The organism is Pseudonocardia sp. OZ21 (assembly GCF_059359135.1).
This window is the reverse complement of record NZ_JCADBN010000001.1, coordinates 168,168-282,097: the sequence shown is the minus strand read 5'-3', so window position 1 is coordinate 282,097 and position 113,930 is coordinate 168,168. Positions and strand designations below refer to the sequence as shown.

General features: G+C 73.6%; 109 protein-coding genes (2 of these 109 cut by a window edge). 79 read left to right on the top strand and 30 right to left on the bottom strand.

The annotated features are described in order from the left end of the window. Positions 1–194 carry the 5' end (the start) of an aa3-type cytochrome oxidase subunit III gene (gene ctaE, locus AC5L35_RS01400; protein WP_495057650.1) on the bottom strand. 412 nt of this gene lie to the left of the window's left edge, so the window shows 194 of its 606 coding nt (coding positions 1–194); its start codon is at positions 192–194; the stop codon falls past the left edge of the window. A 127-nt stretch (positions 195–321) separates the two neighbouring features. Between ctaE and AC5L35_RS01395 the strand changes: the two genes are divergently transcribed. Then, entirely contained in the window at positions 322–750 is a 429-nt protein-coding gene (locus tag AC5L35_RS01395) for a response regulator (RefSeq protein ID WP_495057649.1), read from the top strand. Next, the gene (gene trpD / locus AC5L35_RS01390; RefSeq protein ID WP_495057648.1) at positions 743–1,792 is read left to right on the top strand and encodes an anthranilate phosphoribosyltransferase; all 1,050 of its coding nucleotides are present in this window, start codon (positions 743–745) and stop codon (positions 1,790–1,792) included. The genes AC5L35_RS01395 and trpD overlap by 8 nt, the downstream gene beginning before the upstream one ends. A 237-nt stretch (positions 1,793–2,029) precedes the next feature. Here trpD and AC5L35_RS01385 read toward each other — a convergent pair whose 3' ends face one another. Together AC5L35_RS01385 and AC5L35_RS01380 are read right to left on the bottom strand one after the other, a co-directional pair. Then, positions 2,030–2,308: an Lrp/AsnC family transcriptional regulator gene (locus tag AC5L35_RS01385; protein WP_495057647.1), complete on the bottom strand. Its 279-nt coding sequence runs from the start codon at positions 2,306–2,308 to the stop codon at positions 2,030–2,032. Between the two features lie 36 nt (positions 2,309–2,344). Next, on the bottom strand, positions 2,345–4,060 hold the full coding sequence (locus tag AC5L35_RS01380) for a DEDD exonuclease domain-containing protein (protein ID WP_495057646.1): 1,716 nt from the start codon (positions 4,058–4,060) through the stop codon (positions 2,345–2,347). Between the two features lie 104 nt (positions 4,061–4,164). Here AC5L35_RS01380 and AC5L35_RS01375 point away from each other — a divergent pair, with 104 nt between their 5' ends. The 4 genes from AC5L35_RS01375 (at position 4,165) to AC5L35_RS01360 (ending at position 8,714) form a co-directional block, all read left to right on the top strand. Continuing rightward, on the top strand, positions 4,165–5,547 hold the full coding sequence (locus AC5L35_RS01375; RefSeq protein WP_495057645.1) for an NYN domain-containing protein: 1,383 nt from the start codon (positions 4,165–4,167) through the stop codon (positions 5,545–5,547). Positions 5,548–5,661: 114 nt separating this feature from the next. Next, on the top strand, positions 5,662–5,940 hold the full coding sequence (locus tag AC5L35_RS01370) for a hypothetical protein (protein WP_495057644.1): 279 nt from the start codon (positions 5,662–5,664) through the stop codon (positions 5,938–5,940). A 345-nt stretch (positions 5,941–6,285) separates the two neighbouring features. Continuing rightward, positions 6,286–7,296 carry an NlpC/P60 family protein gene (locus AC5L35_RS01365; RefSeq protein WP_495057643.1) on the top strand — a complete coding sequence of 337 codons (1,011 nt, stop codon included), beginning with the start codon at positions 6,286–6,288 and terminating at the stop codon, positions 7,294–7,296. A gap of 269 nt (positions 7,297–7,565) precedes the next feature. Beyond that, on the top strand, positions 7,566–8,714 hold the full coding sequence (locus AC5L35_RS01360; protein ID WP_495057642.1) for a glycosyltransferase family 4 protein: 1,149 nt from the start codon (positions 7,566–7,568) through the stop codon (positions 8,712–8,714). A gap of 27 nt (positions 8,715–8,741) precedes the next feature. Here the strand turns inward: AC5L35_RS01360 and AC5L35_RS01355 are convergent, their stop codons facing one another. Continuing rightward, a complete protein-coding gene (locus tag AC5L35_RS01355) occupies positions 8,742–10,571 on the bottom strand; it encodes an AMP-dependent synthetase/ligase (protein WP_495058066.1) in 1,830 nt (609 codons plus the stop codon). Between the two features lie 111 nt (positions 10,572–10,682). Between AC5L35_RS01355 and AC5L35_RS01350 the strand changes: the two genes are divergently transcribed. The 6 genes from AC5L35_RS01350 (at position 10,683) to AC5L35_RS01325 (ending at position 15,047) form a co-directional block, all read left to right on the top strand. Further along, positions 10,683–11,075, top strand: coding sequence for a polyketide cyclase / dehydrase and lipid transport (locus AC5L35_RS01350; RefSeq protein WP_495057641.1), 393 nt, complete (start codon positions 10,683–10,685; stop codon positions 11,073–11,075). A gap of 10 nt (positions 11,076–11,085) precedes the next feature. After that, positions 11,086–11,874, top strand: a complete 789-nt coding sequence (locus AC5L35_RS01345) for a metallophosphoesterase family protein (protein ID WP_495057640.1) — start codon at positions 11,086–11,088, stop codon at positions 11,872–11,874. A gap of 107 nt (positions 11,875–11,981) precedes the next feature. Continuing rightward, positions 11,982–12,422: an SRPBCC family protein gene (locus AC5L35_RS01340; RefSeq protein WP_495057639.1), complete on the top strand. Its 441-nt coding sequence runs from the start codon at positions 11,982–11,984 to the stop codon at positions 12,420–12,422. A gap of 36 nt (positions 12,423–12,458) precedes the next feature. Continuing rightward, entirely contained in the window at positions 12,459–13,685 is a 1,227-nt protein-coding gene (locus AC5L35_RS01335) for an ArsA family ATPase (RefSeq protein ID WP_495057638.1), read from the top strand. After that, positions 13,682–14,050: a hypothetical protein gene (locus AC5L35_RS01330; RefSeq protein ID WP_495057637.1), complete on the top strand. Its 369-nt coding sequence runs from the start codon at positions 13,682–13,684 to the stop codon at positions 14,048–14,050. The genes AC5L35_RS01335 and AC5L35_RS01330 overlap by 4 nt, the downstream gene beginning before the upstream one ends. A gap of 34 nt (positions 14,051–14,084) precedes the next feature. Continuing rightward, positions 14,085–15,047, top strand: a complete 963-nt coding sequence (locus AC5L35_RS01325) for an ROK family glucokinase (protein WP_495057636.1) — start codon at positions 14,085–14,087, stop codon at positions 15,045–15,047. Positions 15,048–15,070: 23 nt separating this feature from the next. On the opposite strand, the gene AC5L35_RS01320 is transcribed toward AC5L35_RS01325, so the two are convergent. Further along, positions 15,071–15,514 carry a hypothetical protein gene (locus AC5L35_RS01320; RefSeq protein ID WP_495057635.1) on the bottom strand — a complete coding sequence of 148 codons (444 nt, stop codon included), beginning with the start codon at positions 15,512–15,514 and terminating at the stop codon, positions 15,071–15,073. A gap of 204 nt (positions 15,515–15,718) precedes the next feature. On the opposite strand from AC5L35_RS01320, the gene AC5L35_RS01315 reads away from it, so the two are divergent. The 3 genes from AC5L35_RS01315 (at position 15,719) to AC5L35_RS01305 (ending at position 17,826) form a co-directional block, all read left to right on the top strand. After that, a complete protein-coding gene (locus AC5L35_RS01315) occupies positions 15,719–16,474 on the top strand; it encodes a lysophospholipid acyltransferase family protein (protein ID WP_495057634.1) in 756 nt (251 codons plus the stop codon). 67 nt (positions 16,475–16,541) lie between these two features. Further along, a complete protein-coding gene (locus tag AC5L35_RS01310) occupies positions 16,542–17,156 on the top strand; it encodes a hypothetical protein (protein ID WP_495057633.1) in 615 nt (204 codons plus the stop codon). A gap of 181 nt (positions 17,157–17,337) precedes the next feature. Beyond that, entirely contained in the window at positions 17,338–17,826 is a 489-nt protein-coding gene (locus AC5L35_RS01305; protein WP_495057632.1) for a polyadenylate-specific 3'-exoribonuclease AS, read from the top strand. 35 nt (positions 17,827–17,861) lie between these two features. On the opposite strand, the gene AC5L35_RS01300 is transcribed toward AC5L35_RS01305, so the two are convergent. Next, on the bottom strand, positions 17,862–18,005 hold the full coding sequence (locus AC5L35_RS01300) for a GPGG-motif small membrane protein (RefSeq protein ID WP_169400652.1): 144 nt from the start codon (positions 18,003–18,005) through the stop codon (positions 17,862–17,864). A gap of 183 nt (positions 18,006–18,188) precedes the next feature. Here AC5L35_RS01300 and AC5L35_RS01295 point away from each other — a divergent pair, with 183 nt between their 5' ends. Beyond that, positions 18,189–19,577, top strand: coding sequence for a class II 3-deoxy-7-phosphoheptulonate synthase (locus AC5L35_RS01295; RefSeq protein ID WP_495057631.1), 1,389 nt, complete (start codon positions 18,189–18,191; stop codon positions 19,575–19,577). 325 nt (positions 19,578–19,902) lie between these two features. Here the strand turns inward: AC5L35_RS01295 and pknB are convergent, their stop codons facing one another. Further along, a complete protein-coding gene (gene pknB, locus AC5L35_RS01290) occupies positions 19,903–21,675 on the bottom strand; it encodes a Stk1 family PASTA domain-containing Ser/Thr kinase (RefSeq protein WP_495057630.1) in 1,773 nt (590 codons plus the stop codon). 67 nt (positions 21,676–21,742) lie between these two features. Between pknB and AC5L35_RS01285 the strand changes: the two genes are divergently transcribed. Next, the gene (locus AC5L35_RS01285) at positions 21,743–22,099 is read left to right on the top strand and encodes an Rv2175c family DNA-binding protein (RefSeq protein WP_495057629.1); all 357 of its coding nucleotides are present in this window, start codon (positions 21,743–21,745) and stop codon (positions 22,097–22,099) included. A 28-nt stretch (positions 22,100–22,127) separates the two neighbouring features. Here AC5L35_RS01285 and AC5L35_RS01280 read toward each other — a convergent pair whose 3' ends face one another. The 4 genes from AC5L35_RS01280 to AC5L35_RS01265 form a co-directional block, all read right to left on the bottom strand. After that, positions 22,128–23,069: a phytoene/squalene synthase family protein gene (locus AC5L35_RS01280; RefSeq protein ID WP_495057628.1), complete on the bottom strand. Its 942-nt coding sequence runs from the start codon at positions 23,067–23,069 to the stop codon at positions 22,128–22,130. Next, entirely contained in the window at positions 23,047–24,663 is a 1,617-nt protein-coding gene (mptB, locus tag AC5L35_RS01275; protein WP_495057627.1) for a polyprenol phosphomannose-dependent alpha 1,6 mannosyltransferase MptB, read from the bottom strand. The genes AC5L35_RS01280 and mptB overlap by 23 nt, the downstream gene beginning before the upstream one ends. 157 nt (positions 24,664–24,820) lie before the next feature. Continuing rightward, positions 24,821–26,374 carry a phytoene desaturase family protein gene (gene crtI, locus AC5L35_RS01270; protein WP_495057626.1) on the bottom strand — a complete coding sequence of 518 codons (1,554 nt, stop codon included), beginning with the start codon at positions 26,372–26,374 and terminating at the stop codon, positions 24,821–24,823. After that, complete coding sequence (locus AC5L35_RS01265; RefSeq protein ID WP_495057625.1) at positions 26,371–27,483, bottom strand: polyprenyl synthetase family protein; 1,113 nt, start codon at positions 27,481–27,483, stop codon at positions 26,371–26,373. The genes crtI and AC5L35_RS01265 overlap by 4 nt, the downstream gene beginning before the upstream one ends. Before the next feature lie 141 nt (positions 27,484–27,624). Between AC5L35_RS01265 and metF the strand changes: the two genes are divergently transcribed. After that, the gene (metF, locus tag AC5L35_RS01260) at positions 27,625–28,524 is read left to right on the top strand and encodes a methylenetetrahydrofolate reductase [NAD(P)H] (RefSeq protein WP_495057624.1); all 900 of its coding nucleotides are present in this window, start codon (positions 27,625–27,627) and stop codon (positions 28,522–28,524) included. On the opposite strand, the gene AC5L35_RS01255 is transcribed toward metF, so the two are convergent. Together AC5L35_RS01255 and AC5L35_RS01250 are read right to left on the bottom strand one after the other, a co-directional pair. Next, positions 28,508–29,203: an LppM family (lipo)protein gene (locus tag AC5L35_RS01255; protein WP_495057623.1), complete on the bottom strand. Its 696-nt coding sequence runs from the start codon at positions 29,201–29,203 to the stop codon at positions 28,508–28,510. The genes metF and AC5L35_RS01255 overlap by 17 nt on opposite strands. 44 nt (positions 29,204–29,247) lie before the next feature. Continuing rightward, positions 29,248–29,823, bottom strand: coding sequence for a GNAT family N-acetyltransferase (locus AC5L35_RS01250; RefSeq protein ID WP_495057622.1), 576 nt, complete (start codon positions 29,821–29,823; stop codon positions 29,248–29,250). Between the two features lie 185 nt (positions 29,824–30,008). On the opposite strand from AC5L35_RS01250, the gene AC5L35_RS01245 reads away from it, so the two are divergent. Together AC5L35_RS01245 and AC5L35_RS01240 are read left to right on the top strand one after the other, a co-directional pair. After that, complete coding sequence (locus tag AC5L35_RS01245) at positions 30,009–30,326, top strand: hypothetical protein (protein ID WP_495057621.1); 318 nt, start codon at positions 30,009–30,011, stop codon at positions 30,324–30,326. Then, on the top strand, positions 30,323–30,796 hold the full coding sequence (locus AC5L35_RS01240) for an SAV_6107 family HEPN domain-containing protein (RefSeq protein WP_495057620.1): 474 nt from the start codon (positions 30,323–30,325) through the stop codon (positions 30,794–30,796). The genes AC5L35_RS01245 and AC5L35_RS01240 overlap by 4 nt, the downstream gene beginning before the upstream one ends. A 30-nt stretch (positions 30,797–30,826) precedes the next feature. Here AC5L35_RS01240 and AC5L35_RS01235 read toward each other — a convergent pair whose 3' ends face one another. Continuing rightward, a complete protein-coding gene (locus AC5L35_RS01235) occupies positions 30,827–31,732 on the bottom strand; it encodes a ParA family protein (protein ID WP_495057619.1) in 906 nt (301 codons plus the stop codon). Positions 31,733–31,822: 90 nt separating this feature from the next. Between AC5L35_RS01235 and AC5L35_RS01230 the strand changes: the two genes are divergently transcribed. After that, the gene (locus AC5L35_RS01230; protein WP_495057618.1) at positions 31,823–32,554 is read left to right on the top strand and encodes an SAM-dependent methyltransferase; all 732 of its coding nucleotides are present in this window, start codon (positions 31,823–31,825) and stop codon (positions 32,552–32,554) included. A 353-nt stretch (positions 32,555–32,907) separates the two neighbouring features. Next, entirely contained in the window at positions 32,908–33,291 is a 384-nt protein-coding gene (locus AC5L35_RS01225) for an SCO2097 family morphological protein (RefSeq protein WP_495057617.1), read from the top strand. A gap of 101 nt (positions 33,292–33,392) precedes the next feature. Here the strand turns inward: AC5L35_RS01225 and AC5L35_RS01220 are convergent, their stop codons facing one another. The 3 genes from AC5L35_RS01220 to AC5L35_RS01210 all read right to left on the bottom strand — a co-directional run bounded on the left by AC5L35_RS01220 (position 33,393) and on the right by AC5L35_RS01210 (position 38,041). After that, positions 33,393–35,678: a transglutaminase TgpA family protein gene (locus AC5L35_RS01220; RefSeq protein WP_495057616.1), complete on the bottom strand. Its 2,286-nt coding sequence runs from the start codon at positions 35,676–35,678 to the stop codon at positions 33,393–33,395. Positions 35,679–35,751: 73 nt separating this feature from the next. After that, on the bottom strand, positions 35,752–37,020 hold the full coding sequence (locus AC5L35_RS01215; protein ID WP_495057615.1) for a DUF58 domain-containing protein: 1,269 nt from the start codon (positions 37,018–37,020) through the stop codon (positions 35,752–35,754). Positions 37,021–37,066: 46 nt separating this feature from the next. Continuing rightward, positions 37,067–38,041 carry an AAA family ATPase gene (locus tag AC5L35_RS01210; protein WP_495058065.1) on the bottom strand — a complete coding sequence of 325 codons (975 nt, stop codon included), beginning with the start codon at positions 38,039–38,041 and terminating at the stop codon, positions 37,067–37,069. Positions 38,042–38,471: 430 nt separating this feature from the next. Here AC5L35_RS01210 and mraZ point away from each other — a divergent pair, with 430 nt between their 5' ends. The 21 genes from mraZ (at position 38,472) to AC5L35_RS01105 (ending at position 64,357) form a co-directional block, all read left to right on the top strand. Continuing rightward, on the top strand, positions 38,472–38,903 hold the full coding sequence (gene mraZ / locus AC5L35_RS01205; RefSeq protein WP_495057614.1) for a division/cell wall cluster transcriptional repressor MraZ: 432 nt from the start codon (positions 38,472–38,474) through the stop codon (positions 38,901–38,903). 164 nt (positions 38,904–39,067) lie between these two features. Then, entirely contained in the window at positions 39,068–40,063 is a 996-nt protein-coding gene (gene rsmH / locus AC5L35_RS01200; protein WP_495057613.1) for a 16S rRNA (cytosine(1402)-N(4))-methyltransferase RsmH, read from the top strand. Positions 40,064–40,233: 170 nt separating this feature from the next. Beyond that, entirely contained in the window at positions 40,234–41,061 is an 828-nt protein-coding gene (gene ftsL, locus AC5L35_RS01195) for a cell division protein FtsL (RefSeq protein WP_495057612.1), read from the top strand. Beyond that, positions 41,061–42,917, top strand: coding sequence for a peptidoglycan D,D-transpeptidase FtsI family protein (locus tag AC5L35_RS01190; RefSeq protein WP_495057611.1), 1,857 nt, complete (start codon positions 41,061–41,063; stop codon positions 42,915–42,917). Before ftsL ends, AC5L35_RS01190 begins: the two co-directional genes overlap by 1 nt. A 511-nt stretch (positions 42,918–43,428) precedes the next feature. After that, positions 43,429–44,979 carry a UDP-N-acetylmuramoyl-L-alanyl-D-glutamate--2,6-diaminopimelate ligase gene (locus tag AC5L35_RS01185; protein ID WP_495057610.1) on the top strand — a complete coding sequence of 517 codons (1,551 nt, stop codon included), beginning with the start codon at positions 43,429–43,431 and terminating at the stop codon, positions 44,977–44,979. A 46-nt stretch (positions 44,980–45,025) separates the two neighbouring features. Further along, a complete protein-coding gene (locus AC5L35_RS01180) occupies positions 45,026–46,486 on the top strand; it encodes a UDP-N-acetylmuramoyl-tripeptide--D-alanyl-D-alanine ligase (protein WP_495057609.1) in 1,461 nt (486 codons plus the stop codon). After that, entirely contained in the window at positions 46,483–47,553 is a 1,071-nt protein-coding gene (gene mraY / locus AC5L35_RS01175) for a phospho-N-acetylmuramoyl-pentapeptide-transferase (protein ID WP_169400066.1), read from the top strand. The genes AC5L35_RS01180 and mraY overlap by 4 nt, the downstream gene beginning before the upstream one ends. Continuing rightward, positions 47,553–48,935, top strand: coding sequence for a UDP-N-acetylmuramoyl-L-alanine--D-glutamate ligase (gene murD, locus AC5L35_RS01170; protein ID WP_495057608.1), 1,383 nt, complete (start codon positions 47,553–47,555; stop codon positions 48,933–48,935). The genes mraY and murD overlap by 1 nt, the downstream gene beginning before the upstream one ends. Then, positions 48,932–50,254, top strand: a complete 1,323-nt coding sequence (gene ftsW / locus AC5L35_RS01165; RefSeq protein WP_495057607.1) for a putative lipid II flippase FtsW — start codon at positions 48,932–48,934, stop codon at positions 50,252–50,254. Before murD ends, ftsW begins: the two co-directional genes overlap by 4 nt. Continuing rightward, positions 50,251–51,426, top strand: coding sequence for an undecaprenyldiphospho-muramoylpentapeptide beta-N-acetylglucosaminyltransferase (gene murG / locus AC5L35_RS01160; protein WP_495057606.1), 1,176 nt, complete (start codon positions 50,251–50,253; stop codon positions 51,424–51,426). Before ftsW ends, murG begins: the two co-directional genes overlap by 4 nt. Beyond that, the gene (gene murC / locus AC5L35_RS01155) at positions 51,423–52,835 is read left to right on the top strand and encodes a UDP-N-acetylmuramate--L-alanine ligase (RefSeq protein WP_495057605.1); all 1,413 of its coding nucleotides are present in this window, start codon (positions 51,423–51,425) and stop codon (positions 52,833–52,835) included. Before murG ends, murC begins: the two co-directional genes overlap by 4 nt. Before the next feature lie 79 nt (positions 52,836–52,914). Next, positions 52,915–53,763, top strand: a complete 849-nt coding sequence (locus AC5L35_RS01150) for a cell division protein FtsQ/DivIB (protein ID WP_495057604.1) — start codon at positions 52,915–52,917, stop codon at positions 53,761–53,763. Between the two features lie 207 nt (positions 53,764–53,970). Next, a complete protein-coding gene (gene ftsZ, locus AC5L35_RS01145; protein ID WP_495057603.1) occupies positions 53,971–55,392 on the top strand; it encodes a cell division protein FtsZ in 1,422 nt (473 codons plus the stop codon). Then, the gene (gene pgeF / locus AC5L35_RS01140; RefSeq protein ID WP_495057602.1) at positions 55,389–56,111 is read left to right on the top strand and encodes a peptidoglycan editing factor PgeF; all 723 of its coding nucleotides are present in this window, start codon (positions 55,389–55,391) and stop codon (positions 56,109–56,111) included. Before ftsZ ends, pgeF begins: the two co-directional genes overlap by 4 nt. A gap of 99 nt (positions 56,112–56,210) precedes the next feature. Beyond that, complete coding sequence (locus tag AC5L35_RS01135; protein ID WP_495057601.1) at positions 56,211–56,942, top strand: YggS family pyridoxal phosphate-dependent enzyme; 732 nt, start codon at positions 56,211–56,213, stop codon at positions 56,940–56,942. Between the two features lie 57 nt (positions 56,943–56,999). Next, a complete protein-coding gene (locus AC5L35_RS01130; RefSeq protein WP_495057600.1) occupies positions 57,000–57,707 on the top strand; it encodes a cell division protein SepF in 708 nt (235 codons plus the stop codon). Positions 57,708–57,711: 4 nt separating this feature from the next. Next, positions 57,712–58,005, top strand: a complete 294-nt coding sequence (locus AC5L35_RS01125; protein WP_312859490.1) for a YggT family protein — start codon at positions 57,712–57,714, stop codon at positions 58,003–58,005. A 47-nt stretch (positions 58,006–58,052) separates the two neighbouring features. Continuing rightward, a complete protein-coding gene (gene wag31 / locus AC5L35_RS01120; RefSeq protein WP_495057599.1) occupies positions 58,053–58,919 on the top strand; it encodes a DivIVA-like cell division protein Wag31 in 867 nt (288 codons plus the stop codon). 60 nt (positions 58,920–58,979) lie between these two features. Then, complete coding sequence (locus tag AC5L35_RS01115; protein ID WP_495057598.1) at positions 58,980–60,611, top strand: hypothetical protein; 1,632 nt, start codon at positions 58,980–58,982, stop codon at positions 60,609–60,611. Positions 60,612–60,893: 282 nt separating this feature from the next. Next, positions 60,894–64,085: an isoleucine--tRNA ligase gene (gene ileS, locus AC5L35_RS01110; protein ID WP_495057597.1), complete on the top strand. Its 3,192-nt coding sequence runs from the start codon at positions 60,894–60,896 to the stop codon at positions 64,083–64,085. Next, positions 64,082–64,357: a DUF167 domain-containing protein gene (locus AC5L35_RS01105; RefSeq protein ID WP_495057596.1), complete on the top strand. Its 276-nt coding sequence runs from the start codon at positions 64,082–64,084 to the stop codon at positions 64,355–64,357. The genes ileS and AC5L35_RS01105 overlap by 4 nt, the downstream gene beginning before the upstream one ends. 133 nt (positions 64,358–64,490) lie before the next feature. Here AC5L35_RS01105 and AC5L35_RS01100 read toward each other — a convergent pair whose 3' ends face one another. Further along, entirely contained in the window at positions 64,491–64,871 is a 381-nt protein-coding gene (locus AC5L35_RS01100) for a DUF4267 domain-containing protein (protein ID WP_495057595.1), read from the bottom strand. Between the two features lie 94 nt (positions 64,872–64,965). Here AC5L35_RS01100 and AC5L35_RS01095 point away from each other — a divergent pair, with 94 nt between their 5' ends. Then, the gene (locus tag AC5L35_RS01095; RefSeq protein ID WP_495057594.1) at positions 64,966–65,541 is read left to right on the top strand and encodes a TetR/AcrR family transcriptional regulator; all 576 of its coding nucleotides are present in this window, start codon (positions 64,966–64,968) and stop codon (positions 65,539–65,541) included. Positions 65,542–65,609: 68 nt separating this feature from the next. Beyond that, the gene (locus AC5L35_RS01090) at positions 65,610–66,362 is read left to right on the top strand and encodes a class I SAM-dependent methyltransferase (RefSeq protein ID WP_495057593.1); all 753 of its coding nucleotides are present in this window, start codon (positions 65,610–65,612) and stop codon (positions 66,360–66,362) included. A gap of 20 nt (positions 66,363–66,382) precedes the next feature. On the opposite strand, the gene AC5L35_RS01085 is transcribed toward AC5L35_RS01090, so the two are convergent. The 3 genes from AC5L35_RS01085 to AC5L35_RS01075 are packed head-to-tail and all read right to left on the bottom strand — an operon-like array spanning position 66,383 to position 69,155. Further along, entirely contained in the window at positions 66,383–67,174 is a 792-nt protein-coding gene (locus AC5L35_RS01085) for a DUF4097 family beta strand repeat-containing protein (RefSeq protein ID WP_495057592.1), read from the bottom strand. Positions 67,175–67,176: 2 nt separating this feature from the next. Next, on the bottom strand, positions 67,177–67,860 hold the full coding sequence (locus AC5L35_RS01080; protein WP_495057591.1) for a response regulator transcription factor: 684 nt from the start codon (positions 67,858–67,860) through the stop codon (positions 67,177–67,179). Continuing rightward, positions 67,857–69,155: a sensor histidine kinase gene (locus AC5L35_RS01075; RefSeq protein ID WP_495057590.1), complete on the bottom strand. Its 1,299-nt coding sequence runs from the start codon at positions 69,153–69,155 to the stop codon at positions 67,857–67,859. The genes AC5L35_RS01080 and AC5L35_RS01075 overlap by 4 nt, the downstream gene beginning before the upstream one ends. A gap of 148 nt (positions 69,156–69,303) precedes the next feature. Between AC5L35_RS01075 and AC5L35_RS01070 the strand changes: the two genes are divergently transcribed. The 7 genes from AC5L35_RS01070 (at position 69,304) to AC5L35_RS01040 (ending at position 76,069) form a co-directional block, all read left to right on the top strand. Next, a complete protein-coding gene (locus AC5L35_RS01070) occupies positions 69,304–70,797 on the top strand; it encodes a potassium/proton antiporter (protein ID WP_495057589.1) in 1,494 nt (497 codons plus the stop codon). Between the two features lie 7 nt (positions 70,798–70,804). Then, on the top strand, positions 70,805–71,395 hold the full coding sequence (gene lspA / locus AC5L35_RS01065) for a signal peptidase II (protein ID WP_495057588.1): 591 nt from the start codon (positions 70,805–70,807) through the stop codon (positions 71,393–71,395). A gap of 37 nt (positions 71,396–71,432) precedes the next feature. After that, positions 71,433–72,317, top strand: a complete 885-nt coding sequence (locus AC5L35_RS01060; RefSeq protein WP_495058064.1) for an RluA family pseudouridine synthase — start codon at positions 71,433–71,435, stop codon at positions 72,315–72,317. Between the two features lie 13 nt (positions 72,318–72,330). After that, positions 72,331–73,008: a hypothetical protein gene (locus AC5L35_RS01055; RefSeq protein WP_495057587.1), complete on the top strand. Its 678-nt coding sequence runs from the start codon at positions 72,331–72,333 to the stop codon at positions 73,006–73,008. Between the two features lie 96 nt (positions 73,009–73,104). Continuing rightward, complete coding sequence (locus tag AC5L35_RS01050; protein ID WP_495057586.1) at positions 73,105–73,821, top strand: DUF998 domain-containing protein; 717 nt, start codon at positions 73,105–73,107, stop codon at positions 73,819–73,821. Continuing rightward, positions 73,818–74,822, top strand: a complete 1,005-nt coding sequence (locus tag AC5L35_RS01045) for a DMT family protein (RefSeq protein ID WP_495057585.1) — start codon at positions 73,818–73,820, stop codon at positions 74,820–74,822. Before AC5L35_RS01050 ends, AC5L35_RS01045 begins: the two co-directional genes overlap by 4 nt. Before the next feature lie 53 nt (positions 74,823–74,875). Next, positions 74,876–76,069: a glycosyltransferase gene (locus tag AC5L35_RS01040; protein ID WP_495057584.1), complete on the top strand. Its 1,194-nt coding sequence runs from the start codon at positions 74,876–74,878 to the stop codon at positions 76,067–76,069. A gap of 101 nt (positions 76,070–76,170) precedes the next feature. Here the strand turns inward: AC5L35_RS01040 and AC5L35_RS01035 are convergent, their stop codons facing one another. Further along, entirely contained in the window at positions 76,171–77,277 is a 1,107-nt protein-coding gene (locus tag AC5L35_RS01035; protein WP_495057583.1) for a glycosyltransferase family 4 protein, read from the bottom strand. Next, positions 77,274–78,212: an alpha/beta fold hydrolase gene (locus tag AC5L35_RS01030; RefSeq protein WP_495057582.1), complete on the bottom strand. Its 939-nt coding sequence runs from the start codon at positions 78,210–78,212 to the stop codon at positions 77,274–77,276. The genes AC5L35_RS01035 and AC5L35_RS01030 overlap by 4 nt, the downstream gene beginning before the upstream one ends. A gap of 455 nt (positions 78,213–78,667) precedes the next feature. On the opposite strand from AC5L35_RS01030, the gene dnaE reads away from it, so the two are divergent. Both dnaE and AC5L35_RS01020 read left to right on the top strand, forming a co-directional pair. Continuing rightward, positions 78,668–82,210 carry a DNA polymerase III subunit alpha gene (dnaE, locus tag AC5L35_RS01025; protein ID WP_495058063.1) on the top strand — a complete coding sequence of 1,181 codons (3,543 nt, stop codon included), beginning with the start codon at positions 78,668–78,670 and terminating at the stop codon, positions 82,208–82,210. A 106-nt stretch (positions 82,211–82,316) separates the two neighbouring features. Continuing rightward, positions 82,317–82,649 carry a GYD domain-containing protein gene (locus tag AC5L35_RS01020; protein WP_495057581.1) on the top strand — a complete coding sequence of 111 codons (333 nt, stop codon included), beginning with the start codon at positions 82,317–82,319 and terminating at the stop codon, positions 82,647–82,649. Between the two features lie 72 nt (positions 82,650–82,721). On the opposite strand, the gene AC5L35_RS01015 is transcribed toward AC5L35_RS01020, so the two are convergent. Further along, positions 82,722–83,585, bottom strand: a complete 864-nt coding sequence (locus tag AC5L35_RS01015) for a PaaX family transcriptional regulator (RefSeq protein ID WP_495057580.1) — start codon at positions 83,583–83,585, stop codon at positions 82,722–82,724. A gap of 242 nt (positions 83,586–83,827) precedes the next feature. On the opposite strand from AC5L35_RS01015, the gene AC5L35_RS01010 reads away from it, so the two are divergent. The 6 genes from AC5L35_RS01010 to bsaP all read left to right on the top strand — a co-directional run bounded on the left by AC5L35_RS01010 (position 83,828) and on the right by bsaP (position 89,349). Further along, positions 83,828–85,096: an adenosylmethionine--8-amino-7-oxononanoate transaminase gene (locus AC5L35_RS01010; protein WP_495057579.1), complete on the top strand. Its 1,269-nt coding sequence runs from the start codon at positions 83,828–83,830 to the stop codon at positions 85,094–85,096. Between the two features lie 138 nt (positions 85,097–85,234). After that, entirely contained in the window at positions 85,235–86,242 is a 1,008-nt protein-coding gene (locus tag AC5L35_RS01005; RefSeq protein WP_495057578.1) for a GNAT family N-acetyltransferase, read from the top strand. 38 nt (positions 86,243–86,280) lie between these two features. Beyond that, complete coding sequence (locus AC5L35_RS01000; RefSeq protein WP_495057577.1) at positions 86,281–87,432, top strand: 8-amino-7-oxononanoate synthase; 1,152 nt, start codon at positions 86,281–86,283, stop codon at positions 87,430–87,432. Next, positions 87,429–88,142, top strand: coding sequence for a dethiobiotin synthase (bioD, locus tag AC5L35_RS00995; RefSeq protein ID WP_495057576.1), 714 nt, complete (start codon positions 87,429–87,431; stop codon positions 88,140–88,142). Before AC5L35_RS01000 ends, bioD begins: the two co-directional genes overlap by 4 nt. Continuing rightward, positions 88,121–89,146 (top strand): biotin synthase BioB, encoded by a 1,026-nt coding sequence (gene bioB, locus AC5L35_RS00990; RefSeq protein WP_495057575.1) that lies wholly within the window; start codon positions 88,121–88,123, stop codon positions 89,144–89,146. Before bioD ends, bioB begins: the two co-directional genes overlap by 22 nt. Next, a complete protein-coding gene (gene bsaP, locus AC5L35_RS00985; RefSeq protein ID WP_495057574.1) occupies positions 89,143–89,349 on the top strand; it encodes a biotin synthase auxiliary protein BsaP in 207 nt (68 codons plus the stop codon). The genes bioB and bsaP overlap by 4 nt, the downstream gene beginning before the upstream one ends. A 19-nt stretch (positions 89,350–89,368) precedes the next feature. Here bsaP and AC5L35_RS00980 read toward each other — a convergent pair whose 3' ends face one another. Further along, positions 89,369–90,025, bottom strand: a complete 657-nt coding sequence (locus AC5L35_RS00980) for an SMI1/KNR4 family protein (RefSeq protein WP_495057573.1) — start codon at positions 90,023–90,025, stop codon at positions 89,369–89,371. 47 nt (positions 90,026–90,072) lie between these two features. Here AC5L35_RS00980 and AC5L35_RS00975 point away from each other — a divergent pair, with 47 nt between their 5' ends. Next, positions 90,073–90,564 carry a type II toxin-antitoxin system PemK/MazF family toxin gene (locus tag AC5L35_RS00975; protein WP_495057572.1) on the top strand — a complete coding sequence of 164 codons (492 nt, stop codon included), beginning with the start codon at positions 90,073–90,075 and terminating at the stop codon, positions 90,562–90,564. Between the two features lie 103 nt (positions 90,565–90,667). Here the strand turns inward: AC5L35_RS00975 and AC5L35_RS00970 are convergent, their stop codons facing one another. Continuing rightward, positions 90,668–91,345, bottom strand: coding sequence for an LON peptidase substrate-binding domain-containing protein (locus tag AC5L35_RS00970; protein ID WP_495057571.1), 678 nt, complete (start codon positions 91,343–91,345; stop codon positions 90,668–90,670). 4 nt (positions 91,346–91,349) lie between these two features. Beyond that, the gene (locus AC5L35_RS00965) at positions 91,350–92,048 is read right to left on the bottom strand and encodes an NUDIX hydrolase (protein ID WP_495057570.1); all 699 of its coding nucleotides are present in this window, start codon (positions 92,046–92,048) and stop codon (positions 91,350–91,352) included. Between the two features lie 166 nt (positions 92,049–92,214). On the opposite strand from AC5L35_RS00965, the gene nadA reads away from it, so the two are divergent. The 3 genes from nadA to nadC are packed head-to-tail and all read left to right on the top strand — an operon-like array spanning position 92,215 to position 95,755. Next, a complete protein-coding gene (nadA, locus tag AC5L35_RS00960) occupies positions 92,215–93,222 on the top strand; it encodes a quinolinate synthase NadA (protein ID WP_495057569.1) in 1,008 nt (335 codons plus the stop codon). Then, on the top strand, positions 93,219–94,871 hold the full coding sequence (locus AC5L35_RS00955) for an L-aspartate oxidase (RefSeq protein WP_495057568.1): 1,653 nt from the start codon (positions 93,219–93,221) through the stop codon (positions 94,869–94,871). Before nadA ends, AC5L35_RS00955 begins: the two co-directional genes overlap by 4 nt. Next, complete coding sequence (gene nadC, locus AC5L35_RS00950; RefSeq protein ID WP_495057567.1) at positions 94,868–95,755, top strand: carboxylating nicotinate-nucleotide diphosphorylase; 888 nt, start codon at positions 94,868–94,870, stop codon at positions 95,753–95,755. The genes AC5L35_RS00955 and nadC overlap by 4 nt, the downstream gene beginning before the upstream one ends. A gap of 150 nt (positions 95,756–95,905) precedes the next feature. Here the strand turns inward: nadC and AC5L35_RS00945 are convergent, their stop codons facing one another. Further along, positions 95,906–97,081, bottom strand: coding sequence for a macrolide family glycosyltransferase (locus tag AC5L35_RS00945; RefSeq protein WP_495057566.1), 1,176 nt, complete (start codon positions 97,079–97,081; stop codon positions 95,906–95,908). Between the two features lie 98 nt (positions 97,082–97,179). On the opposite strand from AC5L35_RS00945, the gene hisD reads away from it, so the two are divergent. From hisD to hisB, 3 genes are read left to right on the top strand one after another with little or no spacing between them, the layout of a single operon-like run. Beyond that, complete coding sequence (gene hisD, locus AC5L35_RS00940) at positions 97,180–98,499, top strand: histidinol dehydrogenase (protein WP_495057565.1); 1,320 nt, start codon at positions 97,180–97,182, stop codon at positions 98,497–98,499. Continuing rightward, the gene (locus AC5L35_RS00935) at positions 98,496–99,626 is read left to right on the top strand and encodes a histidinol-phosphate transaminase (protein ID WP_495057564.1); all 1,131 of its coding nucleotides are present in this window, start codon (positions 98,496–98,498) and stop codon (positions 99,624–99,626) included. The genes hisD and AC5L35_RS00935 overlap by 4 nt, the downstream gene beginning before the upstream one ends. After that, positions 99,623–100,225, top strand: coding sequence for an imidazoleglycerol-phosphate dehydratase HisB (hisB, locus tag AC5L35_RS00930; protein ID WP_495057563.1), 603 nt, complete (start codon positions 99,623–99,625; stop codon positions 100,223–100,225). Before AC5L35_RS00935 ends, hisB begins: the two co-directional genes overlap by 4 nt. 33 nt (positions 100,226–100,258) lie before the next feature. On the opposite strand, the gene AC5L35_RS00925 is transcribed toward hisB, so the two are convergent. Beyond that, positions 100,259–101,608 (bottom strand): MFS transporter, encoded by a 1,350-nt coding sequence (locus AC5L35_RS00925; protein WP_495057562.1) that lies wholly within the window; start codon positions 101,606–101,608, stop codon positions 100,259–100,261. A 61-nt stretch (positions 101,609–101,669) separates the two neighbouring features. On the opposite strand from AC5L35_RS00925, the gene hisH reads away from it, so the two are divergent. The 7 genes from hisH (at position 101,670) to AC5L35_RS00890 (ending at position 108,197) form a co-directional block, all read left to right on the top strand. Beyond that, positions 101,670–102,305, top strand: a complete 636-nt coding sequence (hisH, locus tag AC5L35_RS00920) for an imidazole glycerol phosphate synthase subunit HisH (RefSeq protein WP_495057561.1) — start codon at positions 101,670–101,672, stop codon at positions 102,303–102,305. 245 nt (positions 102,306–102,550) lie between these two features. Next, positions 102,551–104,125: a GMC family oxidoreductase gene (locus AC5L35_RS00915; protein ID WP_495057560.1), complete on the top strand. Its 1,575-nt coding sequence runs from the start codon at positions 102,551–102,553 to the stop codon at positions 104,123–104,125. Between the two features lie 63 nt (positions 104,126–104,188). Continuing rightward, the gene (priA, locus tag AC5L35_RS00910) at positions 104,189–104,959 is read left to right on the top strand and encodes a bifunctional 1-(5-phosphoribosyl)-5-((5-phosphoribosylamino)methylideneamino)imidazole-4-carboxamide isomerase/phosphoribosylanthranilate isomerase PriA (protein WP_495057559.1); all 771 of its coding nucleotides are present in this window, start codon (positions 104,189–104,191) and stop codon (positions 104,957–104,959) included. A 1-nt stretch (position 104,960) separates the two neighbouring features. Beyond that, positions 104,961–105,734: an imidazole glycerol phosphate synthase subunit HisF gene (gene hisF, locus AC5L35_RS00905; protein WP_495057558.1), complete on the top strand. Its 774-nt coding sequence runs from the start codon at positions 104,961–104,963 to the stop codon at positions 105,732–105,734. Continuing rightward, positions 105,731–106,102, top strand: coding sequence for a phosphoribosyl-AMP cyclohydrolase (hisI, locus tag AC5L35_RS00900; protein ID WP_495057557.1), 372 nt, complete (start codon positions 105,731–105,733; stop codon positions 106,100–106,102). Before hisF ends, hisI begins: the two co-directional genes overlap by 4 nt. A gap of 275 nt (positions 106,103–106,377) precedes the next feature. Beyond that, complete coding sequence (locus AC5L35_RS00895; RefSeq protein ID WP_495057556.1) at positions 106,378–107,037, top strand: response regulator; 660 nt, start codon at positions 106,378–106,380, stop codon at positions 107,035–107,037. Positions 107,038–107,177: 140 nt separating this feature from the next. Continuing rightward, a complete protein-coding gene (locus AC5L35_RS00890; protein WP_495057555.1) occupies positions 107,178–108,197 on the top strand; it encodes an amidohydrolase family protein in 1,020 nt (339 codons plus the stop codon). A gap of 25 nt (positions 108,198–108,222) precedes the next feature. Here the strand turns inward: AC5L35_RS00890 and AC5L35_RS00885 are convergent, their stop codons facing one another. Further along, a complete protein-coding gene (locus AC5L35_RS00885; protein ID WP_495057554.1) occupies positions 108,223–108,876 on the bottom strand; it encodes a TetR/AcrR family transcriptional regulator in 654 nt (217 codons plus the stop codon). 72 nt (positions 108,877–108,948) lie between these two features. Between AC5L35_RS00885 and AC5L35_RS00880 the strand changes: the two genes are divergently transcribed. From AC5L35_RS00880 to trpA, 5 genes are all read left to right on the top strand, one after another. Then, positions 108,949–110,571, top strand: a complete 1,623-nt coding sequence (locus AC5L35_RS00880; RefSeq protein WP_495057553.1) for an anthranilate synthase component I — start codon at positions 108,949–108,951, stop codon at positions 110,569–110,571. Then, a complete protein-coding gene (locus AC5L35_RS00875) occupies positions 110,568–111,155 on the top strand; it encodes a Trp biosynthesis-associated membrane protein (RefSeq protein ID WP_495057552.1) in 588 nt (195 codons plus the stop codon). The genes AC5L35_RS00880 and AC5L35_RS00875 overlap by 4 nt, the downstream gene beginning before the upstream one ends. Before the next feature lie 43 nt (positions 111,156–111,198). Further along, on the top strand, positions 111,199–112,023 hold the full coding sequence (gene trpC, locus AC5L35_RS00870) for an indole-3-glycerol phosphate synthase TrpC (RefSeq protein ID WP_495057551.1): 825 nt from the start codon (positions 111,199–111,201) through the stop codon (positions 112,021–112,023). Positions 112,024–112,112: 89 nt separating this feature from the next. Continuing rightward, complete coding sequence (gene trpB, locus AC5L35_RS00865) at positions 112,113–113,453, top strand: tryptophan synthase subunit beta (protein WP_495058062.1); 1,341 nt, start codon at positions 112,113–112,115, stop codon at positions 113,451–113,453. Positions 113,454–113,526: 73 nt separating this feature from the next. After that, positions 113,527–113,930, top strand: the 5' portion of a protein-coding gene (gene trpA, locus AC5L35_RS00860; RefSeq protein ID WP_495057550.1) for a tryptophan synthase subunit alpha. The gene runs 409 nt beyond the window's last position; the window shows 404 of its 813 coding nt (coding positions 1–404); its start codon is at positions 113,527–113,529; its stop codon lies beyond the right edge, outside the window.

Below are 113,930 nucleotides of genomic sequence, written 5' to 3'. Positions count from 1 at the left end.
ACGTCGAGGTGGGTCGGGGCGGGTGGCCACGTCGCACCCGGAGGATTCTGCGCGCGCGCCGTGAAGTAGATCGCGAACAGCCCGGCGAAGAACATCAGCTCGCTGGACAACCAGACGATGGTGCCAACGCTGACCAGGTTCGGGCGGTTCAGCGAGTGGATACGCGCGCTGATGCTGGGAGCCGCTGTCGTCACCCGGGCATTATGACCCCCGGCCAACTTCTACAGCCTGTCGGGATACCCGGGGTGTCGGTCACGGTTCGGTCGCCCAACGGGCAGCACCCCCCGAATGTTCCGGAGCGCGGCACTACAGTTCCTCCCTGTGAGCAGCCCCGTCGCGCACCCGACCCTGACCGTGCTGGTGTTCAGCCACCGCCCCGAGGTACGCGAGGCCGTCGTCATGGCCATCGGCCGGCGACCCGCCCCCGACCTCGGCCGCGTCCGGTTCGTCGAGGCCGGTGGCATCGCCGAGGTGCTGGCCGCCGTCGACGCCGGCGGCGTCGACCTCGCCATCCTCGACGGCGAGGCCCAGCCCACCGGGGGCATGGGTCTCTCGCGCCAGCTGAAGAACGAGATCGACGACTGCCCGCCGATCATCGTCACCCTCCGCAGGCGCGACGACCGGTGGCTCGCCACCTGGTCGCAGGCCGACGCCGTGCTCGTGCACCCGCTCGACCCCCTCACCGCCGCCGAGACGGTGGCCGACGTCCTGCGCCGGTCCGCCGCGCTCGACACCGCGCTCCGTGGCTGACGACACCCCGCTCACCTGGCCGGGGATCCTCGGCAGGCTCATCCGCGGGGAGCACCTCGGTGCCACCGACACCGCGTGGGTGATGGACCGGATCCTCTCGGCCGAGGCCACTCCCGCGCAGCTCGCCGGGTTCCTCGTGGCCCTGCGGGCCAAGGGCGAGACCGCGGAGGAGATCTCCGGTCTGGCCGACGCGATGCTGCGCCACGCCCGCCGGGTGGTCGTGCCGGGTCGTGCCGTCGACGTGGTGGGCACCGGTGGCGACCAGGCCCAGACGGTGAACATCTCCTCGATGGCCGCCGTCGTCGTCGCCGCCGCGGGAGTGCCGGTCGTCAAGCACGGCAACCGCGCGGCGTCGTCGGCCAGCGGGGCCGCCGACGTGCTCGAGGCGCTCGGCGTGGCCGTCGACCTGCCGCCCGACGGCGTCGCGGCCTGCGTGGCCGAGGTCGGTATCGGGTTCTGCTTCGCCCCGGTGTTCCACCCGTCGATGCGGCACGCGATCGGTCCCCGCCGCGAGCTCGGCGTGCCCACCGCCATGAACATCCTGGGCCCGCTGACGAACCCCGCTCAGCCTCTCGCGGCCCTGGTGGGCTGTGCCGACGCGCGCCTGGCCCCCGTGCTCGCCGAGGTGCTCGCCGGGCGTGGGTCGTCGGCGCTCGTGGTGCGCGGCGACGACGGACTCGACGAGCTGACCACCACGACCACCACCACGGTGTGGGCCGTGACCGGCGGTGAGGTACGCAACGAGACGGTCGACGCGCGCGAGTTCGGCATCGTCGCCGCCACCCGGGAGGACCTGCGGGGCGGCTCCGCGCAGGTCAACGCCGGCGTGTTCCGGGCGCTGGTGGCGGGCGAGCCCGGCCCGGTCCGGTCCGCGGTGCTGCTGAACGCGGCGGCCGCGGTGGTGGCCTTCGACGGTGTGCCCGATCGCCTGTCCGACGCCTTCCCCGCTGCCCTGGACCGCGTGGCGGCCGCGATCGACTCGGGAGCGGCACAGCGGTTGTTGGAGCGGTGGGCGACGTTCTCGGTGGCCCAGCGCGCCTGACGCAGGCCGGCTCCGGACGCTCCCGTTCTCTCGGTCGGCGTCCTGGCGCAGCCCGGACAGGGCGATGTTGTGCGTGCGCGAGTCGCCCGTTTCCTGCTGCGGGTGGCCGCGGTAGCAGCGTTGTGGTCCCGTGTTGCTGTTCCGGTGCGGCCCGATGCCGCGTTATGTGTCCATGACGCGGCGGGGGCGGCCCAGGCTGGTCTCAGGTGCCACGGCGCAGGGTGGAGGAGGTACGAGCTAGTCCAGGCCCACCGAGAAGGTGGCCTCGGTGTCGGCGCGGGAGTACGAGCGGAAGGCGATGTGGGTGTCGGTGCGCCGCACCCCGTCGATCTTGCTGAGGCGCCCGGCGATCACGTCGGCCAGCTGGTCGTGCTGGCTGACCTTGACCACCGCGATGAGGTCGACGTCACCGGCGCACGAGTAGACCTCGCTCACCCCGTCGAGGTCGGCGATGGCCTGCGCGGTCTCCGGGATCCGGTCGGCGGCGGTGTGCACCATGACGATCGCGGTGATCACGACGGCTCCTCGGGTAGGTCGACTTCCCGTGCGACCCTAGTCCACGTCGGCCTCGATCGGCCGCGCCCGCTCCACCCAGCCACCCCAGCGTGCGGCGCCACGGGCCGGCTCGGCCCAGGCGGGCTCGGCGTGGACCAGGCGGGTGCCACCGGTGGTGAGCCAGCGGTGCAGCAGCCGAACCTCCTCGGCGGGCGCTCCGCGCAGCGGTCCGGGCTCGGTGAGGACCGTCTGGGCACCGAGACGCAGGGCGTCGATCACGGGCATGGGCGCGACGCCCCGGGGAGCCACCCCGGCGGCCGCGAGCCGGCCGAAGCGCAGTACGGCGACCTCCCAGCCGCCCCGGCCGTCCGGCCGGGCCCCGACCACCTCGGGCAGCGCGGCGAGCGTGGCCAGGCGCTGGGCACGTTGGAGCCCGAGGATCAGCGCGGCGAGCCGGTCGCGGGCCCGGGCGGCCGACTCGAACCGCTCCCGCCCCGCGAGCTCGTCGACCGCGGCGGCCATGATGCTCAGCGCGCCGTCGTCGCGGCCGTCGACCAGGTCGTGCAGCGCCCGTACCGCCGGGGCGTACTCCTCGGGCGTCTGCAGCCCGGCGCACGGCGCCGCGCACCGGCCGAGCTCGTGCAGGGCGCAGGGCGACGCCGAGGCCCCGCGGGCCGGGATGCGCTGCGTGCACGGGCGCAGGGGCACCGCGTCGAGGACGGTGTCGACGGCCGCGGCGGCCGCCTGCCGGGACCCGAACGGGCCCAACGCCCCGTCCCGGGGGGTGGCGACCACGGACAGGCGCGGGAACGCCTCGGCGGTGGGGGTGACCCACCAGCCGCGATGGGGGCGGCGGGACCGGCGGTTGTAGCGCGGCTGATGGGCCGAGATCAGCCGCAGCTCCCGTACCGCGGCCTCCAGTGCGTGGGCGCACACGACGGTGTCGACGCGCTCGGCGAGCGCCACCATGTCGCGCACGCGGCGGCGCCGCTCCCCGGCGGTGAAGTAGCTGCGCACCCGGCGCTGCAGGTCGCCGCTGGTGCCGACGTAGAGAACCTCGTCGCGGGGGCCGCGGAAGAGGTACACCCCCGGTGCCGCGGGCACCCCGGCCGCCAGCACCCGCTTCTTGCGCTGCTGCTGCGTCGGCCGGTGCGGCGCCGACTCCCGGGCCAGCCCCAGCAGCTCCTCGAGGCTCTGCACACCGAGGTTGCCCACCCGTTCGAGCAGGTGGTGGAGCACCTCGACGGTGGCCCGGGCGTCGGCGAGCGCCCGGTGGGTGGGCTTCGTGGTGGTGCCGAACAGCTGGGCCAGCGCGCCGAGCCGCACGCTCGGCGCCTCGTCGCGGGAGAGGACGGCGCGGGCCAGGCGGGCGGTGCACAGCACCGGAGGGCGCGGCCATGCCCGGCCGTGGCGCTCGCACGCCGCTCGCAGGAAGCCGGCGTCGAAGGGTGCGTTGTGGGCGACGAGGACCGCACCGCTCAGGAACTCCAGCAGCGTGGGCAGCACGGCGGCGATCCGGGGAGCCCCCGAGATCATCGCGGTGGTGATACCGGTGAGCGCCATGACCGCTGGTGGTACTCCGGTGCCCGGGTCGACCAGCGTGGCGAGCTCGCCGATGCGTTCACCCCCGCGGATCTTGACCGCGCCGATCTCGGTGATCGCGTCGTTGCCTGCCGAGCCGCCGGTGGTCTCCAGGTCGAGCACGACGAACGTCACCTCGCGCAACGGGGTGCCGAGCTCGTCGAAGGACAGCTGGGGGGAGAGACCGGGCACGGCGGCGGACGCTAGCGGGAGTGACCGACAGAACCGGGGAACACAGCGCGTATTCGCGATACCACCGGTGGGTGGTTCCGCTCGAACGCGGATAACCTGGAGTGATGTCCGGGTCAGACGACACCGCCCGGCCGCCCGGGAGCGGCGCGGCCGATCTGTCGCCTGCCGGTGACGGCGCCTGCGGTACCGCCGACAGGGCCGGCCCGGAGCCCGTGAACTGGGACCGGCTCCCGGACGCCGTGCGTGCCCGGCTGGCCGACACGGCAGCCGCCGCGGTCGGCTCCATGCCCGTCGCCGACGTCCCGGTGCCGCTGCGCAGGCTCGCCCGTTTCACCCCGGCCAAGCGCGCCAAGCTGGGCGGTGCGGCGCTGACCGCGGAGCTGGCGGCCTCGGTGGCCTTCCGGGCGGCGGTCGTCGCCTGGTGGGAGGAACACCGCCCCGGGGAGCTCACCAGCGCCGCCGACGACCCGCTCACCGCCGCGGCGGCCGCTGTCCTCGCCGACGACCCCGCGGCCGCCGCAGCGGTGGCTGCGGCCGCCCGCCGTGGCGAGGTCGTCGAACTGCGGGCCGAGCGGGACGCGGCGCTCTCCCGGGTGGACAAGCTCACGGTCGAGCTCGACCGGCTGCGCGCCGAGCTCACCGAGGCCCGGGCCCAGGCCAGGGTGGCGGGGGAGCAGCGCGACGCCGAGTACCAGCAGCTGCGCAGGCGCGTCTCGGAGCAGGGCGCGCGACTCCGCGCGGCCATCGACGGGCAGGCGGCCGCCGAGCAGAGCGCGGCCGAGATGCGGCGCGCCGCCGAGAACGAGCTGGCAGCGGCCCGCGCCGAGCGCGACCGCGAGCGCGGCCGCGCCGAGGCCGAACGCAGGCGCGCCGACCGCGCATCGGCCGAGGTGGCGGCGGCCCGGCAGGCCGCCCGGGAGGCCCGCAAGGCCGACGAGGTGCGTCTCGAGCTCCTCATCGACACCCTCGGTGGCGCCGTCACGGGGCTGCGCCGGGAGCTGGCACTGGGTGGCGGCGGGCCCCGGCCCGCCGATCTCGTGGCCGGTGCCCAGGCCGCGCGCCGCGGGGCGGCGATCGACCGGTTGTCGGAGCTCGACGCACTTCTCACGGTTCCGTCGGTGCACGTGATCGTCGACGGCTACAACGTCAGCAAGACGGGTTATCCCGAGCTACCGCTCGCCGACCAGCGCACGCGCCTCGTCGGGCAGCTGGCCGCACTCGCGGCGCGGACGGGTGGGGAGATCACCGTCGTGTTCGACGGTGCGGGCGTCGTCACCGCCCCGCCACGGGGATCCCGGGTGCGCGTGCTGTTCAGCGACGTCGGCGTGCTGGCCGACGACGTGATCCGTGACCTCGTGGCCGCCGAGCCGGAGGGCCGTCCGGTCCTCGTCGCCACGTCGGACCGCGCGGTCGTGGAGTCGGTGCGCCGGGGCGGGGCCTACTCGGTGCCGTCCGCGGTCCTGCTGGGCAGGCTCGCCCGCGTCTGACCCTCGTGGCCGCCGTTTCGGTCATCCGATCGGCATTCGGTGGTGAAGAACTGTCGGAGGGTGCTCCTAACGTCCGCGGTATCGGGAACGACCCGGCCGACGAGGGAGCAGGAAATGATCATCGATTGTGACAGCTGCGAGGTTCGGGGGATCGCCTGCGGCGATTGCGTGATCGGTGTTCTGCTGGGCGTGCCCACCCCCCAGACGACCGGAACGGAGGGTTCGGAGTTGCCGTCCGGCGCGCCCATCGTGCAGTTCGACGCACCGGAGCGACGTGCCTTGGAAGTGCTCGCGGATCAAGGTCTTGTGCCGAGATTGCGACTGGTGGCTGTCAGTGAGCGCCGAGCGTCCGGTGACACGGATGGCGGAAGATCGGCCCGTGACGCAGTGTGACATCACAGCGTTGTAGAACCTCTTTGGTAGCTCTTTGCATTCACAGGGGGCTCTCATCACCCCATCCAGTGACATCCCCCCGGTTTGGTCGTCATTGCCCGTCTCCGTAATCTCGCCGCGACCTTGTGGCGGTTCAGCCATTCGACCGGAATGGCGACACAAGGTCACCGCACCTTCGTCCGAACGGATGGCCTGAGGCCCCCGATCGAGGAGCGTGTGGGTGGTGAGAGGAGAGCCATCCGCGTGGTGTCGCCTCGGCGTACCCCATCCGGTCACGGTCGGAAGTCCCGGTGGATCACACACCGATCCGCCCCCCGCCGGAGTCATGTCCCATCCGCGGGAGCGTTGGTCCTTGTCTCGCTCCTCGCTCTCGTTCTCGGCGCCGCACCCGCGAGTGCGCAGCCGCCGTCGCCCCCGCCCCCGCCGCCCACCAACGCGGCCGACGCCGCCGCCCAGCTCGACCAGGTGCAGCGGGAGGCCGAGGCCCTCACCGAGGAGTGGCACGCGGCCCAGGACACCGTCGACGCCCGGCAGGCCGAGCTCCAGACGCTCCAGCAGGCGGTCGCGCCCGCGCAGGCCGCCGTCGACACCGCCAAGGCCGACGAGGAGCAGTACCGCCAGCAGCTCGACGCGGTGGCGATGGGCACCTTCGAGAGCGGCAACCTCGACCAGTTCAACGCGCTGCTCGCGAGCGGGTCCCCGCAGGACTTCCTGGACCAGATGTCGGCGCTCGAGACGCTCTCGGCCGACTACAAGGCCGCGCTCGAGCAGCTGTCGTCCGTCGTCGACGTCACGGCGAAGGCAGAGTCCGATGCCGACGCCGCCGTCGAGCGGGCCAGGACCGCCGCCGAAGAGGCCCAGAAGGCCGAGGACGACGTCGCCGCCCGGAAGCGGGATGCGGAGATCCGCATCGACCAGGCCGAGAAGCTCCTCGAGCGGCTGTCCCCCCAGCAGCGGCGCGCGCGCAACGGACCTGATGAGGGCGCCCCGAGCGGTCCGATCACGGGCACCGGGGCCGGAGTCGAGGCGCTCAAGGCGGCCGCGACCCAGCTCGGCAAGCCCTACCAGTGGGGTGCGTCGGGCCCGGGCAGCTACGACTGCTCCGGTCTCACGAGCTGGGCCTTCAAGAAGGCAGGCGTCACGCTCCCGCGGTCGAGCAGCCAGCAGGCGCGCGTCGGCAAGGCTGTGTCGTGGGACAACATGCAGCCCGGCGACCTCGTCTTCTACTACTCGCCGGTGAGTCACGTCGGGATCTACGCCGGCGGCGGAAAGATGATCAACGCTCCCCAGACCGGTGACGTCGTGAAGTACCAGACGGTGTCGAGCAGCGCGTTCAGCGGCGCCCGCCGCCTCTAGGCCGTGTTGAGAAAGCCCCTGATCGCGGTCTTCGCGCCCAGATCCTCCCTGGCGGCGTTGCCGCCCCGACCGGGTACACCAGGTACGACGGCTCGGGGCGGCGCCTTGCCAGGAACGATCTGGATCACGAAGCCCATCGATCAGTACTTCCTCAACACGGCCTAACAGACCTCGTCCGCTCCCCGAGTACGGGCGGGGGGCGGCCGATACGGCCGGCCGCCGCCCGATCTCATCTCCGGGCCGCCACGGGCTGCACTACCGTCGCCCCGGTGCCGCCCACGTTGCTGGTGACCAACGACTTCCCGCCCCGCACCGGCGGCATCCAGACGTATCTGCAGGCGTTCGCCGACCGGCTCCCCGCCGGTGAGCTCGCGGTCTACGCACCGGCCTGGCCGGGTGCGGCGGAGTTCGACGCCGCGTGCTCCTACCCCGTGCACCGGCACCCGACGTCCCTGATGGTGCCGACCCCCGGCGTCGCCCGGCGGGCGGCGGCGCTCGCGCGTGAGCACGGTGCGACCACGGTGTGGTTCGGGGCGTCGGCACCGCTGGCCCTGCTGGGTCCCGGCCTGCGCCGCCGGGCAGGCATCACCCGCGTCGTGGCCAGCACGCACGGCCACGAGGTGGGCTGGGCGATGCTGCCCGGGGCCCGGCAGGCGTTGCGCCGGATCGGCTCCGGCGCCGACGCGCTCACCACGATCTCGCGCTACACGCGCGGACGGGTGGCGGCCGCGTTCGGCCCGGACGCGGCCCTGGAGGTCATGCCGTCGGGGATCGACACCGCCGTGTTCCGTCCGGACCCGGCTGCCCGCGGTGAGCTGCGCCGCCGCTACGGCCTCGGCGACGCGCCCGTCGTCACGTGTGTGTCCCGGCTGGTCGCGCGGAAGGGACAGGACGTACTGATCCGTGCACTGCCCCGGCTGCGGGAGCGGGTGCCGGGAACACGCCTGCTGATCGTCGGTGACGGACCGGACAGCCGTCGGCTGCACCGGCTGGCGGCCGCCACCGGCACGGCGGAGCACGTCGTGTTCACCGGCCCGGTGCCTGCCGCCGAGCTACCGGCCCACCACGCCGTCGGGGACGCGTTCGCGCTGCCCTGCCGCACGCGCGGCCGCGGGCTCGACGTCGAGGGTCTCGGGATCGTGCTCCTGGAGGCCGCCGCGTGCGGGCTGCCGGTGGTGGCGGGCGACTCCGGCGGCGCTCCGGAGACGGTGCAGGCCGGCCGCACCGGTCACGTCGTCGACGGCCGGGACGTCGAGGCCGTCGCGGACGCACTCACCAGCCTGCTCGCCGACCCGGACCGCGCCAGGGCGATGGGCGCCGCCGGGCGCGAGTGGATGCTGCAGGAGTGGGCGTGGCCCGCCCGGGTCGCCCGCCTGCGTGCCCTGCTGGCGGGCGCCCCGCTCCCGGCGGCCACCTGAGGCCTCGGCGTCTCCGGGCGCGCTGGGTCAGGCGGAGCTTCTGGGCGTGCTGTAGATGCTCGCGATGTCGTCGGCGAAGGTCTTCGCGACGACGGCACGCTTGACCTTCATCGTCGGCGTCATCTCGCCGCCCGCCTCGGTGAAGTCCACGGGCAGGATCCGGAACTCGCGGATCTGTTCGGCCCGGGAGACGGCCTTGTTTGCCTCCGCAACGGCGTTGCTGATCTCCGCGCGCAGTTCGGGGTCGTCCACGAGGTCGGCCACGCCGTCACCGGCGGACTTGCCGTTGCGCTCGCGCCAGCCGGGCAGGGCGTCGGAGTCGATCGTGACCAGTGCGGCGATGAACGGCTGCGCGTCTCCGACCACCATGCACTGGCTGACCAGCGGATGCGCGCGCAGCCGGTCCTCGAGCACGGCAGGCGCGACGTTCTTGCCGCCCGCCGTCACGATGATCTCCTTCTTGCGGCCGGTGATCGAGAGATAGCCGGCGTCGTCGATCTCGCCGAGGTCGCCGCTGTGGAACCAGCCGTCCTCGAGCGCCTCGGCGGTGGCCGTCTCGTTCTTCCAGTACCGGAGGAAGACGACCGGGCCCTTCAGCAGGATCTCGCCGTCGTCGGCGATGCGGACGGAGTGGCCGGGCAGCGGCCGCCCCACCGTGCCGATCCGCTGGGACGCGAGTGTGTTGATCGTGATCGCGGCGCTGGTCTCGGTGAGGCCGTATCCCTCGAGGATGGGCAGGCCGATCCCGCGGAAGAAGTGGCCGAGCCGCTCGCCCAGCGGGGCGCTCCCGGAACCCGCCGCCACGGCGCTGCCACCGACGGTGGCGCGCAGCTTGCTGTAGACGAGCCTGTCGAACAGCGCGTGCCGCAGCCGGAGGGCGAGCCCGGGGCCGCCGGTGTCGTGGGCCCGGCTCCACGTGATCGCGGTCTCGGCGGCCGCGTCGAAGATGCGGCCCTTGCCGTCGTCGTGGGTGCGCTGGCGGGCCCCGTTGTAGACCTTCTCGAACACGCGCGGCACGGCGAGCAGGAACGTCGGACGGAACGCCTGGAGGTCGGGCAGCAACGTCGCCACGTCCGGGGTGTGGCCGACCACGGTGCGGCTGGCGACCGCGCAGTACTGGAGCGCGCGCCCGAACACGTGGGCGAGGGGCAGGAAGAGCAGGAACGACCCGCTGTCGGTGAACACGGCGGAGAACTCGTGCTCCAGCGCTTTGGCCTCCCACACCAGGTTGCCGTGGGTGAGCTCGCAGCCCTTCGGACGGCCCGTGGTGCCGGAGGTGTAGATCAGGCTGGCCAGGTTGTCGGCCCGGACCGCCTGCCGCCGCGTGTGCACCTCGTCGGCCGGGGTGCCGGCACCCAGCCCGGTGAGCTGCTCGATCGCCGCGGGCGTCCCGTCGGCGCCCGCCTCGATCTGCCACACGTGCTTCAGTGCCGGGAGGTCGTCCGAGACGCTCTCGACGAGCGCCCGGTGCTTGTCCGACTCGACGACGATCGCGACCGCCCCGGAGTCGCCGAGGATCCAGTTGATCTGCTCGGCGGAGGACGTCTCGTAGATCGGCACGGTGACACCGCCCGCAGCGAGCACGGCGTAGTCGACGACGGCCCACTCGAAGCGGGTGCGCGAGAGCAGGGCGACCCGCTCGCCGGGCTCGACCCCGGCCGCGATCAGCCCGCGCGCCACGGCGGTGACCTCGTCGGCGAACTCACCGGCGGTGACGGCCGTCCACGCGCCGTCGGCGCCGGTACGGCGGCGGAAGGCCGGTGCGGCGGAGTCCTTGGCGGCATTGTCGTAGACCGCGTCGACGAGGTTCTCCTCGTCGCCGACACGGACCGTTGCGGGGACGCTGTACTCGCGCACGGTCTTTTCCTCCTGGCCGGGCCGGCTGTCGTTCATGGAAACCTACCGCGCAGTTCAAGGCCCGGGCAGGCCCCGGCGCATCGGCGTGATCCGGTGCGGCAGGCTGCGCCCATGCCGACGGTGGACGTGATGGACGAGACGTTCCTCGCCGTGGCCCCCGAGGTGGTGGCCGCCGAGTTCGCACAGCCGGCGCGCTGGCCCGCGCTGTGGCCCGACCTGCGCCTCGAGGTGATGACCGACCGAGGTGTCCAGGGGCTGCGCTGGACCGTGCAGGGAGCACTGGTCGGCAGCATGGAGATCTGGCTCGAACCCGTGCTCGACGGGACCGTGCTGCACTACTTCCTGCGGGCCGACCCGGCGGGACCGGACGGCGCCCCCCGCCCCACCTCGCGCCGCCGTGGCGCCGCGGAGGCGCGCAGGCGCCAGCGCGCGGCAAAGGCACTCGCGTTCGCCTGCAAGGACCGCCTGGAGGCGGGACGGGCGGCGGGAGAGGCACCGACGTAAATTGACGGACATGCGCGTGCACGTGGTCTCCGACGTGCACGGCAACGTGGAGGCTCTCGCCCGGGCCGGAGACGGTGCCGACGCACTGGTCGTCCTGGGCGATCTCGTCGAGTACGTCGACTACGGCGATCCGGCTGCCGGCATCCTGGGGCGGGTACTCGGGTCCGACGTCAGCAGGCGGTTCGCGTACCTGCGCACGCACGGCGCGCCGGGAGAGCTCATCGCGTACATCCGCGACGCGTGGTCGCGGGTGCGGGACGCCGACGCCGTGGTCGAGGACGCCGTCCGGGAGCAGTACGACCGGCTGTTCGGTGCGATGACCGCCCCGACCTACGCCATCCCCGGCAACGTCGACATGCCCCGGCTGTGGCCCGAGTACGAGCGGCCCGGCCTCAGCCTCCCCGACGGGCACGTCGTCCCGGTGGGTGGACTGCGGTTCGGTTTCGTCGGCGGCGCGCCCCTGCCGGCGGGACAGATGCTGCGCCGCAGCGGTCCGTGGACGCCGCACCTGCGCAACGCGGAGGAGTTCGCGGCCGCCGTCCACGCACTGGGCCCGGTCGACGTGCTGTGCAGCCACGTGCCACCCGCGGTGCCGGAGCTGGCGTTCGACGTGGTGTCGCGCCGGCCGGAGGCTGCCGCGTCCGCGCTGCTGGACGTCGTGCACCGGGACCGGCCGCGGGCGGCGCTGTTCGGGCACGTCCACCAGCCACTGTCCGCCAGGGTGCGGGTGGGCCGGACCGAGTGCGTCAACGTCGGTCATTTCCGCCGCACGGGCGTGCCCTACGTGCTGCGCTGGTGATGTTCGGGGTCGCCGACCGGCTCCGCCGTGTCGATGTTGCAGCCCGAGATCGACCTTCCTGTGTTGGATGTTCGGGCTTGCGAGCAACCCTTCGGTAGCCTGCCGCCATGGCCGACGCTACGACCTCCACGATCACCATCGCCGCCGCACCGGAGCGGGTGATGGCAGTGATCGCCGACTTCCCGGCCTACCCCGAGTGGGCCTCGCAGGTGAAGAGCGTCGAGGTGCTCGGCAGCGACGAGAGCGGCCGCGCCGAACGAGTGAAGTTCACGATGGACGCCGGCCCGATCAAGGACTCCTACACGCTCGACTACACCTGGGCGCCCGACGCGCGCTCGGTGAGCTGGACACTGGTGAAGGGCCAGATCCAGAAGGCGCAGAACGGGTCGTACACGGTGGTCGGCACGGGGTCGGAGACCACCGTCACCTACAGCCTGGCGGTCGACCTGAACATCCCGATGATCGGCATGTTGCGCCGCAAGGCGGAGAAGGTGATCATCGACACCGCACTCAAGGGGCTGAAACGTCGGGTCGAGAGCGCCCCGTGACGCATCATCGCTGATCCCGCGGCTACCCTCCGGCTCGTGCGCGTCGTCCTTTTCACCGGCAAGGGAGGCGTCGGGAAGACGACTCTCGCCGCGGCCACGGCCGCGCTCCTCGCGCGCTCAGGGCGCAAGGTGCTGGTGGTGTCCACCGATCCGGCCCACTCCCTGGGCGATGCGCTGGAGTGCGAGCTCCGTGGCGAGCCCACCGAGCTGGAGCCCGGCCTCTCGGCCGCGCACATCGACACGAGGGCACTCCTCGACGACTCGTGGGGCTCCCTGCGCGGCCACCTCCGCACCTTGCTGTCCGGCGCAGGCGTCGACGAGATGGTGGCCGACGAGCTCACGGTGCTGCCCGGCGTCGAGGAGCTGCTCGCTCTCGGCGAGGTGCGCCGCGCCGCCGAGAACGGAACGTGGGACGTCGTGATCGTCGACTGCGGCCCCACGGCCGAGACGCTGCGGCTGCTGGCGCTGCCGGAGGCGCTGTCGGGCTACCTGGAGCGGCTGTTCCCCGCCCACCGTCGTGCGGTGCGCGGCCTGCTCGCCGGACTGACCGGCGCGGGACGTGATGCGCAGCCTGCCTGGGACCGCACGGTCGACGCCCTCGACGTGCTGGCCGAGCAGCTCACCGGGCTGCGCGCGATGCTCGCCGACCACACCACCACCTCGATCCGGCTGGTGCTCACCCCCGAACGCATGGTGCTGGCCGAGACCCGCCGCACGCTCACCGCGCTCGCCCTGCACGGCCTGCACGTCGACGGGCTCGTCGCGAACCGGGTGCTCCCCGGGCCACCGCCGTCCCTGCGCGGACCGGCGGGACGCTGGCTGCGCGAACGGCACACCGAGCAGCAGGCCGTGCTCGCGGAGCTCGGCGCGATCCCGGTCGCCCTGCGCACCGCCCCCCACGCCGCCGCCGAGCCGACCGGTATCCCGGCCCTGCTCGAGGTGGCGCGGTCGCTCTACGGCTCCGCCGATCCGGCCCCGCGGGCCGGCACCGCCCCCGAGCCGTTGCTGCAGATCCGGCGCACAGCGGGCCGGGGCCGCTCGCTCGACTCAGAGTTCGAGCTCGTGCTGCACCTGCCCGGCGTCGCCACGAGCTCGCTGGACCTCAGCCGGATCGACGACGACCTGGCCGTCACCGCCGGGCCGACGCGGCGCATGGTGGCACTGCCGTCGGTGCTGCGCCGGTGCACCGTGAGCGGCGCGCGCCTCTCCGGCGACGACCTGAGGGTGGCGTTCACCCCAGACCCGGCAGCATGGCTCCGATGACGACCACCGCGGAAAGCTGCAACGAGCACGCCGGGCTCGGTGCCGAGCTGCGCGCACTCGTCCTGAGCACGCTCGACCGGCTCGAGCCCGTCCTGGAGCGGATGCGCGCCGAGCCGGCCACGCAGACCGCCGAGACCTGCGCGAACTGCCCCGTGTGCGCCCTCGTCGCCGCGCTGCGCGGAGACCACCCCGAGCTCGCTGGGCAGCTCGCCGCCTACGCCGCCGGGCTGCTGGCCGTGCTGCGGGCCGCGCTCGAGGAGGGCGCCCCCGCGCCCGATGGCTCCCCGGCGCCTGCGCCCGAGCCCACTGCGCCGGAGCGGCGCGTCCAGCACATCGTGATCGATCGCGGCCCGGTGCTCCGGTGACCGCCGGTGGGAGAACTGTCGAGTGTCCGTGCTCATGTCCGTGCCGGTGCTGACCGTCGGCGTCGACGTCGGGGGCACGAGCGTCCGTGCCGGTGTCGTCGACGCGGAAGGGAACGTCCACGACACGGCCCGCACCCCCACCCCGCGTAGCGAGGCCGCGCTGGAGGCCGCACTGGCCGGCGTCATCAGCGAGCTGGCCGGGCGGTACCGCGTCGGAGCAGTCGGGCTCGCGCTGGCCGGCTTCGTCACGCCCGACCGGCGCGGGGTGCGGTTCGCCCCGCACCTGTCCTGGCGCGACGCCCCGGTCGCCGACCGGATCGCCGAACGCGTCGGGCTGCCCGTCGTCGTCGAACACGACGCCAACGCGGCGGCGCTCGCCGAACGGCACTTCGGGGCCGCGTCCGGCGCGGGCATCGCGGTCTTCGTCGCGCTCGGCACCGGTATCGGGTCGGCGCTGCTCCTCGACGGGAACCTCTACCGGGGCGCCTTCGGGGTGGCGCCGGAGCTGGGCCACCTCCGTGTCGTGCCGGACGGGCGGCCCTGCCCCTGCGGCAAGAACGGCTGCTGGGAGCGGTACTGCAGCGGCACCGCGCTCGCCACCACCGCCGTCGAGCTGCTGGCCCGCGACCCCGGGCGCTCCCCGGTGCTGCGCAGGCTCGTCGCGGGCGACCCGGGACGTGTGACGGGCCAGCGGGTGGCCGCCGCGGCCCGCGACGGCGACCCCGTGGCCTGCGCAGCCATGGACGACCTCGCCCGGTGGCTGGGGGAGGGGCTCGCGCTGGTGGCCGACGTGTTCGACCCGGAGCTCGTGGTCATCGGGGGCGGCGTGTCGGAGTCGGCTCCGCTGTTCCTCGACGAGGCCCGCGAGCACTACGCCGCCACCGTGACGGGAGCGGGCCGCAGGCCGCTCGCCCGGATCCGCACCGCACAGCTCGGGGAGGCGGCCGCCGTGGTGGGCGCCGCACAGCTCGCGCGCGAGGTGGTGCTGCAGTCCTGACGCCGTCCGGCGCAGCGGGACCGTCAGACCACGGCGCCGTCGTCGCCGTCGTCCTCGCCGTCGTTCGCCGGGTCGGGCCACAGGCGCAGCACGAGCCAGCCCAGGCCCGCGGCGAGCCCGAGCAGGCCCAGCGGCAGCCCGTAGGCCAGGGGGACGCCCACCCACCCGGGCGCGATGATGAGCACCAGACCCAGCGCCAGCAGCACCAGCCCGACCATCGCAGGCGGTCCGAGCCGGGGGAGCGGGGGCGGTTCAGGCGGGATGAAGTGCTCGTCGTCGGCGGCCGGGGGTGGCGGCGGCTCCGGGACGGCGGTGGGGCGGGGCTCGAACAACGCCCCTGCCGGCTCCGCCGCGGCAGGCCACTCGGGCACCTGGCCCTCGCGGCGCCAGCCGGCCACGATCGCGTCGAACTCGTCGGGGGCGGAGCCGCCGTCGGGCTGCGCGCGCTCGTCGGGATCCCGGTTCACGCGGCCTCCTCACTCGTCCCGCAGTCGGCACGCTCCAAGCCCGTCGCCCTGCGGCGGGAACGGCCCGCCCCCACCATCCTGGCATGCCGGGCTCGGGAAGAGGAGGCGCCGGGGCACGCATCGGTTGCGATCGGCCGTGCCCGTTGTCGCCGTGTCACGGGCGTCCGTAGGCTGGCGCAGTCGAGGTGGAGGGGGCACGCCCAGGTGCTGTACTGGTGGTCCAAGTTCGTGCTCCTCGGTCCGCTGCTCCGGTTGTTCTGCCGGCCCACGATCGAGGGAGTCGCGAACGTCCCGGAGCGCGGCGGCGCCATCCTCGCCAGCAACCACCTCGCGGTCGTCGACTCCTTCTTCCTGCCGCTGCTGGTGCCTCGGCGCATCACGTTCCTCGCCAAGCGGGAGTACTTCACCCAGCCGGGGCTCGTCGGCTGGTTCAAGAAGACGTTCTTCTCCGGCGTCGGCCAGGTGCCGATCGACCGGTCCGGCGGGTCCGCCGCCCAGGCGGCGATGGACACGGCCGTGCGCCTGCTCCGTGAGGACAAGCTGCTCGGCATCTACCCGGAGGGCACCCGCTCGCCCGACGGACGCCTGTACAAGGGCAAGACGGGTGTCGCCAGGATGACGCTGGAGGCAGGCGTCCCGGTCGTCCCGGTGGCGATGATCGGCACCGACAAGGTCAACCCGATCGGGTCCCGGATGTGGCGGCCCCGCAAGGTGCACATCAAGATCGGGGAGCCGCTCGACTTCTCCCGGTACGCGGGGATGGCGGGCGACCGGTTCATCGAGCGTTCGATGACCGACGAGATCATGTACGCCCTGATGGAGCTGTCCGGGCAGACCTATGTGGACATGTACGCGGCATCGGTGAAGGAACGGGCGGCCAAGGCGAAGGCCGACGATCTCCAGGGGCCCGACGGGAACGCGCGCTCCGCCAGTCGGGTACCGGGTACCCGCGCCAGCTGATCACCCATGTGGGTGTGTGCACCCACTCGGAGCAGCGGCGAATGGGGCGATGTAATACAGTCGGCCGGTGTCGCGATGGGTCGATGTGGTCAGACGGGACAACCCTCCACCCGATGACGAGTCGCCCACGACCTTCGTCCGGGCGGACGACATCCCCACCACGTACGTCCCGGTCGTGACCGCCGCCCCCGCCGGTCCTCCGCCCGCCCCCCAGAGCTGGGTCCGCAGGATCGCGCCGTGGGCCGCCTTCGGCGTCGTCGCCGTCGTGGTCGTCGCGGGCACCACGGCGTGGTCGGCGTCGCTGCGCGGCCCCGAGCACTCGCTCGGCGCCGCCCCCACGCTCGCGCAGGTGCCGGTGCTCACCCCCGCAGCCCCGGCGCCCACCCCGGAGCCGACCACGGCCGCTCAGGAGGAGACCAGCGCGGCCCGCGCCACGCGTGAGCGCGCGAGGACCACGGCGCGCTCGACGCCGTCCACCGTGCCTCCGCCCGTGGCGCCGCCGGCCGTACAGCCGCAGGAACCCGCCCCGCCCGCACCCACGTCGGCGGCCACGACCACGACCCCGCGGGCGACTCGGCCGCCGCTCTTCCCCGCGCAACCGACGGCGACCTGCTCCCCGGGCAGGCCGACCGGTTCGGGCGCGCCCTGTCGGACCGCAACTCCGCCGAGCGGGCCGCGCTGACCGGGCGTTCCCGCCGATCCCGTGCTGCGGTTCGGGACACTCGTCCCCTCGCTGACGGGCAGCACATACAGTCATCGGTGGCCCGGCTCGGACGACCGGACCGCATGGCGCCCGAACGTGGCGCTGACCGGTGCGCACCGGCAGCGCTGAGCACGCGCCGACCAGCGGGAACAGGACGGATATGCGGTTCTTCTACGACTGCGAGTTCATCGAGGACGGGACGACGATCGATCTGGTGTCGATCGGTGTGGTCGGAGAGGACGGACGCGAGTTCTACGCCGTCTCCACGGAGTTCGACCCGTCCAGAGCGGGCGCGTGGGTGCGCGCCAACGTGCTCCCCAAGCTCCCGTCGCCGGCGGACCCGGCGTGGCGGTCGCGTAGCCGCCTCCGGGCGGACCTGTTGGAGTTCGTCACCTCCGCGCCGGGTGACGTCGAACTCTGGGCGTGGATCGCCGCCTACGACCACGTGGCGCTCTGCCAGTTGTGGGGAGCGATGCCCGCGCTGCCGCGAGCGCTGCCCCGCTTCACGCGCGAGCTTCGCCAGCGCTGGGAGGACGCGGGGCGCCCGCCGCTGCCGCCGCCCAGCACCGACGCCCACGACGCGCTCGCCGACGCCCGGCTCAACGCGAGGCGGTGGGAAGCCATCGAATCGGCGGTGGCCGCTCGCTGAGCTCAGCGAGCGGCCACCGCGCGACGCCGTCGGGGTCAGGTGAAGATGCTGACACCACCCGGCCCGACGAGCAGGCCGACGATGATGAGCACGATTCCCCAGATGAGCTGCCTGCGCACGATCGCAAGAATGCCGGCGATGACGAGAACGACGGCGATGATCCACAGTAGAGTTGCCATGCGGCGGGATGCCCTGATCGCTCGGTCAGGGAATCGCGCCATTCGGGTGACCTCTGCCGCCGTACGGTATAGCGGCGGCCGTTTTGTCAGTGGGCCGAATGGTCCAACGGCTTCGTTTTGCACTTTTCGCGCCTCAACGGAAGCCGACGACCCGACCCCGGCCGTCCCGGCTACCCTGCTGTTGTGAACTGGACCGTCGATGCACCGGTCGAAGTGCTGCCCGAGCTGCCCCCGCTGCCTGCCGAACTGCGCGCCCGCCTCGATGACGCGCTGGGCCGTCCCGCTGCTCAGCAGCCGGACTGGCCCGACAGCGAGCAGGTCGCGCACGTCCGCACCGTGCTCGAGAGCGTGCCTCCCGTCACGCTCCCCCCGGAGGTCGACCGCCTCCAGGAGCGGCTCGCCCAGGTCGCCCGCGGAGAGGCCTTCCTGCTGCAGGGCGGCGACTGCGCCGAGACGTTCGTCGACAACACCGAGCCGCACCTCCGCGCCACCATCCGCACACTCCTGCAGATGGCCATCGTCCTCACCTATGGTGCCTCGCTGCCGGTGGTGAAGGTGGGTCGCATCGCCGGGCAGTACGCCAAGCCGCGCAGCGCGCCCGTCGACGCACTGGGGCTGCCGTCCTACCGCGGTGACATCGTCAACTCGATCGTCGCCCACCCGGCCGCCCGGGTGCCGGACCCGTCGCGCATGGTGCGGGCCTACGCCAACGCCAGCGCCGCCATGAACCTCGTGCGTGCGCTCACCGCCACCGGCATGGCCGACCTGACGATGGTGCACGACTGGAACAAGGACTTCGTGCGCACCTCGCCGGCAGGCGAGCGCTTCGAGACCATCGCGGCGGAGATCGAACGCGCCCTGCGGTTCATGGACGCCTGCGGCGTGGACGACCACAACCTGCACAGCGTCGAGTTCTATGCCAGCCACGAGGCCCTGCTCATGGACTACGAGCGGGCGATGCTGCGGCTGGACGTCACCCGGGACCAGCCGCGGCTCTACGACCTCTCGGCGCACTTCCTCTGGATCGGTGACCGCACCCGCCAGCTCGACGGTGCCCACATCGCCCTCGCCGAGCTGCTCTCCAACCCGATCGGGCTCAAGATCGGCCCCACCACCACGCCCGAGCTCGCCGTCGAGTACGTGGAGCGGCTCGACCCCCACGGCACCCCCGGCCGGCTCACGCTGGTCAGCCGGATGGGCAACGGGAAGGTCCGCGACGCGCTCCCGCCGATCATCGAGAAGGTGGAGGCGTCCGGGCACAAGGTCATCTGGCAGTGCGACCCGATGCACGGCAACACCGTCGAGTCCACCACCGGCTACAAGACCCGCCACTTCGACCGGATCGTCGACGAGGTGCAGGGCTTCTTCGAGGTCCACCGCGCCCTCGGCACCCACCCGGGCGGCATCCACGTCGAGGTCACGGGTGAGGACGTCACGGAGTGCCTCGGCGGGGCCCAGGAGATCTCCGACGCCGACCTCGCAGGCCGCTACGAGACGGCCTGCGACCCCCGCCTCAACACGCAGCAGTCCCTGGAGCTCGCCTTCCTCGTGGCGGAGATGCTCCGAAGCTGACCCCGCCGCCCCACCCCCGCGAGTCGCCCGGAACGTGCCCGCGAGTCGCCCGGATCCCGTGCGCGAGTCGCCCGGAACGTGCCCGCGAGTCGCCTGAAACGTGCGCGCGAGTCGCCCGGATCCCGTGCGCGAGTCGCCCGCTCTGGTCCGGTGTGCGGGTGTCCGCCGCTCGGGGCCTGAGGGGCCGCTGGGGCGGCCGCACCGAGTCACCCGTCCGGGCCGTCCTCTCGCGCCCAGGCGCGACGTGGACACATGACGCTGTCCGGACGGCCCTTCGGGCAGCGATGTGTGTCCATGTCGCGGACGGCGGCGGGGGTGGGGTCGGTCAGAAGGTGTCGAGGGTGACCGTGGTGCCGGGGTCGACCAGGGTGCCGGCGCTCGGGTCCTGGTTGATCACGCGGGCGCGGTCGCGCTTGTCGGAGAACCGGGAGTTCTGCTCGACGTCCAGCCCCTCGTCGTCGAGCTTGTCGGCGGCATCCTCGAACCGCTCGCCGATGACGAACGGCACGCGCACCTGCTCCTCGTCCGGGTCCGGTGGAGGGGGCGGCTGGGGGCCGCGGCTGAGCACGAGGGTGACGGGCGCACCGATGGCGAGCGGGGTGCCGGCGGCCGGGTTGGTGCCGACGGCCGCACCGGCGGGCACCGTGGCGTTGAACTGGTCGGCGTCGGTGGTGCGCACGGGGGTGAGGCCGGCGTCGCGCAGGGCCTGCTCCGCGGCGGCCACGGCGGTGCCGGGAGCGATGGTGGGCACCGTGGGACGGCCGGAGGAGATCGTGAGCACCACGGTGCTGCCGCGCAGCAGCCGGGAGTCGGGCTGGGGGTCGGCGGACGCCACGACACCGGCCGGTTGGTTGTCGTCGCGGGCGGTGGTGATGCTGGCGACGAGATCGGACTCGCCGAGCAACTGCTGCGCGGTGTTCTGGTCCAGACCGACGACCGACGGCATCGCGGTCCAGCGTCCGCTGCCGAGCCACCAGGCCGACACCCCGACGAGCAGGGCGAGCACGAGCACGATGGCGGTCCAGACGGCGAAGATGCGGCGGCTGCGGCGGCGGGCCTGCAGGTGGGCCGGAGGGCCGCCGGGTGCGCCCAGGTGCTCGTCCTCGCCCGGCCGCGCCATCATCCGCGTGCCACCGCGCTGCGGCGCAGCGGCGGGGTAGGCGCCGGCGGCGGGCACCGGCTGGGGGCCGGCCGGCAGCGTGTCCTGCTCCTCCAGCGGACGCGCGGGCGGCACCGGTGGCGCCACGCGCGGCACCTCCAGCCTGGTGGCCACGCGGCGCAGTTCGGCGAGCATCGCCCCGGCGTCGGCAGGCCGGGCGGCGGGGTCGCGGCGGGTGGCACGCAGGACGAAGTCGTCGAGCTCAGGGGGGACGTCCCCGGCGATCAGCGACGGCGCCGGCATGTCGGAGTTCACGTGCCGGTACGCCACGGAGAGCGCGGTGTCGCCGGTGTACGGCGGTTCGCCCGTGAGCAGCTCGTAGAGCATCACGCCCGCCGCATAGACGTCGCTGCGGGGGTCTGCGGCGCCCGTGGCGACCTGCTCGGGCGACAGGTAGGCGACGGTGCCCAGGATGTAGCCGGCGTGGCTGGACCCGGCCTGAGCGGCGGCGGTGACGAGCCCGAAGTCGGCGACCTTGACCTCGCCGGTACGGCTGATGAGCACGTTCTCCGGCTTGACGTCGCGGTGCACGAGCCCGAGCCGGTGGGCCTCGGCGAGCCCGGCGAGCACCGGCTCCATCACGGACAGCGCGGCCGGCACCCCCAGCGGCCCGCGGTCCCGCAGGACGTCGCGCAGCGTGCCGCCCTCGACGAGCTCCATCACGAGGAACAGCACCGGGCCGTCGACGCCCATGTGGTCGCCCTGGTCGTGCACGTCGACGACGGCCGGGTGGTCGATGCGGGCCGCGGCCCTGGCCTCGCGCTCGAACCTGGTGCGGAACGCGGGGTCGGCCGCGAGCCGCGGCTCCATCACCTTGATCGCGACGGGTCGGTCCAGACGGGTGTCGGTACCCCGGTAGACGGTGGACATGCCGCCATGGGCAAGGACCGGCCCGAGCAGGTAGCGCGCATCGAGCATCGCGGCCGGCGGGGCATTCACGCATCAGACGGTACCGGGAGCCCGAGGTGGTGCCGGACCTGCCGCAGCTGTGGCATCGTGTTTACCCGTGAACGACGTGTCCGTGCTCTCCGAGGTCGTGGCAACGCTGCCCGTCGCGGAGGTCGCCCAAAGGCTCAACCAGCCCGTCTCCCGGGTTCATCAACTCGTACGCGACGGCCAGCTGCTGTCGTTCCGGCGCGAGGGCGAGGTGGTGGTCCCCGCCGACTTCCTCGATGCGGACGACGCGGTGGTCAAGGGGCTGTCCGGCACGATCACCGTGCTGCGTGACGGCGGCTATACCGACGACGACATCCTGCGGTGGCTGTTCGCCGAGGACGACTCCCTGCCGGGCACACCGGTGGCGTCGTTGCGCGCCGGCCGGCATCGGGAGGTCAAGCGCCGCGCTCAGGCGATGGCGTTCTGACCCCTCGGGCCACCGCGGCCCGCGGAGTTCAGGAGCTGGCGCGGGCCACCACGGCGCGCAGCATTCCCGGCAGCGCGACGGCTGCGCGGGTGCGGGTCGGCACCGACACCCTGCGGTGCAGCACGTGGTAGTCGGCCGCCTCGATCTCGTCGAGGATGCCGCGGTACAGCCGGAAGGCACACGCGATGCACGCGCGTGACACCGGTTCGAGCATCGCGACGCCCGGCGCGGCCCGGCGGTAGACGGCACGGGTGTGGGCCACGAGGTGCGCGAGTGCGCGCCGTACCCGCCGGTCGGGACTGCGGGTGCGACGGCACCAGCTGAGCAGGTCACGGTCGACACCGAACGCGGCGAGCTCCTCGGCGGGCAGGTACAGCCTGCCGCGGTCGAGGTCCTCCCCGATGTCGCGCAGGAAGTTGGTGATCTGGAACGCGACGCCGAGCGCGGCGGCAGGCCCCTCCGCCTCGGCGCGCGGCACGGTGGTGCCCAGTATCGGCAGCATCTGCAGCCCGATCACCGCGGCCGACCCGTGGACGTAGACGCCGAGGTCGTCGAACGTCGCGTAGCCGGTGACGTGGGTGTCCATCCGCATCGAGGCCATGAAGTCGGTGAAGTGGCGGCCGTCGATGTCGTAGCGCCGGGCGGTGTCGGCGAGCGCGGTGAGCACGGCCCGGTCGGTGGGCCGGCCGGCGAGCGCGAGCTCCAGCTCCGTCGAGAGGGCGTCGATCCGGGCGGCCTTCTCCGCGGGCGGCCGCTGGTCGCCCATGTCGTCGACGATCTCGTCCGCGTACCGGGCGAAGCCGTACAGGGCGTGTACGGCGGGGCGCCGCTCACGGGGCAGCAGCCGGGTGGCGAGGAAGTAGGTGCGCCCGTGGCGCGCGTTGAGCTCCCGGCAGCTGGCGTAGGCGGCTCGCAGTGCCGGGTCGGTGATGCCGGCGGCGTCGAGCTCAGCCTGTCCCGGGCTCGGCACCGGGGGCCGGGACAGCGGCGGTCGAGGCGGCAGGCGTCGGTACGGGGGCAGGGGCGGACGCGGTGGCCGGTGCCGGCAGCGCGGTCGCGGGTCTGCGGGCGCGGGCCCCGGACGCGAGCCGGAGCGGGTCGGGGTGCAGCAGCGACACGGCGGCGAGCGCGGCCACGAGGGCACACGCCGCGAGGTAGCCCCAGTTGTAGAGGGCGTCCTCGCCGTTGGGGTAGTAGACGATCACGAGCATCAGCGAGACGAACACGACCCAGGCCATCCCGCGGGGCGACCACCGGACCATCGCGAGCAGTGCCATTCCCCAGCTCACGTACCAGGGGAGGGTGGCGGGCGAGAGCACCGCCACCGCCAGCAGGACGATCCCCGCGCGGTGCACGGCGTCCGGTCCGCCGTCGCGTGCGGCCCACCACTGCCGGACCGCGATCCAGACCAGCACGGCTGCGCCGATGACCCGGGCGACGTTGATGAACGGCTGCTTCGGGACGTTCGCCACGACCCCGACGAGAGTGTGCAGGAACTCGCCGACGCCGGTGGGGAGGGACATCCAGTTCACGATCATGGACGGCGCGCTGAGCGCCGGCAGCCACCCCAGGCTGACCTGCGCCGCCAGCGTGCAGGCCGCGAACACCACGACGAACACGCCGAGGCCTGCCGCGGTCGCCTTGAGGATGCGCGCCTTGCGCGAGCCCGGGAGCCGCGCGGCCCACACCAGCACGAGGAAGGGCAACGCGACGGCTGCGCTGGCCTTCACGGCCATCGCACCGGTGACGAGCGCGATCCCTCCCGCGGAGCTTCCGCGCAGGGCGACCAGCGACCCGGCCGCGAGCAGCCCGACCACGAGCAGGTCGTTGTGACCGCCCCCGACCATGTGGATGACCATCACCGGGTTGGCGACGGCGATCCACAGGGCGACCGGTACCCGCCCACCGAGCCTGCGGGTGAGCTCGGGCAGCGCCCAGATCAGCAGCAGCAGGCCCGGCAGCAGCGCGAGCCGCATGAGGATCACGCCGAGGATGATGTTGTTGCCGGTGGCCCAGGCCACGCCCTTGGCGAGGAGGATGAACAGCGGCCCGTAGGGCGCCGGAGTGTCCTGCCAGAAGTAGTGGACGTTGTCGGTGAAGATGCCCGGCATGGCGTCGGGGCCGACCGCGTACGGGTCGAGCCCGGCGAGCGCCAGGCCGCCCTGGGCCAGGTAGCTGAAGATGTCGCGGGTGAACAGCGGGGGCGCCAGCAGCATCGGCGCTGTCCAGACCGCCGCGGTGGTGAGCACGGCGCGACCGCCGACGCGGCGTGCGAGCACGTCGCGACCCAGCTGGACCCAGGCCCACAGCATCAGCGCGACGCCCGCGTAGATGAGCACCGTGGCCAGCTCGCGGCCGTGCCCGTAGCGCCAGAAGCCGAGCGCGGAGTTGGTGAGCAGCGGGTCGCGGACCAGGACACCGCCCGCCCCGAACCCGCCGAGGACCATCATCAGGGTCGCGGCCAGTCCGAGCAGGAGCGGCCGCCGGGGCGGGTTGCCGAACCGGGCGCGCCACGACGACCCGGATGTCGAAGCGGTGTCGTGTTCCGGTGGTGCGAGGTCCACCGGACCTCCGCCGGGTGCCGACCCGCCGTCTGCCGGCGCAGCAACTGGCGCCGATGCGTGCTCCGCAGGCGCTGCTCCCGGCAGCGCCTCCGGCAGCGTCGATCCGTCGACCGATGATGGTGGCTTCATGACGCGATCCATGCTCGCATGACCCGTGTCAGCCGCCGGTGGGTACCCTGCGCGCCCGCGTGGCCGCACCCGTGATCCGGCGGGCGGCGAGCCGTCCGGAGATCAGGACGGGCGGGATGCCGACGCCGGGGGTGGTGCCGCAGCCTGCCAGTACGACGTTCCCGAGGCCGCGGACGAGGTTGCGGGGCCGGAACGGACCGGTCTGGGCGAGCGTGTGGGCGAGGGAGAACGGGGTGCCTGCGGCCAGGCCGGCGGCGCTCCAGTCGGCCGGGGTGACCAGGCGCGAGACCTCGATGTCGCCGGTGATCCCGCCGAGGCCGGGGTGGCCGCGGGCCTCGAGCACGCCGAGGAGTTCGTCCCGGTAGGCGGGGCCGATACGGGCCCAGTCCAGCCCGGCGCGGTCGGTGTTGGGGCACGGGGCGAGCACGAACAGGAGGTCGCCGCCCGGTGGGGCGAGCTCCGGGTCGGTGGCGGTGGGGCGGGTGACCAGCAGAGACGGGTCGCTCATCAGCCGTCCGTCGTCGATGATCTCGCGGAACGTCCGGCGCCACGCCCCTCCGAACGAGATGGTGTGGTGCGCGAGGTCGGGCCGCTTCCGGCGCAGGCCCGCATGCAGCACCACAGCGCTGGGGGAGTGGCGCAGGGGCAGCGGGCGCCATGGCGTGCGCCCGACGAGCCGGTGCACGACCGGGAGGTCCGGGGTGAGCACGACGGCGTCGCACGCGACCCGCTCGGTGTCGCCGTCCGGGCTGGTCGTGTCGCCGTGCCGGACGGCGGTGACGCGCCCGGCCCGGCGTTCCAGGCCGGTCGCGGTGCGGCCGTAGTGGATCTGCGCCCCGGCGGCCACCGCCGCGTCGGCGAGCGCTTGACCCACCTCCCGCATGCCCCCTGTGGGGAAGAAAACTCCCCCGATCGTGTCCATGTAGGCGATGACGCCGTACGCCGCCATGGCGAGCTGCGGCGGCACGCCCGCGTAGAGCGCCTGGAACGAGAAGATGCGTTGCAGCCGCTCGTCGGGCAGCAGCCGCGCCACCCGCGGACCGAGCCGTCCGAACCCGCCCAGCGCAGCGAGCCGGACCAGGTCGGGGCCGAGCAGGTCGAGCGGCGAGTCGTGGTTGGCCCCGATGAAGGAGTCGATCTCCGCGCGGTAGAGCCCGGTGAGCCACTCGCGCGTGCGCCGGTAGCCCGCCGCGGCCTCCGGGCCGCACACGCGCCGGACCTCGGCCTCCATGGCCACGCCGTCGGTGTGGACGTCGATCGTGGAGCCGTCGGCGAAATGCGTGCGGTAGGCCGGATCGAGCTGGACGAGGTCGAGGCGCTCCTCCAGCTTCTCGCCCACCGCTCCGAACGCCTCGTCGAGCAGGTCCGGCATCGTGAGCACGGTGGGGCCGGTGTCCACCCGGAAGGTGCCGCTCTCGGTGTGCAGGTCTAGCCGTCCCGCGCGGCCACCGGGGTGCTCGGCCCGCTCGAGGAGGGTGACGCGGCGTCCCGCGCCCAGCAGGTGCAGCGTGGCGCTCAGCCCGGCCAGGCCGGCGCCCACCACCACGACGTGATCGGTCGGACCGGGGACGGTACGGGTCAACTCCTCCTCCGCGTGGCCATCTCCGCCAGCCCGGCGAGCGCGCCGGCCGCCGGTTCCGCGATCTCGACGGCGGAGAGGGCGTCGAGCGCCGAGCCGGTGAGGGCGGCGATCCGGTGCTCCATCGCCTGCACCGCCCCGAGCTCGGTGAGCAGGTCGCGGACCCGCTCCACCCCGGCGGCGTCGAGGTCGGGATCGCCGATGGCGGCGGTGATCGCGTCGCGCGCCTGGGTTCGCCCCCGTTCCTCAGCGCGTTCGACGGCGAACGCCAGCAGCAGCGTGCGCTTGCCCTCCCGCAGGTCGTCACCCGCGGGCTTGCCGGTGACGATCGGATCCCCGAAGACGCCCAGCAGGTCGTCGCGCAGCTGGAACGCCACGCCGATGTCGGCGCCGAAGCGCCGGTACGCGGCCACCAGCTCCGGCGCCGCGTCGGCGATCGCCGCACCGAGGTGCAGCGGGCGTTCCACGGTGTAGGCGGCGGTCTTGTAGCGGTCGATCTGGAGCGCGGCGCGGGTGGAGGTGTCGCCCGTGGACTGGTGCAGCACGTCGAGGAACTGGCCGCCGAGCATCTCGGTGCGCATCGCCTGCCACGGCGGGGCCGCCCGCACGAGCGCGGACGGCGGCAGGCCCGCCGCGCGCAGCATGTCGTCGGCCCACGCCAGCGCCAGGTCACCGAGCAGGATGGCCGCGGCGGCGCCGAACCGCGCCGGCTTCCCGCGCCAGCCCGCCGTGGCGTGCTTGCGGGCGAACTCGATGTGCACGGTCGGGCGCCCCCGCCGGGTGGCCGAGGCGTCCATCAGGTCGTCGTGGATCAGCGCGCAGGCCTGGATCAGCTCCAGCGAGCTGATCGCGCGGAGCACGGCGCCTGCCTCGTCGGAGTCGACGGATCCGCCCGCGCCCCGCCAGCCCCACCAGGCGAAGGTGGGCCGGATGCGCTTGCCCCCGCGCAGGACGAACGCGACGAGTGCGTCGGTGGCGTCGGCGAACGCGGGGTCGATCGCGGTGGCGTCGGCCGTGCGGTGCCGAAGGAACTCGGCGAGCTCGGTCTCGACGGCGGTGACGAGGCCGGCGTCGTCGAGCAGCGCGGTGTCGATCGCCTCTGTGTTGGTCATCGGGAGCCCCACAGCGGGCTCGGACGGATCGCGCCGCGGCATCGGGGGAGCAGCACTGCTGGTGAGCGGGGCACGGATGGAGGGTAGCGGCGCCGACACACTGCGGCGCGCCGACAACGCCGCTGGTCGTAGGCTGAACCTGTGAAGGTCACCCAACGGATCAGCGGCGACCGTCCTGTCTTCTCGGTGGAGTTCTTCCCGCCGAAGGACGAGGCGGGCGAGGCGGAGCTGTGGCGCGCGGTCCGCAGGCTGGAGCCGCTCGACCCGGCGTTCGTGTCCGTCACCTACGGCGCGGGCGGATCCAGCCGGGACCGGACGATCCGGACAACGGCCCGTATCGCCACCGACACCACGCTCGTGCCGATGGCCCACCTCACCGCGGTGTCGCACTCGCGGGCCGAGCTGCGGCAGGTGATCGGGGCCTACGCCGCAGCGGGCATCTCCAACATCCTCGCCGTGCGCGGTGACCCGCCCGGCGATCCGCTCGGGGAGTGGTTGCCCCATCCCGAGGGCCTGACCTACGCGGACGAGCTGGTGTCGCTCGTGCGCAGGCTGGGTGACTTCTGTGTCGGCGTGGCGGCGTTCCCCTACGGGCACCCGCGGTCCCCCGACCCCGACACCGACCTGGACCGGCTGCTGGCGAAGATCCGGGCGGGCGCCGACTTCGCGATCAGCCAGCTGTTCCTGGAGCCCGAGGGTTTCCTCCGCCTGCGCGACCGGCTGGCCGCCGCCGGCTGCGAGGTCCCGCTGCTCCCCGGGATCATGCCGCTCACCACGGTGCGCACCCTGCGCCGCGGCCCGGAGCTCTCCGGCGCGCCGCTGCCGCAGGCGCTGGTCGAGCGCATGGACCGCTACGCCGACGACCCGGCGGCCTTCCGGTCCGCCGGCATGGACGTCACGGCGGAGATGTGCGCGAGGCTGCTCGACGAGGGCGTGCGGGGCCTGCACTTCTACACGCTGAACCGCTCCATGGCCACGGTGGAGCTGGTGACCAGGCTCGGGCTGGCGGCCCGGCGCCCCGCCGTCACCGCCCCGGGCTGACCGGGGGGTTGCGGGTGCGGCGGGCCACCACCACCACCGCGGCGGCCGCGAGCGCGACCATGCTGCCCAGCACGATCGTCCAGTTCAGTGCCGACGGTGCGTTGGGGTCGTCGAAGGCCACCACGGCGTTGGTGTCGCCGACCTCGCCAGGAGTGAACGTCCAGCTCACGGTGCTGGAGTCGCTGGTGTCGTCGTCGCCGTTGGTCTCGATCACCTGACCCGGGAAGCCGATCTTGAGCTGGAAGTCGGCCCTGTCCACCGCCACCGTGGTGAGGTCGACGGCGCCGTTGACGAGCACGCGGTTGCCTGCCCGGCGCAGCTCGAGCCGGACCGCGTCACCCGCGGGGCCCGCCACCGTGGCCAGGCTCGCGACCTGGGCGAAGGTGAGCCCCGAGAAGCGCAGCACCGACCCGGCGTAGCCGTCCTGCCGGTAGGGCGACACCTCGACGTCGGACTCCAGGTCCGCCGGCACCGTGATCGCGGGTCCGGGATCGTCGGCGCTCTTCTCCGGGGTGGCGATGACGACCTCGCCGGTGACCGTGTCGTCGGGCTGCACCGCGAGGGCCGCGCGGACACGCGCGCACCCGCTGAGCAGGCTGGTGGCCACCAGCAGGGCGAGCAGCAGCAGCGGTAGGACGCGGCGGCGGTGAGCGGTCGGCGTCATCGGCACGGCGGTCATCGTGCCATCCGCCCCGCCGGGAGCGGGGAGCCGTGCCGGTCCGGCTACTGCGCGGGGGCCAGCGGGAGCTCGCGACCGAGCACGGCGAAGGGCCGGGAGTCGCCGGTGAACCGGTGGTTGCGCAGGACGTCGCGGAAGCCGGTGCGCCGGTAGAGCCGCCACGCCCGGCCGGGCGGCTGCGTGCCGTACTCGGGTGTGGAGAGCAGCACCCGCGGCTGCGGGGTGCCGTCGAGGAGCGTTCTGAGCAGGCCCTCGCCGAGCCCGTGGCCCTGCGCGTCGGGGCGGACGTGCAGCTCCGTGAGCTCGAAGTAGTCCTGCAGCCAGTTCTGGACGTCCGGGCCCCGGGTGGCGAGCCCGCGGCGGACCTCCTCGAACCACCACTGGCCCGGGCCCCCGGTGTAGCCGTAGGCGATGCCGAGCAGCGTGCCTGCCGAGTCGAGCCAGGCCGCCCCGCGCCACCCCGGCCGGCGGGAGTGGTCCAGCCAGAGGGTGCGCCGATGCCGGGCGGTGCTGGTGGGGTAGCGCATCGCGCTGACGTACACGTGCAGCGCTTCCGCCAGCCGGTCGGCGAGATCGTCCGGACCGAGCTGGACCAGCTGGCGCGCCGGAGCCCTTGTCACGCGCCCATCACACCACGCGGCCCGCACGTGCGCCGCTCCCGGTGCAGGGCCGACTTGACGAGGAAGGGCCGGAGCGCTCTACTGGAGTCGGATCGAACATGCGTTCGATCCCGGGCTCCGGTGGTGGGGCGGGGGAAGCGCCCCGCCACCGGCGGTCCGGTGCTGGGCGGGAGGAGCGTATTCGGATGAGTGCCTTCGGTCGGGTGTTCGGGTCGCGCCGGCCGACCCCCATTCAGGTGCGGTGGCAGGACGGCGAGCCGGTCGAGTTCGAGAGCCGCCCCGTCCGGCGCGGTCCGCGCTACCTGGTCACCGACGTCCGCGAGCGCTGGATCGAGGAGTCGCCGTGGCCGTTCCCGTCCCCCATGCCGGTCGGGGGCGACCGGCTGCGGTGCTGGCGGGTGGAGGCACGCTCCGCGGGGGAGCCGGAGGCGCCTGCCCGCGAGTTCGTGCTGCGGATGCGAGCCGGGCCCGGTGTGTGGGACCTGGTGCGGGTGACGGAATGAGTGAGCTCCGGGAGGCGACGATGACCATCACCACCACAGCGCGGGTGCCCCAGCCGCGGGCGCCCATGCGGCCCCCCGTCGGGTCGGCGCCCGGCGCGCCCACCTCGCGGGCGGCGCTGGGGCTGCTGCGGCAGGCCGCCGACGGCCTCGCGGAGGCCCACCGCACCGAGGAGCCGCTGCTGCGCTACCCGGCGGCCTACCTGGCCGCACTCCGCGCCGGCGCGGCGGTGCTCGCGGTGCACGCGCGTCCGCGGCCGCGGCGCGGGTCGACGCGCAACGTCTGGCAGTTGCTGGCCGAGGTCGCGCCCGAGTTCGCGGAGTGGGCCGCGTTCTTCGCGTCGTGCTCCGACACGCGGGCCGCAGCGGAGGCGGGCATCGCCCGGCTGGTGGGGCGCCGCGATGCCGACGACCTGTTGCGGCAGGCCGAGCAGTTCGTGGGCATCGTCAGCGCGTCGATACCACTGCGCTGAACCGGACCCGGCCGGCGGTGGCCGGCCGGGTCAGTGCGTGGCGGGGGGCGCAGCGGTTGCGGCCACCGTGCGGCGCGCTCTCTCGCTGCGCAGCACCCGGCCCAGGAGGAGGGTGAACACGGCGGACGCCTCCCGGGCTCCCGGGGTGTCCCACCGCTGGATCGGCATGCAGGCGCCTTGCGCCTGCTGGATCGCCGCGCGGTCCGGCAGCACGCCGGTGAACACCAGCGGGCCGAACAGCTCGCGCAGTTCGTTGATGCGGAACTCGTGCTCGCTGTTGCGCGGGCGCACGCGGTTGATGAGCACGCCGAGCGGCTGCAGATCCGGGTTGCCGCGCTGCCGCTCGGTCTGGATCGCGTCGAAGGCTCGCTGCACACCCGACACCGCGAAGATCGTCGGGTCGGTCACCAGCACCGCCCGGTGGGCCGCGGCGAGCGCGCTGCGCGTGAGCTGCCCGAGCGACGGTGGGCAGTCGATGATCACCAGGCGGTAGGGCTCGCGGGCGTCGTCGTACCGGTCGCCGGAAGCCGTGGCCGCCGCCTGACCGTTGACGTCGTGCAGGCGGGGCACGTCGTAGTGCTCGACGTGGTCGAGCCGTTCCAGCGCCCTGGCCAGCCGTACCAGCTGCTTCGGGCCGGGATCGGGATGGTTGTGGCGCTCGGTCTGCTCCGCGCCCACCAGCACGTCGAGGCCGGCTCCCCAGGCGCTGGGGGCGATCGCGCGCCGCAGCACCGACGGGGTGGGCTCGTCGAGCACGTCGGCCACCGTGCCCGTGGTGGCCGAGCCGACGTCGAGCGCGATCGTGGAGTTGGCCTGCGGGTCGAGGTCCACCACCAGTGTGCGCACCCCGTGCTCGAGCGCCGCACCGGCCAGCCCGAGCGCCACGGTGGTTTTTCCCACTCCACCCTTGAGGCTCAACGTGGCGACGACCTGCACGGCGATCAACCTACCCTTCCCCGGAGCGCACTAGTCTGCCGTTGTGAGGCTGGGATGGTGAGTGGTGCGGCGGCGGACACGGTCGGTGCGGTGGGCGGGGGTTCCGTGCACCGCGCGCTGGTTGTCGAGGTCGCCAGGGTGCGCGCCCTGCGGCCGGACCGTCCGCCTCGCGTGCTCGACGTCGGTGGCGGCAGCGGGGCCTGGGCGGTGCCCCTGGCGCGCTCGGGCTGCGCCGTCACCGTGGTCGACAACAGCCCCAACGCGCTCGCGGCCCTGCACCGGCGGGCCCGGGAGGCGGGCGTGCACGAACTGGTCACGCCCGTGCAGGGAGATGTCGACGCGCTCGCCGAGGTCGTCCCGGCCGGCGGGGCCGACCTCGTGCTCGGCCACGGGCTGCTCGAGGTGGTTGACGACGCCGCTGCTGCGGTGTCGGCGTTGACCACGGCCACGGCGGCGGGCGGGGTGGTGTCGGTGCTCGTCGTCGGGCGCTACGCCGCGGTGCTCGCGCGCACCCTCAGCGGCCGGCTCGCCGAGGCGCGGGCCGTGCTCACCGATCCCGACGGCCGCTTCGGCGCCGACGACGCGCTGCGCAGGCGGCTCGACGCGGCGACCCTGCGCGGCTTGCTCGAGGACGGCGCAGCGCTGCGGGTGGAGGTACTGCAGGGCGACGGGGTGCTCGAGGGATGGGTGCCGAGCGCGGTCCGCGACGGTGGGCCGGCTGCCGCCCGGGCCGTGGCCGAACTGGAGGACCTCGCCGCCGGCGCGGCACCGCTCGTGGAGTTGTCCGCCCGGCTGCACGCGCTGGCCCGCCGACCCGGCTGAGAAGCGGCCCCGCCGGACCCGCACCGGGCGAATCGGACACAGCCGACCGGGTGTGACGGAACGCGCACCGCTCGTGCCCGGGAGGGCTCAACGAGTGGCCGCGGGGCATGGAGATCATCTGGAGGCCCTCCGCAATCCGCCACCGGGGCGGTGTGTGACCGAAAATGGGCCTGCTCAGGCTCTTGGCGACGGTCCGTGACAAAGATCGACCCGTCCGCTTGACGAGTCTGGCTAGTCGGCGAGGCGCGAGGCTCGTATCCTCATGCTCAGACGCCCAGCCCTGGGCGCTCGTCGCGTCGTTCCGGCACCATGGAAGATGACCCGACAGGATGACCAGTGCCGGAGGTGAAGCCGTGCCCCTCTCCGAGCACGAGCAGCGACTGCTCGAACAGATCGAGCGCGCTCTCTACGCCGAGGATCCGAAGTTCGCATCCACCGTTCGTGGTGGTCGCCTGCGCAAACCCACCCGTCGCCGTCGCCTCCAAGGCGTCGGCCTGTTCGTCCTCGGTCTGGTGCTGCTCGTCGTCGGCGTCGCCGTGCCCCAGCTCTGGCTGGCGTCCAGCTTCCCGGTGCTGAGTGTCGTCGGGTTCCTGGTGATGCTCGGCGGTGCCGTTCTCGCGGTCACCTCGGTCGGCCAGGCCAGCCAGCCGGGCCAGCCGAAGGAAGCCGAGCCCGACAAGAACCGCTTCACCGGCCGCATGGAAGAGCGTTTCCGCCGCCGGTTCGAGCAGGAGTAGGCCACCCGGTCCGGCCGTTTCCCGGCCGGGCCGTCTTGTAGTCGGCCGGATCGGGCCACGGACGAGTGGTCCCGATCGAGGTTCGAGCCGCCGCCCGGCGATCAGGACCGGGGGGCGGCGGTCTCGCGTTCGGGGGCCGGTGCCGGCTGCTCCGCCGGTGTCCGGTGCATCACCGATCTCGGCAGCAGCCGTCCACGCAGCGACAGGGATCCCTTCGTGGCGATCCCGGCCCGCACCGTGCGCACCGGCTCCTCGAGCTCGCCGGGAGCGGGGTGCCCGCCTCCGTACCAGCTCGCCTCCACGGCGCCCACCACGTCCCGCAGCGCCTGCTGGGCGTCGCCGTCCAGCGCGTGCTCCCGCACCATGCGCCGGGCCGAACCCCGCACCGTGTCGCTCGGCGGGTAGCCGACCCCACGGTCCGCCGACTCGGCGAGTAGCTCCGCCCAGGCCGCTCCGGCTGCTTCGGGGCCTCCGGCGCTGACGGCAGCGAGGCGCCGCCGCCTGGCGACGACCCGCAGACCGGCCGGGACGAGCGCGCCCGCGATCACCAGGAGCACCACGGCGATCGGCCAGAGCGGTGGCCCGCTGCTCGCCGACGGCGGCGGGGTGAGAGCGTCGGGCGGGACGTCCTGGGGCTGGCTGGGCGGGGGTGGCGCCTGCTGTGCGGGGTCCTGCCCGGGGCTGAGGTCCTGCTCGGCGGGGGAGTCGGCCGGGTCGGGCGCGGGCCCCTGGGCCTCCTGGACGTACGGGGGCGCGATCGTCCGGCCGTCCGTCAGTGGCGTGGGGTCGAAGGTCGTCCAGCCGATGCCGGGGAACCAGGCCTCGACCCAGGCGTGCGCGTCGGATGTGCTGATCGAGCGGTACTGGCCGTTGTCGACGCCCGCGGTGAAGCCGACGGCCACCCGCGAGGGGACGCCGACGGTGCGCAGCATCACCGCCATGGCCGACGCGAACTGCTCGCAGTACCCGGCCCGGCCGACGGTGAGGAACTCGACGAGCGCGTCGTCGCCCGATCCCGGTGCGGTCTGGAGGCTGTAGGTGAACCGGCTGTCGGGCCCGGCGAAGTAGTCCTGCAGCGCCATCGCCCGGTCGAAGTTGTCGGTGCGGCCCGCCACCACCTGCTGGGCGATCTCGGTCACCCGGGGGTCGACGCCCGTGACGTCGAGGTACTCGGGCCCGACGCCGGACGATCCCGAGGCCTGCCGGAGCTGGGCGACCGTGGGAACCGGCAGCAACGTCTGCTCCCGCCAGCCACCCTCCTCGCGGGGGCGTCCGGTGTAGCCGGTGCCACTGCTCCGGTCGTAGAGCCACGCGTTCTCGGGCAGCCCGCCGACGTCGAGCGGCTCGCCGTAGAGCGGGAGCCAGTAGTCGCGGAAGGCGACGTTCTCGATCTCGACATTCGCCAGGTCGCCGGGGACGGCGGGCTGGGTCTGGACCGGGCCGGGCAGCGATACACCCGGGTCCGGCCGGGTGGCCTGCCAGCCGGCGTCCGGCACGTACTGGCGCAGCGTCAGAGCCCGCAGGTAGGTGGGGCGGGTGAGCCCGCGGACCCGGAACAGCTCGGTAGGGCTCTGCTGGTCGAGTTGCCCGCGCAGCGCCGTGAACGGGCTGAGGCCGATCGAGCCGCCGGACCCGCCCGAGCCGCTGCCGGTGTCGAACCGGCCGGCGGTGCCGACGAAGTTGGCGCCTGCTCCGACGCCGATCGCGAGCACCACGGCCACCGCGACGAGTGCGACGCTGGCGGGGAGCCTGCGCCGGAACCCGGTGCGGGCGACGAGGAGCAGGCCGAAACCGGCCGCCGCCGCGACCATCGCCCACCACGGCAGGAGGTCGTCGGCCAGTGCCGCAGGCACGGCGAACACGGCGAGCAGCGGCACGCCGGCCGCGGCGGGCGCCCCCGCGCTCACCGCCGCGAGGTGCACGCCGATCGCGAGCAGGCCGAAGGCGGCCGTGATCAGGAACAGGATTTCCGCGGTGCCCGGCACCGGCGCGGTGCCGGTGTCGATCTGCTGACCGGCCCCGGACACGAGTGCGCTGAACTCCCCGAGCGCCGCGGGCCCGGGCAGCACGCCGAGAATCCCGTTGTCGGCGAACTGCACGGTGAGCAGGACGAGAACCGCCACGGCCTGGCCCGCGGCGACGACCACCGCGCCCAGGCGGTGCAGCAGCAGGCCGATCACGACGACGGCGACGACGGCGCCCGCGGCGTGGCCGAACCAGGCGTCGCCCTGGACGATGGCCGTGACCGGCCCCCCGGCGAGCAGCACGGCCAGCCCAGACCCGAGCGTGGCGATCCACGGCAGGCCCCAGCCCGTGGCCGCGGGGGGCGGCGTGACGGGGGTGGCCGATGGCGGAGCGGCCGGCGGCCCCTGCACCGAAGTGCTCACGTCGTCTCCTCGAGTGCGATGGCCGCCGGGGCGGTGGCGGGGCCGGTCATCCCGTGGTCGGGTGGGCCGGCCGTCACGACGCTCCCGGCCGCAGGGCAGCGGGTGCCGCCCCGGCAACGAGGTCGTTCCACACGCGGTCGGGCGTGGATCCGGCGACGGCGACGGTGACGTGCCACCCGGCCCGGCGCAAGGCCTCGGCGTTGCCGGCGGTGTCGCCGCCGCCCCCTCGCGTGCCGCGGAGGGCGGGGTCCCAGGTGGAGGTGTCCAGCAGCACGGCGTTGCCTCCGCCGGTGCGGCGCCCGAGCAGGGTCTCGACCTGGCCGGGCGCGAGCGCACCGAGCACGGCCAGCACGTCGGTGCCCGATCGGAGCTCCGGGCCGCCGAGGTCGGGACGGGCGGAGGGGCGCAGTGCCGCGAGGGCGTCGAGCAGCGGCTCGGGACCGGAGCCGGTGCCCGGCCCGCTGACCACCACCCCGTCCTCCGTGAGGAGCTCCAGCGGCTCACCGCGGGCCAGGAGGTGGGTGCAGATGCTGGCCGTGAGGCTCACCGCGAACTCGAGGCTCGAGTCGGCCCCGCGGCCGCGGTGGGCGGCGTCGCGGCGGTCGAGCAGCACCGACATCCCACCGCGCCAGGGTCGTTCCTCCAGCCGCACCATCAGCTCGTCGTGGCGGGCCGTGCTCTTCCAGTGGACCCGGCGCAGCTCGTCGCCCTGGCGGTAGGGGCGGATGAGCACGTCGGACGCGCCCTGGCCCTGATGGGCGAGAGCTGCTCCCGGCGTTCCCTCACCTGCGCCGATGGCCGGGGGCAGCCCGCGGAGCGGGACCACCAGCGGCAGCACGAGCAGCCGGTCGGCGGGGGCGAGCTCGCGCTCGAACTCCGCGAGCCCGAGCGGATCACCCGCCGTGCCGGTGAGCGGGCCCACGCGGTGCACGCCACGGAGCACCGGGCGCAGCGGGTAGGTGAGCAGGGCGCTGCCCCGGCTGGACAGCCGGTGCACCGTGAACCGCGGGGGAGCGTCGGCCTGCGGGCCTGCGGCGTCGGGTGCCGTGTCGGCCAGCCGGAGCGCCCCGAGCAGGGGCCCGCCCTGCAGCCGGAGCCCGACGGTCACCGCCGACCCCACCGGCACCCTGGCCGGGCTGAGCTCGCGCTCGACCTGGACGCGCTTGCGGGCCCGCGCCGCGAGCAGCAGGGCCAGCAGCGGGAGCAGGGCGACGAACACCCCGACCCGGAGCAGGTCGCGCTCGTTGAGGGCCACCGCGGAGGCCGCGGTGGCCAGGCCGCCCGCGAGCAGGCAGCGTCCCCGGGTGGTGAGGCCGGAGAACCGCCCGGCCCGCTCGCTCACGGGCCGGCTCCGCCGGCGTCGCCCACCACGCCCCGGCCCACCCCGCTCAGAGGCCCGGCCGGGCCGGCCCGGGTACGGCCTGCCGGCCCATGAGGCTGCGGACGATGTCGACGGCGGTGCGGCGCGAGGCGAGGGCGTCCGGGGCGAGGAGCAGCCGGTGGGCCAGCACGGGGACGGCGACGGCCTGCACGTCGTCGGGCACCACGTAGTGCCGCCCGGCCAGCGCCGCCTGCGCTCTCGCCGCCCGCACCAGCTGGAGCGTGGCCCGGGGGGAGGCGCCCAGCCGCAGCTCGGGGAGCCTGCGGGTGGTGCCGACGAGCTCGACGCAGTACTGGCGTACCTCGGGGCTCACGTGGACGCGGCGCACGGCGTCGATGACCGAGCGGACGAGCCGCGCGTCGACGACCGGGCGGAGGATGTCGAGCGGGTCGGAGGCGGCGTGCTCGTCGACCATGGCCAGCTCGGCCGCGAGGTCGGGGTAGCCCACGCTGACGCGCGCGGTGAACCGGTCGCGCTGGGCCTCCGGCAGCGGGTAGGTGCCGTCCATCTCGATCGGGTTCTGGGTGGCGACGACCATGAACGGGCTCGCCAGGCCGTAGGTGGCGCCGTCGACCGTGACCTGGTGCTCGGCCATGCACTCGAGCAGCGCCGACTGGGTCTTCGGCGAGGCTCTGTTGATCTCGTCGGCGATGACGATGTTGGCGAAGACCGGACCGGGCCGGAACTCGAACTCGGTGGTCTGCCGGTTGTAGATCGACATGCCGGTGATGTCGCCCGGCAGCAGGTCGGGGGTGAACTGGACGCGGCTGACCGAGCAGTCGATGGACCGGGCGAGCGCCTTGGCCAGCGAGGTCTTGCCGACCCCCGGCACGTCCTCGACCAGTAGGTGCCCCTCGGCGAGCAAGGTGACCAGCGCGACGCGTACGACCTCGGGCTTGCCCACGATCACCCGCTGGATGTTGGCCGCGATCCGGCCACACAGATCGGCGACATCGGCGAGGCCTGCGGCGTCACCTTCCATACCGGCGCGGCTGCTCGTCGCGGTCACCCGACCTCCTCGCGCTCGTCGTGTCGGTCCCGATGCGTCGAGACGCGATCAGTGTGTCAAACGGCCGCAGGCAACTTTGCCCGATGGGGTACTCCGCTGATCCCCCACTGTGCCCCACCCGCGACGCGTGTGGCCCCGACGGCACCCCTTCGGCGGTCCCGGGCGCCCCTAGTGGCGCAACGGGAGGGTGATCGCGAGCCGAGTTCTCACCCTCCGTGATCAGATCGGGGGGTGCTCCCATGGGGGGCGGTCGGCACCCCCCACCTTCCCCCACTGCGTCTGACCTGCGCTTTTGCGCGCCCGAACGCGAAAGCGGCCGGATCGTTCCGGTTGACGGTGGGGCGGAGTGGGGTAATGTGGTGATCGCTGGGGCACAACGGGGCCGCTGGGTGGAGGTGGGCCGATGTTCCTCGGCACCTACACCCCGAAGCTGGACGACAAAGGGCGGCTCACGTTGCCCGCAAAATTCCGCGACGAGCTGCGAGGCGGGCTGATGATCACGAAGGGGCAGGACCACTGCCTGTACGTGTTCACCCGCGAAGCCTTCGCGGAGCTGGCCGGCAAGGTGGCATCGGCGCCGCTCACCAGCGAGTCGGCGCGCGTCTTCCAGCGCAACCTGTTCTCCGGCACCGACGAGCAGAACCCCGACGGCCAGGGACGTATCGCCATCACTCCCGAGCTGCGCCGCTACGCCGGGCTCAGCAAGGAGTGCGTGGTGATCGGCGCCTTCACCCGCGCCGAGATCTGGGACGCCGAGGCCTGGCAGCGATACCAGGACGAGCACGAGGACACCTACGCCAAGGCTCAGGAGGAGGTGCTTCCCGGACTCATCTGATCCGGGAACGACGCAGGTGCGGATCGACACGGCGGTGTCCCCACCCGGCAGCCCTGGCGCACCTTCCCCGGTGCCAGGTCTGCCGGGTGGGGACATCGCCGGTGGCCCGGCTGGGGAGCCCGGGCCTTGCGGGGGCTCGACGACACGGGGCAGGGAGGTGTGCGGTGGGGCAGCACGACCACGAGAACGGGCCGGCTGGGGCCAGGCACGTCCCCGTGGCCCTGCCCCGGGTCGCCGAGCTACTGCGCCCCGCACTCGCCGACCGCCCTGCGGTCGTGGTGGACGCGACGCTCGGTCTCGGCGGGCACGCCGCCGCGCTGCTCGCGGAGCACCCTCAGCTCACCCTGGTCGGGTTGGACCGTGACCCGGAGGCCCTGGCCATGGCCGGGCGCCGGCTGGTCGCCCACGGCGACCGGGTCCACCTCGTGCACGCGGTCTACGACCGCATCGCCGATGTTCTCGCGGAGCTGGGGCTGCCCCGGGTCGACGGAGTCCTGTTCGACCTCGGCGTGTCCTCCCTCCAGCTCGACGCCGACGAGCGCGGCTTCTCCTACGCCCGCGACGCGGACCTCGACATGCGGATGGACCCGACCGTCGGCCCCACGGCCGCGGAGATCCTCAACTCCTACCCGGTGCCGCAGCTCGCGCGGGTCCTGCGCGAGTACGGCGAGGAGCGCTTCGCGGGGCGGATCGCCGCCGCCGTCGGCCGCCGTCGCGCGCAGGCTCCGCTGCAGCGCAGCGCCGAGCTGGTCGAGCTGCTCTACGAGGCCGTCCCCGCCGCATCCCGGCGCACCGGCGGCCACCCGGCCAAGCGGACGTTCCAGGCGTTGCGGATCGAGGTGAACGGCGAGCTGGACGCGCTGCAGACGGCGGTGCCCGCCGCTCTGGACTCCCTCGCCATCGGCGGCCGGATCGTGGTGCTCGCCTACCACTCGCTGGAGGACCGCATCGTCAAGCGCGAGCTGGCGGTGCGGTCGACCTCCCGGACACCGGTGGATCTGCCGGTCGAGCTGCCCGGGCACGGGCCGGAGCTACGACTGCTGACCCGCGGTGCCGAGCAGGCCGGTGAGGACGAGATCAGCGACAACCCGCGGGCGGCATCCGTGCGCCTGCGGGCCGCTGAGCGCATCCGGGAGGTGCCGTCCTCAGTGGAGGGTTGAGCAGTTCCGCGGCAGGGAACGGAGATCACGGTCGCCGGGCTCGAGCAGGGCGAACGGCGACAGCGAGGAGGGGCCGTCATGGCAGGTGCAGACGGGGGAGCGAAGAACGTGCTCGCGAACAGATCGTCCGCAACGGGTGAGGCGCAGGCCGGGTTCGGCGGGTGCGAGGGATGAGCGCACCGGTCAGCGAGCGCACGCGCACCGCGGCCCGCAACGCGGCGCGCTCCCGTACGGCGACCATCCCGGCCCAGCGCGGCGATTCCGTCGCCGCGCCGCGTGCCTGGGAGGGGGCGCCGTCCCCGCAGAAGAGCACGCGGTCGACGGACAAGGCGTACGCCCGCCGGGACGACCGGGTGCGGCGCAGCGGCGCCACCCGCCCGGCGCGTACGGCGGCCACGCCGCACCGGGCACAGTTCGTGCTGCTGGTGATGGTGCTGCTCGCCGTCGGGCTGGTGGCGACGCTGTGGTTGTCCACGGCCGCCGCCGCGGGCTCCTACCACCTGCAGGACGCACGTGACCAGGCGCTGGCGCTGAGCCAGCAGAGTGAGCGGCTGCACCGCGAGGTGGCCGACCTCGAGTCGGCGCCCGAGCTGGCCCGGCGCGCCGAGGCCCTCGGCATGGTGCCCGTGCAGGACTCCGCGCGTCTGGTGGTCGCCCCGGACGGCTCCGTCACCGTGGTCGGTCAGCCGAAGGCCGCCACCCCGCCTGCCCGGCCCGTCGTCCCCGCTCCGCCTGCGGCGCCGCCCGTGGCAGAGAGCGTCGCTCCGGTGCCCCCCGGCGCCCCGGTGCCGCCCGATGCCGCGGCTGCCGCACTGCCGCCGGAGGACATGACGCCGCCCGCCGGGCCGCAGCCGCCCGCCGGCTCCCCGGCGAACAGCTCCGCCGACTCCGTCGCCCAGACCACCGGCACCACCGGCGGGACGGGCACCACGGGTGGGACCGGCACCACGGGTGGGACCGGCACCACCGGCACCACGGGCGGGACGGGCACGGACTGATGACCTCTGCCCCGCCCCGGCCCCGGGCCGCACGGGCGGTCCGGAGGATCCCGACGCAGCGTCCCCCGGCGCCACCTCGCCGCCCCACCGGGCCGGCGTCCTACTCACGCAGGCTGAAGGTCGGCCGGATCCTGCTGGTGCTCGCGCTCGGCGTGGCCACCCTCAAGCTCGTCGTGGTCCAGACGGTGCAGGCCGGGGCGCTGAACGCGGCCTCGTCGCGCCAGTACACCACCGACATCGCGCTGCCGGCCGAGCGCGGCGAGATCGTCGACCGCAACGGCCACCCGCTCGCGTTCAGTGTCGCGGCGAGCGCGCTCACCACCAACCCGCGGCTCATCGCGTCCACGAAGAAGGCCGGCACGGCGCAGTACGTGGGAGAGATGGCCACCGCCGTCGCCCAGGCCACCGGCCAGGACCGCAACACCCTGCTGGGGCTGCTCACCAGCGACCGGCCCTACGTCGTGCTGGCCAAGCTCGTCGACCCGGACGTCGCGCAGTCGCTGCAGGACCGCTTCAAGGAGATCGCGATCGCCCGGCGGGAGGTCCGGCAGTACCCGGCGGGCGACACCGCGGCCAACGTGGTGGGCGCCGCCTCCTGGAACGCCGAGGAGGAGAAGCTGACCGGCCGGGTCGGCCTGGAGAGCTCGCAGGACAACGCGCTCGCCGGCTCGGAGGGGCTGCGGATCGTCGACACCGCCGAGGGCAGCGACGCCGTCATCCCGGGCAGCACCCGCTACGAGCGGCCCGCCATCCAGGGCTCGAACGTCCAGCTCACCCTCGACTCGGACCTGCAGTACACGGTCCAGAAGGCCCTCAGCGACTACGTCGCGAAGACGGGCGCGAAGCCGACGTCGTCGGCCGTCGTGCTGGACAGCCGCACCTCGCAGGTCCTGGCGATCGCGAACGGGGAGACGTTCGACCCCAACGACCTCGCCGGCGCCACACCGCAGCAGCTCGCCAACCCCGCGGTGCAGAGCCCGTTCGAGCCGGGCTCGGTCAACAAGATCGTCACGATGTCGGCCGCGCTGGAGTACGGGGTCGCCACGCCCGACGAGGTGCTGACGGTGCCGGGGCAGATCAAGGTCGCCGACCGCACGATCAACGACGCCTGGGTGCACGGCCCCGAGCACTACACGCTCACCGGCGTGCTCGCGAAGTCGTCGAACGTCGGCACGATCATGACCGCCCAGAAGGTGGGCGAGCAGCGGTTCGCCGACATGCTCACCCGGTTCGGGCTGGGCACGCCCACCGGCGTGGGGCTGCCGGGGGAGAGCGGCGGCCAGGTCCCGCCCATCGCCACGTGGTCCGGCTCGACGTTCGGCAACCTGCCCATCGGGCAGGGCCTGTCGATGACCACGCTGCAGATGGCCGGGATGTACCAGGCGGTGGCCAACAACGGGCTGCGGATCCCGCCGCGGATCATCGCGTCCACCACGGGCCCGGACGGCGTCCGTTCCGTTCCACCGGCGCCCCAGGGTGTGCAGGTGGTGTCGCCGCACACGGCGCAGCAGCTCCGGACCATGCTCACCGCCGTCACGCAGAAGGCGCCCGGCGGCCAGAGCGGCACGGGACCGGCGGCCGCGGTGCCCGGCTACCAGGTGGCGGGCAAGACCGGCACGGCCCAGCAGGTGGACCCGCGCTGCGGGTGTTACTCGGCGTCGACGTACTGGATCACCTTCGCGGGGATGCTCCCGGCGCAGGACCCGCGGTACGTCATCGCGATCATGCTCGACGCCCCCAAGGGCGGCACGAGCGCGGCACCGCTGTTCCACGACATCGCCACCTACCTGGCGCAGCGCGAGAAGCTGCCGGTGAGCCCCGAACCGGCGCCGATACAGACGCTCGTCGCGCCCTAGTGCGGCGGCCACAAACGTCCACTGGGTCCTCGCAGGCCCAGGCGGCCCCTCGCGGCGTTGCCGCCCTGGCGAATACCCCGGTATGAGCTGCGGGCGGCGCCTTGCGAGGAACCACCTGGATCCCGCGATCAACCCGGCAACGTTCGTGGCCACCGCACTAGCTGCTCCTGTGCCCGGACCGGCCGAGTGGGGAGCCCGCGGGGTGGGGATCTCCCCGCCCCGGGGCACACCCCCGTCCGGGTCCGCGGCGGGTGGTGGGGTGGGGGCGACGACCGCGGCCGACGCCGTGCCGGTCGCCGCTCGGGGACAGGACAGTCCCGATCGGCGCGGCGCCGAACCCCGTCGGGTCGATCATCGGCCGGATCGACACGGCCACCGGACCTCCGTCGAGACCCCTCCGGAGATGCGTGCGTCCGGTGGTTGTTCCCGTGCGTCCGGTGGTGTATCACCCGGCGTCGTTGCGGTGATGCGCGGGCGGAGTGATCCGGGTGCGCCGGTAGCCTTCCGCGACGTGTCACCTGCCAGTCCTGCCGCAGCCGTCACGGCCGCCGCGTCCCCACGACCGCGGTCCGTGCGGCCGGTTGACCTGCGCGTGATCGCCGCCGCCGTCGATGCCACCACCTCCGTCCCCGCGGGCCGCGCCGCGGCGCCCGCCGCCGTCACCGGGGTGACGCTGCGCGCCTCTCAGGTACAGCCCGGCGACCTGTTCGCTGCGCTGCCCGGCTCCCGCGCCCACGGCGCCGACTTCGCCCGCGACGCGATCACCGCGGGGGCGGTCGCGGTGCTCACCGACCCGGACGGCGCGGCCCGTTCGACGGCCGGCCGGATCCCGGTGCTCGTGCACCCGACGCCGCGCGACGTCCTCGGCGCGGTGGCCGCGCTCGTCTACGGCGATCCGACGGCTCGGCTGTCGGTGCTCGGGGTCACCGGCACGAGCGGTAAGACCACCGTCGCGCACCTCCTGGAGGCCGGGCTGGCCGCCGGGGGCCGCATCACCGGGCTGATCGGCACGGTCGGCACCCACATCGACGGCAGGCGGCTGCCGAGCGCCTTCACCACGCCGGAGGCGCCCGACCTGCAGGCGCTGTTCGGGGTGATGGCCGAGGCAGGCGTCACGGACGTGGCGATGGAGGTGTCGAGCCACGCGCTCGCCCTCGGCCGCGTGTCGGGCACACGGTTCGCGGTGGCCGCGTTCACGAACCTGTCGCAGGACCACCTCGACTTCCACGCGGACATGGACGACTACTTCGAGGCGAAGGCGGCCCTGTTCGACGGCCGGGCCCGCCACGGCGTCGTGTGCGTCGACGACGAGTGGGGGAAGCGGATGGCCGCGCGCGCCCCCGCCGCGGTCACGGTGTCCACCCGTGGGCCGGCGCAGTGGCAGGCGGTGGACGCCGCCACGGGCCCCGACGGCACGCAGAGCTTCACGGCGCTCACCCCGGACGGAGAGTCCGTGCCCGTGCGGCTGCTGCTCCCGGGAGCGTTCAACGTCGCCAACGCGCTGGTCGCGCTGGCCTGCCTGGATGCCGTCGGGGTGCCGGCCGCGGTGGCGGCCGAGCGCTTCGCGCAGCTGACCGTGCCCGGCCGGATGCAGCGGGTCGAGGCGGGCCAGCCCTACCTCGCCGTGGTCGACTACGCCCACAAGCCCGCCGCCGTGGCGGCGCTGCTCGACACGTTGCGCGCGCAGGTGCCCGGCCGCCTGATCGTCGTGCTCGGCTGCGGTGGCGACCGCGACCGCGGCAAGCGCCCTCTGATGGGGGCCGCCGCCACCACTCGCGCGGAGGTGCTCGTCGTCACCGACGACAACCCGCGTACCGAGGACCCCGCGGAGATCCGCGCTGCCATGATGGCGGGTGCCCAGGCCGAGCCCGGCCATGGTGACCTGATGGAGATCGGCGACCGGCGCGCCGCGATCGCCGCCGCGGTGGCCTACGCCCGGCCGGGGGACGCGGTCGTCGTGGCCGGTAAGGGCCACGAGACCGGCCAGGAGATCGACGGCGTCAAGTACCCGTTCGACGATGCCGCCGAGCTGGCGGCGGCGATCGGGGCCGGACGGCAGTGACCCCGCACGACATGATCGGATACCACCCGATGACCGGGACGACAGCATGATCGAGATGCGGCTGGCCGATGTCGCCGCCGTGACCGGAGGGCGGCTGTACCGCGCCACCGGGGAGGAGCGGGTCGTCGCCGTCGAGTTCGACACGCGCGCGATCAGGCCGGGTGGCCTGTTCGTGGCCCTTCCGGGCGAACGCGCCGACGGGCACGACTTCGCCGCCGCCGCGGCTGCGGCCGGTGCCGTGGGAGTGCTCGCGGGGCGCCCCGTCGACGCCCCGGCCGTCGTGGTCCCTCCGGTGCCGCGCGAGGGGGGCACCTACCTCGCCGAGACCGACCCCGACGGGTTCGGCGCCGCCGTGCTGGCCGCGCTCGCCCGCCTGGCCGCGCACGCGGTGCGCGCCCTGCCTGCCACCACCGTGGTCGGGGTCACCGGCAGCTCCGGCAAGACCTCCACGAAGGACCTCCTCGCCGCCGTCCTCGCCCCGCTCGGGCCGACGGTCGCGCCCCCGGGGTCGTTCAACAACGAGCTCGGCCTGCCCTGGACGGCGCTGCGTGCCGACGCCGCCACCCGCCACCTGGTGCTCGAGTACTCGGCCCGCGGCCCCGGCCACATCGCGCGGCTCGCCGCCGCCGTGCCGCCGCGGATCGCGGTGGTCCTCAACGTGGGCAGCGCCCACCTCGGCGAGTTCGGCTCCCGCGCCGCCGTCGCGACTGCCAAGGGCGAGCTGGTGGAGGCCCTGTCCGCGGACACCGGGGTGGCCGTCCTCAACGCCGACGACCCCGCCGTCGCGGCGATGTCGTCACGCACCGGTGCCCGGATCGTCACGTTCGGCCGCGGCCCCGACGCCGTCGTGCGCGCCGAGGGCGTCGAGCTCGACGCCGGTCGCGCCCGCTTCACCCTCGTCACCCCCGCCGGTAGCGCGCCCGTCGCGCTGCGGCTGGTGGGCGAGCACCACGTCGGCAACGCGCTCGCCGCGGCCGCCGTGGCGCACGAGCTCGGAGCCACCGCCGACGGGATCGCCGCTGCTCTGGGCAGCGCGCTCCCGGCGTCCCGGTGGCGGATGGAGGTCGTCGACCGGCCCGACGGCGTCACCGTCGTCAACGACGCCTACAACGCCAACCCGGAGTCGATGCGTGCCGCACTGCAGGCCCTGGTCGCGCTCGGCGGCGGGCAGCGCAGGACGTGGGCGGTGCTCGGGCGGATCGGCGAGCTCGGCGAGGGGAGCGCCGCGGCCCACGCCGAGGTCGCGGCCCTCGCGCGTGAGCTGGGTGTCGACGAGCTCGTCGCGGTGGAGACCACCGACTACCCGGGAGCCCGGCGCACCGACAGCGTCGGCGACGCAGTGACGCTGCTGCGGTCGGAGCTGTCCCCCGGCGACGTGGTGCTGGTCAAGGCATCCCGCGCGGCGGGGCTGGAACGGGTGGCCGCCGGCCTGCTGGAGGTCCCTGACGGTCGCGGTGCCCACGAGGCGGGCGCCGGTCCGCGCGCGACGGGGTCGGTGTCGCGGTGAGAGGCGTCTTCATCGCCGCGGGGGTCGCCCTCGCGGTCTCGATCCTGCTCACGCCCTACCTCATCCGGTTCTTCTCGCGGCAGGGCTTCGGCCAGGAGATTCGCGCCGAGGGCCCGTCGAGCCACCAGGCCAAGCGCGGCACCCCGACGATGGGTGGCGTCGCCATCCTGCTCGCGATCTGGCTCGGCTACTCGGTCTCGCACCTGCTCACCGGCGAGCCGGTGACGTCATCGGCGATGCTCGTGCTGTTCCTGACCACCGCGCTGGGGGTCGTCGGGTTCCTCGACGACTTCATCAAGATCCGCCGCGCCCGCAACCTGGGCCTGAACAAGACGTCCAAGATCGTCGGGCAGGTGCTCACCGCCACGATCTTCGGCATCCTCGCGCTGCGCTTCGCCAACGCCGACGGGCTCACGCCGGGATCGGACAACCTCTCGTTCGTCCGCGACATCACCGTGCTGTCGTTCGGACTGATCGGGTTCGTGGTGCTCGCCAACCTCATCGTCGCGGCCTGGTCCAACGCGGTGAACCTCACCGACGGGCTCGACGGCCTGGCCGCGGGCACCGCCGCGATGGTGCTGGCCACGTACACGATCATCGGGTTCTGGCAGTTCCGCAACAACTGCTCGCTGCTCAGCGCGGCCGGCTGCTACCAGGTGCGCGACCCCCTCGACGTCGCGCTCGTGTCGGCGGCCGCGATGGGCGGCTGCATCGGCTTCCTCTGGTGGAACGCCGCTCCGGCGCGCATCTTCATGGGCGACACGGGGTCGCTCGCGCTCGGCGGGCTCGTCGCCGGCCTGTCGATCGTGACGCGCACCGAACTGCTGCTCGTGGTGATCGGTGGGGTGTTCGTGGTGGAGGCGCTGTCGGTGGCCGTGCAGATCGCGGTGTTCCGCACCACCAGGCGCCGCGTGTTCCGGATGGCGCCGTTCCACCACCACTTCGAGCTCGCCGGTTGGGCGGAGACCACCGTGATCATCCGGTTCTGGTTGCTCGCCGCGATGTGCGCGGCGCTCGGGCTGGGGCTGTTCTACCAGGAGTGGCTCACCGCGTCGGCGGGTCAGTGATGGGCGCCCCGCCCGAGCTCGACGGCGCCGCGGTGCTCGTGGCCGGGGCCGGCGTGTCCGGCCTGGCCGCCGCGGCGGCGCTGGTCGAGCTCGGTGCGCGGGTGACGGTCACCGACGCCGTGCCTTCCCGGCTCACCGACCTGCCCCCCGGGGCGGAGCCCGGCGGGGATCCCGACGCCGTGCCGCCCGGCACCGCGCTCGTCGTCACCTCCCCCGGCCGGCGCCCCGACCACCCGCTGGTGGCCGCGGCGGCAGCGGCCGGGGTGCCGCTGGTGGGCGAGCCCGAGCTGGCGTGGTGGGTCGGACAGGCCCGCGACACCCCGCCGGAATGGCTGGTCGTCACCGGCACCAACGGCAAGACCACCACGGTCGGCATGCTGGCCACGATCCTGCGTGCCGCCGGCCGCGACGCCGTGGCCTGCGGAAACATCGGCTACCCCGTCGTCGACGCGGTGCAGGCGGGGCACCCCGTGCTGGCGGTGGAGCTGTCGAGCTTCCAGCTGCACTGGTCGCCGTCGATCCGGCCCGCCGCAGGCTGCGTCCTCAACGTGGCCGACGACCACCTGGACTGGCACGGCGGGGTGGCCGCCTACGCCGCGGCGAAGGCCAGGGCGCTGCTCGGCCCGATCGCCGTGGCCGGGGCGGACGACCCCGCGGCCGCCGCGCTGCTCGCCGCGTCCCCCGCGCCGCGCCGGGTCGGGGTGACGATCGGCGAGCCGGGCCCCGACCAGCTCGGGGTGGTCGACGGGATGCTGGTCGACCGCGCGTTCGGCGGCGGTGAGCTCGCCGCGGCGGCCGCCGTGCACCCCGGCGGGGCGCCGGGGATCATCGACGCGCTCGCCGCCGCGGCGCTCGCCAGGGCCCACGGTGTCGGGCCCGACGCCGTACGCGGCGGCCTGGACGACTTCCGCCCCGGACCGCACCGCGGCACCGAGGTCGCGGTGGTGGCCGGCGTCCGCTTCGTCGACGACTCCAAGGCCACCAACCCGCACGCCGCGGCGGCGTCGATCACCGGCCAGGCCCCCGCGAAGGTCGTGTGGATCGTCGGCGGGCTCCTCAAGGGCGCCTCCGTCGACGAACTGGTGGCGCGGCACGCCGACCGGCTGCGCGCCGCGGTCGTCATCGGCACCGACCGCACCGAGATCCTCGCGGCTCTCGCGCGACACGCGTCCGACGTCCCCGTCGCAGAGGTGACGTCGGGTGACGATGGCCCCATGGTGATCGCCGTGCGGCGGGCCGCAGCCCTCGCGCGGCCGGGTGACGTGGTTCTGCTCGCCCCGGCCGCGGCGTCGATGGACCAGTTCGCCGACTACGCCGAGCGTGGCCTGGCGTTCGCCGCTGCGGCCTCGGCGCTGGAGCCACGACCGGGGGAGGCGTCATGACCGCCGCCGACGCGGGCCGCACCCGGAAGCCGCGGGCCAGGGCCACGCCGCGTACCGGCGGTGTCCGGGGCACGGTCGGGCGCATGGGTGCCGCGCTCGGGCAGTGGCTGCGCCGCCCCCTCACGTCGCTGCACCTCATCCTCGGCGTGTTCGGGCTGTTGACGCTGTTCGGCCTGGTCATGGTGCTGTCGGCGTCGGCGGTGGAGTCCTACACCGCCGACGGCTCGTCGTACTCGGTCTTCACCCGCCAGCTCATCTTCTGCGTGCCCGGCCTGATCCTGTTCTGGGTGGGGCTGCGGATCCCGCCGCGCACCCTGCGCGCGGTGGCGCCCGGCGCGCTGATGATAGGTGTGGTGGCACTGGTCGCCGTGCTGCTCGTCGGCCAGGAGCGCGGCGGGTCCCGCGGGTGGTTCGTGCTGGGCCCGATCTCCATTCAGCCGTCGGAGGCGGTCAAGGTCGCACTGACGTTGTGGGGTGCCCACGTGCTCGTCGCCCGGCGGGCCGTGATGCACCGCTGGAAGTACGCGCTGTCACCGGTGGTGCCGGTGACGATCGTGCTGCTCACCCTGCTCGTGCTGCAGCCCGACCTGGGCGGCGCGGTCACGCTGGGCATGGTGCTGGTCGCTCTGCTGTTCTTCGCGGGCGCCCCGATGCGGCTGATGCTCGCGCTCACCGGGGGCGCCGTGGCCGGTGCCATCGTGCTGGCGCTGACCGCGAGCTACCGGTTGGATCGCATCAACGCGTTCCTCTCCCCGGGCGGCGACCCGCTCAGCGGTGACTACCAGGCGCGCCAGGCGCTCTACTCGCTCGCCGACGGCGGGCTGTTCGGCGTCGGGCTCGGCCAGGGCCGGGCGAAGTGGAGCTACCTGCCCAACGCCCACAACGACTTCATCTTCGCGATCATCGGCGAGGAACTGGGTTTCATCGGCGCGTTCGCCGTCCTCGCGCTCTTCGCCACCCTGGCCTACACCGGCCTGCGCATCGCCGCCCGCAACACCGACCCGTGGCTCAAACTGGTGGTCGCCACCTCGACGGCCTGGCTGGTGGCGCAGGCGGCCATCAACATCTCCTACGTCGTGGGGCTGCTGCCGGTGACCGGGCTGCAGCTCCCGCTGATCTCGTCCGGAGGCACATCGCTCGTGGTCACCATGTTCGTCTTCGGGATCCTCGCCAACGCCGCGCGCCACGAACCGGAGGCCATCGCGGCGCTCAAACAGCACGGTCAGGGGCGCGTCGCGCGCATGCTGCGGCTGCCGATGCCACAGCCCTACCGCGCGCCGGCCACCCGTCCGCCCGCACAGCGGGGACGGGTCCGATGAGCACCGGTCCGGCCGCCCGGCGGGGGCCCTCCATCGTCGTTGCCGGCGGGGGCACCGCGGGGCACATCGAACCGGCGCTCGCGCTCGCCGACGCCGTGGTCCGGCGGCGGCCGGACGCCCGGATCACCGCGCTCGGCACCGAACGCGGGCTCGACACCGCTCTCATCCCGGCCCGCGGCTACCCGCTGGAGCTGATCCCGCCGGTGCCCATGCCGCGCAAGCCGAGCGGCGACCTGCTGCGCCTGCCCGTGCGCGTGCGCGAGGCCGTCATGCGGGTGCGGGAGGTGCTCGACGCGGTGGAGGCCGACGTCGTGGTGGGCTTCGGAGGCTACGTCGCGCTGCCCGCCTACCTGGGCGCTCGAGGCCGCGTGCCGGTCGTCGTCCACGAGGCGAACGCGCGGGCCGGGCTGGCCAACAAGGTGGGTGCGCGGTTCGCCGAGCTCGTCGCGGTCGCGGTGGGCGGGAGCGGCCTGCCGGGCGAGCAGGTCGTCGGGATGCCGCTGCGCCGGTCGATCACCGGTCTCGACCGGCGAGCCCTGCGGGCCCAGGCCCGGCAGTGGTTCGGCCTTCCCCCGCACGGTCCGGTGCTGCTGGTGTTCGGTGGCTCCCAGGGGGCCCGCACGCTGAACGAGGCGGTCGCCGCCGCGCTGCCCCGCCTCCTGGGTTCCGGGATCGCGGTCCTGCACGCCCACGGCAGGAACGGCACCGCCGCACCGCCTGCCCGTGGCTACGTCGCGATGCCCTACATCGAACGGATGGACCTGGCCTACGCGGCGGCCGACGCGGTGCTCGGCCGGTGCGGCATGACCACCGTCGCCGAGATCACCGCCGTCGGTCTCCCGGCCGTGTACGTCCCGCTCCCGCACGGCAACGGTGAGCAGGCACTCAACGCCGCGCCCGTCGTCGCCGCCGGGGGAGGGCTGCTGGTGGACGACGCCGAGCTCACCGGTGAGCGGGCGGCGGCCGAGCTGGTCCCCCTGCTCACCGATCCCGGACGCCTTGCCGCGATGGGCAGGGCGGCGCGCTCCTCCGGCCACGCCGACGCCGCCGACCGCCTCGCCCACCTCGTGCTGGAGATCGCCGGGCATCCCGGTCCGCCACCGGGTCAGGACCTCTGGCGGGCCGACACCAGGCCCCGGCGCACCGGGCCCGACCCGTGGCTGCAGTCATGAGCGACGCGGACGCTCGCGTCGATCTGGCGGGCCGGGTGCACCTCATCGGGATCGGCGGCGCCGGGATGAGCGGGATCGCCCGGATCCTGCTCGCGCGGGGGGCCACCGTCTCCGGGTCGGACGCCAAGGACTCGCGTGCGGTGCTCGCCCTGCGCGCGCTCGGTGCCCGCGTGGAGATCGGCCACGACCCCGCACACCTGCCCGAGGCGCCGGCCACCGTGGTGGTGTCGAGCGCGATCCGCGCCACCAACCCCGAACTGGCCGCCGCCCGTGAGCGCGGCCTCGACGTGGTGCACCGCGCACGGGCACTGGCCGCGCTGACCGACGGCAGGCGGCTCGCCGCCGTCACGGGCACGGCGGGCAAGACGTCCACCACCTCGATGCTCACCGTCGCGCTGCAGCACTGCGGGCTGGACCCCTCCTTCGCGATCGGCGGTGACCTGGCCGCGTCCGGGTCGGGCGCCCACGAGGGGAGCGGCGACATCTTCGTGGCGGAGGCCGACGAGAGCGACGCGTCGTTCCTCGCCTTCTCCCCGGTGGTCGCGGTGGTCACCAACGTCGAGGCCGACCACCTCGACCACTACGGCAGCGTCGAGGCCTACCTCGCCGCGTTCGAGACGTTCCTCGACCGGATCGTGCCCGGTGGCGCGCTCGTGGCGTGTGCCGACGACCCCGGCTCCGAGTCGCTGGCCCGGGTGGCGGAGGGCCGCGGCATCACCGTGCGGCGCTACGGCCGGGAGCCGGGCGTCGACGCCCGCCTGGTCGACTTCCGGCCCGACGGCACCGGTGCGCGGGTGGTGCTGGGCCACGACGGCGTCGAGCACCTGCTCCGCCTGGCCGTTCCCGGCGAGCACATGGCGCTCAACGCGCTGGCCGCGCTGCTGGCGGGCGTCGAGCTCGGTGCGGACGTCGACGGCCTGCTGGCCGGGCTCGCCGCGTTCGACGGGGTGCGCCGCCGGTTCGAGTTCCGCGGCCGCGCCGCCGGCGTGGCCGTCTACGACGACTACGCCCACCACCCCACCAAGGTGGCGGCGCAGCTGCGCGCGGCCCGGGACGTGGTGGGCGACCGGGGCCGGGTGGTGGTCGGTTTCCAGCCGCACCTCTACTCGCGCACCCGCGAGTTCGCCGGTGCGTTCGGCGCGGCGCTCGGGCTCGCCGACGAGGTGGTCGTCCTCGAGATCTACGGCGCCCGCGAGGACCCCGAGCCCGGGGTGAGTGGCGCGCTCGTGGCCGATGCGGTCACGCTCCCGCCCGACCGCGTGCACTACGTGCCGCGCTGGTCCGACGTCCCGGCCGTGATCGCCGGTGTCGCCCGGCCCGGCGACCTCGTGATCACGATGGGCGCGGGTGACGTCACCGTGCTGGCCCCGGAGATCCTGCTCGAGCTGGAGCGACGGGAGCAGGCATGACCGGGCAGCGGGCCGGCCGCCGCCGGCGAGGGGCAGTCGCCCCACCGGCCGGCCCGACGTACTCCGGCGAGGAGGGCTTGTGAGCAGCTCGACGACCCCCCGTCCCGTGTCCCGCCCGGCACCCCCGCGCTCGATGGAGGGCCGGCCCACCCGCCGTCCCCCCGGCCGCCGGCCCCGTCCGTCGGTCCGGCCGGTCCCGGCGTCGCGCTACCGGCGCCGCAGGCTCGCCGCCCTGCTGGTCGCGTTGCTGCTGCTCGTCGGCCTGGGCCTGACCGGTCGCGTGCTCCTCTACGACGTGGGGCTGGCCGACGTCGAGAACGTCCAGGTCACCGTGGCCAACAGGGGCGGTTCCCCGGACACCGCCGACGACACCGTCGTCCCGGTCGACGACGTGGTGACCGCCGCGGGGGTCACGGTGGGAGCTCCACTGGCCGCCGTGGACACCGCCGGGGTCGCCAACCGGGTGGCGCAGCTGCCTGGCGTGGAGTCGGTCCGCGTCACGAGGAACTGGCTGCACACGGTCACCATCGACATCACCGAACGGGTGGCGGTGGCCACGGTGCAGACCGCGCAGGGCCTCGCGCTCGTCGACCGGTCCGGTGCGGTGTACCCCGGTGCGGCCGCGCCGGGGCTGCCCCGGTTCACGTTCGGCGCCGTCGGCCCCGCCGACCCGTCCACCCAGGCGGCGGTGGCCGTCCTCGCCGCGGTGCCCGACTCCGTGCGGCCGGAGGTCCTGACGGTGGACGCCACGGACACGGCGCCGGACGCGCCGGGTCAGGTGACCCTCGGTCTGACCGGTGGACGGCAGATCCGCTGGGGGTCGCCCGACCGATCCGCCGACAAGGCGGCCGTGATCGTGGCGCTTCTCACCCAGCCCGGCCACGTCTTCGACGTGACGAGTCCGGACCTGCCTACGATCAGGCGGTGAGCACGTGCCCTCCATGCACTCGCCCGGGTTGCGTCGCCACCCTGCGTGACGCAGGCACCAGGGGAGTGGGTGACTTCATGGCCGACCCGGTCGGGGGGTTGCCTCTGCGCGGCGCGCCTGCTGGACCGGGACCATGAGGCGACCTAGCGTTCGAACACGAAGGCCCGGACCCCTGGGTCCGCCCGAAGCTGGACTGGAAGGTGCGCCATGACGCCCCCGCACAACTACCTGGCCGTGATCAAGGTCGTCGGCATCGGTGGCGGCGGCGTGAACGCCGTCAACCGAATGATCGAGGTCGGTCTCAAGGGCGTCGAGTTCATCGCTGTGAACACCGACGCGCAGGCGCTTCTGATGTCCGACGCCGACGTCAAGCTCGACATCGGCCGGGAGCTGACGCGCGGGCTGGGTGCCGGGGCCAACCCCGAGGTCGGGCGCAAGGCCGCGGAGGATCACCGCGAGGAGATCGAGGAGGTCCTCAAGGGGGCCGACATGGTCTTCGTCACCGCGGGCGAGGGCGGCGGCACGGGCACCGGCGGCGCACCGGTGATCGCGTCGATCGCCCGCAAGCTCGGCGCGCTGACGATAGGTGTCGTCACCCGCCCGTTCACCTTCGAGGGCCGCCGCCGCGCGGGGCAGGCGGAGGACGGGATCCAGGGGCTGCGCAACGAGTGCGACACGCTGATCGTCATCCCGAACGACCGGCTCCTGCAGCTCGGTGACGTGGGCGTCTCGCTGATGGACGCCTTCCGTTCCGCCGACGAGGTGCTGCTCTCCGGTGTCCAGGGCATCACCAACCTGATCACCACACCCGGCCTGATCAATCTGGACTTCGCCGACGTCAAGAGCGTCATGTCCGGTGCGGGCAGCGCGTTGATGGGCATCGGGTCCTCGCGCGGCGAGGGCCGGGCGGTGCAGGCGGCGGGCAAGGCGATCAACTCTCCGCTGCTCGAGGCGTCGATGGACGGCGCACAGGGCGTGCTGCTCTCGATCGCCGGCGGCTCCGACCTCGGCCTGTTCGAGATCAACGAGGCCGCGTCGCTCGTGCAGGAGGCGGCGCACCCCGAGGCCAACATCATCTTCGGCACGGTGATCGACGACTCCCTCGGCGACGAGGTGCGGGTCACGGTCATCGCCGCCGGGTTCGAGGCGGGCGGCCCCACGCACAAGAAGATGGAACCCACCGCGTTCCGCTCGCCCGACCGGCCGTCCCCCACATCGGGCACCGGCGGCGCCCCGTCCTACCCCGCGGACCGGCCCGCTTCGAACCAGCCCGCCGCGAGCGGCAACGGTGCTCAGCACCAGCAGGGCGGCCCGGGCAACGGCTACGCCACGGGGCAGGGCAACGGTCTCCCCCACGGCGCCCGGCCGCCTGCCGGCAACCCGGCCCCGGCGCACCAGTCCGGCACGCTGCCGCCGCCGGCTCCCTCGCCCGGCCCGTACGCGCCGCCCGCGCCGCGCCAGCCGGACTCCCCGCGCCGGGACCACGGCTTCGAGCCCGGCGTCCCGCCCACGGCGGACGGCTCGCGCCCGCCCGCGGCGCCGGACCGCCCGAACCCCGGGTTCACGCGACCGGTCGAGGCCGATGACTTCGACGACGACGTGGACGTGCCGCCGTTCATGAAGCGTTGACCCGAGCAGGGGCCCGCGTCCGGCGGGTGGTCACCACCCGGGCCGGTGGGCGTTCGACCGGCGGCTTCGGCACGTTCAACCTGTCCGCCGGCGTGGGCGACGACCCGGCCGCCGTCGCGGCCAACCGGCGCCGCCTGTCGTCGGAGCTGGGCGTTTCCGTCGTGTTCCTCGAGCAGGTGCATGGCACCCGGGTCGCCACCGTGGACTCGGTGCCCGAGGCAGGAGCGCCCGACATCCCGGCAACCGACGCGGCCGTGACGGCCCTGCCCGGCGTCGGGCTCGCGGTGCTGGCGGCCGACTGCGTGCCGCTGCTGCTCGCCGACCCGGTGGCCGGCGTCGTCGGCGCCGCCCACGCCGGGCGGGTCGGGGCGGCAGCCGGCGTGCTGCCTGCCACCGTGGCCGCCATGGTGGCCCTCGGCGCGCGGGTGGAGGCGCTGGAGGTGCTGCTCGGCCCCGCGGTGTGCGGGGCCTGCTACGAGGTCCCCGCGGCGATGCGGGCCGAGGTGGACGCCCGCCTGCCCGGCAGCGCGGTGCGCACCCGCCGCGGCACCCCGGGACTGGATCTGCGTGCCGGTCTCTACCACCAGCTCACCGCCCTCGGGGTGGCGCGGGTCGGCGGCGACCCGAGGTGCACGCTCGAGGAGCGCGACCTCTACAGCCACCGCGGGAGCGCCCCGACCGGCCGCCAGGCGGCGGTCATCTGGCTCGACCCACGCTGAGCGGCCGCCCGCTCGGTCTCCGGGTTTCCTGGACGATGACATGGTGATCTTCGGTGTGGTAGACAACCGGGCCTGATCCGGCTGCGGACGGGGTGTGCTGTGGATGGGCAGAGACGCGAGGAGCTGACCCGTCGGCTGCAGGCCGTGCGGGAACGCATCGACGCCGCCTGTGTCGCCGCCGGGCGCGCACCCGGTGACGTGGGTCTGGTGGCCGTCACCAAGACCGTGCCGGCCACGGATGTCGCCGTGCTCCTGGATCTCGGTCTCACCGTCTTCGGGGAGAACCGTGTGCAGGAGGCCGGGGCGAAGGTCGCGGAGGTCGTCGAACTCCGTCCCGACGCGGCGCCCCGCTGGCACTTCATCGGCGGGCTGCAACGGAACAAGGCCAAGGCCGTCGCGCGCTGGGCCGACCAGGTGGACTCGGTGGACTCGGTGCGGCTGGCCGACGCTCTCGACACGGCCGTGCGGCGCGAGCAGGACACCGGTGGGCGCGCCGGCCCGCTGCCCGTTCTCCTCCAGTACAGCGTCGACGGCGACCCGGAGCGCGGTGGCGTGCCCCGCGACGGTCTCGGGCCGCTCGCCGAACGTGTCGCAGCCTGCGCCGGGCTGCAGCTCACCGGCCTGATGGCGGTGGCGCCGCTGGGTGCCGATCCCGACGCCGCCTTCGCCGACGTCGCCGAGGCAGCAGCCTGGCTCCGTGCCCGATTTCCGCAGGCCAGCACCTTATCGACCGGAATGAGTGGTGACCTGGAGGAGGCGATCAGGCATGGATCGGACGTGGTGCGTGTCGGAACAGCCCTTGTGGGGGAACGCCGGATAACCTCCGGGTGATCGTCGCGCCGTGCTGTCTGCGGCCGACCGTCGGGGGCGTCGATGATGGGAGCGCGAATGGGCGCGATGTACCGGCTCAAGGCCTATTTCGGCATGGTGCCCGCCGAGGAGATGGGCGAGTACGCCGACGAGCCGGTTCACGACCGGTACGACGACCGCTACGCCGAGGGTCGCCGTACCGACCGCACCTCCCGCGAGTACGGCGACGAACGGTGGGACGACCGCTCCTACGACGACGACTCCCGCCGCGCCCGCTACGAGGAGGACTGGGACCGACGCCCGTCCCGCCCGGTGGCGGCGGTCGACCGGACCGTGCCGCGGGGTACCGCGGGGCCGTCCGTCGGTGCGCCGGGCATGGGTCCGGCCGTGGTCCGGGGTGCGCTCGCGATCGACCCCGAGGCCGTTCGCGAGCCGGTCCGGGCGGTTCCCCCCGCGCCGGCCGCGGTGCCGGAGCAGCGCGACCACGCCACCCGCGGGGCCGCCGCCCTCGCCAGGATCACCACGCTGCAGCCCCGGAGCTACAAGGAGGCGCGCACGATCGGCGAACGCTACCGCGACGGCGTGCCGGTGATCATGAACCTCACCGAGCTCGAGACCGACGACGCCAAGCGCCTCGTCGACTTCGCCGCAGGGCTGGCGTTCGCCCTGCGCGGCTCGATCGACAAGGTGACGAACCGAGTCTTCCTTCTCACACCGGCCGATGTCGAGGTGTCCGCGGACGACGCGCGCAGGCTCGCAGAACGAGGCATCTTCCGCCAGGATTGAGGGCGTGCCCCTCGCCATCCAGTTCGTCGTGTACTACGTGCTGTTCTTCTTCTGGCTGCTGCTCATCGGGCGCATCGTGGCGGAGCTCGTGAGGAGCTTCGCCCGCCAGTGGGTGCCGGCGGGTCCCAGCGCCGTGGCTCTCGAGCTCATCTTCACGGCCACCGATCCACCGGTGAAGTTGTTGCGCAGAGTGATCCCCGTCGTGCGGATTGGCGGCGTGGGGCTAGACCTGTCGATTATGGTTCTGTTGCTGGTCGTGTTCATACTGATGAACGTTGCCCAGCCGACGCCGTTGTGAGCCCCAGTCACACGGTGCCGCCGCCGAGGACTGCATGAGGTGATCCGATGCCGCTGACGCCCGCCGACGTCCACAACGTCGCGTTCAGCAAACCCCCCATTGGCAAGAGGGGGTACAACGAGGACGAGGTCGACGCGTTCCTCGACCTGGTCGAGGCCGAGCTGGCTCGCCTGATCGAGGAGAACGAGGACCTGCGCGAGCAGGTCTCCCAGCTCGAACAGCGCCTCGGGAACGCACAGGCCGACTTGGAGGACGCGCGTTCGCGTCCGCCTGCTCAGATGGGGGCGCCTGTTTCGCCCCCCACGCAGCAGATCCAGCGGCAGGTAGAGCCCCCGTCGATGCGGCAGATGGAGCCACCGCGCTCCATGGGCGGCCCGCAGTCGCTGATGGACGGGGAGGGCGGCGACCACCACGTCCAGGTGGCCAAGGTCCTGAGCATGGCCCAGGAGATGGCAGAGCGGCTCACCGCCGAGGCCAAGTCGGAGGCCGACGCGATGCTCACCGACGCCCGCACCAAGTCCGAACAGCTGCTGTCGGATGCGCGCACCAAGTCCGACGGCCTCGTCAACGACGCCCGCTCGCGGGCCGAGACGATGCTGAACGACGCCCGTACCAGGGCGGAGACGCTGGAGCGCCAGTCGCGCGACAAGGCGGCCACGCTCGTCGGTGACGCCGAGCGCAAGCAGGCGGAGATCATCGGCACGATCACGCGCGACAAGTCGGTCCTCGAGAAGAAGATCGACGAGCTGCGCACGTTCGAGCGTGAGTACCGCACCCGCCTCAAGACCTACCTGGAGTCCCAGCTCAGGGACCTCGGTGAGCGCGGTTCGGCGGCTCCGTCCGACAGTCGGTCCAGCTCCAACGGCGGGTACGCCTCCACCGGCTACGGCCAGCGTGCCGACGCCGGTAGCTGACCGAGACCTACACGGGCGGTGTGGCGGACTCCCGCCGCACCGCCGCACACGGAGAGAATCGTGCTGCTCCTGGTCCTGATCCTGGTCCTGATCGCCTTCGGCCTGCTGGTGGTGGCGCTGCTGTCGGGCAGCGTCCTGTGGGCCTGGGTATCCGTAGGGATCAGCGTCGCTGCGGCGGCCGTCCTGCTGGTCGACTGGATGCAGCGACGCAACGCGGTGAAGGCCGGTGCCGCTGCGGCGGCCACGGGCAACGGCGCCTCGGCCGCGGGCACGCTGGACATCGACCCGGTCACCGAGGTCCTGCCGGTCATTCCCCAGCCCGGGTCCACCGGGCCGGCGGGGGTCAACGGCGCCCCTCAGAACGCCGCTGATCACCGGTTCGACGAGTTGTTGGACGGCACGCAGACCGTGGTGATGCCCGCGGTGACACCGTCCGGCTCTACCGATCGACCGTCCGGCGCTACTGCTGGAATCAGCCCATCGGGCAGTGATTTGTCACGCAGCGTAACCAAAAGCGGTGCGGATCGCCCCGCTTCGGTTCCGCCGGAGAGCGACGCCGAGGGGTCCCCGCCCTCTGCCGCGCAGGCCGCCACGGCGCCGGCGAGCGAGGCCCCCGCCGCAGCCAAGGCCGACTCCGGCAAGGCGGGCGGGGAGAAGAGCGCCCCTGCCGCTGATGCCTCCGCCGCGTCCACCCCGAAGGGCGCCCCCGCCGCGGGCTCGTCCCCCGTCGAGACCACTGTGGTCATGAGCGCGCGGAAGCCCGCCACCCCCGCGGGCTCGGCTCCGGACGCCGGCCCTTCCGACCGCGAGGCAACCGCGGGTTCCGGAACCGCGGCGGCCGACAGCAAGACGGCCGACAGCACCACGGCCGGCAACTCGGCGGTCGGCGGCGCAGCGGCAAGCAGCACGGCCACGAGCGGCACCACCGCCGGCGGCACGGCAGCTGGTGGCACGCCCGCTGCCGACAGGGCCACGAGTGGCACCACCCCCGCCGGCGCGGCCGGCGGCACTGCATCGAGCGCGACCGCAGGCGCCGGCTCGACCCCCGGTGGCACGACAGCCGGCGGCCCAGCCACGAGCGGCCCGACCACGGACGGCTCCACGGCCGACGGCTCGGCAGCGAGCGGCCCGGCAACAACGGCACTGAGCAGCACGGCAACCGGCGGCCCGACCGCGAGCGGCTCGTCGGTGGGTGGCTCGGTAACGAGCAGCACCGCAACCGGCAGCACGGCCGCGGGCGGCGCGCCTGCCGGAGGCGGTTCGTCGCCGACGGAGCAGGCCCACAGCCCGGCCGCCTCGGCCGGCGCCGGGGCGTCCGCCGGGGAGGTCGCAGGCGACGGCACGCCGGCAGCGGTTGTCGCCGGTGGTTCGTCCGGTAGTTCGTCCGAGAGCACTGACGCCGCCGACACCTCCGCTGCGGCTGACGCCGAGCAGCCGCAGGCGGACATCGACGCCGAGCCTCCGGAGGAGCCGCCGGACACCGCCGTCTTCAAGCTGGTCGCCGCGCTCGCCGACGAGGTGCTGGTGATCGACGAGCAGCCGCGTTACCACGTCAAGAGCTGCCGGGCGCTGGTCGGCAAGCCGCCGATCCCGCTGGCGGTGCGCGAGGCCATCGAGCTCGGGTTCTCGCCGTGCGGCTGGTGCGCGCCCGACCGCACGCTCGCGAGCAGGCACGGCGCCTCCACCAGGTAGCGCCGCCGCGCGGTAGGCGGGCCCGCGGGAATATCGGTTCGCGCCGTGGCGCTACCCTTGCACGTACAGGCACCGATCCGGCCATCACCGGGGAGCCTCCGGAAGAACAGGCGTTCGGCAGCGGCCGGGTCGCCCCAGTAGAACCGGACGGGAGCGGCCCGTCACAGCCGTCCGATGAGAGGCCGTCCCCCGGGGCGGCAAGCGGGGTGGTACCGCGGCGCCCGCAAGGGCCGTCGTCCCCGTGCAGGCAGCAGCACGAGCCACGCACGAGGAGCACCAGCGATGAGCGCCCACGCCGAGCAGTCCGGTTATCCCGCAGTTCCCGCGCACCCGTCCTTCCCCGCGCTGGAGCGCGAGGTCCTGAACGCCTGGGAGGCCGACGGCACGTTCGTCGCCTCGGTCGAGGCTCGCCCCGCCGGGGAGAACGGCAGCAACGAGTTCGTCTTCTACGACGGCCCGCCGTTCGCCAACGGGCTGCCGCACTACGGGCACCTGCTCACCGGCTACGTCAAGGACGTCGTGCCGCGCTACAAGACGATGCGCGGCAAGCACGTCGAGCGCCGGTTCGGGTGGGACACCCACGGGCTACCCGCCGAGGTCGAGGCGGAGCGCGAACTCGGGATCAAGGACAAGTCCGAGATCGAGGAGATGGGCGTCGCGGCCTTCAACGAGGCCTGCCGCACCTCGGTGCTGCGCTTCACCGACGAGTGGCGCGACTACGTCACGCGCCAGGCCCGCTGGGTCGACTTCGACAACGACTACAAGACGCTCGACCTGGACTACATGGAAAGCGTCATGTGGGCGTTCAAGACCCTGTGGGACAAGGGTCTGGTCTACTCCGGGTTCCGGGTGCTCTGGTACTGCTGGCACGACGGCACCCCGCTGTCGGCCACCGAGACCAGGATGGACGACGTCTACCTGAACCGGCAGGACCCTGCCGTCACGGTGGGCCTGCGGGTGAGCGCACCCGGCACCGACATGGACAACGCGCTGGCGCTGGTGTGGACCACCACACCCTGGACCCTGCCGTCCAACCTGGCGGTGGCCGTCAACCCCGACGTCGACTACGTGGTGCTCGCCGGCAACGGCGAGAACTACATCGTCGCTGCGGCCCGCGTGGCGCACTACGCCCGCGAGCTCGGCACGGTGGACGGTGGCGAGCCCATGGTGCTGCGCACCATGAAGGGCAGCGAGCTGCTGGGGCTGCCCTACCTCCCGCCGTTCGACTTCTTCGGCGGCTGGGAGAACGCTCACCGCATCCTGGCCGCCGACTACGTCACCACCGAGGACGGCACGGGGCTCGTGCACATCGCGCCTGCCTTCGGTGAGGAGGACAAGGTCGTCACCGACGCCGCGGGCATCCAGACCGTCGTGCCGGTGGACTCCCGCGGTGAGTTCGACTCGCGGGTGCCGCCCTACGCGGGCATGCAGGTGTTCGACGCCAACCCGCAGATCATCCGCGACCTGCGCGACAGCGCCCCGCACGTGCAGGGGGTGCTGCTGCGCCACGAGACCTACGACCACCCGTACCCGCACTGCTGGCGCTGTGGCAACCCGCTCATCCAGCGGGCGGTCGACTCGTGGTTCGTGCAGGTCACGGCGTTCCGCGACCGCATGGTGGAGCTGAACCGGGAGATCACCTGGGTGCCGGAGCACGTCCGCGACGGGCAGTTCGGCAAGTGGCTGGAGGGAGCCCGCGACTGGTCGATCTCCCGCAACCGCTACTGGGGCTCGCCCATCCCGGTGTGGGTGTCGGACGACCCGCAATACCCGCGCGTCGACGTGTACGGCTCGCTCGACGAGCTGGAGCGTGACTTCGGCGTGCGCCCCACCGACCTGCACCGCCCGTATGTCGACGAGCTCACCAGGCCGAACCCGGACGACCCCACCGGGCGCTCGACGATGCGCCGGGTGCCGGAGGTGCTCGACTGCTGGTTCGACTCGGGCTCGATGCCGTTCGCCCAGGTGCACTACCCGTTCGAGAACCGCGACTGGTTCGACCACCACTACCCGGGCGACTTCATCGTCGAGTACAACGGGCAGACCCGCGGCTGGTTCTACCTGCTGCACGTGCTGGCCACGGCGCTGTTCGACCGGCCAGCGTTCCGCTCGTGCATGGCCCACGGCATCGTCCTGGGCGACGACGGGCAGAAGATGTCGAAGTCGCGGCGCAACTACCCGGACGTCAACGAGGTCTTCGAGCGCGACGGCTCGGACGCGATGCGCTGGTTCCTGATGGCCTCGCCGATCCTGCGCGGCGGCAACCTGGTCGTCACCGAGCAGGGCATCCGCGAGGGTGTGCGGCAGGCGCTCCTGCCGCTGTGGAACACGTGGTACTTCCTGTCGCTCTACGCCGGGGCGGCGGGGCGGCAGGGCGTGTTCCGCACCGACTCGGAGCACGTCCTCGACCGCTACGTCCTCGCGCGCACGGCGGCGCTCGTCGACGACGTCACCGCGGCGATGGACGTCTACGACGTGGCCGGGGCGTGTGAGCACGTCCGCGACCACGCCGAGGCGCTCACCAACTGGTACGTGCGCCGCTCGCGGGAGCGGTTCTGGGACGGCGACGCCGACGCGATCGACACGCTGCACACCGTGCTCGAGGTGACCGCGCGGGTCGCCGCTCCGCTGCTGCCCCTGACGATGGAGAAGGTCTGGCAGGGGCTCACGGGCGGCCGGTCGGTGCACCTCGCGGACTGGCCGACGTCCGATGAGCTCCCGCACGACGCTGCACTGGTCACCGCGATGGAGCGCGTGCGGCAGGTGGCCTCGTCGGCGCTGTCGCTGCGCAAGGCCCGCGGGCTGCGGGTGCGGCTGCCGCTGGCCACCCTCACGGTGGCGGCCGCCGACGTCGCGGCGCTGGAGCCGTTCACCGACATCCTGCGCGACGAGGTCAACGTCAAGGACGTCGTGCTCACCACGGACGTCGCGGCCTACGGGCGGTTCGAGATCGCGGTCAACGCCAGGGCCTGTGGTCCTCGGCTGGGCGGCGACACCCAGAAGGTGATCCGCGCCGTGAAGGCGGGGGAGTGGACGCCGAACGACGACGGCACCGTCACCGCGGCCGGGATCGAACTGCTGCCCGCCGAGTTCACCGAGAAGCTGGTGGCGGCGGGCGGAGAGGGCGCGGGCACGGCGACCGCGGCACTGCCCGGTTCCACCGGGCTGGTGGTGCTGGACACCGCGGTCACGCCGGAGCTGGCGGCGGAGGGCACCGCCCGCGACGTGGTGCGCGTCGTGCAGCAGGCCCGCCGCGATGCCGGTCTCGACGTGTCCGACCGGGTGGCGCTCACGCTCGACGGGCCCGGTCCGGTGCTCGACGCCGTGCGCGCGCACGAGCCGTTCGTGTCCGGCGAGGTGCTGGCGGTCTCCGTGGCCTACGCCGAGGTCCCCGACCCGGCACTGACCGGGGCCGTCGCCGCTCCCGACGGAGCGTCGACGGAGGTGCGCGTCCTCGTCACCCGCGCCGGGTGAGGATCTCCGTCCGGGTCCGGCCCGGCGCCCGTGCCGACTCCGTCGGCGGGAGCCGGCCCGGCCCGCACGGGCCGGTCCTGCTGGTGTCGGTGCGGGCCCGGCCGGTGGACGGGGCCGCGAACGCCGCGGTCCGCGAGGTGCTCGCCGAGGCGTTCGGGCTCCGGCCCGGGAAGGTCGAGATCGTGTCCGGGCTGTGGGCCCGCGACAAGGTCGTGGCGTTGGAGGGCGACGAGACGGTGCTGGCGACGCGGCACCTCGAGCTGCTCGGCTGACCGGGAGGATGGCGGGATCGGCCGCCGCGCGGGCTCGTTCGCGATCTCCGGGTTGGGGTGGCCGCGTCCGTCGCGTCATGGTGCGTCGGACGACCACGGAGTCGGCGAAGCGGGGCGACGACCAGGGCCGTGCTCAGCTCCCGAGCAGAAGAAGCAGGCCGGCGATCACCACGGCCATTGCAGTGCCTCCGTGCATGGCGTATCCGAGCGTCTTGCTTCCCTTGTTCCTGATGACCACGAGTGCGTCACCGAACGGGGTGATCGACGCGGCCAGGACGAGCCAGCCGAGCACGTGGAACTGCCCGAGTGCGAGAGGGACGAGGATCACGAGCCCCGACACGATGTCGCGGATGCCCTTCAGGTACAGCCACGCGCCGGCGTCGCCGCGGGGCCAGTCCGGTAGGCCGAAGGTCGCTGCGCTCGCCTGCGAGGCCAGGAGGTAGCGCGTTCCGACCGCGATGATGCCGACTCCGGTGAGACCGGCGAGGGCGGCGCCGATGTAGGTCACGAACATGTGGTGCTCCTTCAGTGGAATCTAGCGTCGCTAGGATCGAGGGCGACGCTAACACAAGCGTTGCTTGAAGATCTAGCAATGCTAGGATCTGACGATGCCGAACCAGAACCGCCGCGAGCGGGAGCGCGCTGCACGCCACGAGCTGATCGTCCGGACGGCACGTGAGCTCGCCGAGACCGAGGGCTGGGACGCGGTGACGACGAGGCGGCTCTCGGAGCGGATCGAGTACAGCCAGCCGGTGCTCTACAGCCACTTCGCCGGCAAGGACGCCATCGTCGGGGCGGTCGCGCTGGAGGGCTTCACCGAGCTCGCCAACGCGCTCGCGGCCGCCCGGGTGGGGGCGGGGACGACGGACCAGGCCGTGACGTCCGTCGTCCGGGCGTACCTCGCGTTCGCCGAGACCAACCCCGCCCTCTACGACGCCATGTTCACCCTCTCCACCGACCTGCCGTTCGCGCAGGACACCACGCCCGCTCCGATGCAAGCAGGGTTCGCGCAGCTCCACGACGTGCTCGCGCCGCTGGCAGGTGAGCGGGACACCGGCGTGTTCACCGAGGTCTGGTGGGCCACGATGCACGGGCTCGTCACCCTCGTCCGCGGTGGGCGCATCCCGGCGGCCGCTCAGGAGCAGCGCGTGGCGATGCTCGTCGAGCAGCTCACGGCAGGGTGACGAGGAGGACCCTCGCCGGAGCGACGACCCGAGATCGACACCGGCGATCCGCGCGCATACTCGGACCCATGGATGCGGCGACCGTGTGGGCCGAGCGGCAGGAGGGCCGGGGCATCCCCCCGGAGATCCTCGCCAAGGCCCGGAACAACCCGTTTCACCACGACGTCGACTACTTCGCGGCTCCACCGGAACCGGTGGACACACCGTCGCGGCGGGCCGCTCTGCAGCTGCTCGCCGACGGTGGCACCGTGCTCGACGTCGGCTGTGGGGGAGGGGTGGCCGCCTTCGCGCTGGTGGGGCGGATCACCCACGCCACGGGCGTCGACCAGCAGCAGGACATGCTCGACTCCTTCGCCGCGGCGGCGCAGGCCCGGCACCTCCCGTACCGGACGGTCGGGGGGCGCTGGCCCGACGTGGCCGCCGAGGCCGGCGCCGCGGACGTGGTCGTCTCCCACCACGTGCTGCACAACGTCGTCGACCTGCCGCCGTTCGTGCGTGCGCTCACCGCGGCCGCCCGCCGGGGCGTGGTCGTCGAGATGATGACGCAGCACCCGACGGCGTGGCTCGATCCGCTGTGGGAACGCTTCCACGGGCTGCACCGGCCGCCGCCGGCCACCACGGACGACGCGGTGGGCGTGCTGCGCGAGCTCGGGATCGAGCCGGCCGTGCAGCGGTGGGAGCGCACGTCCGACCGGCGGGACCCGGTGTGGGTGGCTCGCAGGCTGTGCCTTCCCGAGGACAGGGTCCCGGAGGTCGACGCCGTGCTCGACGACCTGGACCGCGTCCGCACCGCGGCCACGCTGTCCTGGACGGTGGGCTGAGGCGCGGCCGGCCCGGCGGGTCAGAGCGAGGGACGGACGAGAACGTCCCCGTTCTCGCTGTCGAGCACGATCATGCCGGGCGCGGTGGCGTCCACGGGCACCAGGACCGACGCCTCACCGTTGGTGCTCCGCGCGTCGACCCGGTAGCCGGTGGCCGGCACCGTGACGTCGATCTGCCCGCTGAGGGAGTCCACCGCCAGCGAGCTCGGCGGCTCGCGCAGGTCGAGCCGCACATCGCCGGACCTCGTCTCGGCGTGCACCACGTCGCTGCGCAGACCCCTGCCGCTGATCACCCCGGTCATGGTGGTGACGTCGACCGGCCCGGTCAGGTCGACGAGGGCGATGTCGCCGGTGGCGCGCTCCACCGTGACCGGCCCGGTGAGGCCGCTCACCGTGACGTCCCCCGCTGTGCCCTCGACGTACACCGGGAACGACGGCGGGAGCTCCACGGCGTAGTCGACATCGCAGCTCGTGGCCAGCAGCCCGCTGCAGCCGGCGTCGAGCCGCACGCCTGCCGAGGTGGTCTCCTCGGTCAGCTGCGGCTGGCCGAGCCCGTAGCGGACCACCGTGCGGACGTGCACGGCGCCGTCGCTGCTGGGGGAGAGGGTGACCGTGCCGGCGTCGCTGGCCACGGTGAAGTGCTCGGCCGTGGGCGTGAGGGTGCTCGTCCGCTCGTAGGTGCCCGTCGCCACCTGGGAGAGCAGCTGCAGTGCACCGGTGCCGGCCACGACGACGACGAACAGCACGGCGGCGACCAGGACGCCCCGGCGAAGTCCTGCGGGCCTGGTGGAGGTCGGTTCGGTGGAGGTCACGGTCAGTCCTCCAGGTACCTGAGCACGGCGAGCACCCGACGGTGGTCGCTCGGGGCCGCCGGGAGGGAGAACTTGCCGAAGATCCCGCTGATGTGTTTCTCCACGGCCCCCTCGGTGACGGTCAGCGCCTCCGCGATGCCGTTGTTGGAGCGCCCCTCGGCCATGAGGGTCAGCACGTCGCGTTCCCGCGGCGTCAACCCGGCGAGCGGCTGGGCCCGCCGGGACCGCGCGAAGATCTGCGAGACGACCTCGGGGTCGAGTGCGGTGCCGCCGGTGCGCACCCGGTGCAGCGCCTCGACGAAGCTCTCGACGTCGGCGACGCGGTCCTTGAGCAGGTAGCCGACGCCGCGGGTCTCGCCTGCGAGCAGTTCGGTGGCGTAGCGCTCCTCCACGTACTGGGAGAGCACGAGCACGGCCACCGACGGCCAGCGGGAACGGATCACCAGCGCCGCGCGCAGGCCTTCGTCGGTGTGGGTCGGCGGCATCCGCACGTCGGCCACGACCACGTCCGGCTGGTCGGCGGCCACGGCGCGCAGCAGGTCCTCCCCGTCGCCGACGGCCGCGACGACGTCGAACCCGGCCTCGGTCAGCAGGCGGCAGAGCCCTTCGCGCAGCAGCACCGAGTCCTCGGCGACGGTGACCCGGGGGCGGGTTGCCGCCACCGGGCCGGCGGGCGCGGCCGTCATCGGGCGGGCTCGGTGGTGGGCAGCTCGACGGTGAGCACGGTCGGGCCGCCGACAGGGGAGTCGACGCGCAGCTGGCCGTCCACGCCGGACACGCGGTCGGCGAGGCCGCGCAGACCGGTGCCCCGCTCCGGGTCGGCACCTCCCACCCCGTCGTCGCTGATGACGATCCAGACCGGGCCGGAGCCCTCCCGGCGCACGGCGACCGAGGCATGGGCGGCGCGGGAGTGGCGGGCGACGTTGGTGAGCCCCTCGGCGACCACGAAGTAGCCGATCGCCTCGACGGTGGCGCTCGGGCGCTCGTCCAGGTCCACGGTGAGATCGACCGGGACGGGGCAGCGCACGGCGATGGCCGAGAGCGCCGCATCCAGCCCGCGGTCGGTGAGCACCGGGGGGTGCAGCCCGCGGATGAGCCCGCGGAGGTCGGTGACGGCGTCCTTGGCCTGCTGGTGGGCGTCGTCGAGCAGCTCGCCGATGCTGCCGGGGTCCTGCTTGTAGCGGGCCTTGGCCCGGCCCAGCGTCATACCGAGCGCGACGAGCTGCTGTTGCGTGCCGTCGTGCAGGTCGCGTTCGAGTCGCCTGCGCTCGGCCTCCCCGGCGTCGACGACCCGGGCGCGGCTGCGCTCCAGCTCGTCGACGCGCCGGGCGAGCGCGCCGGGTACCGGCCCCAGCAGGGCGCGTGCGATCGCGACGTCGAGTGCCACGAGCCCACGCACCACGGCCGGGGAGACGAGTAGCAGCACGAGTCCGAGCCCGGCGAGCAGGGTGCGGCCGCCGCCGGTGTCGGCGAACGGGATGCCGAACACGGTGGCACCCTGCGAGGGCACCAGGAAGGTGAGTAGCGGCATCGCGAGCAGCGCCACCGCGCCCGACAGCAGGAAGTACACCGCCCCCGAGGTCAGCACGCCCAGCGGCAGCGAGACGAGCTGGTACACACCGCGTCGCCGCACTCCGGGGTCACGCCACAGCGCCCCGCCGTAGCGCAGCGGGTTGAGGTCGCGCGGCGGCATCGACTGCGGGGCGATCCGCACGCCGAGGAGCAGGCGCAGCCGGGCGCACTCGATGCGGGCCAGAACGACGCTCACCCAGGCCGTCAGGATCCACACGGGCAGCCCGAGCAGCGCGAACGGGAGGAGCATCACGGTGAAGAAGAGGCCGGTGAGCAGGACGAATGCGTAGGCCGCGCCGACCGCGCCGTCGAGGAGCAGGTGAGCGGCACCGAGCCAGGTGGACGGAGCGAGCAGGGCCCGCAGCGGATCGGGCCGTGCTCCGCCCACCGCCGGGGTGGTGATGACCATGTGAGCAGGCTAGGGAGGGCCGGGGTGCGCGCACCATCCCGCAGGTCCCCGGTCGGGTCTCGGGATAACCCCCCGTCCTGATGACCGTTACGTCCCCAGGCATAAGGCCCATCACCTGCGCCGATAACGTGTGGGGACGGAGGTGGGGATGGCGAGCCTGGAAGTCGTGCTCGGCGTCGTGGCCGCCGTGGTGCTGCTCGGTGTGCTGGCCGTCCGCGCGTCGGTGCGGCTCGGGCTGCCCTCGCTGCTCATCTATCTCGCGATCGGCATCCTGCTCGGCGAGTCCGTGCTCGGCGTCCAGTTCTCCGACGCCCCGCTCACCGAGTCGCTCGGGCTCGGGGCCCTCGTGCTCATCCTCGCCGAGGGCGGCCTGACCACCCGGTGGGCCGCGGTGCGGCCGTCGCTCGGGGTCGGCATCGCGCTCTCGACCGTATCGGTGGTGGTGAGCATCGCGGTCGTCGGGGTGGCGCTGCACCTGCTGCTGGGCCTGGACTGGCGCGCGGCGTTCCTGTGGGGTGCGGTGCTCGCCTCCACCGATGCCGCTGCCGTGTTCAGCGTGCTGCGCGGCGTCGGCGTGCGACCGCGCCTCGCCGGGGTGCTTGAGCTGGAGTCCGGGACGAACGACGCCCCGGTCGTGCTCGCGGTCGTCCTGCTGGCCTCGGGGGAGACGTTCAGCTGGACCACGCCGTTCCTCGTCGTCTACCAGCTCGCGGCAGGCGCGCTGATCGGTGCCGTGCTGGGCTTCGCCGGCGCCTGGGCGCTGCGGCGCGCCGCCCTGCCCGCCACCGGCCTGTACCCGCTGGCCGCGATCGCCGTGTGCGTCCTCGCGTACTCCGCGGGGCAGCTCGCGCACGCCTCGGGGTTGCTGGCCACCTACGTCGCTGCGCTCGTGCTGGGCAACGCCGACCTGCCCCACCGAGGCGGGGTGCGCTCCTTCGCCGAAGGGCTGGGCTCGCTCGCCCAGATCGGGCTCTTCGTCCTGCTCGGGCTCTACGCCACGCCACCCCGGCTCCTCGACGCGGTGGTGCCCGCGATCGTCGCGGGACTCGTGCTGATCCTGGCGGCGCGCCCCCTGTCGGTGATGGCCGCGGCCCTGCCGTTCCGCGTGCCGTGGCGGGAACAGGCCTTCCTGTCGTGGGCGGGCCTGCGCGGAGCGGTGCCGATCGTGCTTGGCCTGATCGCGCTGGTCGAGGGCGCGCCGAGCGCGCAGGCACTGGTCGACGTCGTGTTCGTGCTCGTCGTCGTGCTCACGCTCGTGCAGGGTCCGACCCTGCCGTGGGTGGCCCGGCGGCTCGGTGTCGCACACAGCGCCGAGCCGCGCGAGCTCTCCGTCGACGCCGCGCCCCTCGACGAGCTGAGCGCCGACCTGCTGCAGGTGCGCGTGCCGGTGGGCTCGCAGCTGCGCGGGGTGTACCTGAGCGAGCTGCGACTGCCGCGCGGCGCCACCGTCAGCCTGGTGGTGCGCGACGGGGAGGCGTTCACCCCCACGCGGGAGACGCGCCTGCGCGAACGTGACCAGCTGCTCGTCGTCACCACGGCACTGGCTCGCCAAGCCACGGAGGAGCGGATCCGCGCCGTCGACCAGCGGGGCAGGCTCGCCCGCTGGCACGGCGATCGGGAGCCGAAGGGGCGTAGGGGATGATGGGGTGGTGAGCGAGTCAGCGAGCGAACCGACCACCCGGACCGACCAGGGTCTGGTCGCCAACCCCAAGGTCCGGTTGCTCGCTCTGATCGCGGTACTGGTGCTGGCCGTCGACATCATCACGAAGGTGCTGGCGGTCGCGGAGCTCGAGGACCGCGCGCCGGTCCAGCTGCTGGGCGGCCTGGTCTACCTGCAGCTCGTCCGCAACCCCGGAGCCGCGTTCTCACTGGCCACGGGCTACACGTGGGTGCTCACCATCGTCGCCATCGCCGTGGTGGTGGTGATCCTGCGGGTGGCCAGGCGGCTGCGCTCCACCGGCTGGGCCGTCGCACTCGGCCTGGTGCTCGGGGGTGCGCTGGGCAACCTCACCGACCGGATCTTCCGGGCGCCGGGGCCGCTGCAGGGCCACGTCGTCGACATCGTGTCGCTGTTCACCCCCGACGGCCGCGCCTGGCCGGTGTTCAACACGGCCGACTCCTCGATCGTCTCCGGCGGGGTGCTGCTCGTGGTGCTGGCCCTGCTCGGCCGCGAGCTCGACGGCCGTCGTACCTCCGGCGAGGGCAAGGACCGCACGCAGGACGGGTCCGTCGGTGAGTGACACCCGCCAGCTCCCCGTGCCCGACGGACTCGACGGCATGCGTGTCGACGCCGGCCTGTCGCGGCTGCTCGGCCTGTCCCGCACGGTGGTCGCCGCGCTCGCGGAGGACGGTCGCGTGGCCGTGGACGGCCGCGCCGCCGGGAAGTCCGACCGGCTGACCGCCGGGTCGTGGCTCGAGGTCGAACTGCCCGAGCCGGAGGCACCCGCGGTGATCGCCGGGCCCGCCGAGGTCGTCGCCGGGCTCACCGTCCTGCACGCCGACGACGACATCGTCGTGGTCGACAAGCCGGTCGGGGTCGCCGCCCACCCGAGCCCCGGCTGGACCGGGCCCACGGTCGTCAGCGGCCTGGCCGCGCTCGGCTTCCGGGTGTCCACCTCCGGGGCGGCCGAGCGGCAGGGCATCGTCCACCGGCTCGACGTCGGCACCACCGGGGTGATGGTGGTGGCCACCTCGGAGCACGCCTACACCGCGCTGAAGCGGGCGTTCAAGGAGCGCACCGTCGACAAGCGCTACCACGCCGTCGTCCAGGGGCACCCCGACCCGTCCAGCGGCACGATCGACGCCCCGATCGACCGCCACCCGAAGCACGACTACCGGTTCGCGGTGGTGGCCGGGGGCAAGGCCAGCGTCACCCACTACGACACGATCGAGGCGTTCCGCGCCGCGTCGCTGCTGGACGTCCGGCTCGAGACGGGCCGCACCCACCAGATCCGGGTGCACCTCTCCGCGCTGCGCCACCCGTGCGTCGGCGACCTCGCCTACGGCGCCGACCCCACGCTGGCCAAGCGCCTCGGCCTCGAACGGCAGTGGCTGCACGCCCGTTCGCTCGGCTTCGAACACCCCGCCGACGGCCGCTGGGCGGAGTACACGAGCCCGTACCCGGCGGACCTGGCGCACGCGCTGGACCTGCTCACCGACTGATGCCGGCCGGGCGATGACGCCGCGTCGGAGGCTCGCGGTACTCGGCGCCTGCATCGTGGTGGCCCTCCTGGTCGCGCTGTACGGGGCCACCCGGTTCACGCCACCGGCGCCGCTGCCGTCGCCTGGCTCCGTGCGGCTCGGCCCGGAGCCGGGTGACAGCGTGGCCGCGTACCTGGCCGGGCTGCCGGCTGAGCTGCCGCCGCCGGGGGTCGAGACGCTCGCACTGGTGCAGTTCGGCGCGGAGCTCACCGTGCCGGAGGCGGTCGCCGCCGCGTCCGGCTCCGTGATCGACACGGCCGTCCTGCGGGTGCCGCTGGCCAGGGTGCAGACCGCGCTGCGGTTCGAGCCCCTCGATCCCGGGGTGGCGCCGCCGACCGCGCTCGACACCGTCCGGCGGCGTGCACAGATGCAGGCCGATGCCGACGCGGGCCGGCTCACCGGCCGGCCGCACGACGTGGCCGCGGCCGAGGCGGCGGCGCTCGCCGACCCGGCGTGCCGGTGCGTACTCGCGCTCGTCGTCCGATCCGACCGGGCGGGACTGCAGACGCTCGCCGCCCGCCCCGGGGTACGGGCGGTGGAAGCCGCGCCTCCGGACGCCACGGACCGCGAACTCGCGCTGGCCCCGCTGCTGCCCGAACAGACGACCCGGGCCGACCCACCCCCCGACGACGGGCCCGTTCCCCCGAGCTGACGGCCACCCCGATCCGGACAATGGGGGGATACCCCCGGGTCGACTCGGTGGAGATCCTGATGTCCGTCTCAGCCGCGGCCTGGCACGGTGATCCGCGTGACCAGCATCGGGGGGGCCGGGCGGGACGCCCGGGGCACGACGTGGGCGGGTGAGACCACCGTCGTCGCGAGCGTGGCAGCGGCGTTCCTGTCGCTCGTCGTCCTGCACGCCATCGGCAGCGGGACGCTCGACCCACTCAGCCGGACGATCAGCGACTACGTCTTCCTCCCGGGCGGCTACGCCCTGCTGGGGGTGGCCGGGCTCGCCCTGGCCGTCGCGGCCATCGTGCTCGCGGCCGGGCTGCGCCGGGGGGCGCTGCCCGACGCGGGGCCGCCCAGCGCGCTCCTGATGAGCATGGCCGGGGCGTTGGCGCTGGTCACGGTCTTCCCCACCCACGATCCCTCCACCAGCGCAGGCCTGGTCTCCACCGTGCACCGGGCGGCAGGCGGGTGGGTGCTCGTGGTGCTGCCGCAGGCGGTCTGGATGATCGCCCGCAGGGCCCGGACCGCCCCCGGCTGGACGGCCGCAGCCCCCGTCCTGACCCGGTGCGCGGTCGTCACAACGGCGTTGAGCGCAGGCTTCCTGCTGCTCCTGCTACCGATTGTTATCGGTGGTTCACCCGGATTTCCCCTGCTCGGGGGGGTCCAACGTGTTCTCTACGCGGTAGTGATGCTGGTACTGGTTGTGACCGCCCGGGCAACCCGGTTGGCAGTGGAACACATGCCGGCCCCGGCGGTCCTTCCGTCCGGCGTCGAGCTCAGGGGTGCGGTGTGATCGACCTCCTCACAGGTCCCGGCATCGCCATCGCCCTTGCCATGCTCGGCGCCGTCTGCTTCGCAGGTGCCGCCGTCCTCCAGCACCGTGCCGTCTCGGACCGGTCCGGCCCGTCCGGTGAGGGGGAGGAGGGGAAGGCGCTGTCCCTGCGCGGGCTCGGCGCGATCGCCCGCAGGCCCGGCTGGCTCGCCGGTCTGGCGCTCGCCGCGGGCGGATCGGCCCTGCACGCCGGCGCGCTGGTGCTGGCGCCACTGTCGGTCGTCCAGCCGATCGGCGTGCTGGCCGTCCCCATCGCGGTGCTGCTCACCGCCGTCCAGCGGGGCCGCGTGCCGGCGACCGGGGTGTTCGTCGGTGTCCTGCTCAGCATCGGCGGCGTGGGCGTGTTCGTCCTCACCGCAGCGAGCACCGCCGTCAGCACGCCCCCGCCCGACCAGGCCACCCTGTTCGCGAGCCTCGTCGTCGCCGGGATCGTGCTGCTGCTGGCCGCGCTCGGGATGTCCCGCTCCGGCTGGGTCCGGTGCGTGGCCTGCGCCACGGGCGGGGCGGCGGCGTTCGGCCTCGTCTCCGCGCTCGTGCGGGCCGTGTCCCAGTCGGTGGCGTCCGGCGACGTCGGGGCGTTCGAGCCCCCCGTCCTCGCGGCGGCGGCCGGCATCGGTGCGGCGGTCCTCGTGGGCGGCTGGCTGGTGCAACAGGCCTTCGCCTCCGGGCCGCCCGAGGTGGTCATCGCCTGCCTCACCGTCGTCGACCCGATCGTGGCGGTGCTCCTCGGCGCGGTGCTGCTCGGCGAGGGGGCCGCCACCCCGGCCGAGACGTGGCTCCTGCTCGTCACCGCCGCCGCAACGGCCACGGCAGGCGTCATCGCGCTGGCCCGCCACCACCCGGATGCGGTGGCGGCCCGCGCCGCGCGGATCGGCCCTGGCGCCGCCCGCCGCTCCGCTCGCGAACGAACCCCGACTCCGGCTGCTCACACGCGGTCGGCGCACTCCCTGCACCGCCGGTGATCCCCAGCGCCGGTCCGCCCGCACTGCTTCACTCATCTGAGAGGACCCGTCCCGTGAAGCCTGCCGCCGTGAAACCACTGCGGATACTGATCGGCGCCGAGACGTACCCCCCCGACGTGAACGGGGCCGCGCGCTTCGCCGAGCGACTCGCCACCGGAATGGCCCGCCGTGGCCACGAGGTGCACGTCGTGGCGCCGTCTCCCACCGGCCCCCGCACCCGCGACACGAGGGACGGCGTCACCGTCCACGGCGTCCGCTCCCACCGCTACTTCATGCACTCCGGCTTCCAGGTCTGCATGCCGTGGGAGGCCGGGCCGGACACCGCCGACCTCATGGAGCAGATCGACCCCGACGTCGTCCACACCCAGGCGCACATGGTGGTCGGCCGTGGCGTCGTGAAGGCCGCGCACCGCGACGGGCGACCGCTCGTGGCCACCAACCACCTCATGCCCGAGAACCTCGTCGCCTACTCGCCGATCCCCCGGGCCCTGCGGCGCGCGTTCGCCACGGTGGCGTGGAAGGACCTCGGCAACGTCTTCGGCCGGGCCACCGTGGTCACCGCCCCCACCCCCCGTGCGGTGGAACTGCTCGTGCGCCACGCCGGGCTCGTCGACGCGATCCCCGTGTCCTGCGGCATCGACGCCGACCGCTACCGCGCCACCCCGCAGGCCCCCGGCGCCGTCCCGACGGTCCTGTTCGTCGGGCGGCTCGACCAGGAGAAGCGCGTCGACGAGCTGATCAAGGCGTTCGCCGCGCTGCCGCCGGAGCTGCCGGCGCGGCTGGAGATCATCGGCGACGGTGCGCGTCGTGAGGAGTGGACCGCGCTGGCCGACGGCCTCGGGCTCGGTGAGCGCGTGCGGTTCCGCGGGTTCGTCGCCGAGCAGGAACTGCTCGACGCCTACGCCGGCGCGGCGCTGTTCTGCATGCCGGGGGTGGCCGAGCTGCAGAGCCTCGTCACCCTGGAGTCGATGGCCGCAGGTCTCCCGGTGATCGCCGCCGACGCGATGGCGCTGCCGCACCTCGTGCGCCCCGGCCGCAACGGCTGGCTGTACCCGCCGGGTGACGTCCCCGAGCTCACCACCCGCCTCGCCGCGCTGCTCGCCGACCCCGCCCTGCGGCGCCGGATGGGCGCGGCCAGCCGGGACCTCGTCGCCGAACACGCCATCGACGCCACCCTGAGCACGTTCGAGGGGATCTACGAGCGCGCCCTGGGCCGCGACCACCTGCAGGTGGAGAGAGCGGCCTGACGGGCCCTCACAGGTGCAGGAAAGCCACTTTCCCGCCCTCCGGGGGCAGGAAAGTGGCTTTCCTGAACTTCGGGGTGTGCTGCTGCGCCGCCGGGGGTGGGTCAGTGGGGGTGCGCGTGGGCCCGGCCCACGCGTTCCAGCAGGGCCAGCAGCACGCGGGCCGAGTTCTCCCAGCTGTAGTGCGCGGCCCGGGCCCGGGCCGCCACCGAGCGCTCATCCCAGCAGCCGGGCTCGCCGAGCTCCCGGACGGCGCGGACGAAGCCGCCGACGTCGCCCGCGGCGACGTAGGCGCCTGCGTCCCCGCCCACCTCGCGGAACACCGGGATGTCGGTGACGACCACGGGTGTCCCCAGGGCCATCGCCTCCACCAGCGGGATCCCGAACCCCTCGTCCCGTGACGCCGAGACCAGCGCCGTCGCGCCGCGCAGCACCTCGCGGTAGGTCTCGTCGCTGGCGCCGTCGTGGAACACCAGGCGTCCACCCGGCGCCAGCGCGGTGAGCCGCGCCCGCTCCTCGGGAGGGATCCGGCTCATCAGGTGCAGCTCGTGGTCGGGCAGGGCCGGCATCGCGCTCGCGAGCGTCCCCACGTCCTTGTACGGCATGAACGAGCCCATGTAGACGAGCGCGCCGGTGCGCGGCGCCCGGGGGAGGTCGGGGCCGAGGTCGGGGGCGTTCGGGACGACGGTCACCGGGCGCCGGGTCAGGCGGTGCTCCGCGATCTGCGCGGCGGTGGCCCCCGAGACCGTGACCACCGCGTCGGCCCGGTTCAGCAGCACCCGCTGCGGCCACCACGCGAGGTGGTAGAGCCGCCACAGCAGCCGGATCGGGGCCGCGAACTGCGGCGGCGGCGTGCGGTTGCGGTAGTAGATGAGGTCGTGCAGCGTCAGCACGAGGCCGTAGTCGCGCCCCCAGCTGCCCATCGTCTGCATCGGGGAGAACACCACGTCCGGCTGTAGGCGCCGCACCTGCCGCGCCACCAGCGGCTCGCGCGGGCCGGTCGGGCTGCTGACCAGGTGCCAGGGCAGGCCGCACGGCAGGTGCGCGAGCTGGCGCCGGTCGCTCACCAGCAACTCGATGCCGTGGCCCGCCGCGCTGCCGCTCTGCTCCGCCTGCAGGCGCGCCAGCCCGGCCGCCAGCCCCGCCGTGTAGCGGCTGATGCCGTCGTGCCGGTCGATCCGGACGTACCGGCAGTCGACGAGGATCCTCACGGGACCGGCAGCGCGGTGAGGAACTCCGACATCGCGGCGGCCACCGCGGCGGGCGCCTCGTAGTGGGCGAGGTGGCCGGTGCCGGGCACCATCGCCAGCCGCGCATCCGCGAATTGCCCGGCCAGTGCGCGCTGCGCGGCGGGCGGCGCGATGTCGTCGCGCTCGGCGGCCACCAGCAACGTCGGCGCCGCGATGCCGGCCGCGAACTCGCCGACGTCGTGGCCCACCGAGGCGTGGAAGGCCTCCAGCAACGTGGCGCGGTCGGCGAACGTGCTGAAGTACCGGTCGTGCTCGGCGTGGATCCAGCGGCGCAGCCCGGGATCCCTCGTGGTGGCCATCGCCATGCTGGCCACCCGCGTCATCAGCGGGTGGCGCAGCAGCGCGGTGCCGGCGCGCTCGGGCAGGGCGGCGGCGAGCCGGTGGTAGAGCACCGTGAGCCGCGTGACCACCACCCGCGGCCCGGCCAGCGCGGACGCCGCGATCGGGTTGACGAGCACCAGGCCCCGCACCCGCGGCGGAGGGACACTCCCGGAAGCCGACGGCGCCGGCCGGGCGAGCGCCGCGGCGGCCACGATCGAGCCGAAGGAGTGGCCCGCGAGCACCACGTCCCCCGCCGGTGCGACGGCGGCGAGCAGGTCGCGCGTCCACGCCGCGTACCCGGCGACGTCGTGGGCGTCGTGGGCGTCGCGGGGGAGCGGCGGGGACTGCCCGAACCCGGGCAGGTCCGGCACCGCCACCCGCGCCCCGGTCAGGTGCGCGATGATCGGCTCCAGCCCGTGGTGGTCTCCGCGCAGGCCGTGCAGGAGCACCACGCGGTGGGGTGCGTCGTCGGCGCCGTACACCCAGAGCCGGGTGCGGCCGCCGCGCAGCCCCACCTCGTCCTCCCGTACGGGAACGCGCGCGATCGCCGCCGCGTACGGGGAGGGCTCGCTCATCGCGGCGAGTCTAGGGCGGCCCCCGACCCGGCCACCGCCCGCCCGCGAGTCGCCCGAACCCCGCCCGCGAGTCGCCCACAACCCGCGCGCGAGTCGCCCGGAACAAGTCCGCGAGTCGCCCGGAACCCATGCGCGAGTCGCCCGGAACCCGCCCGCGAGTCGCCCGGATCGGGCGCAAAGGTCCTGGCCCGCACCGTCCGTTCCGCGCGGTCGGCGTGGTGCGGGCCGTCCCGGCGGCCACGCTGCGCACCGACACAGCCTCGGTCGGTGAGGTGGGGTGAGCGGTTCGCCGCGACCCACCGCACGCGTGCGAGAAGACTGTCGGGGACCGGAGATAACCTGTGTCCATCCCCGCGGCTGAGGTGCCGGTGCCGTCCCCGGACGGCCGGCGCGGCGGCCGCATCGATTCCAGCGCTGCCCCGGCGGGCCGCGCCAGAAGGGAGCTCACCACCCCGATGGCCAGCCGCGGCGACAGCTTCGTCCACCTCCACACGCACACCGAGTTCTCCATGCTCGACGGTGCGGCCCGGCTGGACGACCTGTTCACCGAAGCCGCGCGCATGGGGATGCCGGCGCTGGCGATGACCGACCACGGCAACGTCTACGGCGCCTACGAGTTCTGGCGCAAGGCCAAGGCCCACGGGGTCAAGCCGATCATCGGCATGGAGGGCTACCTGTCGCCCGGCAGCCGCCACGAGCGCAAGCGCGCCACCCTCGGCGGCCAGACGGTCAGCGACGACAACCCGGGTGAGATGTACACCCACATGACGCTGCTGGCGGAGAACACGGGGGGGATGCACAACCTCTTCCGGCTCTCCAGCCTCGCGTCGCTCGAGGGCTACTACTACAAGCCGCGCATGGACCGCGAGCTGCTGGAGACCTACGGCAAGGGGATCATCGCCACCACCGGCTGCCCGTCGGGCGAGGTCCAGCGGCTGCTCCAGCGGGGCAAGTTCGACGCTGCCTGCCAGGCGGCGAGCGACTACCGCGACATCTTCGGCAAGGACAACTTCTTCTGCGAGCTGCTCGACCACGGCATCGCGATCGAGCGCCAGGTCCGGGACGCGCTCTACGACCTCAAGAAGAAGCTCGACCTGCCGGGTCTCGCCACCAACGACCTGCACTACACCTACGCCGAGGACGCCAAGTCGCACGAGGTGCTGCTGTGCGTGCAGACCGGCAAGACGCTCGCCGACCCTGGCCGTTTCAAGTTCGACGCGTCCGACTTCTACCTCAAGTCACCGGCCGAGATGCGGGCCCAGTGGGATCCGGTGTTCCCGGAGGCCTGCGACAACACGCTGCTCGTCGCCGAGCGGGTGGACGTCGGTTTCACCGAGGGCCAGGACCTCATGCCCCGCGCGCCCGTCCCCGACGGGGAGACGGAGGAGAGCTGGCTGATCAAGGAGGTCGAGCGCGGGCTGCACATGCGGTTCCCGCACGGGATCACCGAGCGGTACCGCAAGCAGGCCGACTACGAGGTCGGGATCATCATCCAGATGGGGTTCCCCGGCTACTTCCTCGTGGTCGCCGACCTCATCCAGCACGCCAAGTCCGTCGGCATCCGGTGCGGTCCCGGCCGCGGTTCCGCGGCGGGGTCGCTGGTCGCCTACGTCCTGGGCATCACCGATCTCGACCCGATCGAGCACAAGCTGATCTTCGAGCGGTTCCTCAACCCCGAGCGCATCTCGATGCCCGACATCGACATGGACTTCGACGAGCGCAGGCGTGGCGAGATGATCCGCTACACCACGGAGAAGTACGGCGAGGACCGCATCGCGCAGATCATCACCTACTCCACGATCAAGGCGAAGGCCGCGATCAAGGACTCGGCGCGGGTGCTGTTCGGTCAGCCCGGCTACGCGGTGGCCGACCGCATCACCAAGGCGATGCCCCCGCCGATCATGGGCAAGGACATCCCGCTCTCGGGTGTGTTCGACCCCGCGCACAAGCGCTACTCCGAGGCCACCGAGGTGCGGGCGCTCTACGAGACCGACCCGCAGGTCAAGGAGATCATCGACACCGCCCGTGGCCTGGAGGGCCTCAAGCGGCAGTGGGGTGTGCACGCGGCAGGCGTGATCATGTCGAGCAAGCCGCTGATCGACGTCATCCCGATCCAGCGCCGCGACTCCGACGGCGCCGTCATCACGCAGTTCGACATGGGCGCCTGCGAGACGCTCGGGCTGCTGAAGATGGACTTCCTCGGCCTGCGCAACCTCACGATCATCGACGACGCGCTGGAGAACATCGAACTCAACGGCAAGCCGAAGCTCGAGATCGAGAGCGTCCCGCTCGACGATCCGACGACCTACGACCTGCTCGCCCGCGGCGACACGCTCGGCGTCTTCCAGCTCGACGGCGGCCCGATGCGCGACCTGCTGCGCCGCATGGCCCCCACGGAGTTCGACGACATCTCCGCCGTCGGCGCCCTGTACCGGCCCGGCCCGATGGGCGCCAACGCGCACAACGACTACGCCGACCGCAAGAACAAGCGCCAAGAGGTCACGCCGATCCACCCGGAGCTGGCGGAGCCCCTGAAGGAGATCCTCGGCGAGACCTACGGCCTGATCGTGTATCAGGAGCAGGTCATGGCCATCGCGCAGAAGCTCGCGGGCTACACGCTCGGCAAGGCCGACCTGCTGCGTCGCGCGATGGGCAAGAAGAAGAAGGAGATCCTCGACAAGGAGTACGCCGGCTTCGCCCAGGGCATGAAGGACCACGGCTACTCCGAGGCCGCGGTCAAGACGCTCTGGGACATCCTGCTCCCGTTCTCCGACTACGCGTTCAACCGCGCCCACTCCGCCGCGTACGGGCTGGTCTCGTACTGGACCGCCTACCTCAAGGCCAACTACCCGGCCGAGTACATGGCCGCGGTGCTCACGTCGGTCCGCGACGACAAGGACAAGGCCGCGGTCTACCTGGCCGAGTGCCGCCGCATGGGCATCACGGTGCTGGCGCCCGACGTCAACGAGTCGGTGCGCAACTTCGCCCCGGTCGGGGGCGACATCCGCTTCGGCCTCGGCGGCATCCGCAACGTCGGCGTCAACGTCGTCGACGCGATCGTCGCGGCGCGCAGGGAGAAGGGCGCGTTCACCGACTTCTCCGACTTCCTCCGCAAGGTCGACGCGGTGGTCTGCAACAAGAAGGTCATCGAGTCGCTGATCAAGGCGGGCGCGTTCGACTCGCTCGGCCACCCGCGAAAGGGCCTGCTGCTCGTGCACGCCGACGCGATCGACGCGGTGATGAGCACGAAGAAGGCCGCGTCGATGGGCCAGTTCGACCTGTTCGGCTCCATGGACGGCTCGGGCCCGTCCGAGCTCGACTCCGTGTTCGACGTGAAGGTGCCCACCGACGAGTGGGACACCAAGCACAAGCTCGCCGTGGAGCGGGAGATGCTCGGGCTCTACGTCTCGGGCCACCCCCTCCACGGGGTGGAGCAGGTGCTCACGGCCAAGTCCGACACGGCGATCTCCGCCATCCTCGAGGGCACCGTGCCCGACGGCCACCAGGTCACCATCGGCGGCATCCTCGCCAACGTGAACCGCCGGGTGAACAAGAACGGCGAGCCGTGGGCGTCCGCTCAGCTGGAGGACCTGGCAGGCGGCATCGAGGTGTTGTTCTTCCCTCGCTGCTACCAGGTGGTCGGCGTCGACGTCGCCGAGGACGCCATCGTGCTGGTCAAGGCCAGGGTCAACCGGCGCGACGACCGCCTCTCACTCATCGTCAACGACCTGGCGGTGCCCGACCTCACCCCGGCAAGCGGCGGTGCGGGCGCTCCGGTGAAGGTCAGCATGCGCACCGAGCTGTGCACACCGCAGCGGGTGTCGAAGCTGAAGGACGTCCTGCGCAACCACCCGGGCACCTCGGAGGTGCATCTGGCGCTGGTCAACGGCAGCGGCGCCCCCAAGGTGTTCCGGCTCGACCAGGCATTCACGGTCACGCAGTCGCCGGCGCTGCTGGGCGACCTCAGAGGTCTGCTCGGCCCCGGCTGCCTGGGCTGAGGCACCACCGTGCCCGCCGGCGGTCATACCGACCCCTGGGAGGGATGACACCGCAGGTCGCAGGTGGTGCACTGGCTGACCCATCTCCGTCGCCGGGAGGGTTGCCATGGCCGCCTACGCCATCTTCTTCAGCTACACCGCGGAGGCCTGGGCTCGGATGATGGTCAAGGCGGAGGACCGGGCCGCGGCCGCCCGGGCCATGATCGAGAGTGCGGGCGGCACCCTCGAGTGCCTGTACTACATGCTCGGCGACCGCGACGGCTTCGCCGTGGTGCACGTGCCGAGCAACGACGACGTGGCGGCGCTGTCCATCGCCATCGCCAGCAGCGGTGCCTTCACCCACGTCGAGAGCAGGGCCCTCGTGGCGCCGCAGGACCTGGCCGGGGTGCTCGAGAAGGCCGCCGCGGCGCGCGGTGCCTACACCCCGCCGGGGGAGTAACTGTAAGGAGCGCGCTGAACAGCTCGGCTCTACTGAGCGCTACGACCGGAGCTGTTCAGCACCCTCCTGGCGTCAGGTGGCGGTGGCCAGCAGCCGGAGCCAGTGCGCCTGGGCGGGCTGGTCCCACCGGGTGTGCAGCGTGTCGAACAGTTCGGCCGCGCGGGCTCCGGCCCAGCCGGCGGGCAGCAGCTCGCCGGGGAGCTTCGGGTCGAGGAACGGGAAGCGCCGCCACGCGTGCACGAGGTGGATCTGGTGGGTGAGCACCTCCAACGGGTCGCTCGGCGCGGCGCACGAGAACGTGTCGAGGAACTCCTCGTAGGCGGCCTCCACCTCGGAGAGGTTCCAGGCCTGCTCGACCACCTGCCGTTCGGCGCCGATCACCCCGAACGGGCCGACGAACGAGCTGCTGACGCCCGTGAGCTCGAGGTCGGCGACCACCTCGGCCACCTCGCCCTGCTTGGCCGGGTCAGGGGTGAGCCACACCCCGGGCGCGGGAGAGCCCAGCCCGGCCCAGGCCAGGCGTGTGCGCAGGCGGTGCCGCAGCTGGCGGCGGGCCTCCGGCACGCTGATGAGCAGCACGAGCCACCGGCCGTCCCACTGCCCCGCCTCGGTGCCGAACCCGTAGATGCGGCCGGCGCCGTCGGAGAGCAGCCGGCGGCCCTGGTCGCTGAGTGCCCACCGCACGCGGCGTCCGGCGCGGTCGGATACGAGCAGGCCCTCCGCCGCGGTGCGGGCCAGCGCCTGCCTGGCCGACTTGGACTCGACCCCGAGACCGCCCAGGACGTCGATGAGCACCTGGGTCCACACGGCATCGGTGCGCGGCAGCACGAACTCCCCGAGCACGGTGAGGAGCAGGGAGCGTGCGCTCGTGGCCCCGAGCTCGCGGCGTCGGGACAGCGCGGGGTGCGCGGTCGCTGGCCCGGCGGCGGTGGACATGACCTGGCACCTTAGCCGGATCTGCAACGACCTCCGCCGAGTGTCGCGGAAACGAGGTCGTCTTACCCGCCTCCGGCGCCCAGGCGGCGCCTCGCGGCGTTCTCGTCGGCGCCGATACAACAGCGGTATCGGCGCCTCCTCCGCCTTGCGACTCCCGTCCTGCGGGTGTCCCGCAGGACACAGCGCCTGGACACCGGATTCGGGCAAGGAACCTCGTTTCCGCGACACTAGGCTCCCTCGTCGTGACGACCGAGGACCTGCTGGCCGCCGACAGCGCGCACGTGTGGCACCCCTACGCGCCGATGCCGGCGACGGCCACGCCGCTCGTGGTCGAGTCGGCCGCTGGGGTCCGGCTGCGCCTCGCCGACGGCCGGGAACTGGTCGACGGGATGTCGTCCTGGTGGGCCGCGATCCACGGCTACGCCCACCCGGTGCTCGACGCCGCCGTGCGCGACCAGCTCGGCTCGATGAGCCACGTGATGTTCGGTGGCCTCACCCACGGGCCCGCCGTCGACCTCGCGCGGCTGCTCGTCGACATCAGCCCGGTCGGACTGGAGCACGTCTTCCTCGCCGACTCGGGCTCGGTGTCGGTGGAGGTCGCGATCAAGATGTGCCTGCAGTACTGGCGTTCCCGGGGCCGTCCCGGCAAGCACCGGCTGCTGACGTGGCGCGGCGGGTACCACGGCGACACGTTCGGGGCGATGAGCGTCTGCGACCCCGACGGCGGCATGCACACGCTGTGGCGCGACGTGCTGCCCCGGCAGGTCTTCGCGGGGCCGCCCCCCGTCGCCTTCGAGCAGGCCTACGTCGCCGAGCTGGCCGACCTCGTGGAGCGCCATGCCGACGAGCTGGCAGCCGTGATCGTCGAGCCCGTGGTGCAGGGGGCGGGCGGCATGCGGTTCCACGACCCCCGCTACCTGCACGTGCTGCGCGAGCTGTGCCTCACCCACGACGTGCTGCTGGTGTTCGACGAGATCGCCACCGGTTTCGGCCGCACCGGTGAGCTGTTCGCCGCCGACCACGCCGGCATCGCCCCCGACGTGATGTGTGTGGGGAAGGCACTGACCGGCGGCTACCTGACCATGGCGGCCGCGCTGTGCAGCGGTGAGGTCGCGCGCGGCATCACCGAGGGCGAGGCGGGCGTGCTCATGCACGGCCCGACGTTCATGGGCAACCCGCTCGCGGCGGCGGTGGCGGCGGCGTCGACCCGGCTGCTCGTGAGCGGGGACTGGCAGGCCCGCGTGCGCGGTATCGAGTCGGCCCTGCGCACCGGCCTGGCCCCGGCGCGGCAGCTTCCCGGCGTGGTCGACGTCCGGGTGCTGGGCGCGATCGGCGTGGTCCAGCTCGACCACGAGGTGGACATGGCTGCGGCGACGGCAGCGGCCGTCGACGCCGGGGTGTGGTTGCGGCCCTTCCGCGACCTCGTCTACACGATGCCGCCCTACGTCTGCGAGCCGGCGGACCTCACGGCCATCAGCGCCGCGGTGGTGGCCGCGGCCGCCGCGGCCTGACCCACCCCCCCGGAGTCGCCCCTTTCGAGCGCGCGAGTCGCCCGCTTCCTGCGCGCGAGTCGCCCGGTTCGAGCGCGCGAGTCGCCCGTCCGGCAAACCGTGTGCGCACCGTGGGCGGGATGTCCTAGCGTCGCGGCCGTGACCTTGCCCGTCCTTCCGCCGACACTGCGGTCCGGATTGCACAGCCGTCCGATGCGCCCCGAGGACGCGGACCGGTGGGCCGATCTGCTCGCGGTGATCGAAGAGGCCGACCAGCGCGGCGAGCACTACGACGCCCACGACTGCGCCGAGGAGCTCGCCGATCCCGAGCTCGACCTGGAGCACGACACCGTCGTGCTGCTCGACGGACCGGCGGGTGCCGACCGTAGGGCGGTCGCCTACCAGGTGCTGCGGTCGCGCAGCGGACGCGCGGAGGGCCCGTCCCTGATCTCGGACGCCGGTGTCCATCCCGCGTTCCGGCGCCAGGGGGTCGGGAACGCGCTGCTGGCCGCGGCGCGGGAACGGGCGGACGAGCTCGGTGCGAGCCTGCGCATCCGGGTGCCCGAGTCCAACGCGGGGGCCGTCGCGCTGGCCGAGGCCGCCGGGATGGTGCCGCTGCGGTGGTGGTCGGAGCTCGACCGCACCCTCACCGAGCCGATCGTGGCTGTTCCGGCCCCGGCCGGCCTGGCCGTCGAGTCGCTGGGCCCGGAGTACGACGCGGCGCGCTGGGACGAGCCGCTGCGGGCCGCGCACAACAGCGCCTTCGCCGACCACTGGGGCTCCGCGCCGGTCAGCGCCGAGGGCTGGGCACACTCGCGCACCGGGAGCCGGGCTTTCCGTCCGGCCTGCTCGGCGGTCGCGACGACGGCGGACGGCGGGATCGCGGGTTACGTGCTCAGCTACGAGTACGACGCCGACACCGCGCGCACCGGCAGGCGTGACCTCTACGTCGCCACGGTCGGCACCGTCGCGGCGCACCGGCGGAGAGGGGTGTCGGCCGCGCTGCTCGCGCACGTGCTGCAGACGGCCCGAAACCACGGCTACGACACCTCGTCGCTCACCGTCGATGCCCAGAACCCCACCGGCGCCCTGGGCGTCTACGACCGGGCGGGCTACCGCCTGAGGCGGCGCGAGATCACCTTCGCTTCCCCCTCGCCCCGTCCCTGACCCGCCACGGTCCCGCACGGTCGCTACCGTGGGCGCCCGTGCCTCCCTTCCCACCGTCGCACCCGTTGGCCTGGCTCGACTCGCACGCCGCCCGCCGCCGGGAGGCGGGGCTCCGCCGGGAACTGCGCCCGCGTGGCGTCGCCGACGGCCTGCTCGACCTCGCAGGCAACGACTACCTCGGTCTCACCGGCGATCCGCGGGTGATCGAGGGCGCAGTCAGCGCGGTACGGACGTGGGGGGCGGGCTCCACCGGGTCCCGCCTGGTCACCGGCACCACGGCGTCGCACGCCGAGCTGGAGCGTGAGCTCGCGGACTTCTGCGGGATGGAGTCCGGCTTGGTGTTCTCCTCCGGCTACGCCGCGAACCTCGGGGTGCTGACCGCGCTGTCGGGTCCGGGGGCGCTCATCGTCTCCGACGCCGCGAACCACGCCTCGCTCGTGGACGCCTGCCGGCTCTCGCGCGCCCGCATCGCCGTCGTCCCGCGCGACGATCCCGCCGCCGTCGACGAGGTTCTCGCGTCCCGGACGGAGCCGCGGGCGCTGGTCGTCACCGAGAGCGTCAACAGCGTGGACGGCGGACTCGCCCCGGTCCGGGAGCTGCATGCCGTCTGCCGGGAGCGGGGCGCCCTGCTCGTGGTGGACGAGGCACACGGACTCGGCGTGGTCGGTCCGGGCGGCCGGGGGCTGCTCACCGAGGTCGGCCTGGCCGGAGCGGACGACGTGGTCGTCACCGTGACGCTGTCGAAGGCGCTCGGCAGCCAGGGTGGCGCGGTGCTCGGACCGGTCGCTGTCACCGAGCACCTGGTGGACACGGCCCGCTCGTTCATCTTCGACACCGGCCTCGCGCCCGCGTCGGTCGGTGCCGCGCTGGCGGCGGTGCGGGTGCTGCGGGCCGAGCCGGACCGGCCGCTCGCGGTGCTGCGTGCCGCGGCGGAGCTGGCCGCGGCGGCAGGGGTGCCCGCGCCCCCGTCGGCGGTGGTGTCGGTGGTGCTCGGAGACCCGGAGCGGGCGGTCGACGCCGCGCGCGCCTGCGCCGCCCGGGGGGTGCGGGTCGGCTGCTTCCGCCCGCCGTCGGTGCCGGAGGGGACGAGCCGGCTGCGGTTGACGGCCAGGGCGACCCTGACCGCGCAGGACACGGCGCTGGTCCGCGCCGTCCTGGCCGAGGTGCTGGCTCCCGCGGCGGCCCGATGACCGCCGGGTTGCCGGGGATCCTCGTCGTGAGCGGGACGGGCACCGGGGTCGGCAAGACCGTCGTCACCGCTGCGGTGGCCGCACTCGCGTGCGCTCGCGGAGCGCGGGTGGCGGTGCTGAAACCGGCTCAGACCGGCGTCGGGCCGGACGAGCCGGGGGACCTCGCCGACGTGGCCCGGCTCGTCCCCGGCATCACACCCCGCGAGCTCGCGCGCTATCCCGACCCGCTCGCGCCCGCCACGGCCGCCCGCCGCGTCGGCGCCCCGCCCGTCACGCCGAAAGAGGCCGCCGACGCTGCACGGGAGCTGGCCGCCGACCACGATCTCGTGCTCGTGGAGGGTGCGGGCGGGCTGCTGGTCAGGTTCGACGACGACGGCGGGACGCTCGCCGACACCGCCGCTGCCCTCGACGCCCCGGTGCTGGTGGTGGCCACCGCCGGTCTGGGCACGCTCAACCACACCGCGCTCACCGTCGAGGCGCTCCGGGCCCGCGGCCTGAGCTGCGCGGGTGTGGTGGTCGGGGCCTGGCCCGCCGACCCGGACCTGGCCGCCGTCTCCAACCTCGCTGACCTGCCCGCCGTCACCGGCGTGCCGCTCCTCGGCGCCGTGCCCGACGGTGCGGGCGCGCTACCGGCCGAGGAGTTCGCGGCCGCCGCCCGCCACGGGCTGGCCACGGCGCTGGGGGGCGAATGGCAGACTGCACACCTGTGACGACGACCGAGACCGACATCCTGGCCACCGCGCGCACGCAGGTGCTGGAGGAGGGCATCGGCCTGTCCGAGGCGCAGGTCCTCGCCGTGCTGCGGCTGCCCGACGACGCACTCGACGATCTCCTCGAACTCGCCCATCAGGTACGGATGCGGTGGTGCGGCCCGGAGGTGGAGGTCGAGGGGATCATCTCGCTCAAGACCGGCGGCTGCCCCGAGGACTGCCACTTCTGCTCCCAGTCGGGGCTGTTCGACTCACCGGTGCGCTCGGCGTGGCTCGACGTCCCGTCGCTCGTCGAGGCGGCCAAGCAGACAGCCAAGACGGGCGCCACGGAGTTCTGCATCGTCGCGGCCGTCCGCGGTCCGGACGCCCGGCTGATGGCGCAGGTCGCGGCGGGCATCGCGGCGATCAAGGACGAGATCGACATCAACATCGCCTGCTCGCTGGGGATGCTCACCCCCGAGCAGGTCGACCAGCTCGCCGCGATGGGCGTCCACCGCTACAACCACAACCTCGAGACCGCGCGCTCGCACTTCACGAACGTGGTCACCACGCACACGTGGGAGGAGCGCTGGGAGACGCTGCGACTCGTGCGCGAGGCCGGCATGGAGGTGTGCTGCGGCGGGATCCTCGGGATGGGGGAGAGCCTGGAGCAGCGCGCCGAGTTCTCGGCGCAGCTTGCGGCGCTGACCCCCGACGAGGTGCCGCTCAACTTCCTCAACCCGCGCCCCGGCACCCCGTTCGGCGACCTCGAGCCGATGGCCGGACCGGACGCCCTGCGCACGGTGGCGGCGTTCCGGCTGGCGTTGCCGCGCACGGTGCTCCGGTTCGCCGGCGGCCGCGAGATCACCCTCGGCGACCTCGGCGCGCGCAAGGGCCTGCTCGGCGGGATCAACGCGGTGATCGTCGGCAACTACCTCACCACGCTCGGACGTCCGGCGGAGTCCGACATCGACCTGCTCGGCGAGCTGGAGATGCCGATCAAGGCACTGAACGAGACGCTGTGACGCCCCCGGTGTTCTGCGACCAGTGCGGCGAGCCGTCCGACGAGGGCGACCACCCGCGGTGTGCGGACCGGCGGGAGCTCGAGCCGCCGCGGTTCTGCCCCGACTGCGCCCGCCGCATGGTGGTGCAGGTGACGCCCACCGGCTGGACGGCGCGGTGCAGCCGTCACGGTGAGCGCAGCAGCGCCGACCCTCTCCCCGCCTGACCTCCGGGGACACCTGGCGTCAGTACCAGGTGAGTTGGCCGTCCTCCACCTGCGGAGCCGGAGAGCTCCTCGGCTCCGGGGCCTCGAGGGCATCGGCGACGTCGGCGAGCAGGGCACCCACCGACGGCCACCCGGTGGGGATCTCGGCGCCGCCGACCTTGTCGTACCTCAGGACGCATCCGTGCAGGTCACCGGCCCGCGTATCCACGACGAGGTAGCTGCCCGACTGGTCCTCCGCGATCGGGAGGAACGAGGGCAGCAGCATCGCGCTCGCGCTCCCTGCCGGCTCTGCGTCGAGCCGGTCGAGGTCGTAGGGATCCTCCGGCGCGGGTTCCCCGCTGCGTCGGAGCAGGCTGTCGTCGACCATGTTCGCCGCGTTAGCTGCCCGGAGCCTGGGCAGGTTGGCTGCCCAGGCCTCCAGCAGGCTCGCCCGGGTCTGCACGATCGACTCCAGTGGCATCGGGCAGTGGTCGGGCAGCAGATATCCCGCCGGGGTGCGCTGCGTGCCGTCCATCAGCCGGTACCAGCCCACGAGATCGTCGGGCCAGCCCCGGCCGGTCGCCTCCTGGGCCGCCGTGAGGGCCGCGTCGCCCGGCGGCGACCGGACCGCCATGGCGGTTTCCGGGGCGTGTGCGCCCAGCCAGGAGACGATGCGGTACCAATTTCGGTTGATCATGAGGTGACCGTACGGACACCCGACGCGTCGTCGTCCATGCTGTCGCCATGGCGAACTGGAGAGGTGCCCTGCGGCAGGCCACGAAGATCGGTATGGACCTGTTGGCCCCCGGCAGGCATGAGCCGCCCCCTCCGCCGAGAGTGCCGGCCCGCAGCGCATCGTCCCTGGACCGGGCGCGCACGATCATCTACTCGCCCGACCCCGACGGCACCGCCGACCCCGGCGAGATCGTGTGGGCCTGGGTCCCCTTCGAGGAGGACGACGGGCGCGGCAAGGACCGGCCGCTCCTGGTCGTCGGCCGGCAGGGTGGCGAGCTGGTCGGCCTGATGTTGTCGAGCCAGGGCGACCGTGCCGGTGACTGGGACTGGATCTCCATCGGTTCCGGCTCCTGGGACCGCGAGGGCCGGGAGTCGTTCGTCCGCCTGGACCGGGTCCTCGAGATCGGCGAGCACGACATCCGTCGGGAAGGCGCCATCCTGGACCGCCGTCGCTTCGAGACCGTCGCGGCGGAACTGCGCACGCGCTTCGGCTGGCGCTGACCGGGATCACGAACCTGCGCGAGCGAGTGGGCGACTCGCGGACGCAGAACGGGCGACTCGCGGGTCTAGAACGGGCGACTCGCGGGGCTTCGGGGTGGGCCGGTCAGTTGGCGCTGGTCTCCACCGCGAAGGTGGTGATCGGGGCGGGGACGGCCCGGAGCTGGCTCAGCAGGCCGGTCTCGCGCGCCAGCAGTGCGCGCACCATGCGTAGGCGCTCGACGGGGGAGGTCTGCTCCAGGAGGCTCTGGCGGTCGCCGATGGGGAGCAGGCAGTCGGCCGCGAGAACGTGGGGGAGGGTGTCCGGTTCCAGGTCGGCATCGGGCTCGGACCAGTCGCCGGTCTTCCATGCGGTGTCGCAGTAGCGGCGATGGGCGGCGCGGGCGGCGGCGGTGAGCATCTCCGTCATGCCGTCGGCGACGGGTGCCTTGGTGTCGGGCAGGAACTCCACCGACCCCATCAGGTAGGGCTTCGACTCCTCGTCCAGGTCGAGCAGCCGGAACCGCCGTGCCCCGCGCGTGACGAGGTCGAACCGCCCGTCGGGCAGGCGGCGGACGTCGCGCAACTCCGCGGTGCAGCCGATGGTGTGCAGCCCGGCGATGCCGTCCTCGTCGGGTGTCCAGCCTTCACGGACCGCGACGACCCCGAACTCCTTGTCGGGGACCGCGCCGGTGACCAGATCGACTGTGAGCTGGCGGTACCGGGGCTCGAAGATGTGCAGCGGCAGCGAGGCCCCGGGCATCAGCACCGTGCCCAACGGGAACAGCGGGAGCGTCTCGGCCACTCGACTACGGTACGGCGCCGCGCAGTTGCTCGCTCGGCGGCCGTAGTACCGCAAAGGCGTCCGTCACGCGCAGTGTCCGGTCGGTGAACCGGAACAGCGCCGCGGGCCGTCCGCCCGCCGGGCCGGGCGGGGAGACCTCGCCGGTCGGCTCCAACAGCCCGCGCCGGGTGAGCACCCGCTGCAGGTTGGTGGCGGACACGGGGTGGCCGAGCGCTGCGGCGTAGAGATCGCGCAGCGCGGAGATCGTGAACTCCCGGGGGGCGAGCGCGAACCCGAGGTTCGTGTAGGACAGCTTCGCCCGTAGCCGGTCGTGGGCCGCCTCGACGATCGCGGCGTGGTCGAACGCCGTGGGGGGCAGCGCTGTGAGCGGGTGCCACGCGGTGTCGGCGGGGACCGCGGGGTCGCTGTCGGAGGGCACGAGCCCGAGGAACGCGGTGGCGATCAGGCGCGGGCCGGGCACGCGGTCGGGGTGGCTGAACACGGATATCTGCTCGACGTGGGTCACCTCGCGGACGTCGACCTTCTCCGCGAGCTGCCGCCGGACCGAGCGCTCGACGTCCTCGTCGTCTCCGAGCCGGCCACCGGGCAGCGCCCACCGGCCCGAGTCGGGCGGCAGCGCCCGCTGCCAGGCCAGCACCTGGAGCGAGTCCGCGCGGATCTGCAGTAGCGCCACCAGCACCTCGTGCTCGGTGGGGCGGGTCATGCGCGGATCGTAGGCGCCGGGTCCGTGACGGTGGGTCGGGGGACGTGAACGGGCGGTTGCGGCGCGGTGAGTTTCCGGTCACGAGAACGGTGTGGCGGCCTGAACCCGCTGCTACCATCGTCCCTGTTTGCGACTGATAGTCGAAAACAGGAGAAGGAGGGACACCGTGACGCTCACCGAGGTCACCGCCTCGCCGACCGAGGCACCGACAGTGGACGCGGGGTGGGCGGACGAGGTCCGCGAGCTGGCCCGCCGCCGGAACGCCGTGCTGCTGGCGCACAACTACCAGCTCCCGGCGATCCAGGACGTGGCCGACCACACCGGCGACTCGCTGGCGCTGTCGCGGATCGCCGCCGAGTCCGACGCCTCGACGATCGTCTTCTGCGGCGTCCACTTCATGGCCGAGACGGCCAAGATCCTGGCTCCGGACAAGACCGTCCTGATCCCCGACGCGCGCGCCGGGTGTTCCCTCGCCGACTCGATCACCGCCGACCAGCTGCGGGAGTGGAAGGCCGAGCACCCCGGTGCGGTCGTCGTCTCCTACGTCAACACCACCGCCGCGGTGAAGGCCGAGACGGACGTCTGCTGCACCTCGTCCAACGCGGTGGAGGTCGTGGAGTCGATCCCGGCGGACCGCGAGGTGCTGTTCCTGCCCGACCAGTTCCTCGGAGCCCACGTCCGGCGCGTCACCGGCCGGACGAACATGCACGTCTGGGCGGGGGAGTGCCACGTCCACGCCGGGATCAGCGGACCGGCGCTCGCCGCGCAGGTCGAGGCGCACCCCGACGCCGAGCTGTTCGTCCATCCCGAGTGCGGCTGCGCCACGTCGGCGCTCTACCTCGCCGGGGCGGGGGCGGTGCCCGAGGACCGGGTCAAGATCCTCTCCACCGGCGGCATGCTCGACGCCGCCCGCGCGAGCTCCGCCGCGAGCGTGCTCGTGGCCACCGAGGTGGGCATGCTCCACCAGCTGCGGAAGGCGGCGCCGGAGATCGACTTCCGCGCCGTGAACGAGCGCGCCTCCTGCCGGTACATGAAGATGATCACCCCGGAGAAGCTGCTCCGGTCCCTGCGTGAGGGCACCGACGAGGTGCACGTCGACCCCGATCTGGCCGCCCGCGGCCGGGCCGCCGTCCAGCGGATGATCGCGATCGGGCAGCCGGGGGGCGCGGAGTGAGCGCGGCGCTCTGGGAGGCGACCGCCGACCTCGTCGTCGTCGGGTCCGGCGTCGCCGGTCTCACCGCGGCGCTGGACGCGACCGAGCTCGGGCTGCGCGTCGTCGTCGTGACGAAAGACGCCGCCGACGCCGGGTCCACCCGCTGGGCACAGGGCGGGGTCGCGGTGGTGGTCGGGGACATTCCAGGCGACACCGTCGACGCCCACATCACCGACACCCTCGTCGCGGGCGCGGGCCTGTCCGACGCCGCGGCGGTGGGGGAGATCATCACCGACGGCCCGGCTGCCGTCACGCGGCTGCGGGCGAGGGGCGCCGTCTTCGACCCGGGAAGCGACGGCAGGCTCGCCCGCACCCGGGAGGGCGGCCACTCCGCGTTCCGCGTGGTGCACGCAGGCGGCGACGCCACCGGTGCCGAGATCGAGCGCGCCCTGGTGGCCGCGGTCTCCGACCGGCGGCTGCCGCTGCTCACCGGGCACGTCGCGGTGGACGTCCTGCTCGACGAGTGCGGCTCGGTCGCTGGCCTTTCAGTCCTGGACGACGCCGGTCGGCCAGGACTGCTGCAGGCGCCCGCCGTGCTGCTGGCCACCGGCGGGTACGGGCAGCTCTACGCGAGCAGCACGAACCCGGCGACGGCCACCGGTGACGGCGTCGCGCTCGCGCTGCGGGCCGGAGCGACCGCGGCGGACCTGGAGTTCGTGCAGTTCCACCCCACCGCGCTCTACACGCCGGGGGTGCAGGCGGGCCCGAGCATCAGGACCCAAGGGCTGCAGGTGACGTCGAGCACCAGGAGAGCTCCCGTCGTCGGCAGGCTCCCGCTGGTCACGGAGGCCGTACGCGGGGAGGGTGCGGTGCTGCTCGACCGCGCCGGCCGCCGCTTCATGACGGCCGTGCATCCGCTCGCCGACCTGGCCCCCCGCGATGTCGTCGCGGCGGCGATCACCCGGACGCTCGCCGAGACGGGTGCCGACTGCGTCCATCTCGACGCCACCGCGATCCCGCACTTCGCCCGGCGCTTCCCCACCGTCCACGCCGCCTGCCTGGCCGTGGGGGTCGATCCGGTACGGGAACCGATCCCCGTGACGCCGGCCGCGCACTACGCGTGCGGCGGCGTGGTCACCGATCTGGACGGACGCACCGTCGTCCCGGGGCTGTACGCGGCGGGCGAGGTGGCCCGCACCGGCCTGCACGGAGCCAACCGGCTGGCGTCGAACAGCCTGCTCGAGGGTCTCGTTCTCGGCGCGCGCGCCGCCCGCGCCGTCACCGCCGACCGGCTGCGCGCCGCAGGTGCGGCACTGCCGGCGCCGTCCCCCGCGGTGGCGTTCGCGCCGCGCCCGGTCCTGCAGCGCGCGATGACCGGTGCGGCGGGGATCGGGCGCGACGCCGCAGGGCTCGCCGCGGCGTCCGACGCCGTGGAGGCGGCCACGGCGCTCGGGGTGCTCGTGGACCGGGCCGCTGTGGAGGACGCCGCGCTGACCCTGCTCGCGCAGGCCGTGCTCGCGGCCGCCGGGCACCGCACCGAGAGCCGGGGCTGCCACGTGCGCACCGACTTCCCGGAGCGCGACGACGTGTGGCAACGGACAAGCCTGGTGATCGGGCTCGACCGGTCGGGGAGACCGACCGTGCAGGAGGAGACGGCGGTGGCGGCATGACCGCGACGATCGAGGCACTCGACCGGGACGACCTGCGCCGCGTCGTCGGGATCGCGCTGGAGGAGGACCTGCGCTACGGCCCGGACGCGACCACCGCGGCCACGGTCCCGGCCGACGCCGTGGCCGTCGCCGCGTTCACCGCCCGCCGTCCTGGTGTGCTGGCCGGGGTGCCGGCCGTGCTCGCGGTCCTCGACACGGTCCTGACCGCACCCGGGGCGCCGGGGCCGGTCAGCGGCGCCTTCGAGGTGCTCGACGCGATATCAGACGGTGACCGCCTCGATGCGGGTGACGTCGCCCTCACCGTCCGGGCGCCGGTGCGCCGGATGCTCACCGCGGAGCGCACGGCCCTGAACCTGCTGTGCCACCTGTCCGGCGTGGCCACCGCGACGGCGGCCTGGGTGGATGCCGTGGCGGGCACGAACGCCCGCATCCGTGACACCCGCAAGACGCTGCCGGGGCTGCGGCTGCTGGAGAAGTACGCGGTGCGCTGCGGCGGCGGGGTGAACCACCGGCTCGGTCTCGGTGACGCGGTGCTGATCAAGGACAACCACGTCGCCGCTGCCGGTTCGGTCGGTGCGGCGCTGGCCGCGGCCCGTCAGCACGCTCCCGACCTGCCGTGTGAGGTGGAGGTCGACACCCTGGAGCAGCTCGACGAGGTGCTCGCGCTCGGCGCGGAGCTGGTGCTGCTGGACAACTTCTCCGTGGAGCTCACGCGGGAGGCGGTGCGGCGGCGCGGTGACCTGCCGACGCGGCTGGAGTCGTCCGGGGGACTGGTGCTCGCGAACGCGCGCGAGTACGCCGAGACCGGGGTGGACTACATCGCGGTCGGGGCGCTCACCCACTCGGTCACGGCGCTGGACATCGGGCTCGACCTGCGGCCCTGACGCCGGCCGGGACGGGCGACTCGCGCACGCGAATCGGGCGACTCGCGCGGCCGGGACGGGCGACTCGCGGGCGGGCATCGGGCGACTCGCGCGCTCGGAACGGGCGACTCGCGGGTGGTGCGGGTGTCGGGGTCGGGCGTGGGGCGGTGGTCAGGTCGCCGCGGCCACGAGCACGTCCGCGGCGGCCGGGGCCCCGCCCGCCCTTTTGGCCAGCGCGCCCATCCGGGCGCAGGCCGCGCGGTAGGCCGGGTCGGAGACGACGGTGTCGACGGCCTTGGCCAGTGCATCAGGGGTGGCGTCGGCGGGGTCAAGCTGGACGCCGAGGCCCAGTTCGACCACCCGGTCGGCGGTGGCCGCCTGCTCCACCATCTGCGGGACCACCACCATGGGCACCCCGTGGAAGATCGCCTCCATCGTGCCGCCCATCCCGCCGTGGGTGACGAACGCGGCGGCGCGTTCCAGCACCCGCAGCTGGGGCACGTGGGACGCGAGCACGACGTTGTCCGGGACGTCGGGGAAGTCGGCCGCGGCGAGCCGCCTCCCGTGGTTGACCAGCACCGGGCGGTCGCTGTGCGCGAACGCCTCCAGGCAGGCCTGGAAGAACTCCTTGCGCTCGTTGAATGCGGTGCCCAGCGACACGTAGACCCCCGGCGTGGTCTCCCACGCCGACAGGTCGAGCCCGTCGGCGGGCTCGGGGCGTCCCAGCGCCGGGCCGACGAAGTGCACCGCGGCGCCGAGTGCCTCGTGGTCCGGGTGGAACTCGGCGGGCATGAAGACCACGGTCGGGAGTGTGTGCCCCCAGATCAGGGAGGCGGGATCCGCTACCCGCACGCCGTAGAGATCGGCGACCGCGGCCAATCGGGTGGTGTCGATCGGGGGCGGTCCGGTGGTTCCCGCGGCGGCGAAGCGCCGGGTGACCGGGGACAGCGGTCCCGGCGGGTAGGACGCCGACAGCTGCACCGCCCTGGCCGATTGCGCCGCGACGAGCAGCGTGCCCCAGATCGAGAAGTTCTCGCCGACAACGAGGTCGGGCCGCTCCCGGTCGTACAGGTCGAGGAGCAGGGGAGCCACCTGTTCCGCGGTGGCCATGAGCTGCTGCATCAGTACGGCGAGATGGCCCAGGACGGGCTCGCCCTGCTTCGGCGGCTGGAAGGGCGGGGCCGTGTACTCCACAAGGTCGGCCCCGGTGGCCGCCACGGTCTCCCGGAACTGGTCGGGCAGCACGTAGGAGACCTGGTGCCCGCGGCTCACCAGTTCCGTCGCCACCGCGAGTGTGGGGTTCAGGTGGCCGAGGCCGGGCATCGGCAGGAACAGGAATCGGCTCACGAGGCACCGGGCAAGATCGTCACGCTCGGTGAGGGTACGCCCGGCGGCGGCCCCGCCTCCCCGGCCCGATGACGAACCCGTCCCCGTACCCTGGCACCATGCTCCGCCGACTCGACCTGCGTACCGCCCCCCTGCCCCGCACCGCCGACCTGCGGGGTCTCCTGCCGCGTGCGGACGTGGACGTCGACGCGGTGCTGCACCAGGTGCGCCCGATCGTCGACGCGGTGCGCGAGCGCGGCGTCGACGCCGCGTTGGAGTTCGCCGAGCGGTTCGAGAAGGTGCGCCCGTCCGGGGTCCGGGTGCCGGTGCAGACGCTCAACGGGGCGCTGGCCGCGCTCGACCCGTCGGTGCGCACCGCGCTGGAGACCTCCATCGAGCGCGCCCGGAAGGTGCACGCCGAGCAGCGCCGCACCGACATCGTCACCGGCGTGGTGCCCGGGGGCACCGTCACCGAGCGGTTCGTGCCGGTGCGGCGGGTCGGTCTGTACGCGCCCGGCGGGCTCGCGGTCTACCCGTCGAGCGTGGTCATGAACGTGGTGCCTGCGCAGGCCGCCGGCGTCGAGTCGCTGGTGGTGGCATCTCCGCCGCAGGCAGAGCACGGCGGGCTGCCGCACCCCACCATCCTCGCCGCGGCCGCGTTGCTCGGGGTCGAGGAGGTGTGGGCGGTCGGCGGGGCGCAGGCCGTGGCGCTGCTGGCCTACGGCGGCACCGACACCGACGGTGGCGAGCTCGCGCCCGTCGACATGGTCACCGGGCCGGGCAACGTCTACGTCACCGCCGCCAAGCGGCTGCTGCGCGGCTTCATCGGGATCGACGCCGAGGCCGGACCCACCGAGATCGCCGTGCTCGCCGACGACACGGCCGATCCGGTGCACGTGGCGGCCGACCTGATCAGCCAGGCCGAGCACGACCCCAACGCGGCGTCGGTGCTGGTCACCACCTCGCCTGCCCTCGCCGACGCCGTCGACGCCGAGCTGGGGCGTCAGGTGCCGCAGACCAAGCACACCGAGCGGATCCGCACCGCGCTCACCGGCCCGCAGTCCGGGGCCGTCCTGGTCGCCGACCTCGCCGACGGCGTCACGGTCGTCGACGCCTACGCGGCCGAGCACCTGGAGATCCAGACCGAGGACGCGCGCTCGGTCGCGCTCCAGGTCCGCAACGCGGGTGCGATCTTCGTCGGCCCGTACGCGCCGGTGTCGCTGGGTGACTACTGCGCGGGCTCCAACCACGTGCTGCCCACCGGCGGCTGCGCGCGCCACTCCGCCGGTCTGTCGGTGCAGACGTTCCTGCGCGGCGTGCACATCGTGGAGTACACCGAGGACGCGCTGCGCGACGTGGCCGACCAGGTGGTCACGCTCGCCGCCGCCGAGGACCTGCCCGCGCACGGGCAGGCCGTCACGGCCAGGTTCGCCCGGTGACCGCGCTCCTCCCCGCGGTGGGCGCCGAGGTCTCCCTCGACGATCTGCCGCTGCGTGAAGACCTGCGCGGCCGCAGCCCCTACGGCGCACCCCAGCTCGACGTGGCCGTGCGGCTCAACACCAACGAGAACCCGTACCCGCCGCCGCCCGAGCTGGTCGCCGACGTCACCGACGCCGCCCACGCCGTCGCGGCCGAGCTGCACCGCTACCCGGACCGGGACGCGCTCGCGCTCCGCACCGATCTGGCCGCCTACCTGACCAGCGCCACCGGCGTCACGCTCGGTGCCACCAACGTCTGGGCCGCCAACGGCTCCAACGAGATCCTGCAGCAGATCATGCAGGCCTTCGGCGGGCCGGGACGCACGGCCGTGGGCTTCGAACCGTCGTACTCGATGCACCCGATCATCGCCGCGGGCACGCGCACCGAGTGGCTGCCCGCCCCACGTCGGGACGACTTCTCCGTCGACATCCGCGCCGCGGCCGCGGCGCTGCGCGAGTACGCCCCCGACCTGACGTTCCTCACCAGCCCGAACAACCCCACCGGCCAGTCGCTGGAGCCGGCCGAGCTGGCCGCCCTGATCGACGCCGCCCCGGGGATGGTGGTGGTCGACGAGGCCTACGCGGAGTTCTCCGACCGCCCCAGCTCGATCACGCTGCTGGCCACCCACGGCCACAAGCTGATCGTGTCGCGCACGATGAGCAAGGCGTTCGCGTTCGCCGGGGGCCGGTTGGGCTATCTGGCGGCCGCCCCCGCCGTCGTCGACGCGTTGCAGCTGGTACGGCTGCCCTACCACCTCTCGTCGCTCACGCAGGCGGCGGCGCGGGCGTCGCTGCGGCACGCCGACGCCACCCTCGCCACGGTGGCGCTCCTGCGTGCCGAGCGCGACCGGGTGGTGGCCGAGCTCGCCGCCACCGGCTTCGACGTCGTGCCGAGCGATGCCAACTTCGTCCTGTTCGGCCGGTTCGCCGACGCCCCGCGCGCCTGGCGGGCCTTCCTCGACCGCGGAGTCCTCATCCGCGACGTCGGTATCCGCGAGCGGTTGCGTGTCACGATCGGCACGCCCGAGGAGAACGACGCGTTCCTGCAGATCGCAGCGGACGTGGTGGAGCAGGAGTTGCGGACATGACCAACAGGATCGGCCGCGTGGAGCGGGTCACCAAGGAGTCGAAGGTCCTCGTCGAGATCAACCTCGACGGCAGCGGCACCACCGACATCGCGACCGGAGTCCCGTTCTTCGATCACATGCTCGACGCGCTGGGCAAGCACGGGGCGTTCGACCTCACGGTCCACGCCCAGGGGGATGTGGAGCTGGACGCCCACCACACGGTGGAGGACGTCGCGATCGTCCTCGGGCAGGCGATCCGGCAGGCGCTGGGCGACAAGAAGGGCATCCGCCGCTTCGGCGACGCCTGGATCCCGATGGACGAGGCGCTCGCTCAGGCCGTTGTCGACGTGTCGGGGCGCCCGTACACCGTGCACACCGGCGAGCCCGACGTGATGCAGGGCTTCGTCGTGGGCGGCCACTACCCGACGGTGCTCAACCGGCACGTCTTCGAGTCGCTGGCCTTCCACGGCCATCTCGCCCTGCACATCCGGGTGCTCGACGGTCGCGACCCGCACCACATCACGGAGGCCGAGTACAAGGCGGTCGCCAGGGCACTGCGCGCCGCCGTGGAGCCGGACGCGCGGATCACCGGAGTCGCGTCCACCAAGGGCACGCTCTGACCCGCACGCTCTGACCTGGGCCCGGAGGCCCGCTCAGGCGGGCGCTCCCCCGGCCCGGCGGGCTGCGACCACCGCCACCAGCGCCGGCACCACGGCCACCGCGGTGCCGGCGGCGAAGGCCACGGCGCCGGTGTCCACGAGTGCGGCGAACAACGCTCCGGTCAGCGCGAGGACGACGCCGGCGAACAGGGCGTCGGCGATCTGCAGCGCCGAACTGTTGGCGCCCTGCTCGCCGGGAGCGGACAGTTCGAGCGTCAGCACCGACAGCGTCGGATAGGCGAGACCCATGCCGAGCCCGGCCGCTGCCCATCCGACGACGCCGACGGCCACCGGCACGGCAGGCAGCACCGTCGCCCCCGCGGTGAGGACACCGAACCCCACGAGAGCGGTGCCGCACCGCAGCAGCGTGGTGCGGGACGGGGCGCGGTCGCGGCCCTGGAACCACGAGCCGGTCGACCACGTCACGGCGGCCACGGTCAGGACCAGGCCGGACACGGTGGGCGAGAGGCCCCGCTCGCGCGAGAGCAGCAGCGGGAGGAACGCCTCCTCGGCGAAGAACGCGGCCGAGAGCAGGCCGCGTACCGCGATCACCGCGGGCAGCCCCGGGCGGGCCAGCAACGACCCGGCGGGCAACAGCGCGGGCCCTGCCACAGCGACCGCCAATACCGCTCCGAACCCGAGCAGCAGGGCGAGCATCCCCTGGAGCTGTCCGGCCTGGTAGAGCGCTCCCGCCCCGATCGCTGCCACGACCGCCCAGCCGACCCGCCGCCACCGGTGGCTGCCCACACCGGAGTGGCCGGTGAGGTCGCGCAGGGCCGGCTCCACGAGCAGTGCCGCCGGCACGGCCAGCATCGCCGCGAGCAGGAACACCCAGCGCCAGCCGACGGTCTCGACGAGCAGGCCGGCCAGCGGCGGCCCCACGACCGCGGGCAGGACCCACGCGGCGGCGAAGGCGGCGAAGATCTTCGGACGCAGCCCGGGCGGCACGGCCCGGGCCACCACCACGTACAGGGCCACCGAGAACAGCCCTGACCCCAGCCCCTGCACCGCCCGGCCGACGGCGAGGACCGGCATCGCCGGCGCCAGCCCGGCCACGAGCAGGCCCAGCACGAACGCGGCGACCCCCACCCGCATCGCTCCGCCCGGCCCTCGCGCATCGCTCCACACCCCGGCGAGCACCATCCCGACCACGCTCGTGGCCAGCGGCAGCCCGAACGCGAGTGCGTAGGCGGTGAGCCCGTCGAGCGCGACGGCGACCGTCGGCATCGCCGTCGCCACGGCGATCGCCTCGAACGCGCCCAGCGACACGAGCGCCACGGAGCCGACGGTGAGCGTGCGCAGCCGCCCGCGGAGGAGGCCGGGTGCGGCCGCGGTCGTGGTCATGCGGAGAGGGTGCAACTTCGACCCGGGTCGAGGTCAACCGAGTTGCCGCTATCCTGGCCACGTGTCGCGGATCGTCGTGCTGGACTACGGGTCAGGCAATCTCCGCTCGGCCGAGCGCGCGCTGCAGCGGGTCGGTGCCGACGTCACGGTCACGGCCGACGCCGACGCCGCGATGGAGGCCGACGGCCTCGTCGTGCCCGGGGTGGGTGCCTTCGCGGCCTGCATGCGCGGCCTGAGCGCCGTGAACGGCCCGCGGATCATCGAGCGGCGCCTTGCCGGTGGGCGTCCGGTGCTGGGCATCTGCGTGGGGATGCAGGTGCTGTTCGACCTCGGCGTGGAGTGGGGCGACCGCACCACCGGCTGCGGGCAGTGGCCCGGCACCGTCGAGCGGATCAAGGCCGACGTGCTCCCGCACATGGGCTGGAACACCGTGCGCGCGCCCGTCGGCTCCACTCTGTTCGCCGGCCTCGACGCCGACACCCGTTTCTACTTCGTGCACTCCTTCGGGCTGCGCCGCTGGGAGTTGGAGGAGTCGGAGGTGCTCCGGCCGCCGCTGGTCACCTGGGCCCACCACGGTGAGGACTTCGTCGCCGCCGTGGAGAACGGCGCGCTCGCCGCCACCCAGTTCCACCCGGAGAAGTCGGGCGACGCCGGTGCCGCCGTCCTGCGCAACTGGCTGCGCGACGTCGTCGACTGATCGCTCGTTCCCGATCCGGCTTCATCCGCAGAATGTGAACGATTCGATCCGGTTGTCGGTTGTCGATGAACCGGTGAGCAAACCGCTGGTGGCCAAAGAAATGGCGAGTTGCTAGATTCCTCGCAAGGAGTCTCGGTACGCGGGCTGTTTGCCCAGGTGGCGGCCGTGGTCGGGTTCTGCGATGCGCTGCTTCCGATTCCGTTCGGAACGACTCCGCTGAATTCGGCGACCCGTGGAGACCAGCGATGGAATCGTTCGACTACGTGATCGTCGGGGCCGGAAGTGCAGGTTGTGTGCTGGCCAACCGGTTGTCCGAGAACAGCGCCACCCGCGTGTTGTTGCTGGAGGCGGGCGGTTCGGACGACGTTCCCGAGGTGCACATTCCGGCCGCGTACACCGCACTGTTCAAGAGCAAGCGGGACTGGGATCATTCGTCCGTTCCCCAGGCCCGCACCGGCCGTTCCGTATACGTGCCCCGAGGGCGGATGCTGGGCGGCTGCTCGTCGATGAACGCCATGATCTACATCCGGGGAAACCCCGCCGACTACGACGGGTGGCGCGACCACTTCGGCGCGCGGGGCTGGGGCTGGAGCGACGTGCTGCCCTACTTCATCCGGTCCGAGGGGAACGCGCGGCTGTCCGGGCCGCTGCACGGCTCCGACGGCCCGCTCCTGGTGCAGGACGAGATCTTCGTCCACGACCTGTCGAGGGCGTGGATCGAGGCAGCCGTCGAGTGGGGCCTGCCCGCCAACGACGACTTCAACGGACCGTCCCAGCTCGGCGTGGGGGAGTACCAGCTGACGTGCCGGGACGGCAGGCGCTGGTCCGTGGCCGACGCCTACCTGCATCCCGTCACGGATCGGCCCAACCTGACCGTCCTCACCGACTGCACGGTGGACACCGTCCAGGTGCGGGACGGGCGCGCGGTGGGCGTGGCCTACCGCGCCGACGGGATCGGCCACGTCGTCCGGGCCGAGGAGGAGGTGCTGCTCTGCGCGGGGGCCATCGCCTCGCCCCAGCTGCTCATGGTCTCCGGCATCGGCCCTGCCGATCACCTGCGCGACCACGGCATCCCGGTGGTCCTGGATGCCCCCGGCGTGGGTGCCGGCCTGCAGGACCACCCGGCCGTCCCCCTGGTCTGGACCACCAGGGGGGTCACCGACTTCCGGGATCTCGCCGCCACCGACGACGCCGCCCTGCAGTGGCAGCGCGAACGCCGCGGGCCGCTCACCTCGGTGGTCTGCGACGCCGCGATGTTCTTCGCGACCGACGGAGCAGCGGCACCGAACATCCAGGTGTTCGCCGGTGCCACCTCGTACTGGCACGACGGTTTCGGCTACGCCGACGTGCCCGGCTGCACCGCCGCCGTCACCCTGATCGATCCCGCCAGCCGCGGCCGGCTGCGGTTGCGTTCGGCCGACCCGTCCGCCAAGCCGGTCATCGACTTCGCCTTCTACGAGGAACAGGCCGACCTGGACGCGATGGTGGCCGGTCTGCGGACCCTGGTCGACGTGGCCCGCAGGCCGCCGTTGGCGTCGTCCATCTCGGGGCCGTACCTCCCGGCGAACGCCGTGCCCGACCGGTCGGTGCTGCTCGACCTCCTCCGGTCGCGGACCCAGACGATGTACCACCCGGTCGGGACGTGCGCGATGGGCAACGCCGACACCGCGGTGGTGGACCCCGAACTGCGCGTGCGCGGTGTGGACCGGCTCCGGGTGGTCGACGCCTCGGTGATGCCCGCGATCGTGCGGGGCAACACCAACGCTCCCGTCGTCATGATCGCGGAGAAGGCCGCCGACATGATCCTCGTGGGCGACTGATCGCCCGCCGGCCCGCATGTGTTGCGGGCCGTGGCCGGAGGCGTCACCGGTAGGCTTCCAAGCGTGAGTTTCACGTTGCTTCCCGCCGTCGACGTCGCCGACGGCCAGGCCGTGCGGCTGGTGCAGGGCGAGGCCGGCACGGCCACCGGTTACGGCGCCCCGCGGGACGCCGCGCTGCAGTGGCAGAACGACGGTGCGGAGTGGATCCACCTCGTCGACCTCGACGCCGCGTTCGGCCGGGGTTCCAACGCCGAGTTGCTGGCCACCGTCGTCGGCGAGCTGGATGTGGCGGTGGAGCTGTCGGGCGGCATCCGCGACGACGCATCGCTCGAGCGCGCCCTGTCCACCGGCTGTGCGCGGGTGAACCTGGGCACAGCGGCGCTGGAGAACCCCGAGTGGTGCGCCCGCGCCATCGCCGCCCACGGCGACCGGATCGCGGTCGGCCTCGACGTCCGGATCTCCTCCGCAGGCCACCGGCTCGCCGCCCGCGGCTGGACCACCGACGGCGGCGACCTCTGGGAGGTCCTGGAGCGGCTCGACCGCGACGGGTGCTCCCGCTACGTCGTCACCGACGTGAGCAAGGACGGCACGCTGCGCGGGCCCAACATCGATCTGCTGCGCGACGTCGCGGCCGCCACGAAGGCGCCGGTCATCGCCTCCGGCGGGATCGCCGAGGTGTCCGACCTGGTCGCGCTGGCCGAGGTGGCCGCCACCGGCGTCAACATCGAGGGGTCGATCGTCGGCAAGGCGCTCTACGCCGGTCGGTTCACGCTTCCCGAGGCGCTGGCCGCGGTGCGGGCCGTCGACGCCGCGGCGGGCCGGGCGGCGGGCTGAGATGGGCGTCGCCGTTCGCGTCATCCCCTGCCTGGACGTCGACGCCGGCCGGGTGGTGAAGGGCGTCAACTTCGCCGACCTCCGCGACGCGGGCGACCCGGTGGAGATGGCCCGCGTCTACGACGCCGAGGGCGCGGACGAGCTCACGTTCCTCGACGTCACGGCGTCGTCGGGAGAGCGCGCCACCATGCTCGACGTGGTGCGTCGCACCGCGGAGCAGGTGTTCATCCCGCTCACCGTCGGCGGCGGCATCCGCGCCACCGACGACGTCGACACGCTGCTGCGGGCCGGGGCCGACAAGGTCAGCATCAACACCGCGGCTATCGCCCGCCCTGAGCTGCTGCACGAGGCCAGCCGCCGGTTCGGCGCGCAGTGCATCGTGCTCTCCGTCGACGCCCGCACGGTGCCCGAAGGCAGCAAGCCCACCCCGTCGGGCTGGGAGGTCACCACCCACGGCGGGCGTCGGGGCACCGGCATCGACGCCGTCGAGTGGGCGGCCCGCGGCCAGGAGCTGGGCGTCGGGGAGATCCTGCTCAACTCGATGGACGCCGACGGCACCCGCGCAGGCTTCGACCTGGCCATGATCGCCGCCGTGCGCAGGGTGGTGGACGTGCCGGTGATCGCGAGCGGCGGGGCCGGCGCCGTCGAGCACTTCCTGCCCGCCGTGCGGGCGGGAGCCGATGCGGTGCTCGCCGCCAGCGTCTTCCACTTCGGACAGCTGCGCATCAAGGACGTCAAGGACGGCCTGCGCGAGGGGCAGGTGGAGGTGCGATGACAGCTCGCGCGCAGGAGTCGGCCCTCGACCCGGCGGTCGCGGCCCGGCTCAAGCGCACCCCCGACGGCCTGGTGTGCGCCATCGCGCAGCAGCGGGGCACCGGCGAGGTGCTGATGGTCGCCTGGATGGACGACGAGGCGCTGCACCGCACCCTCACCACCGGCCGCGCCACCTACTGGTCGCGCTCCCGTGAGGAGTACTGGGTGAAGGGCGCCACCTCGGGCAACGCCCAGCAGGTGCACGAGGTGCGGCTGGACTGTGACGGCGACGCCGTGCTGGTGGTCGTCGACCAGACCGGGGCGGCATGCCACACGGGCGAGCGGACGTGCTTCGACGCCGACGTCCTGCTGACGACGAACGGCGCCTGAGGGCCCACCCGCGTCCTCACAGGGCCCACAGCATCTGCGCGGAGCACACGCGGTCTGTGAGGACGCGCTGGGCCGGCGCCGACTCCGGCCGCCCGGTATCCGGGCGACTCGCGCGCCAGAACTGGGCGACTCGCGGGGCTGGGCCGGGCGACTCGCGCGCCGGAATCGGGCGACTCGCGGGAATCGGGCGACTCGCCGGGCGCGGACGGGCGACTCGCGGGCGGGGCGGGGGCGACCGGCGGGCGGGGCGGGGGACGATCCGAGATGATGACGTCATGATCAGGTTGTTGCTGGTGGACGACGAGGAGCTCGTGCGGACCGGGCTCCGCGCGATCCTCGCCGCGGAGCCGGACATCACGGTGGTCGGCGAGGCAGCCGACGGTGCCGGGGTGCCCGGTCTGGTGCGCGGGCTCGCTCCCGACGTGGTGCTGATGGACGTGCGGATGTACGCCGTCCATGGCATCGCCGCCACCCGGCACCTGGTCCCGAGCCTGCCGCAGCCGCCTCGGGTGCTGGTGCTCACGACGTTCGGCAACGACGGTGACGTCTACGACGCGCTGCAGGCCGGCGCGGCGGGGTTCCTGCTGAAGCGGGCCCGGCCCGCCGAGATCGTGCAGGCGGTGCGCATCGTGGCCTGCGGTGAGTCGCTGCTGTTCCCCGCGGCCGTGCGCGACCTGGTGGCCACCCGCGGCCGGGCGGGCGGGGACGCGCTGCGCGGCGCGGGGCTGACCGAACGGGAGGGCGAGGTGCTGCGCTGGATGGCCCGCGGGCTGTCGAACGCCGAGATCGCCAGGGAGCTGACGGTCGGGGTGGAGACGGTGCAGGCCCACGTGGGCGACCTGCTGGCCAAGCTGGGGGCGCTGGACCGCACCCAGGCCGTGGTGGCGGCCTACGAGTCGGGGTTCATCGACCCGCGCCGGCCCGTCGACGTCTGACGGTGGACCTCGCAGGCCCGTTGCTCTGGCGTGTTCCGGTCGCGGACACAGATGATCGCGGGGTCGGTCGAGCACGGCATGCCGCTGCCCGACGCGATTCGGGTCCGGTTCCCCGGACATGACCAGAAGGGCGTCGAGGAATGATCATCGACTGTCACGGCCACTACACCACGGTGCCGGCAGCGCACACGGCCTGGCGTGAGGAGCAGCGTGCCGGATTCGAGGCCGGCACGCCGGCACCCGGCTACCCGGAGATCTCCGACGACCAGATCCGCGAGTCCGTGGAGGGCAGCCAGCTCCGGCTGATGGCCGAACGCGGGGTCGACCTGACGGTGTTCTCTCCGCGGGCGTCGGCCATGGGCCACCACATCGGTGACGAGCAGGTCAGCACGTCCTGGTCGCGGGCCTGCAACGACCTGATCCACCGGGTCGTCGCGCTGTATCCGGAGCACTTCATCGGCGTCTGCCAGCTGCCGCAGTCGCCGGGGGTGCCGATCGAACACTCGATCGACGAGCTGAAGCGCTGCGTGCTGGAACTGGGCTTCGTCGGCTGCAACCTCAACCCCGACCCCAGCGGCGGCCACTGGACGGCGCCGCCCCTCACGGACAAGAGCTGGTACCCCTTCTACGAGGCCATGATCGAGCTCGACGTGCCGGCGATGGTGCACGTCTCGGCGTCGACCAACGCGAACTTCCACGCGACCGGTGCGCACTATCTCAACGCCGACACCACCGCGTTCATGCAGCTGCTCCAGGGCGACCTGTTCGCCGACCTCCCGCAGCTGCGGCTGGTGATCCCGCACGGCGGGGGAGCGGTGCCGTACCACTGGGGCCGCTACCGCGGGCTCGCCGACATGCTCGGCCGGCCCGAGCCGGACGACCACCTCATGTCCAACGTCTTCTTCGACACCTGCGTCTACCACCAGCCCGGCATCGACCTGCTCTTCGACGTGGTCGATGTCGACAACATCCTGTTCGGCTCGGAGATGGTCGGAGCCGTGCGCGGGATCGATCCGCGGACCGGCCACTACTACGACGACACCCGCCGCTACGTCGACGCGCTCGACCTGGCCGACGAGGACCGGGCGAAGGTCTACGAGCGCAACGTGCGCCGGGTCTACCCGCGGCTCGACCAGGCGCTGGCGTCGAGGGGACTGTGACGGGCCACGGCAGGCGCGAGCCCGGCTACGGCAGCTGCCCCGTGAGGTAGCGCTGCAGGTTCGGGGCCACCGCCCCGATCACCGTGGCGTGGTCGGCGGAGGCGAGCGGCTCCACCTTCAGCACGTACCGCACGACCGCGAGACCGAGGACCTGGGAGCCGCACAGGCCCGCCCGCAGCTCGCGCTGGTCCGGTGCCACCGCGGCCAGCACCTTCGCCACGAGCACCCGGCTCACGAACTCGCGCAGCATGCGGGCCGCGGCGTCGTGGGCGGCCACGCTCTGGAGCACCGCGGCGAGGGGGGCGCCGCCCGTGGCGTCCCAGACCTCCAGCAGCCGGCCGACGAGCCGCTCCGCGAGGTGCTCGGGATCTCCGGGCACCACGTCGGCGAAGATCGCCCCGGGGTCCAGCGGGAGGTCCAGGGCCGCGACGAACAGGGACTCCTTGCCGCCGAACCAGTGGTTGACCATGGCGGGGTCCACCCCGGCCCGCTCGGCGATCACCCGCACCGTGGCGCCGTCGTAGCCGCGTTCGGCGAACTCGACCCTGGCGGCGGCGAGCAGCTGGGCGCGGGTGTCCGCGCCGCCCGGCCTGCGTCCGCGGCGACGCGGGGCCGGGTCGCCCTGTGCGGTGCCCGGGCCCGCGTGAGACGGGACGGTGTCGTCCGCTGCGGCTGCCACACACCCATCCTCCACCGGTCGCGGGCCGCAGGTGGCGCGGCTCTCGTGCCCGGCGCGCCACCGGTTGCCACAATGGGCTCCATGACCGTCACCGCGCCTGCGCCCGCCCTGGGTGCGGTCACCCCCAGCCGCGAAGAGTTCCGTGCGTTGGCCGTCGGGCACCGGGTCATCCCGGTCACCCGGAGGCTGCTCGCCGACGACGAGACCCCCGTCGGGGTCTACCGCAAGCTGGCGGGCGACCGCCCCGGCACGTTCATCCTCGAGTCCGCGGAGAACGGTCGCTCCTGGTCACGGTGGTCGTTCGTCGGAGCGCGCAGTGCCGCGGCCCTCACGGCCGTGGACGGGGAGCTGGTGTGGACCGGCGAGGTACCGGCCGGGCTGCCCACCTCGGGCGACCCGCTGGCCGCCCTGCGCACCGTGGTCGAGGAGCTGCGCAGCGAGCCGCTTCCCGGGCTGCCGCCGCTCACGGGCGGCATGGTCGGCTACCTCGGCTACGACGTGGTGCGGCGCCTCGAGCGCCTGCCCGAGCTCACCACCGACGACCTCCAGCTGCCCGAGCTGGTGATGCTGCTGGCCACCGACCTGGCGGCGGTCGACCACCACGAGGGCACGGTCACCCTGATCGCCAACGCGATCAACTGGGACGCCACCGACGAGCGGGTCGACGAGGCCTACGACGACGCCGTCGCGCGGCTCGACCGGATGACCGCGGAGCTCGCCGCTCCCGCGCCGTCCACCGTGGCCGTCTACCAGCGCGCCACCAAGCCCGAGTTCACCCGGCGTCGTTCCCCGGCGGAGTACCAGGCCGACGTGGAGACGGTGAAGGAGCAGATCCGCGACGGCGAGGCGTTCCAGGTGGTCATCTCGCAGCGGTTCGAGGCGGACTGCCCGGCCGACTCGCTCGACGTCTACCGCGTGCTGCGGGCCACCAACCCGAGCCCGTACATGTATCTCCTGCGGCTGGAGTCCGCCGGCACGCCCGACAGCCCGGCCCGTCGCTTCGACATCGTGGGGTCCAGCCCGGAGGCACTGGTCACGGTGCGGGACGGGAAGGCGACCACCCACCCCATCGCGGGCACCCGGTGGCGCGGCGACACCGAGGAGGAGGACCTGCTCCTGGAGAAGGAGCTGCGTAGCGACGAGAAGGAGCGCGCCGAGCACGTGATGCTGGTCGACCTCGGCCGCAACGACCTCGGCAAGGTGTGCACACCCGGCACCGTGAAGGTCCACAGCTTCTTCTCCGTGGAGCGCTACAGCCACGTCATGCACCTGGTCTCGACGATCACCGGCATGCTGCGCAGCGGCTGCATCGCGTTCGACGCCGTGCTGGCGTGCTTCCCCGCCGGCACGTTGTCGGGCGCCCCGAAGCCGCGGGCGCTGCAGATCATCGAGGAGCTGGAGCCGACCAGGCGCGGGCTCTACGGCGGGATCGTCGGCTACTTCGACTTCGCGGGGGACGCCGACACCGCCATCGCGATCCGCACCGCGATGGTGCGTGACGGGGTCGCCTACGTGCAGGCCGGTGGCGGGATCGTCGCCGATTCCGAGCCGGCCGCCGAGGACACGGAGAGCCTGAACAAGGCGCGGGCAGTGCTCTCGGCGGTGGCGACGGCGGCCACGATCGCGCAGCCGCAGATCAGCACGGCGGAGCCGGGCATCGGCGGCCGACCGGCCGGGCAGGACCGGACACGGTGACCCAGGCCCCCGCGCGGGACCCGCGCGCGCTGCTCGCGGTGTGCGTGGGCCTCGCGGGGTCCGCTGCCCTGCTCTGGGGCGCCTCCGCCATCACCTGGTTCCGTATCGCCGGACCGCCGGGGCGCCCCGCCACCGAGTCCACCGGAGCGGAGGCCGCGCCGTCGCTCACCGGGTTCGCCCTGCTGGCGCTGGCCGCGGTGGCGGCGCTGGTGGCCACCGCGGGCCCGGTGCGCAGGGTCGTCGCGGCGCTGCTCGTGCTGGTGGCGGCCGTGGTGGGCGTCGTCGTGGTGCAGGCGGCGCTCGACCCGCCCGGGGCGGCGGGTGCCGCCACGAGAACGGCGGCCCCGTTGCTCGCCGTGGCCGGTGCCGCCGTGCTGCTCGCGGTGAGCGTGTTCGTGCTGCTCCGGGAACAGCGGCTGCCGAGGCTCGGGGCGCGGTACGCGGCACCCGGTGCCCGACGGGTGGAGATGGACCCCGACCGGGCCGCCTGGCAGGCGCTCGACGCCGGGACCGACCCCACCGCCGACGTGCCCGGGAGCAGGGGGGACGATCCTGACGTCGGGGGTCGCACCGGGCCTGGCTAGCATGATTCGCGCCCGGCCCTATCCGGAGAGGGGGACCAACGCCATGGAGCACGGCGGAGCGAGCGTCCTCGATTCCATCGTGGACGGTGTCAGGGCGGATCTTGCGGTACGTGAGGCGGAGGTCGACTTCGCCGAGATCAAGCGTCGAGCGGCGGCGGCGGCACCGCCCCGCGACGTGATGGCGGCGCTGCGGGCGCCCGGCATCGGGGTGATCGCCGAGGTGAAGCGCCGCAGCCCGTCACGGGGTGAGCTGGCCGACATCGCCGATCCGGCCGATCTCGCGGCAGCGTACGCGGGTGGCGGCGCGCGGGTGATCAGTGTTCTCACCGAGCAGCGCCGGTTCGGCGGTTCGCTGGCCGACCTGGCCGCCGTCCGCGCGGCGGTCGACGTCCCGGTGCTGCGCAAGGACTTCGTCGTGAGTCCGTACCAGGTGCACGAGGCCAGGGCCTTCGGCGCCGACCTGGTGCTGCTGATCGTGGCGGCGCTGGAGCAGAACGCGCTCGACTCCCTGCTGGACCGCGTCGAGTCCCTCGGCATGACGGCCCTCGTGGAGGTGCACACCGAGGAGGAGGCCGACCGCGCGCTGGAGGCGGGCGCCAAGGTCATCGGGGTGAACGCGCGCAACCTGCACACGCTCGAGGTCGACCGCTCGATCTTCGGGCAGATCGCACCCGGGCTGCCCAGCGACGTGCTGCGGGTGGCCGAGTCGGGGGTGCGGGGGCCGGGCGACCTGCTCACCTACGCCGGCTGGGGGGCCGACGCGGTGCTCGTCGGTGAGGGCCTGGTCACCAGCGGCGATCCCGGTGGCGCGGTGCGTAGCCTGGTGGCGGCAGGTTTCCACCCGTCCTGTTCCAGGATGGTGCGGTAACAAGGATGACGCCGTAGCAAGGATGCAGTAGCAAGGATGTTGTGTTGACGACCAGCGGATCCGGGACCACCAGCAAGGCCAGCGACGGGATCTCCACGCCGTCGGGCCACGAGCCCGACGAGCGCGGCCACTTCGGGCGCTACGGCGGCCGGTACGTCCCGGAGGCGCTCATCGCGGCTCTCGACGAACTGGCCGCGGCGTACGACAAGGCCCGCGGCGACCGGGAGTTCCTCGACGAGCTCGACCGGCTCCACCGGGAGTACTCGGGGCGCCCGTCCCCGCTCACCGACGTCCCGAAGCTGAGCCAGCACGCCGGCGGGGCCCGCATCCTGCTCAAACGCGAGGACCTCAACCACACCGGGTCCCACAAGATCAACAATGTGCTGGGCCAGGCGCTGCTCACCCAGCGGATGGGCAAGACGCGGGTCATCGCCGAGACCGGCGCCGGCCAGCACGGCGTCGCCACCGCCACCGCCTGCGCGCTGCTCGGCCTGGAGTGCGTCGTCTACATGGGCGAGGTCGACACCGAGCGGCAGGCGCTGAACGTCGCGCGGATGCGGCTGCTCGGGGCCCAGGTGGTGCCGGTGAAGACCGGCTCCCGCACCCTGAAGGACGCGATCAACGAGGCCCTGCGCGACTGGGTCACCAACGTCGACCGCACGCACTACCTGCTCGGCACCGCCGCAGGCCCGCACCCGTTCCCCACGATCGTGCGTGACTTCCACCGCATCATCGGCCTGGAGGCGCGCGAGCAGGTGCTGGATCGCACCGGCAGCCTCCCCGACGCGGTCGTCGCGTGTGTGGGTGGCGGGTCCAACGCGATCGGCATCTTCCACGCGTTCCTCGACGACCCGGACGTGCGGCTCGTCGGCTTCGAGCCCGGCGGCGACGGCGTGGAGACCGGCCGCCACGGTGCCACGCTCACCGCGGGCTCGCCGGGTGCGCTGCACGGCGCCATGTCGTACCTGCTGCAGGACGAGGACGGGCAGACGGCCGAGTCGCACTCGATCTCCGCGGGGCTCGACTACCCCGGGGTCGGCCCGGAGCACGCGCTGCTGAAGGACCTCGGCCGCGCGGAGTACCGCCCGATCACCGACGCGGAGGCGATGGACGCGTTCGCGCTGTTGTCGCGCACCGAGGGCATCATCCCCGCGATCGAGTCCGCGCACGCCGTGGCCGGTGCTCTGAAACTGGGCCGCGAGATGGGCCCCGACGCCGTCATCGTCATCAGCCTGTCCGGGCGCGGCGACAAGGACGTCGACACCGCCGCGAAGTGGTTCGGCATGATCTCGGGCGAGGAGAGCGCGGAGGACGCGAGCGGCACGGCCATCGCCGAGGCCTCGCTCGCCGCACCCGGCGCCGCCGCACCCGAGGAGCGGCCCAGCGGGGAGTCCACGGTCACCACGGAGGCAGAGGGCGTGCAGCGCTGATGAGCGAGCTTGCGAGCGAGTCAATGTCACAGCGTCTGCGCGAAGCGCCGGCCGAGCGCAGCGAGGGCGAGCGATGAGTCGCGTCGAAGAGATCTTCCGAGAGAGCCGGGCGCAGAACCGCGGCACGCTCGTCGGCTACCTGCCGGCCGGCTACCCGACCGTCGACGTCTCGGTGGAGCTTCTCCGTGCGATGGTCGACGGCGGCTGCGACCTGCTCGAGATCGGCATCCCGTACTCCGATCCCGTGATGGACGGCCCCACGATCCAGGCCGCCGCCGAGACCGCACTGCGCGCCGGCACCAAGCTGCACGACGTGCTGTCGGTGGTCGAGCGGGTGAGCGCCGCCGGCGGCCGCGCCGTGATCATGACCTACTACAACCCGGTGCTCCGCTACGGCGTCGACGCGTTCGCGCGCGACCTCGCCGCGGCCGGGGGCCTGGGGATGATCACCCCGGATCTCATTCCAGACGAGGCCGA

What these genes read in the sequence shown, in the direction of transcription:
- AC5L35_RS01375 (WP_495057645.1), top strand. Translation starts at nt 4,165, where the DNA reads ATGTCCGGGTCAGACGACACCGCCCGGCCGCCCGGGAGCGGCGCGGCC.
- AC5L35_RS01370 (WP_495057644.1), top strand. Translation starts at nt 5,662, where the DNA reads ATGATCATCGATTGTGACAGCTGCGAGGTTCGGGGGATCGCCTGCGGC.
- AC5L35_RS01350 (WP_495057641.1), top strand. Translation starts at nt 10,683, where the DNA reads ATGCCGACGGTGGACGTGATGGACGAGACGTTCCTCGCCGTGGCCCCC.
- AC5L35_RS01345 (WP_495057640.1), top strand. Translation starts at nt 11,086, where the DNA reads ATGCGCGTGCACGTGGTCTCCGACGTGCACGGCAACGTGGAGGCTCTC.
- AC5L35_RS01340 (WP_495057639.1), top strand. Translation starts at nt 11,982, where the DNA reads ATGGCCGACGCTACGACCTCCACGATCACCATCGCCGCCGCACCGGAG.
- AC5L35_RS01330 (WP_495057637.1), top strand. Translation starts at nt 13,682, where the DNA reads ATGACGACCACCGCGGAAAGCTGCAACGAGCACGCCGGGCTCGGTGCC.
- AC5L35_RS01325 (WP_495057636.1), top strand. Translation starts at nt 14,085, where the DNA reads ATGTCCGTGCCGGTGCTGACCGTCGGCGTCGACGTCGGGGGCACGAGC.
- AC5L35_RS01305 (WP_495057632.1), top strand. Translation starts at nt 17,338, where the DNA reads ATGCGGTTCTTCTACGACTGCGAGTTCATCGAGGACGGGACGACGATC.
- AC5L35_RS01300 (WP_169400652.1), bottom strand. Translation starts at nt 18,005, where the DNA reads ATGGCAACTCTACTGTGGATCATCGCCGTCGTTCTCGTCATCGCCGGC.
- AC5L35_RS01265 (WP_495057625.1), bottom strand. Translation starts at nt 27,483, where the DNA reads ATGACCAACACAGAGGCGATCGACACCGCGCTGCTCGACGACGCCGGC.
- AC5L35_RS01255 (WP_495057623.1), bottom strand. Translation starts at nt 29,203, where the DNA reads ATGACCGCCGTGCCGATGACGCCGACCGCTCACCGCCGCCGCGTCCTA.
- AC5L35_RS01245 (WP_495057621.1), top strand. Translation starts at nt 30,009, where the DNA reads ATGAGTGCCTTCGGTCGGGTGTTCGGGTCGCGCCGGCCGACCCCCATT.
- AC5L35_RS01240 (WP_495057620.1), top strand. Translation starts at nt 30,323, where the DNA reads ATGAGTGAGCTCCGGGAGGCGACGATGACCATCACCACCACAGCGCGG.
- AC5L35_RS01210 (WP_495058065.1), bottom strand. Translation starts at nt 38,041, where the DNA reads ATGGAAGGTGACGCCGCAGGCCTCGCCGATGTCGCCGATCTGTGTGGC.
- mraZ (WP_495057614.1), top strand. Translation starts at nt 38,472, where the DNA reads ATGTTCCTCGGCACCTACACCCCGAAGCTGGACGACAAAGGGCGGCTC.
- ftsL (WP_495057612.1), top strand. Translation starts at nt 40,234, where the DNA reads ATGAGCGCACCGGTCAGCGAGCGCACGCGCACCGCGGCCCGCAACGCG.
- AC5L35_RS01190 (WP_495057611.1), top strand. Translation starts at nt 41,061, where the DNA reads ATGACCTCTGCCCCGCCCCGGCCCCGGGCCGCACGGGCGGTCCGGAGG.
- AC5L35_RS01180 (WP_495057609.1), top strand. Translation starts at nt 45,026, where the DNA reads ATGATCGAGATGCGGCTGGCCGATGTCGCCGCCGTGACCGGAGGGCGG.
- murD (WP_495057608.1), top strand. Translation starts at nt 47,553, where the DNA reads ATGGGCGCCCCGCCCGAGCTCGACGGCGCCGCGGTGCTCGTGGCCGGG.
- ftsW (WP_495057607.1), top strand. Translation starts at nt 48,932, where the DNA reads ATGACCGCCGCCGACGCGGGCCGCACCCGGAAGCCGCGGGCCAGGGCC.
- murG (WP_495057606.1), top strand. Translation starts at nt 50,251, where the DNA reads ATGAGCACCGGTCCGGCCGCCCGGCGGGGGCCCTCCATCGTCGTTGCC.
- murC (WP_495057605.1), top strand. Translation starts at nt 51,423, where the DNA reads ATGAGCGACGCGGACGCTCGCGTCGATCTGGCGGGCCGGGTGCACCTC.
- ftsZ (WP_495057603.1), top strand. Translation starts at nt 53,971, where the DNA reads ATGACGCCCCCGCACAACTACCTGGCCGTGATCAAGGTCGTCGGCATC.
- AC5L35_RS01130 (WP_495057600.1), top strand. Translation starts at nt 57,000, where the DNA reads ATGGGCGCGATGTACCGGCTCAAGGCCTATTTCGGCATGGTGCCCGCC.
- wag31 (WP_495057599.1), top strand. Translation starts at nt 58,053, where the DNA reads ATGCCGCTGACGCCCGCCGACGTCCACAACGTCGCGTTCAGCAAACCC.
- ileS (WP_495057597.1), top strand. Translation starts at nt 60,894, where the DNA reads ATGAGCGCCCACGCCGAGCAGTCCGGTTATCCCGCAGTTCCCGCGCAC.
- AC5L35_RS01100 (WP_495057595.1), bottom strand. Translation starts at nt 64,871, where the DNA reads ATGTTCGTGACCTACATCGGCGCCGCCCTCGCCGGTCTCACCGGAGTC.
- AC5L35_RS01095 (WP_495057594.1), top strand. Translation starts at nt 64,966, where the DNA reads ATGCCGAACCAGAACCGCCGCGAGCGGGAGCGCGCTGCACGCCACGAG.
- AC5L35_RS01090 (WP_495057593.1), top strand. Translation starts at nt 65,610, where the DNA reads ATGGATGCGGCGACCGTGTGGGCCGAGCGGCAGGAGGGCCGGGGCATC.
- AC5L35_RS01080 (WP_495057591.1), bottom strand. Translation starts at nt 67,860, where the DNA reads ATGACGGCCGCGCCCGCCGGCCCGGTGGCGGCAACCCGCCCCCGGGTC.
- AC5L35_RS01075 (WP_495057590.1), bottom strand. Translation starts at nt 69,155, where the DNA reads ATGGTCATCACCACCCCGGCGGTGGGCGGAGCACGGCCCGATCCGCTG.
- AC5L35_RS01070 (WP_495057589.1), top strand. Translation starts at nt 69,304, where the DNA reads ATGGCGAGCCTGGAAGTCGTGCTCGGCGTCGTGGCCGCCGTGGTGCTG.
- AC5L35_RS01060 (WP_495058064.1), top strand. Translation starts at nt 71,433, where the DNA reads ATGCGTGTCGACGCCGGCCTGTCGCGGCTGCTCGGCCTGTCCCGCACG.
- AC5L35_RS01055 (WP_495057587.1), top strand. Translation starts at nt 72,331, where the DNA reads ATGACGCCGCGTCGGAGGCTCGCGGTACTCGGCGCCTGCATCGTGGTG.
- AC5L35_RS01030 (WP_495057582.1), bottom strand. Translation starts at nt 78,212, where the DNA reads ATGAGCGAGCCCTCCCCGTACGCGGCGGCGATCGCGCGCGTTCCCGTA.
- dnaE (WP_495058063.1), top strand. Translation starts at nt 78,668, where the DNA reads ATGGCCAGCCGCGGCGACAGCTTCGTCCACCTCCACACGCACACCGAG.
- AC5L35_RS01020 (WP_495057581.1), top strand. Translation starts at nt 82,317, where the DNA reads ATGGCCGCCTACGCCATCTTCTTCAGCTACACCGCGGAGGCCTGGGCT.
- AC5L35_RS01015 (WP_495057580.1), bottom strand. Translation starts at nt 83,585, where the DNA reads ATGTCCACCGCCGCCGGGCCAGCGACCGCGCACCCCGCGCTGTCCCGA.
- bioD (WP_495057576.1), top strand. Translation starts at nt 87,429, where the DNA reads ATGACCGCCGGGTTGCCGGGGATCCTCGTCGTGAGCGGGACGGGCACC.
- bioB (WP_495057575.1), top strand. Translation starts at nt 88,121, where the DNA reads ATGGCAGACTGCACACCTGTGACGACGACCGAGACCGACATCCTGGCC.
- AC5L35_RS00980 (WP_495057573.1), bottom strand. Translation starts at nt 90,025, where the DNA reads ATGATCAACCGAAATTGGTACCGCATCGTCTCCTGGCTGGGCGCACAC.
- AC5L35_RS00975 (WP_495057572.1), top strand. Translation starts at nt 90,073, where the DNA reads ATGGCGAACTGGAGAGGTGCCCTGCGGCAGGCCACGAAGATCGGTATG.
- AC5L35_RS00965 (WP_495057570.1), bottom strand. Translation starts at nt 92,048, where the DNA reads ATGACCCGCCCCACCGAGCACGAGGTGCTGGTGGCGCTACTGCAGATC.
- nadC (WP_495057567.1), top strand. Translation starts at nt 94,868, where the DNA reads ATGACCGCGACGATCGAGGCACTCGACCGGGACGACCTGCGCCGCGTC.
- hisD (WP_495057565.1), top strand. Translation starts at nt 97,180, where the DNA reads ATGCTCCGCCGACTCGACCTGCGTACCGCCCCCCTGCCCCGCACCGCC.
- hisB (WP_495057563.1), top strand. Translation starts at nt 99,623, where the DNA reads ATGACCAACAGGATCGGCCGCGTGGAGCGGGTCACCAAGGAGTCGAAG.
- AC5L35_RS00925 (WP_495057562.1), bottom strand. Translation starts at nt 101,608, where the DNA reads ATGACCACGACCGCGGCCGCACCCGGCCTCCTCCGCGGGCGGCTGCGC.
- AC5L35_RS00915 (WP_495057560.1), top strand. Translation starts at nt 102,551, where the DNA reads ATGGAATCGTTCGACTACGTGATCGTCGGGGCCGGAAGTGCAGGTTGT.
- hisF (WP_495057558.1), top strand. Translation starts at nt 104,961, where the DNA reads ATGGGCGTCGCCGTTCGCGTCATCCCCTGCCTGGACGTCGACGCCGGC.
- hisI (WP_495057557.1), top strand. Translation starts at nt 105,731, where the DNA reads ATGACAGCTCGCGCGCAGGAGTCGGCCCTCGACCCGGCGGTCGCGGCC.
- AC5L35_RS00895 (WP_495057556.1), top strand. Translation starts at nt 106,378, where the DNA reads ATGATCAGGTTGTTGCTGGTGGACGACGAGGAGCTCGTGCGGACCGGG.
- AC5L35_RS00890 (WP_495057555.1), top strand. Translation starts at nt 107,178, where the DNA reads ATGATCATCGACTGTCACGGCCACTACACCACGGTGCCGGCAGCGCAC.
- AC5L35_RS00880 (WP_495057553.1), top strand. Translation starts at nt 108,949, where the DNA reads ATGGGCTCCATGACCGTCACCGCGCCTGCGCCCGCCCTGGGTGCGGTC.
- trpC (WP_495057551.1), top strand. Translation starts at nt 111,199, where the DNA reads ATGGAGCACGGCGGAGCGAGCGTCCTCGATTCCATCGTGGACGGTGTC.